The organism is Microbispora hainanensis (genome assembly GCF_036186745.1).
Lineage (GTDB): Bacteria > Actinomycetota > Actinomycetes > Streptosporangiales > Streptosporangiaceae > Microbispora.
Genome location: NZ_CP108086.1, coordinates 7345366 through 7460708, shown reverse-complemented (window position 1 = coordinate 7460708; position 115343 = coordinate 7345366). Strand labels below are relative to the sequence as shown.

At 71.6% G+C, this 115343-nt stretch carries 98 protein-coding genes and 1 pseudogene (2 of these 99 only partly in view); 68 read left to right on the top strand and 31 right to left on the bottom strand.

The features are described 5' to 3' along the window. Positions 1 to 241: the beginning of an aldo/keto reductase gene (locus OHB01_RS34065; protein WP_328854521.1), read on the bottom strand. Its footprint begins 698 nt before the window's first position; 241 of the gene's 939 nt are visible here — the first part of the coding sequence; it begins with the start codon at positions 239 to 241; its stop codon lies off the left edge, out of view. A gap of 35 nt (positions 242 to 276) precedes the next feature. Between OHB01_RS34065 and OHB01_RS34060 the strand changes: the two genes are divergently transcribed. The 6 genes from OHB01_RS34060 (at position 277) to mshC (ending at position 5273) form a co-directional block, all read left to right on the top strand. Then, positions 277 to 1095 carry an undecaprenyl-diphosphate phosphatase gene (locus tag OHB01_RS34060; RefSeq protein WP_147942494.1) on the top strand — a complete coding sequence of 273 codons (819 nt, stop codon included), beginning with the start codon at positions 277 to 279 and terminating at the stop codon, positions 1093 to 1095. Beyond that, entirely contained in the window at positions 1092 to 1793 is a 702-nt protein-coding gene (locus OHB01_RS34055) for a histidine phosphatase family protein (protein ID WP_142647408.1), read from the top strand. The genes OHB01_RS34060 and OHB01_RS34055 overlap by 4 nt, the downstream gene beginning before the upstream one ends. Positions 1794 to 1802: 9 nt before the next feature. Beyond that, a complete protein-coding gene (locus tag OHB01_RS34050; RefSeq protein ID WP_142647407.1) occupies positions 1803 to 2372 on the top strand; it encodes a DUF3090 family protein in 570 nt (189 codons plus the stop codon). 58 nt (positions 2373 to 2430) lie between these two features. Beyond that, complete coding sequence (locus OHB01_RS34045) at positions 2431 to 3192, top strand: SCO1664 family protein (protein WP_142647406.1); 762 nt, start codon at positions 2431 to 2433, stop codon at positions 3190 to 3192. A 94-nt stretch (positions 3193 to 3286) separates the two neighbouring features. Continuing rightward, entirely contained in the window at positions 3287 to 4051 is a 765-nt protein-coding gene (locus OHB01_RS34040; RefSeq protein WP_260617229.1) for an NRDE family protein, read from the top strand. A 10-nt stretch (positions 4052 to 4061) separates the two neighbouring features. Further along, positions 4062 to 5273 carry a cysteine--1-D-myo-inosityl 2-amino-2-deoxy-alpha-D-glucopyranoside ligase gene (mshC, locus tag OHB01_RS34035; protein ID WP_328710333.1) on the top strand — a complete coding sequence of 404 codons (1212 nt, stop codon included), beginning with the start codon at positions 4062 to 4064 and terminating at the stop codon, positions 5271 to 5273. Between the two features lie 32 nt (positions 5274 to 5305). Here the strand turns inward: mshC and OHB01_RS34030 are convergent. From OHB01_RS34030 to OHB01_RS34020, 3 genes and pseudogenes are all read right to left on the bottom strand, one after another. Beyond that, positions 5306 to 5815 (bottom strand): annotated as a pseudogene (locus OHB01_RS34030) (snapalysin family zinc-dependent metalloprotease); the annotation flags it as partial. 22 nt (positions 5816 to 5837) lie between these two features. After that, positions 5838 to 5978: a hypothetical protein gene (locus OHB01_RS34025; RefSeq protein ID WP_168065884.1), complete on the bottom strand. Its 141-nt coding sequence runs from the start codon at positions 5976 to 5978 to the stop codon at positions 5838 to 5840. Between the two features lie 16 nt (positions 5979 to 5994). Further along, positions 5995 to 6627: a class E sortase gene (locus tag OHB01_RS34020; protein ID WP_260617228.1), complete on the bottom strand. Its 633-nt coding sequence runs from the start codon at positions 6625 to 6627 to the stop codon at positions 5995 to 5997. 393 nt (positions 6628 to 7020) lie between these two features. Between OHB01_RS34020 and OHB01_RS34015 the strand changes: the two genes are divergently transcribed. The 3 genes from OHB01_RS34015 to OHB01_RS34005 all read left to right on the top strand — a co-directional run bounded on the left by OHB01_RS34015 (position 7021) and on the right by OHB01_RS34005 (position 10579). Beyond that, on the top strand, positions 7021 to 7899 hold the full coding sequence (locus OHB01_RS34015; protein WP_328854520.1) for a hypothetical protein: 879 nt from the start codon (positions 7021 to 7023) through the stop codon (positions 7897 to 7899). 31 nt (positions 7900 to 7930) lie between these two features. Next, the gene (locus OHB01_RS34010) at positions 7931 to 9691 is read left to right on the top strand and encodes a DUF4012 domain-containing protein (RefSeq protein ID WP_142647401.1); all 1761 of its coding nucleotides are present in this window, start codon (positions 7931 to 7933) and stop codon (positions 9689 to 9691) included. 342 nt (positions 9692 to 10033) lie between these two features. After that, on the top strand, positions 10034 to 10579 hold the full coding sequence (locus OHB01_RS34005; RefSeq protein WP_168065882.1) for a low molecular weight phosphatase family protein: 546 nt from the start codon (positions 10034 to 10036) through the stop codon (positions 10577 to 10579). Here OHB01_RS34005 and OHB01_RS34000 read toward each other — a convergent pair. The 5 genes from OHB01_RS34000 to OHB01_RS33980 all read right to left on the bottom strand — a co-directional run bounded on the left by OHB01_RS34000 (position 10557) and on the right by OHB01_RS33980 (position 16164). Beyond that, complete coding sequence (locus tag OHB01_RS34000) at positions 10557 to 11939, bottom strand: tyrosine-protein kinase family protein (protein WP_142647399.1); 1383 nt, start codon at positions 11937 to 11939, stop codon at positions 10557 to 10559. The genes OHB01_RS34005 and OHB01_RS34000 overlap by 23 nt on opposite strands. A 4-nt stretch (positions 11940 to 11943) precedes the next feature. Beyond that, positions 11944 to 12981, bottom strand: a complete 1038-nt coding sequence (locus tag OHB01_RS33995; protein WP_142647398.1) for an MraY family glycosyltransferase — start codon at positions 12979 to 12981, stop codon at positions 11944 to 11946. Continuing rightward, on the bottom strand, positions 12978 to 13976 hold the full coding sequence (locus tag OHB01_RS33990) for an NAD-dependent epimerase/dehydratase family protein (protein ID WP_142647397.1): 999 nt from the start codon (positions 13974 to 13976) through the stop codon (positions 12978 to 12980). Before OHB01_RS33990 ends, OHB01_RS33995 begins: the two co-directional genes overlap by 4 nt. An 89-nt stretch (positions 13977 to 14065) precedes the next feature. Then, positions 14066 to 15022 carry an NAD-dependent epimerase/dehydratase family protein gene (locus OHB01_RS33985; protein ID WP_142647396.1) on the bottom strand — a complete coding sequence of 319 codons (957 nt, stop codon included), beginning with the start codon at positions 15020 to 15022 and terminating at the stop codon, positions 14066 to 14068. Beyond that, positions 15019 to 16164 (bottom strand): glycosyltransferase, encoded by a 1146-nt coding sequence (locus tag OHB01_RS33980; RefSeq protein ID WP_142647395.1) that lies wholly within the window; start codon positions 16162 to 16164, stop codon positions 15019 to 15021. Before OHB01_RS33980 ends, OHB01_RS33985 begins: the two co-directional genes overlap by 4 nt. Before the next feature lie 774 nt (positions 16165 to 16938). On the opposite strand from OHB01_RS33980, the gene OHB01_RS33975 reads away from it, so the two are divergent. From OHB01_RS33975 to OHB01_RS33940, 8 genes are all read left to right on the top strand, one after another. Then, complete coding sequence (locus tag OHB01_RS33975; RefSeq protein ID WP_168065880.1) at positions 16939 to 17676, top strand: class I SAM-dependent methyltransferase; 738 nt, start codon at positions 16939 to 16941, stop codon at positions 17674 to 17676. Between the two features lie 37 nt (positions 17677 to 17713). Beyond that, positions 17714 to 18829: a glycosyltransferase gene (locus tag OHB01_RS33970; RefSeq protein ID WP_328854519.1), complete on the top strand. Its 1116-nt coding sequence runs from the start codon at positions 17714 to 17716 to the stop codon at positions 18827 to 18829. Then, a complete protein-coding gene (locus OHB01_RS33965; protein WP_142647392.1) occupies positions 18826 to 20094 on the top strand; it encodes a hypothetical protein in 1269 nt (422 codons plus the stop codon). The genes OHB01_RS33970 and OHB01_RS33965 overlap by 4 nt, the downstream gene beginning before the upstream one ends. An 8-nt stretch (positions 20095 to 20102) precedes the next feature. Then, entirely contained in the window at positions 20103 to 21242 is a 1140-nt protein-coding gene (locus OHB01_RS33960) for a glycosyltransferase (RefSeq protein ID WP_147942499.1), read from the top strand. Further along, a complete protein-coding gene (locus tag OHB01_RS33955; protein ID WP_328854518.1) occupies positions 21239 to 22591 on the top strand; it encodes a lipopolysaccharide biosynthesis protein in 1353 nt (450 codons plus the stop codon). The genes OHB01_RS33960 and OHB01_RS33955 overlap by 4 nt, the downstream gene beginning before the upstream one ends. A gap of 48 nt (positions 22592 to 22639) precedes the next feature. Continuing rightward, positions 22640 to 23815 carry a glycosyltransferase family 4 protein gene (locus OHB01_RS33950; protein ID WP_142647389.1) on the top strand — a complete coding sequence of 392 codons (1176 nt, stop codon included), beginning with the start codon at positions 22640 to 22642 and terminating at the stop codon, positions 23813 to 23815. A gap of 302 nt (positions 23816 to 24117) precedes the next feature. Beyond that, positions 24118 to 24912 (top strand): class I SAM-dependent methyltransferase, encoded by a 795-nt coding sequence (locus OHB01_RS33945; protein ID WP_142647388.1) that lies wholly within the window; start codon positions 24118 to 24120, stop codon positions 24910 to 24912. Between the two features lie 188 nt (positions 24913 to 25100). Continuing rightward, positions 25101 to 26357: a nucleotide sugar dehydrogenase gene (locus OHB01_RS33940; protein ID WP_328854517.1), complete on the top strand. Its 1257-nt coding sequence runs from the start codon at positions 25101 to 25103 to the stop codon at positions 26355 to 26357. An 87-nt stretch (positions 26358 to 26444) separates the two neighbouring features. Here the strand turns inward: OHB01_RS33940 and OHB01_RS33935 are convergent, their stop codons facing one another. After that, the gene (locus tag OHB01_RS33935; RefSeq protein ID WP_328854516.1) at positions 26445 to 27257 is read right to left on the bottom strand and encodes a peptidoglycan recognition family protein; all 813 of its coding nucleotides are present in this window, start codon (positions 27255 to 27257) and stop codon (positions 26445 to 26447) included. A 458-nt stretch (positions 27258 to 27715) separates the two neighbouring features. Between OHB01_RS33935 and OHB01_RS33930 the strand changes: the two genes are divergently transcribed. The 12 genes from OHB01_RS33930 (at position 27716) to OHB01_RS33875 (ending at position 44343) form a co-directional block, all read left to right on the top strand. After that, complete coding sequence (locus OHB01_RS33930; protein WP_142647386.1) at positions 27716 to 29086, top strand: MFS transporter; 1371 nt, start codon at positions 27716 to 27718, stop codon at positions 29084 to 29086. A gap of 246 nt (positions 29087 to 29332) precedes the next feature. After that, a complete protein-coding gene (locus OHB01_RS33925; RefSeq protein WP_328855878.1) occupies positions 29333 to 31429 on the top strand; it encodes a molybdopterin oxidoreductase family protein in 2097 nt (698 codons plus the stop codon). Beyond that, on the top strand, positions 31426 to 32835 hold the full coding sequence (locus OHB01_RS33920) for an FAD-dependent oxidoreductase (protein ID WP_142647384.1): 1410 nt from the start codon (positions 31426 to 31428) through the stop codon (positions 32833 to 32835). The genes OHB01_RS33925 and OHB01_RS33920 overlap by 4 nt, the downstream gene beginning before the upstream one ends. Positions 32836 to 32849: 14 nt before the next feature. Next, positions 32850 to 35303 carry a nitrite reductase large subunit NirB gene (gene nirB / locus OHB01_RS33915; RefSeq protein ID WP_142647383.1) on the top strand — a complete coding sequence of 818 codons (2454 nt, stop codon included), beginning with the start codon at positions 32850 to 32852 and terminating at the stop codon, positions 35301 to 35303. Continuing rightward, a complete protein-coding gene (nirD, locus tag OHB01_RS33910) occupies positions 35300 to 35656 on the top strand; it encodes a nitrite reductase small subunit NirD (RefSeq protein ID WP_142647382.1) in 357 nt (118 codons plus the stop codon). The genes nirB and nirD overlap by 4 nt, the downstream gene beginning before the upstream one ends. Further along, entirely contained in the window at positions 35653 to 36816 is a 1164-nt protein-coding gene (locus OHB01_RS33905) for a uroporphyrinogen-III synthase (RefSeq protein WP_142647381.1), read from the top strand. The genes nirD and OHB01_RS33905 overlap by 4 nt, the downstream gene beginning before the upstream one ends. Continuing rightward, on the top strand, positions 36813 to 37544 hold the full coding sequence (locus OHB01_RS33900; protein ID WP_142647380.1) for a sirohydrochlorin chelatase: 732 nt from the start codon (positions 36813 to 36815) through the stop codon (positions 37542 to 37544). The genes OHB01_RS33905 and OHB01_RS33900 overlap by 4 nt, the downstream gene beginning before the upstream one ends. Before the next feature lie 599 nt (positions 37545 to 38143). Then, the gene (epsC, locus tag OHB01_RS33895) at positions 38144 to 40060 is read left to right on the top strand and encodes a serine O-acetyltransferase EpsC (protein ID WP_205830160.1); all 1917 of its coding nucleotides are present in this window, start codon (positions 38144 to 38146) and stop codon (positions 40058 to 40060) included. A 44-nt stretch (positions 40061 to 40104) separates the two neighbouring features. Continuing rightward, complete coding sequence (locus tag OHB01_RS33890; protein ID WP_328854515.1) at positions 40105 to 41379, top strand: hypothetical protein; 1275 nt, start codon at positions 40105 to 40107, stop codon at positions 41377 to 41379. Beyond that, on the top strand, positions 41376 to 42734 hold the full coding sequence (locus OHB01_RS33885; RefSeq protein WP_328854514.1) for an MFS transporter: 1359 nt from the start codon (positions 41376 to 41378) through the stop codon (positions 42732 to 42734). The genes OHB01_RS33890 and OHB01_RS33885 overlap by 4 nt, the downstream gene beginning before the upstream one ends. Beyond that, positions 42734 to 43411 carry a TRM11 family SAM-dependent methyltransferase gene (locus tag OHB01_RS33880; RefSeq protein ID WP_142647378.1) on the top strand — a complete coding sequence of 226 codons (678 nt, stop codon included), beginning with the start codon at positions 42734 to 42736 and terminating at the stop codon, positions 43409 to 43411. Before OHB01_RS33885 ends, OHB01_RS33880 begins: the two co-directional genes overlap by 1 nt. Beyond that, positions 43408 to 44343 (top strand): PLP-dependent cysteine synthase family protein, encoded by a 936-nt coding sequence (locus OHB01_RS33875; protein WP_147942508.1) that lies wholly within the window; start codon positions 43408 to 43410, stop codon positions 44341 to 44343. The genes OHB01_RS33880 and OHB01_RS33875 overlap by 4 nt, the downstream gene beginning before the upstream one ends. A gap of 150 nt (positions 44344 to 44493) precedes the next feature. Here the strand turns inward: OHB01_RS33875 and OHB01_RS33870 are convergent, their stop codons facing one another. Next, a complete protein-coding gene (locus OHB01_RS33870) occupies positions 44494 to 45348 on the bottom strand; it encodes a PAC2 family protein (RefSeq protein WP_079315266.1) in 855 nt (284 codons plus the stop codon). Positions 45349 to 45568: 220 nt separating this feature from the next. Here OHB01_RS33870 and metH point away from each other — a divergent pair, with 220 nt between their 5' ends. From metH to OHB01_RS33830, 8 genes are all read left to right on the top strand, one after another. After that, positions 45569 to 49033 carry a methionine synthase gene (gene metH / locus OHB01_RS33865; protein ID WP_328710327.1) on the top strand — a complete coding sequence of 1155 codons (3465 nt, stop codon included), beginning with the start codon at positions 45569 to 45571 and terminating at the stop codon, positions 49031 to 49033. Between the two features lie 95 nt (positions 49034 to 49128). After that, a complete protein-coding gene (locus tag OHB01_RS33860) occupies positions 49129 to 49770 on the top strand; it encodes an HAD family hydrolase (RefSeq protein WP_142647375.1) in 642 nt (213 codons plus the stop codon). 68 nt (positions 49771 to 49838) lie between these two features. Beyond that, complete coding sequence (locus OHB01_RS33855) at positions 49839 to 50342, top strand: cellulose synthase (RefSeq protein ID WP_142647374.1); 504 nt, start codon at positions 49839 to 49841, stop codon at positions 50340 to 50342. A gap of 367 nt (positions 50343 to 50709) precedes the next feature. After that, positions 50710 to 51702, top strand: a complete 993-nt coding sequence (locus tag OHB01_RS33850; RefSeq protein ID WP_142647373.1) for an ABC transporter permease — start codon at positions 50710 to 50712, stop codon at positions 51700 to 51702. Positions 51703 to 51773: 71 nt separating this feature from the next. Beyond that, positions 51774 to 53534, top strand: coding sequence for an ABC transporter substrate-binding protein (locus OHB01_RS33845; RefSeq protein ID WP_260617227.1), 1761 nt, complete (start codon positions 51774 to 51776; stop codon positions 53532 to 53534). A gap of 90 nt (positions 53535 to 53624) precedes the next feature. Further along, entirely contained in the window at positions 53625 to 54644 is a 1020-nt protein-coding gene (locus tag OHB01_RS33840) for an ABC transporter permease (RefSeq protein WP_142647371.1), read from the top strand. After that, on the top strand, positions 54641 to 55666 hold the full coding sequence (locus OHB01_RS33835; RefSeq protein ID WP_142647370.1) for an ABC transporter ATP-binding protein: 1026 nt from the start codon (positions 54641 to 54643) through the stop codon (positions 55664 to 55666). Before OHB01_RS33840 ends, OHB01_RS33835 begins: the two co-directional genes overlap by 4 nt. After that, entirely contained in the window at positions 55663 to 56700 is a 1038-nt protein-coding gene (locus tag OHB01_RS33830; RefSeq protein ID WP_142647369.1) for an ABC transporter ATP-binding protein, read from the top strand. Before OHB01_RS33835 ends, OHB01_RS33830 begins: the two co-directional genes overlap by 4 nt. 327 nt (positions 56701 to 57027) lie before the next feature. On the opposite strand, the gene OHB01_RS33825 is transcribed toward OHB01_RS33830, so the two are convergent. The 3 genes from OHB01_RS33825 to OHB01_RS33815 form a co-directional block, all read right to left on the bottom strand. Then, complete coding sequence (locus OHB01_RS33825; protein WP_142647368.1) at positions 57028 to 57711, bottom strand: response regulator; 684 nt, start codon at positions 57709 to 57711, stop codon at positions 57028 to 57030. A 97-nt stretch (positions 57712 to 57808) separates the two neighbouring features. Then, positions 57809 to 59008: a sensor histidine kinase gene (locus tag OHB01_RS33820; protein ID WP_260617226.1), complete on the bottom strand. Its 1200-nt coding sequence runs from the start codon at positions 59006 to 59008 to the stop codon at positions 57809 to 57811. A 377-nt stretch (positions 59009 to 59385) separates the two neighbouring features. After that, positions 59386 to 60246 (bottom strand): RecB family exonuclease, encoded by an 861-nt coding sequence (locus OHB01_RS33815; RefSeq protein ID WP_142647367.1) that lies wholly within the window; start codon positions 60244 to 60246, stop codon positions 59386 to 59388. A 160-nt stretch (positions 60247 to 60406) separates the two neighbouring features. Between OHB01_RS33815 and OHB01_RS33810 the strand changes: the two genes are divergently transcribed. Continuing rightward, complete coding sequence (locus tag OHB01_RS33810; protein ID WP_142647366.1) at positions 60407 to 61576, top strand: site-2 protease family protein; 1170 nt, start codon at positions 60407 to 60409, stop codon at positions 61574 to 61576. A gap of 447 nt (positions 61577 to 62023) precedes the next feature. Next, positions 62024 to 63499, top strand: a complete 1476-nt coding sequence (locus OHB01_RS33805; protein ID WP_328854513.1) for an FHA domain-containing protein — start codon at positions 62024 to 62026, stop codon at positions 63497 to 63499. 302 nt (positions 63500 to 63801) lie between these two features. Here OHB01_RS33805 and OHB01_RS33800 read toward each other — a convergent pair whose 3' ends face one another. After that, positions 63802 to 64392: a TetR/AcrR family transcriptional regulator gene (locus OHB01_RS33800; protein ID WP_328854512.1), complete on the bottom strand. Its 591-nt coding sequence runs from the start codon at positions 64390 to 64392 to the stop codon at positions 63802 to 63804. A gap of 52 nt (positions 64393 to 64444) precedes the next feature. On the opposite strand from OHB01_RS33800, the gene OHB01_RS33795 reads away from it, so the two are divergent. After that, complete coding sequence (locus OHB01_RS33795) at positions 64445 to 65365, top strand: sugar kinase (RefSeq protein WP_328854511.1); 921 nt, start codon at positions 64445 to 64447, stop codon at positions 65363 to 65365. A gap of 57 nt (positions 65366 to 65422) precedes the next feature. Continuing rightward, positions 65423 to 66646 carry an aminotransferase class III-fold pyridoxal phosphate-dependent enzyme gene (locus tag OHB01_RS33790; protein ID WP_142647362.1) on the top strand — a complete coding sequence of 408 codons (1224 nt, stop codon included), beginning with the start codon at positions 65423 to 65425 and terminating at the stop codon, positions 66644 to 66646. Between the two features lie 115 nt (positions 66647 to 66761). Here the strand turns inward: OHB01_RS33790 and OHB01_RS33785 are convergent, their stop codons facing one another. After that, positions 66762 to 67874: a GNAT family N-acetyltransferase gene (locus OHB01_RS33785; RefSeq protein ID WP_142647361.1), complete on the bottom strand. Its 1113-nt coding sequence runs from the start codon at positions 67872 to 67874 to the stop codon at positions 66762 to 66764. Positions 67875 to 68280: 406 nt separating this feature from the next. Here OHB01_RS33785 and OHB01_RS33780 point away from each other — a divergent pair, with 406 nt between their 5' ends. The 4 genes from OHB01_RS33780 to dop all read left to right on the top strand — a co-directional run bounded on the left by OHB01_RS33780 (position 68281) and on the right by dop (position 74259). After that, complete coding sequence (locus tag OHB01_RS33780; protein ID WP_142647360.1) at positions 68281 to 69144, top strand: tRNA (adenine-N1)-methyltransferase; 864 nt, start codon at positions 68281 to 68283, stop codon at positions 69142 to 69144. Between the two features lie 205 nt (positions 69145 to 69349). Continuing rightward, positions 69350 to 71113, top strand: coding sequence for a proteasome ATPase (arc, locus tag OHB01_RS33775; protein ID WP_142618767.1), 1764 nt, complete (start codon positions 69350 to 69352; stop codon positions 71111 to 71113). Positions 71114 to 71433: 320 nt separating this feature from the next. Then, complete coding sequence (locus OHB01_RS33770) at positions 71434 to 72666, top strand: acyltransferase family protein (RefSeq protein WP_142647359.1); 1233 nt, start codon at positions 71434 to 71436, stop codon at positions 72664 to 72666. A gap of 75 nt (positions 72667 to 72741) precedes the next feature. Beyond that, on the top strand, positions 72742 to 74259 hold the full coding sequence (gene dop, locus OHB01_RS33765; protein ID WP_142647358.1) for a depupylase/deamidase Dop: 1518 nt from the start codon (positions 72742 to 72744) through the stop codon (positions 74257 to 74259). Between the two features lie 79 nt (positions 74260 to 74338). On the opposite strand, the gene OHB01_RS33760 is transcribed toward dop, so the two are convergent. Continuing rightward, positions 74339 to 74965 (bottom strand): hypothetical protein, encoded by a 627-nt coding sequence (locus OHB01_RS33760; RefSeq protein ID WP_328854510.1) that lies wholly within the window; start codon positions 74963 to 74965, stop codon positions 74339 to 74341. Positions 74966 to 75058: 93 nt separating this feature from the next. On the opposite strand from OHB01_RS33760, the gene OHB01_RS33755 reads away from it, so the two are divergent. The 3 genes from OHB01_RS33755 to OHB01_RS33745 all read left to right on the top strand — a co-directional run bounded on the left by OHB01_RS33755 (position 75059) and on the right by OHB01_RS33745 (position 77510). Continuing rightward, positions 75059 to 75751 (top strand): response regulator transcription factor, encoded by a 693-nt coding sequence (locus OHB01_RS33755; protein ID WP_328854509.1) that lies wholly within the window; start codon positions 75059 to 75061, stop codon positions 75749 to 75751. 4 nt (positions 75752 to 75755) lie between these two features. Continuing rightward, on the top strand, positions 75756 to 77045 hold the full coding sequence (locus OHB01_RS33750; protein ID WP_328854508.1) for a HAMP domain-containing sensor histidine kinase: 1290 nt from the start codon (positions 75756 to 75758) through the stop codon (positions 77043 to 77045). Between the two features lie 90 nt (positions 77046 to 77135). Continuing rightward, the gene (locus tag OHB01_RS33745; RefSeq protein ID WP_142647354.1) at positions 77136 to 77510 is read left to right on the top strand and encodes a PepSY domain-containing protein; all 375 of its coding nucleotides are present in this window, start codon (positions 77136 to 77138) and stop codon (positions 77508 to 77510) included. A 287-nt stretch (positions 77511 to 77797) separates the two neighbouring features. Here OHB01_RS33745 and OHB01_RS33740 read toward each other — a convergent pair whose 3' ends face one another. Further along, positions 77798 to 79057 carry a serine/threonine-protein kinase gene (locus OHB01_RS33740; protein ID WP_328854507.1) on the bottom strand — a complete coding sequence of 420 codons (1260 nt, stop codon included), beginning with the start codon at positions 79055 to 79057 and terminating at the stop codon, positions 77798 to 77800. A gap of 305 nt (positions 79058 to 79362) precedes the next feature. On the opposite strand from OHB01_RS33740, the gene OHB01_RS33735 reads away from it, so the two are divergent. Continuing rightward, positions 79363 to 79572, top strand: a complete 210-nt coding sequence (locus OHB01_RS33735) for a ubiquitin-like protein Pup (protein WP_142647352.1) — start codon at positions 79363 to 79365, stop codon at positions 79570 to 79572. 379 nt (positions 79573 to 79951) lie between these two features. Here OHB01_RS33735 and OHB01_RS33730 read toward each other — a convergent pair whose 3' ends face one another. From OHB01_RS33730 to OHB01_RS33700, 7 genes are all read right to left on the bottom strand, one after another. Next, a complete protein-coding gene (locus OHB01_RS33730; protein WP_328854506.1) occupies positions 79952 to 83194 on the bottom strand; it encodes an alpha-mannosidase in 3243 nt (1080 codons plus the stop codon). Positions 83195 to 83204: 10 nt separating this feature from the next. Next, positions 83205 to 84416, bottom strand: a complete 1212-nt coding sequence (locus OHB01_RS33725; RefSeq protein ID WP_260617224.1) for a Gfo/Idh/MocA family protein — start codon at positions 84414 to 84416, stop codon at positions 83205 to 83207. A 67-nt stretch (positions 84417 to 84483) separates the two neighbouring features. Beyond that, positions 84484 to 85755, bottom strand: a complete 1272-nt coding sequence (locus OHB01_RS33720; protein WP_142647351.1) for a CehA/McbA family metallohydrolase — start codon at positions 85753 to 85755, stop codon at positions 84484 to 84486. Continuing rightward, complete coding sequence (locus OHB01_RS33715; RefSeq protein WP_142647350.1) at positions 85752 to 86810, bottom strand: ABC transporter ATP-binding protein; 1059 nt, start codon at positions 86808 to 86810, stop codon at positions 85752 to 85754. Before OHB01_RS33715 ends, OHB01_RS33720 begins: the two co-directional genes overlap by 4 nt. Next, on the bottom strand, positions 86807 to 87631 hold the full coding sequence (locus OHB01_RS33710; protein ID WP_142647349.1) for a carbohydrate ABC transporter permease: 825 nt from the start codon (positions 87629 to 87631) through the stop codon (positions 86807 to 86809). The genes OHB01_RS33715 and OHB01_RS33710 overlap by 4 nt, the downstream gene beginning before the upstream one ends. Then, positions 87628 to 88539 carry a carbohydrate ABC transporter permease gene (locus OHB01_RS33705; RefSeq protein WP_142647348.1) on the bottom strand — a complete coding sequence of 304 codons (912 nt, stop codon included), beginning with the start codon at positions 88537 to 88539 and terminating at the stop codon, positions 87628 to 87630. Before OHB01_RS33705 ends, OHB01_RS33710 begins: the two co-directional genes overlap by 4 nt. A 78-nt stretch (positions 88540 to 88617) precedes the next feature. Continuing rightward, complete coding sequence (locus OHB01_RS33700) at positions 88618 to 89997, bottom strand: extracellular solute-binding protein (protein WP_328854505.1); 1380 nt, start codon at positions 89995 to 89997, stop codon at positions 88618 to 88620. Between the two features lie 233 nt (positions 89998 to 90230). Here OHB01_RS33700 and prcB point away from each other — a divergent pair, with 233 nt between their 5' ends. The 5 genes from prcB (at position 90231) to OHB01_RS33675 (ending at position 95387) form a co-directional block, all read left to right on the top strand. Next, positions 90231 to 91046 (top strand): proteasome subunit beta, encoded by an 816-nt coding sequence (prcB, locus tag OHB01_RS33695; RefSeq protein ID WP_142647491.1) that lies wholly within the window; start codon positions 90231 to 90233, stop codon positions 91044 to 91046. Positions 91047 to 91067: 21 nt separating this feature from the next. Then, a complete protein-coding gene (prcA, locus tag OHB01_RS33690; protein WP_185948964.1) occupies positions 91068 to 91901 on the top strand; it encodes a proteasome subunit alpha in 834 nt (277 codons plus the stop codon). A gap of 337 nt (positions 91902 to 92238) precedes the next feature. Then, on the top strand, positions 92239 to 92925 hold the full coding sequence (locus tag OHB01_RS33685) for a hypothetical protein (RefSeq protein WP_147942523.1): 687 nt from the start codon (positions 92239 to 92241) through the stop codon (positions 92923 to 92925). A gap of 69 nt (positions 92926 to 92994) precedes the next feature. Next, positions 92995 to 94353, top strand: a complete 1359-nt coding sequence (pafA, locus tag OHB01_RS33680; protein WP_030507137.1) for a Pup--protein ligase — start codon at positions 92995 to 92997, stop codon at positions 94351 to 94353. A gap of 71 nt (positions 94354 to 94424) precedes the next feature. Beyond that, the gene (locus OHB01_RS33675) at positions 94425 to 95387 is read left to right on the top strand and encodes an FKBP-type peptidyl-prolyl cis-trans isomerase (protein ID WP_142647346.1); all 963 of its coding nucleotides are present in this window, start codon (positions 94425 to 94427) and stop codon (positions 95385 to 95387) included. 65 nt (positions 95388 to 95452) lie between these two features. On the opposite strand, the gene OHB01_RS33670 is transcribed toward OHB01_RS33675, so the two are convergent. After that, positions 95453 to 96331 carry a chitosanase gene (locus tag OHB01_RS33670; protein WP_312845734.1) on the bottom strand — a complete coding sequence of 293 codons (879 nt, stop codon included), beginning with the start codon at positions 96329 to 96331 and terminating at the stop codon, positions 95453 to 95455. Between the two features lie 153 nt (positions 96332 to 96484). Here OHB01_RS33670 and OHB01_RS33665 point away from each other — a divergent pair, with 153 nt between their 5' ends. Both OHB01_RS33665 and OHB01_RS33660 read left to right on the top strand, forming a co-directional pair. Then, the gene (locus tag OHB01_RS33665) at positions 96485 to 97138 is read left to right on the top strand and encodes a helix-turn-helix transcriptional regulator (protein WP_260617223.1); all 654 of its coding nucleotides are present in this window, start codon (positions 96485 to 96487) and stop codon (positions 97136 to 97138) included. A gap of 14 nt (positions 97139 to 97152) precedes the next feature. Then, complete coding sequence (locus OHB01_RS33660; protein WP_142618730.1) at positions 97153 to 97629, top strand: DUF3291 domain-containing protein; 477 nt, start codon at positions 97153 to 97155, stop codon at positions 97627 to 97629. Here OHB01_RS33660 and OHB01_RS33655 read toward each other — a convergent pair. Beyond that, positions 97575 to 98642 carry a DUF3866 family protein gene (locus OHB01_RS33655; RefSeq protein WP_142647344.1) on the bottom strand — a complete coding sequence of 356 codons (1068 nt, stop codon included), beginning with the start codon at positions 98640 to 98642 and terminating at the stop codon, positions 97575 to 97577. The genes OHB01_RS33660 and OHB01_RS33655 overlap by 55 nt on opposite strands. A gap of 39 nt (positions 98643 to 98681) precedes the next feature. On the opposite strand from OHB01_RS33655, the gene OHB01_RS33650 reads away from it, so the two are divergent. From OHB01_RS33650 to OHB01_RS33620, 7 genes are all read left to right on the top strand, one after another. Further along, on the top strand, positions 98682 to 99623 hold the full coding sequence (locus tag OHB01_RS33650; protein ID WP_142647343.1) for a helix-turn-helix transcriptional regulator: 942 nt from the start codon (positions 98682 to 98684) through the stop codon (positions 99621 to 99623). Beyond that, complete coding sequence (locus OHB01_RS33645) at positions 99620 to 100570, top strand: helix-turn-helix transcriptional regulator (protein WP_260617222.1); 951 nt, start codon at positions 99620 to 99622, stop codon at positions 100568 to 100570. Before OHB01_RS33650 ends, OHB01_RS33645 begins: the two co-directional genes overlap by 4 nt. Then, positions 100567 to 100728 (top strand): hypothetical protein, encoded by a 162-nt coding sequence (locus tag OHB01_RS33640; RefSeq protein ID WP_168065872.1) that lies wholly within the window; start codon positions 100567 to 100569, stop codon positions 100726 to 100728. The genes OHB01_RS33645 and OHB01_RS33640 overlap by 4 nt, the downstream gene beginning before the upstream one ends. Positions 100729 to 100840: 112 nt before the next feature. Then, entirely contained in the window at positions 100841 to 101164 is a 324-nt protein-coding gene (gene tatA / locus OHB01_RS33635) for a Sec-independent protein translocase subunit TatA (protein ID WP_328854503.1), read from the top strand. A 34-nt stretch (positions 101165 to 101198) separates the two neighbouring features. Continuing rightward, the gene (tatC, locus tag OHB01_RS33630; RefSeq protein ID WP_142647341.1) at positions 101199 to 102065 is read left to right on the top strand and encodes a twin-arginine translocase subunit TatC; all 867 of its coding nucleotides are present in this window, start codon (positions 101199 to 101201) and stop codon (positions 102063 to 102065) included. 48 nt (positions 102066 to 102113) lie between these two features. Next, on the top strand, positions 102114 to 102998 hold the full coding sequence (locus OHB01_RS33625; protein ID WP_142647340.1) for a diacylglycerol/lipid kinase family protein: 885 nt from the start codon (positions 102114 to 102116) through the stop codon (positions 102996 to 102998). A gap of 79 nt (positions 102999 to 103077) precedes the next feature. Further along, positions 103078 to 105795 carry a DEAD/DEAH box helicase gene (locus OHB01_RS33620; protein WP_147942526.1) on the top strand — a complete coding sequence of 906 codons (2718 nt, stop codon included), beginning with the start codon at positions 103078 to 103080 and terminating at the stop codon, positions 105793 to 105795. Positions 105796 to 105818: 23 nt separating this feature from the next. Here OHB01_RS33620 and OHB01_RS33615 read toward each other — a convergent pair whose 3' ends face one another. Further along, entirely contained in the window at positions 105819 to 107258 is a 1440-nt protein-coding gene (locus tag OHB01_RS33615) for an RNB domain-containing ribonuclease (protein ID WP_328854502.1), read from the bottom strand. Positions 107259 to 107457: 199 nt separating this feature from the next. Continuing rightward, on the bottom strand, positions 107458 to 107985 hold the full coding sequence (locus tag OHB01_RS33610) for a CGNR zinc finger domain-containing protein (RefSeq protein ID WP_142647337.1): 528 nt from the start codon (positions 107983 to 107985) through the stop codon (positions 107458 to 107460). Between the two features lie 698 nt (positions 107986 to 108683). Between OHB01_RS33610 and OHB01_RS33605 the strand changes: the two genes are divergently transcribed. Genes OHB01_RS33605 through OHB01_RS33590 form a run of 4 tightly spaced genes read left to right on the top strand, consistent with a single transcriptional unit; the run spans position 108684 to position 112151 of the window. Then, on the top strand, positions 108684 to 109301 hold the full coding sequence (locus OHB01_RS33605) for a hypothetical protein (protein ID WP_185948963.1): 618 nt from the start codon (positions 108684 to 108686) through the stop codon (positions 109299 to 109301). Further along, positions 109298 to 110530 (top strand): MFS transporter, encoded by a 1233-nt coding sequence (locus OHB01_RS33600; RefSeq protein WP_142647336.1) that lies wholly within the window; start codon positions 109298 to 109300, stop codon positions 110528 to 110530. Before OHB01_RS33605 ends, OHB01_RS33600 begins: the two co-directional genes overlap by 4 nt. 38 nt (positions 110531 to 110568) lie before the next feature. Further along, positions 110569 to 110907: a ferredoxin gene (gene fdxA, locus OHB01_RS33595; RefSeq protein WP_142647335.1), complete on the top strand. Its 339-nt coding sequence runs from the start codon at positions 110569 to 110571 to the stop codon at positions 110905 to 110907. Next, on the top strand, positions 110904 to 112151 hold the full coding sequence (locus tag OHB01_RS33590; RefSeq protein WP_328854501.1) for an Nramp family divalent metal transporter: 1248 nt from the start codon (positions 110904 to 110906) through the stop codon (positions 112149 to 112151). The genes fdxA and OHB01_RS33590 overlap by 4 nt, the downstream gene beginning before the upstream one ends. Positions 112152 to 112394: 243 nt before the next feature. Here OHB01_RS33590 and OHB01_RS33585 read toward each other — a convergent pair whose 3' ends face one another. Then, on the bottom strand, positions 112395 to 113285 hold the full coding sequence (locus OHB01_RS33585) for a 5'-3' exonuclease (RefSeq protein ID WP_142647486.1): 891 nt from the start codon (positions 113283 to 113285) through the stop codon (positions 112395 to 112397). A 25-nt stretch (positions 113286 to 113310) separates the two neighbouring features. Beyond that, positions 113311 to 114222, bottom strand: coding sequence for a PP2C family protein-serine/threonine phosphatase (locus OHB01_RS33580; protein ID WP_142647333.1), 912 nt, complete (start codon positions 114220 to 114222; stop codon positions 113311 to 113313). A gap of 210 nt (positions 114223 to 114432) precedes the next feature. On the opposite strand from OHB01_RS33580, the gene OHB01_RS33575 reads away from it, so the two are divergent. Then, a protein-coding gene (locus OHB01_RS33575; protein ID WP_260617221.1) for a M24 family metallopeptidase crosses the window boundary here: on the top strand, positions 114433 to 115343 show its 5' portion. Its footprint extends 217 nt past the window's final position; only the first 911 of its 1128 coding nucleotides appear in the window; its start codon is at positions 114433 to 114435; its stop codon lies off the right edge, out of view.

Below are 115343 nucleotides of genomic sequence, written 5' to 3'. Positions count from 1 at the left end.
CCTTGGTGGCGATGACCAGCTCGGAGCGCGGCACCACGTCGCGGATGAGCCGCCCGATCAGACGCTCGGCGTCGCCGCCCCCGTAGACGTCGGCGGTGTCGATCAGCGTGCCGCCGGCCTCGGCGAAGGCGGTGAGCTGGGCCGTCGCCTCCTCGGCGGAGGTGTCGCGGGCCCAGGTCATCGTGCCGAGCCCGATCCTGGACACCGACAGACCGCTGCGCCCGACTAGTCGCTGGTCCATGGTGCGGACAGACTAGCCGATAGGCTGTCCGCACCATGGACGTACTACAGGCGATCGTGCTCGGGCTCGTGCAGGGTCTCACCGAGTTCCTGCCCATCTCCAGCTCGGCCCACCTGCTGATCGTGCCCAAGCTGGCCGGATGGGGCGACCCCGGCGCGGCGTTCACCGCGGTGATCCAGCTCGGCACCATGCTCGCGGTGCTCATCTACTTCTGGCGCGACATCGTCCGTATCACGTGGACCTGGCTGCGCAGCCTCTGGACGCCGGAGCTGCGCGGCGACCTCGACGCGCGCATGGGGTGGTACATCGGCCTGGGCACGATCCCGATCGGCGTCGCCGGCCTGCTGTTCAAGGACGCGATCGAGGGCCCGGCCCGCAACCTGTGGCTGAACGCGGTCATGCTCATCGTCTTCGGCCTGCTGCTGCTCGTGGCCGACCAGATGGGCCGCAAGAAGAAAGAGGTCGCCGACCTCAACATGCGCGACGGCCTGATCGTCGGCGCCTGGCAGATGCTGCCGCTGATCCCCGGCGCCTCCCGCTCGGGCTCCACGATGACCGGCGCGATGTTCCTCGGATACACGCGCGAGGCGGCCGCCCGCTACTCCTTCCTGCTGTCGATCCCGGCGGTGATCCTCTCGGGGCTGTTCGAGCTGCGCCACGTCGGCGACGGCGGCGGCCCCCCGGTCGCGCCCACCCTGATCGCGACGGTCGTGTCGTTCGTCGTCGGGTACGCCTCGATCGCCTGGCTGCTGCGCTACGTGGCGCGCCACTCGACCATCATCTTCGTCGTCTATCGCGTCTTCGCCGGGACGTTCCTCCTCACGCTGCTGGCCCTGGGAGTGGTGCAGTCATGACGACCGTCCTGCTCGTACGGCACGGCCTCACCGCGATGACCGGCCCCGTGCTGGCCGGCTGGACCCCGGGCGTCCATCTCGACGAACGCGGCCGGGAGCAGGCGCGCGCCGTCGCGGAACGGCTCGCGCCCCTGGAGCTGGACGCCATCGTGTCCAGCCCGCTGGAGCGGTGCCAGGAGACCGCCGCCGCCATCGCGGCGGGCCGCCCCGTGTCGGTGCAGACCGATGAAAGGTTCGGCGAGTGCGGCTACGGCGACTGGACCGGCAGGCCGCTGAAGGAGCTCGCCGAGGAGCCGCTGTGGCGGGTGGTGCAGGCCCATCCCAGCGCGGCCGTCTTCCCCGGCGGCGAGGCCCTGGCGGACGTGCAGAGCCGGGCCGTGCGGGCCGTACGCGACTGGAACGAGCGGCTCGGCGAGAAGGCCACCTATCTCATCTGCAGCCACGGTGACGTGATCAAGGCGATCGTGGCCGACGCCCTGGGCATGCATCTGGACCAGTTCCAGCGGATCACGGCCGACCCCGCGTCCGTCACGGTGATCCGCTACACCCCCTTGCGTCCCTTCCTGCTCAGGGCCAACGACGTGGGCGGGGGAGTGGCCAACCTGGTGCCCCCGCCGGAGGTGTCGGAGGACGAAGACGGGGGAGAAACCATCACCGGAAGCGATGCCGCCGTCGGCGGCGGACCCGGGACCACATAAGGTCGGGCTATGCCGGTCTTCGACTACGATCCGCCTGACAGGTTCGTGGCCGGTGCCGTGGGGCAACCGGGCGCGCGAGCCTTCTTCCTGCAAGCCAGAGGCCAGGGCAGGATCACCACGGTTGCGCTGGAGAAGTTCCAGGTCGCCGTGCTGGCCGATCGCCTCGACGAGCTGCTCGACGAGGTGCTGCGGCGCAGTGGCGGGCGCGCGCCGGTCCCGGCCATGGCCCCCGCGGAGCTGGCCGACGAGGGCCCTCTCGACCTGCCGATCGACGAGGACTTCCGGGTGGGCACGATGGCGCTCGCCTGGGATCCCGAGACCGCCCAGGTGATCATCGAGGCGCAGGAGGCCACCGAGGGCGACGAGGAGGACGAGGAGCCCCCGCTGGACGACCGGCCCGAGCCCGCCGTCCTCCGGGTGCGGATCAGCGCCGCCGCCGCCCGCGCGTTCAGCCGCAGGGCGCTCGAGGTGGTCGCCGCGGGCCGCCCGCCGTGCCCGCTGTGCGGCAGGCCGCTCGACCCCGAGGGCCACATCTGTGTCCGCCTCAACGGCCACCACCCCGGAGGACTGTCGGCATGAGAGGCGCGGCGGTGAACGGGTGGAAGGGCGGCCTCGCGCCGCGCGGGCGAGGAACCGGATGACGGCCGAGGGCGAGGCGAGCATCAGCGACGTGGACGGGCCGGGGCTGGACGACGCGGCGGCGCTGAGCCTGCTGCGGGAGGGCACCTTAGAAGTGGCAGGACGACTCGTCGAGGCCACGAACATGACGCTCTACTGCTCCATCAGGAACGGCGAGCACACGGCGGCGTGCGTGTACAAGCCGGTGCGCGGGGAGCGCCCCCTGTGGGACTTTCCCGACGGCACGCTCGCGGCCCGGGAGGTGGCCGCCTACGAGGTGGCCGCCGCCACCGGATGGCGCATCGTGCCGCCGACCGTCTATCGGGACGGCCCCTTCGGCCCGGGGATGGTGCAGCTGTGGATCGACGCCGATCCCGAGACCGATCTGATGGCTTTGATGCGCAGCCGCAACCCCGCCCTGCGCCGCATGGCCGTGTTCGATGCCGTGGTGAACAACGCCGACCGCAAGGGCGGCCACCTGCTGCCGCTGCCCGACGGGCACGTGTACGGGGTCGATCACGGGGTGTGCTTCGCGGTGGAGGACAAGCTGCGCACCGTGCTGTGGCAGTGGCGCGGCAAGGCGCTCCCGCGCGAGGCGGTCAACGTGCTGGTGCGGCTGGAACACGAGATCGAGCGGGGGCGTCTCGGCCGGCGCCTGCGCGAGCTGCTGACCCAGGCCGAGGTGGAGGCCACGTGGGAGCGGGTCAAGAGGCTGCTCGCCACGGGGGTCCACCCCCACCCGTCCGAAGACTGGCCGGCGATACCGTGGCCCCCGATTTGATCGACTCGGTCAGGCTTGCGCAAAACGTGCGAATTGTGCACTCTGCAGGGGTCTCTACCGATATTGGAGGGAACACGCATTGTGTACGGTCATCGTGAGCGTCGAGCCGGAGGCGGACGCGCCGGTGCTCCTGGCGGGAGTGCGTGACGAGTTCGTCACGCGGCCGTGGATGTCACCGGACCGGCACTGGCCCGCGTACCCCGGCCTGGTCGGGGGCCGCGACCTGCAGGCGGGCGGCACCTGGCTGGCCGCCGACCCCGAAAACCGGCGCGTGGCCGCGCTGCTCAACGGCGACGGCGTCGCGGCCTCGGAGGGCAGGCGTCACTCGCGCGGCGAGCTGCCGCTGCTCGCCGCGGCGGCGGGAGAGTTCCCGCCGCTCAATTTATCGTGGTACGACCCATTTCATCTGCTTCTCGGCGGGCTCGACGGTGTACGGCTGTGGAGCTGGGACGGCAGGTCCCTTGCCGAGGAGAAGCTGCCCGCGGGCGTGCACATGATCGTGAACGCCGGCTGGGATCGCGAGGAGAGCGAGCCGCGCACCGCTTGGTTCCGGCCCCGCTTCGCCAGGGCCGCCCGGCCCGGGTGGACCACGGGAGGCTCGACCGAGCGGTTCTGGGGGGAGTGGCTCGACCCCGCCTCGGGCGCGGGGATGCCCTGGGACGATCCCCGCGCGCTGGTCATGCGCCGGCGGCTGCCGGACGGGCGGGTCTTCGCCAGCCTCTCGATCACGCTGGTCGCCGTGGCGGAGGAGGGGCTTCGCTACGACTTCTGCCCCCAGCCGGACGACCCCGCCACCTGGCACGAAGTGGACACCTCGTGGGGCGCACCGGCTGACCGGGTCCGCCGGCGGCGCGGATAGGCTTCACACCATGCGATCGTGGTCTGCTCCGAATGTCCCAAGGCTGCCCGGTTCGGGCCTCATGCTCCGTCTGTACGACACGGCCGCCCGGGAGGTGCGGGAGACTACCCCCTCCGGCGAGGCCAGGCTCTACGTCTGCGGCATCACGCCGTACGACGCCACCCACCTGGGCCACGCCAACACCTACCTCGCCTTCGACCTGGTCAACCGGGTGTGGCGGGACGCCGGCCACGACGTGCACTACACCCAGAACGCCACCGACGTGGACGACCCCCTGCTGGAGCGGGCCGAGGCGACCGGCACCGACTGGCGCTCCCTCGGCGAGCGTGAGATCGAGCTGTTCCGCTCCGACATGGAGGCGCTGCGCATCCTGCCGCCCCGCGAGTACGTCGGGGTGACCGAGACCGTGGGGGAGATCGCCGAACTGGTCACCCGGCTGGCCGAGCGGGGCGCCACGTACGAGATCGACGGGGACGTCTACTTCTCGGTCGCGTCCGCGCCCAAGTTCGGCGCGGTCTCGGGCTACTCCGAGGAGACCATGTTCGAGCTGTTCGGCGAGCGCGGGGGCGACCCCGGCAGGGAGGGCAAGCGCCACCCGCTCGACTGGCTGCTGTGGCGGGCGGAACGGCCCGGAGAGCCGTCCTGGGATTCGCCGCTCGGCCGCGGCAGGCCCGGCTGGCACATCGAGTGCACCGCCATCGCCCTGCGCAACCTGGGCAGCGGCTTCGACGTCGCCGGCGGCGGCTCGGACCTGATCTTCCCCCACCACGAGATGGGCGCCTGTGAGGGCCACGTGGCCACCGGCGAGTGGCCGTTCGCCCGGGCGTACGTCCACGCGGGCATGGTCGGCCTGGACGGCGAGAAGATGTCGAAGTCCAGGGGCAACCTCGTGTTCGTCTCCAGGCTGCGGCAGGCCGCCGACCCCATGGCCATCCGGCTGGCCCTGCTGGCGCACCACTACCGTTCGGACTGGGAGTGGACGCCGGACCAGCTCACCGCGGCCGAGGAGAGGCTGGCGCGGTGGCGGGCGGCGGTGGCGCGCCCGGCGGGCCCCGAGGGCGGCCCTGTGCTGGCGGCGGTGCGCGAGCGCCTCGCCGACGATCTCGACGCCCCCGGTGCGCTCGCGGTGATCGACGCCTGGGCGGCGCAGGAGGGCGACGACGCCTCGTCTCCGGCGCTGGTGCGCGACGTCGCCGACGCGCTCCTCGGCGTCGCCCTCTGAGCGGAGCCGGCGAAGTTCGCGTCGGCGGTGTGGCGCTCCGCGGCGCTCGGGGCGGCGTTGGCACAGCTCACCGGGGCGCTGTGACCGGACATCAGGTCGGCGCACAGGCCGGTGCGCCGGTCGGGCAGGCCGAGGATGTGGCCGATCTCATGGGTGGCGATGCGCAGGGGAGAGTAGCCCCCGGCGGTCGCCTCCCTGCCCAGCCAGATCGTGCCCCGGCCCAGCCCGGTGGCGCTCGTACGCGGCCAGCCGTCGTCCGCGCGCACCACGAAGTCGGCGGGCGTGCCCGCGACCAGCCGGACGTTGGCGACGCTCGCGTTCCACACCCGCGCGGCCTGGTCCATCACCGTGCGGAACTCGGCGGCGCGGCTCGCGTCGTACCGCAGCACGCGTACGGCGTTCGCCGCCGGGTCACCCGCGGGCAAGGCTGCCCGGGCCGGTGACGCGGTGACCGGTGACGCGGTGACCGGTGACACGGTGACCAGCACGGCCGGTCCCAGGAGCAGGGCCGAGACGGCCCGGAGGAACCGCGAGGCGGGCATCGGGGACATGAGGGCGGCCTCGCTAGCCGAGCGGCACCCGCGGCGCCAGCCAGGGGAACACGACGTACCACAGCGCGGCCACGGCCGCGCAGGTCAGCAGCAGCACGACGGCCAGCCGGAGCGCGGTGCCGCCGGGCAGCCGCCGCCAGAGGAACCTGTACACGCCGGATCTCCCTCGGTCAGTCGCGGCGTTCCTCGCGGCGGACGAGCACGCCCTGGACGATCAGGCGCTGCGCCGCGGAGAACTTGGGGTGGCAGGTGGTCATGGTCATGACCGCGGTGGTGGGCCGCTTCCCGGGATGGCCGGGGACGGGATCGACGACGTCGACCTCGCCGGGGTCCACGATCTCCTTACGCGTCACCTCGTAGGTGTAGCGGGCGTCCCGCGCGTCCACCACGATGTCGTCGCCGCGCCGCAACTGGTCGATCCGGTTGAACGGCGCGGCGTAGGTGGTGCGGTGGCCGGAGAGCACGAAGTTGCCCACCTGGCCGGGCATCGCCGAGCCGGGGTAGTGACCGGGGCCCTTGCGCAGCTCCGCCGGGCCGACGCCCTCGACGACGGCGAACCGGTAGTCGGCGCCCAGACGTGGGATGCGCAGCAGCGCCAGCGCGTCGCCGAGCCGCACCGGACCCTCGCCCGGACGCGCCTGCCCGTCGTGCCTGGCGAAGACCTCGCCGAGCTGTCGCTGCAGCACGCTCTGCTCCCGCTCGGTCTCCGCTCCGGTGCCCCACAGCAGATATGCGTAGAACAGCAGCAGGACCAGCCCTACCGGCAGGCACAGCTCGCCGATGACCCGCGTGACCGTTTTCACGGCTCCGTCGTCTGCTCCGCGCACGGACCGAGTATCGCCTCCGGACATCTCCCGCCGGAGACCGCGCGAGGGGCGTTGGCGAATTCTTTGGCTCGCCGGACACCGGGGCATGAGCGCGGCGCGTGTCCCGCCCCGAAATCGCGGGACCGGGCCCGTACGGTTGACTCATATGCCCGATCACCTGCGGCGACACGGGCGGGGTCAACGAAGCGAAAACCTGGACGATCCTTCGGTAAGCACCGTGTGCCGCTATGGGGCGGACCTTGGCCAGGCGCATATAACAGTCGAGCAGCGAAATATCGCTGGCAATCCGGGCAAATGCTCAAAGAATTGAGCGGCCGTTATCGGGAGTCCAAAGTGGCGCGAAAAACTACAGTACCTATTCTTCTGGCGGTGACGGTCGCGGGCGGCCTGACGCTCGGCGGTGCCGGCGTGGCCGCCGCACAGACCTACGCGGCGGCGCCGAAGGTCGCCATGCAGCCGTACCCGCCCGCCCCCTTCGAACCGTTCGCCCTGGTGTTCCTGGGCGATTTCTCGGATGACCCCTTCGATGCCCTGGCCGGTCTCTCACGGGAAGGCCGGCTGCTCGGTCCCGTGGGCGGCGGTGGCGGTGCCGGCGGCGGGGACCGCGACGACGGCAGGGGCGGTCGCGGTGGCGACGGTTGGGGCGACCCCGGCGCGGACGGCGTCAACAAGGCCGACAAGGCCGACAAGGTCGTCGAACCGGCCACGACCACCGTCGTCCCGGCCGCGGACGTGCAGGGCGTGGAGCCGGAGACTGTGAACACCACCAACTGCCCCAACGGCAACTGCGGGCCGACGTGGTGGGGCACCGGACCGCAGTGGAACAACACCGGACCCGGCGCCTGGACCAGCAACGACACGCAGAACAACGACGGTGCCCAGCCCATCATCGGGCCGGGCGGCCCGGGTAGCGACAGTGGGGCACTCCCGGTCCAGAACGCCGTCCAGACCAGCGAGAGGTCGCCGGAGGACGTCGCCGAGCTCCCCGACGAGGACTTCTCCGAGGAGGAGTCGGAGGAGGAGCCCGAGGAGAGCGCGGACGAGGAGTCCTACGACGAGGACATGCCCATGGGCATGGACTCCGAGCAGATGGGCGGCGGCGGCCCCGCACCGGCTGCGGCCGGCCCGCAGCTGCCGTTCACGGGCGCGCCGATGGGGATCGCCGCGGCTGGCGCGGGCCTGCTGGCCGTCGCGCTCGGCTGCACCATGCTCTCCGCACGGCGCCGCCGGTCCACCGACGCCAAGTAGACAGGTGTCGAGCAGACCGGTGCCTAAGAGGATGAGGCGCAGGCTGGTCGTCGTCGGCCTGCCGTCGCTGGCCCTCGGCCTCGTGCTGGCCGGGGGCTGGTCCGCGCATCTCGGGCTGAGCGTGCGCGACCACCTTGAGGCGGCGCGGGACGCTCTGCTCCGGCTGCGCACCGCCCGCCTCGGGTCGCCGGGCGATTCGCTGAGCAGGACGCTCGCGGACGCCCGGCGGCACGCGGCGGAGGCGCGACGGCTGACAGGCGGCCCCGGCTGGGCCCTGCTCACGCATCTGCCTCTGGTGGGGGACGCGGCGACGACGGTCCGCGGACTGGCGGGGGCGGCCGACGAGTTCACCGACGTGCTGGCCGAGGTCCAGCGGGTGGCCGCCCCGCTCATGACGGGGGGCGGCGCTCTCGCCGGGAACGACCAGAGCCGGATGCTCGCGACTCTCGACGCGCTGGCGCCGGTCCTCGACCGCGCCGCCGTACGCATCGCGGCGGCGCGGTCGGAGCTGGCGCGCACCCCGGCCGAAACCGGCCTGGAGGCCGTGGACCGGGCGCGCGACACGATGGTGCGGGAGACCGCAAGGATCCAGGGCTTTGCGGGCGCGGCGGCGAACGTCGCGGCGCTCGCACCGCCCATGCTCGGCCGCGACGGCCCGAGGCGCTACTTCCTGGCGTTCCAGACCAACGCCGAGGCACGCGGGACGGGCGGCCTGGTCGGCGCGTACGGCATCCTCCGCGCCGACCGGGGCAGGATCGCGATCGAGCGGCTGTCGGCCAACAACGGCCTCGCGAACAGTAGTAAGCCCGTGGTCGACCACGGGGTGCGCTTCCGTGCGCGCTACGGGCCCGGTGCGGCCAAGATGCTGTCGGTGTCCAACCTGTCGCCGCACTTCCCGTACGCCGCGACCACCTGGGCCGGGCTGTGGCAGCGGCAGACGGGCAAGCCGGTGGACGGCGCCATCGCCACCGATCCGGTCGGCCTGGCCCGGATGCTGGAGATCACCGGGCCGGTGCGGCTGCCGGGAGGCGAGACCGTCACCGCCGCCAACGTCGTCGACCTCACCGAGCGGGTGGCGTACGAGCGCTATTCCGACCCGGTCGAACGCAAGAAATACCTGATCAGGCTCGCGGGCGCCGTGAGTGAGGCGCTGATCAGGGCGAATCCCGAGCCCACCCGGCTGGTGCCGGTCCTGGCCGGCCTCGCGACCGACCGCAGGGTCCAGATCTGGACCAGCAGGAAGGACGAGGAGGCGCGGCTCGAGGCGACCCCCCTCGGCGGTGTGCTGCCCGAGCGGCCGGGGCCGTACGCGGCGCTCGTCGTCAACAACTCGGCCGGGACCAAGCTCGACTACTACCTGCGCCGGTCGATCACCTACGAGCTGGGGCCCTGCCGCCCCGACGGGATGCGCCAGGCGAAGGTGCACATCAGCCTCGCCAACGACGTGCCGCACGGGCACCTGCCCAGCTATGTCACCGACCGGCTCGACTCCCCGCGCCGGTCCCACGTCCCCGGATCGAACCGGCTGTGGGTGTCGCTGTACGGCGCCATCGGCGCGCAGGCCACCGAGATGCGGGTGGACGGCCGGCCTTCCGGGTTCTACACGGAGTATGAGCGGTCGCACCCGATCTTCTCGACGGTGCTGGAGTTCGCCCCCCGGCAGACGAGGACGATGGACCTCGACCTGCTCGAACCCTACTCCGCCGCCCCGCCGATGGTCCCGGCGCAGCCGCTCGTCCGGCCGCAGGAGGCCGTGATCCGGCGCAACGACCAGGGTTGCCCAGTGCACTGACGAGGCGCGGGCCGCACGCCGCGGCCCGCGCCTTGCGCCGCGGTGACCGGCGACGCGGGCGGAGACCGGTGACAGAGCCGGACACCGGCGACGCGGGCCGGAGATCCGGGACGAGGCCGGAGATCGTAAAAAGCGGCGTGCCGTCCACGGCCGCCCGCCCGCCGCGTCCTAGCGTCCCGCTCCATGGAGCGTACGCGTGACTGTGACTCTGCCCGCGACCATTTCCGGGGCGGTGCGGGGGACCGTGCTGCCGCTCACAACCCTGCGCGGGAGCCCGATCGCGACCTTGTCCACGGCTCTCATGACCCTGCCGGTCCCGGGGCCGGCTTCCGCATCCTGTTCGTGTGCACGGGGAACATCTGCCGGTCCCCGCTGGCCGAGCGGCTGACGCGGGCGGCTCTCGGACCGGGCTCGCCGATCACCGTGTCCAGCGCGGGCACCCATGCCTTGCCGGGGCGCTCGATGGACGAGGGCGCTCGTAGGGAGCTGATCCGGCTCGGTGGCGATTCGGAGGGCTTCGCCTCGCGCCCTCTCACCTCGGAGACGGTGGTCGCCGCCGACCTCGTGCTGACGGCCTCGTCCGAGCACCGTTCCCACGCTGTGGCGCTGCATCCTCGGGCGGCGGCGCGCACGTTCACCATCGCGGAGTTCGGCGCGCTGGCCCGGGCGGTTCCCGCTGACGAGGTTCTCCGCCACGCCGACCCTGTGCGGCGGGCGCACGCGCTGGTCGCTGAGGCGAGGGCGCTGCGCGGGCTGGTCCGGGTGGAGCAGCCCGACATCGCCGATCCCTACCGGGGCTCCCGCAGAGCCTACCGGGCGGCGGCCCGACGCATCGTCGAGTCACTCGCCGCCCCGGTGGCGCTGTTCACACGGGCAGCGGCGACCTGACGTCCGCTTCCGGCTGCTCCGCCGGCTGGTAGCCGTACCCGTAGCCGTAATGATCGCCCTGCTTGGCCGGTGCGAAGTTGAGCACGGCGCCGACGAGGCGGGCGTTGACCGACGACAGCAGCTCCTCGGCGCGCGTCACCTGTTCGCGCCGGGTCTTGCCGTGGCGCACGACGAGCAGCGTGCCGTCGCAGATCGCGGCGAGCGCCGCGGCGTCGGTGACGGGGAGTAGCGGCGGCGCGTCGATTATCACCATGTCGTACTCCTGCGTGAGCTGGGTCAGCACCGCGCGCATGCCCTGCGAGCCGAGCAGCTCGCTGGGGTTCGGCGGGACGCGTCCGCTCGGCAGCACCGACAGGCTGGGCCGGCCCCAGGTCTGGATGACGTCGGGCAGGCGGGCCTTGTCGATGAGGACGTCCGTGAGACCGGTGCCGCCCTCGATGCCGAGATAGCCGGGGACACTGGGGCGGCGCAGGTCGCCGTCGACCAGGATCACCCGCCAGCCCGCCTGCGCCATCGCGATCGCCAGGTTGGCCGACGTTGACGACTTGCCCTCGTTGGGCAGGCAACTGGTGACGACGAGTGACTTCGGCTTCCGGTCCACACCGATGAACTGCAGGTTGGTTCGCAGCGAACGGAACGACTCCGACCGTGAGGAGCGACCGGCTCCGCCGATGATCAGGGGGTGCCTGCGGGCATCGCGCTCGTATCCGACCACCGCGAGGAGCGAGGTCCCGGCGACCCTCTGCAGCACCTCGGCCGTCTTGATGGTCGTGTCCAGGCGGTCGCGCATGACGAGCCCGCCGACGGCCGCGAACAGCGAGATGAGCACGCCGAGCGCCAGGTTGACCGCCGGCCGGGGAGCGATGGGCTCCTCGGGGACATCAGCCTTGTCCACGACGGTGACCCGGACGGTAGGCGGGCTCTTGGGCGTGGGCCGCTCGATCTGGTCGATCATCGAGGTGAACACGGCGCCCAGTGAGTCGGCCCGTGCAGCGGCGCGACGGGGGTCGGAGTCGGCGACGGTAGCCCGCAGCAGAGACGTGCTGGGGATGGCCTCGGCGGTGACGTTCTCCTGGAGGTCCGCGACCTCCGCGGCACCGACGACCCTCCCGATCACCCGTCGGCTGGTCAGCAGGGCGGCGTAGGACTGGACCCGTTGCTGCGACAGTTCCCCCGCCTGCAGGGCGGTGGACAGGTTCTCTTCCCGGTAGTTCGCCGAGACCAGCATGGATATCGACGCGAGGTACCTCGGCGGCGTCTTCGCGGTCACGACGAGGGCGGCGCTCACTCCGACGATCAGCGAGACCAGCAGAAGCGGCCAGTATCTGCGCACCAGACGCGCGTAGTAGAGAAGTTCCATTCCTTCATCGCCTAACAGGAAGAGAGGGCTGCGGGCGGGCGGCCGGGTAGACCGGAATCCGTTGCGGCAGGAGGACGGCGAGGCAGGCGACGGCCGCTGCCCCGATCGCTGCGCCGAGCGGCGGGATCCAGCCCAGGACCAGAGCCAGGTAGGCCGTGCCGGCTGCGGCGGCGCCCGCGGCGAGCGTGACCGCCGTGAGTCTGGTCCCAAGGCCGAGCCTGCGCAGCCGGTGAGAAAGATGGTCGGTGCCCCCGCACAGCAGTGGGCGTCCTGCGCGCCATCGCGACAGCAGCACGACTCCCGTGTCGACGGTCGAGACGAAGGTCGGCAGGAGCAGGCTCGCTATCGCGGCGCCGGGGCCGCCGGCGGGGGCGGCGGTGCCGGCGAGCAGTGCCGCGCTGCAGGCGAGGACGAATCCGATGAACAGCGAACCGGCGTCCCCCATGAAGATCCGCGCCGGCGCCCAGTTGTACAGCAGGAACCCGAGGGCGGCGGGTGACAGAGTGACCAGGACCAGCCCGATCAGTGGCTGTCCCGACACGAAGGCGGCCGCCGCCAGGCATGTCGCGCTGACCGCGGTCACGCCGCCGAGAACGCCGTCCATGTTGTCGAGCAGGTTGAAGGAGTTGGTGACGACGACGATCCACAGCAGCGTGATCAGGACGTCCAGCGGCCCGCCGGTGACTGGCGCGACGATGCCGCACAGCACCGCCACGCCGGCCGCCAGGGCTTCGACGGCCAGCCGGGTGAGTTGAGGGAGCGGGATCAGATCGTCGATGAGCCCCAGCAGGGTCATCGCCACGGCACCCACAAGGATGCCGGCCGCTGGTCCCTCGAAAGCGCCGAGCGCGATCGCAGGGACGACCGTGCCCAGAGTGATCGCGACCCCGCCCAGGTACGGGGTGGGGTGCAGATGGGACTTGTGGCCGCTGGGCCGGTCGGTGATCCCCCACCTCAGGGCGAGGCGGCGCAGCAGGAAGGTCGCTGCGGCGCTGAGCACGATGCCGGCGCAGCCGGCAGCAAGGATGGCCGAGGCGTTCACCGATGCGGGCTCGCCAGTTCGGCGCGGGCTTCCGCGATGGTGTCCAGCAGGATGTCGTCGAGCGACCGGCGCGGTGTCCAGCCGGTGAGCTCCCGCAGCCTCGTCGTGTCCGGCACCCGGCGGGCCATGTCCTCGAACCCCGGCCCGTACGCGTCGGCGTACGGCACGAGGTCGACGCCGGACGTGCTCCCGGCCAGCTCGGTGATGAGCTTGGCGAGCTCCAGGATGCTCACCTCCTCGCTGGAGCCGATGTTGAAGGTCTGGCCGACCGCGGCGTCGCAGTCCAGGAGCAGCACCAGGGCGCGCACGACGTCCTCGACATGCGCGAAGCAGCGCGTCTGGGTGCCGTCGCCGTGCACGGTGAGCGGCAGACCGTTGATCGCCTGCCTGACCAGTTGCGGGATGACCATCCCGTACGCCGGGCTCTGCCGGGGACCCACCGTGTTGAACAACCGGACCACGATCGTCTGCAGCCCGCGCTCGCGGTGGTAGGCGTTGGCCAGGATCTCGTCGACGGCCTTCGCCGTGCTGTAGGCCCAGCGGACGACGTCGGGGCTGCCCAGGATGCGGTCGGCCGTCTCGGCGAGCGGCCCGGCGGAGTTCTTGCCGTAGATCTCGCTCGTGCTGGCCACCAGGACCTTGCGCCGGTATCGGTGTGCCGCCTCGATGACGATCTCCGAACCGCGGATGTTGGTCGTCAGCGACCTCAGGGGGTGTTCGACGATCAGCTTCACCCCGACGGCGGCGGCGAGGTGGACCACGACGTCACATTCGTGCACAAGCTCGTCCACCACGAGTTCGTCCAGGACCGAGCCCTGGACCACCCGCAACCGCGGCTCGGCGGCATGGCGTGCGAGGTTGGCCGGACGCCCTGTCGACATGTTGTCCAAAATGATCACGGAGTCGCCGCGGGCGAGCAACGCGTCGGTCAGGTGAGACCCGACGAAGCCGCTTCCGCCCGTTATCAGATACGTGTTCCCGCTTGACTTGGTCACGACTTCTCCCAGCAGGTGGCGATTGGCAGGATCGTTAGTTAGGTGCGTGCGTGCGGAAGGGCCCGGGCACAGGTCGCCCGGACCCCTGTTCAGCGGGGGTCGATGTCCAGGTTCTTTTCGAACCAGGTCATCGTCAGGCGGAGACCCTCGTCCAGCGGGACGGGCCGCACCCCCGGGAAGCGTTCGAGCAGCAGGCGGGACGACGCCTGCGACTCCCGGATGTCACCGGCGCGGGCGGGCAGGAACTCCGTCTCGACCGGCCGTCCGAGGACGGTCTCCAGAGTGTGTTTGAGGCTTATCAGGGACACGCGGGTGCCGAAGGCGAGGTTCACCGGCGTCGAGCTCGTCACCCGGCGCACGGCGGCGTCGGCGAGGACGCTCGCCACCGAGCCCACGTAGGTGAAGTCGCGCGCCTGCTGCCCGTCGCCGTAAATGGGCAGCGGCCGGCCGCGCAGGGCGGCGTCCATGAACGCCGGGATCACCGCGGCGTACGCGTGCCCGGCGGGCTGCAGGGGCCCGTACACGTTGAAGAAGCGGAACGGCAGCACAGGCAGCCCGTAGCTGCCGGCGTACGCCAGGGCGTAGGCCTCGGTGGCGAGTTTGCTGGCGCCGTACGGGCTCAGCGGGCGCGTCGGCAGGTCCTCGTGCTTGTACGGCTCAGGGCAGTCCCCGTACACCGAGGACGAGGAGGCGAGGATGACGTGTGGCATCGCACCGGGTCCGGCGGCGCGGCAGGCCTCCAGCACCTGCAGGGTCCCCGTGGCGTTCACCATGTGCGAGGCGACGGGGTCCTTCACCGACCGGGGCACCGAGGGCCGGGCGGCGAGGTGGACGACGTGCGTGGCCTCGCGGGTGAGGCCGGCCACCAGCTCCTTGTCGAGGATGCTGCCGATCACCAGGTCGACTCCGAGCCCGGCGACGTTCGCGCGGTCCCCGCTGCTCAGGTCGTCCAGGACGGTGACGCTCTCGACCTCCGGCCGGGTGATCAGCGTACGGCAGAGGTTGGCGCCGATGAACCCGGCGCCTCCAGTGACGAGGACTCTCATATACGGCTCCCTTCGGTCTTCAGCGGAACGGGGCACAGCGACCGGTAGAGCCGCTCCGTGTCGGCCACCAGACGTTCGACCGCGAAGGAGTCCGTCGTCCAGCGGCGGGCGGCCTCGCCCATGCGGTGGGCGAGACCCGGGTCCGACAGCAGCCGCAAGGTGTGCGCGGCGAGTTCGCCGGCATCCGGGGCGGCGAGCAGGCCGGTGACGCCGTGCCGGACGACCTCGTGGACGCTGCCCACCCGGGTCGACACGACAGGGACGCCTGCCATGCCGGCCTCGATGAGACTCAGCGGGGTCCCCTCGTTGTCGGAGGTCAGAACGACGACGTCGGCCGCGGCATAGACGGTCTCGACGTCCGGCCGCCACCCCAGCAGGTGGAAGGAGCCCGGCATTCGGGCAGCGCCCCGCTCTACCTCCTCTGTCAGTTCGCCGCCGCCGCAGACGACGAAGCGGCAGGCGGGCAGCCGTCCGAGCAGCGATTCCGCCACGGCGAGGAAGCGGTCGGGACGCTTCACGCGGGTGAGCCTGCCGACGAAGGCGACGACGGGCGCGTCCCCGGGCAGGCCGAGGGCGGCGCGGGCGGCCTCCCGGTCCGGGACCGAGCCCAGCCGCACTCCCGGAGGGATCACGATGTACTGCTCCGGCCTGCCGATCCCGGCGGCGAGCAGGTCGTCGCGGACCTTCTCTCCCACTGTCACCAGACGGTCGGAGACGGAGGCCAGACGCCGTTCCGCCCACACGTAGAGCCGGCGCTTGGCGGGCGAGAAGTAGCCGCTCAGCAGGTGACCGTGGAACACGTGCACCCGGGCGGCGCCGACGCGGGCAAGGCGGACGGCCGTGCGGCCGAGCGCGCCCGCCTTGGCCGTCCGCGTGTGCACGATGTGCGGCCGGAACTCGCGCATCTCGGCGGCCAGGCGCAGCAGGGCGCGGTAGTCGTCGGCCGGTCGGACGGAGCGGCCGAGTCCGGGGATCCGGCGTACCCGCAGCTCGGCGTCCCGGAGCAGAAGGTGGTCGCCTTCGGCGCCGTCGACGTGTCCGGTGTAGAGACGGTGGTCGAACTCGTCGGCGTTCAGCCGTTCGTGCAGTCCGAGAATCTGGGTCGCCGGCCCGCCGATATTCATGCGCGCGATGATTTCCATTACGCGGATCCGGCCGTCCGGTCTCGGCGTCGGTCTCACCAGGGGCTCCTCGTGATGGGCCTGTTCACGTCGCAGAAGCTAACCCGCCAATCGGGCTTCTCCGCGGCACCGTCACGGTCCCGGCGAAGCCTTTTCGCATTCCCTACCGGCACATGGTCCGGATGGTGTCCCGGGTCGTCGGGCGCGATTCAGTGAAATGTAAAAAGCCGACTTCGATTCGGCCTTCCGCCGCACCACCGTGAAATCGCTCGACAGGGACGCGCTTTCCGGCCGCACGCCGGGGTGGTCGGCCCGCCCCCGCCGGGGCGACCGCCCGACCGTACAAAAGAGTGGCAAGATCTTGGCCGCGCCCCGGAGTCGGAATCGCCAGCGGGCGGGGATGGTTGTGAGGCTTGGACCAGGCCCGAGACGACGCCTTCGCGGCACGCCGGAACGGCCACCGTCGAAGCGCCGCGACGACCGGGCCCGGCGGCTGTGCGCCCGCTCGGACCCCGATGACGTGCTCGGGGCCGGCGCGCCCTGCCGCTGGGGCCACGAGAGCCTCTGCGATCCCCGGCGCTTCCGGACGGCCGCGCCGGTCGAGCGGTGGGTGCCGGCCGAGGGTCCCGATCTCGGCGCTGCGCCGGCCGTAATTCCGCCGGCGCGCCTGCCGTTTCCTTTTACGAAATATTCCCGTGGCGCTCCCGAGGCGCGTATGAAACGACGCCATATCCTTCGGGCATGAATATTCGCGTCGTCGCCAGGAATGCCGTCCGCCCTTCTTATCTACCGGTGATGACGCAGAAAATATGGGTGCGCCTGAGCCACGGGCACAACCGTGAGAGGAAAGCCGCCCGAGCGTGGGCGGCGCGGCACGCGGAGGACATGAACGCCTGGGGGAGCGCCGTCGATCCCGTCCTGTGGCGAGAGGGCCTGGATTGGGCTGCCGCTTTCGCCGACTTCGCACGGCCGCGTCTCGACAGGCTCGCCGCCGCGGGCGTGAACCTGGGCGGGGGCGGCGGGGTCGAACTTCTGTACCTGCTGACCAGGCTCATCCGCCCCGCCCTGGCCCTGGAGACCGGAGTGGCGGCCGGTTGGTCCACCAGCGCGATCCTCGCGGCGATGCGCGCCAACGAGAGCGGCCTCCTGCTGTCGAGCGACTTCCCCTTCTTCCGCCTCGCCGATCCCGAGCGGTACATCGGATACGTCGTCCCCGACGACCTGAAGCGCAGATGGACGCTGCGCACCAAGGGCGACCGGCGCAATCTTGAGGAGTTCCTGCTCCCGGACACCCGGGTCGACCTCGTGCACTACGACTCCGACAAGACGAGGAACGGACGAGAGTTCTTCCTGCGGCGCGTGCGTCCGCACCTGACCAACAGGCATGTCATCGTCATGGACGACATCCAGGACAACCTGGTCTTCCGGGAGTACGCGGAGAGGCAGCGGGCCTTCCGAGTCTTCGAGTACGAGGGCAAGTACATCGGCGTGGCGGGGGCCGGGCTGCCGGCCTTGGAGCGCAGGCGCCCCTAGCAGTCCGATGGAACGCCTTCCCAGGGAGCCAAGCGCGATGCGCGGTGTCAATGTCTGTGAAGTAATAAAAACGCTCGATGTCGGGGGAGCCGAGGTGCTCCTCGTCGAGCGCCTGCTGGCCGCCTCGCGCCGGCAGGCGGGCCGTCCGGCCAATCGGTACACCGTGGTGTGCCTGAGCGCTTCCACCGAGGAACTGACCGGTAGGCTCCGCGCGGCGGGGATCGATGTCGTCGACCTGTCGTCCTGCCTTCGGCTGCTGCGTCCGGCGCGCCTCGTGCGGGAAGTCAGGCGCCTGCGTCCGGATGTGGTCAACCTGCACTCCCCACTGCCCGCGGCGCTGCTGCGCCCGGCGTCCCGGCTGTGGCACCCGCGGCCGATCCTGGTCTCGACCGTCCACAACGTGCGATACCGAACGGTGACGATGGCGCTGGACCGGGCGACCGCCTGGCTGGACAGCCGTACGGTGGCGGTCTCGCCCCAGGTGGCGCGTGCGCGGACCGGCAGGCGCGGGCGCGGTCTGTCCACCTGCGTCCACGGTGTCCGGGTGGCGGGGCAGCGCCAGTGGGCCGAGCGGGCCGCGGCCACGAGGCGCGAGTGGTCGGTTCCGGACGATGCCCTTCTCATAGTGAACGTCGCCAACTTCCACCCGCAGAAGAACCACCGGCTGCTCGTCGAGGCCGCTGCCAAGGTCGTCGCGGCCGAGCCGCGGGCGCTGTTCCTCCTCGCCGGGTCCGGGCCGCTGCGCGACGCGACGGCCGAGCATGTGTCCCGTCTCGGGCTGGACCGGGTGCGCGTCGTCGGGCACGTGCCGGAGGCGGGCAGGCTGATCGCCGCTGCCGACCTCCTGGTGCTCAGTTCCTCTTACGAGGGCCTGCCGGTCGTCGTCATGGAGGCGCTGGCGGCGGGGGTGCCGGTGGTGTCGACCGCCGTCGGCGGCGTGTCCGACCTGATCGAGACCGGAAAGAACGGCGTGCTCACCGTGCCCGGCAGCGCGGACGCTCTGGCCGGGGGCATCCTTCAGGCGTTGCGGCCGGACATGCGGGCCCGGCTGCGGGCGGGCGCCAGGGAGAGCGCGGGGCAGGTGGACATCGCCCGCGCGGCCGAGTGGTTCGACAAGCTCTACGGTGAGGTCTGCACGGGGACCAACGGGTGACCGCGGTGGAGTACATCATCGTCATCGCCGCCGCGGTGCTGCTCGTCGTGATGGTGCATACCGGTCTGGCGGCGCCGGTGGCGCGGCGTGCGCTGCCCGTGCTGCTCGCGGCCTTCGCCGTCCGGCTGGTCGTGCACGTCCTGGTCATCCGGTCCGACGGCCTTGATTACGGCGGCGACAACCTCGGCTACGAGCTGCGCGCCCTCGAGATCGTCGAGCTGTGGAGACGCGAGGGCCTCCATTTCGTCGGCCCCGGCGAGCTCGGCTCGGTCCAGTCCGTGGCCGTGCCGTGCAACATCTTCGCGTTCGTGATGTACCTGTGCGGCGGACGGGCACCGCTCGCCTGCACCGCCGTCGTGGCGCTGCTCGCCTGCCTGCTGTGCGTCGTCGTCTACCGGTTCGCGCGCCTCGTGGGCGCCGACGAGCGGGCGGCGTTCCGGCTGCTCGTCATCACGGCGTTCCTGCCGGGGTTCCTGCTGCACACCTCCGACATGTTCAAGGACGGCTTCAACGCATTCCTCGTGGTGGCCTGCCTCGGGATCGCCGCCTCGAACCTGCAGCGTTTCGCGGTGCGCAAGGTGCTGACCCTCGGGCCGCTGCTGTGGGCCCTGTGGAATGTGCGCCCCTACATGGTGTTCATGTGCATGCTGCCGCTGCTGGTCGGCGTCTCCCGGATCAGGCGGGCGCTGTCCCCCCGGAGCCTGGTCGTCGTCGCCGTTCTGATGCTGCCGCTCCTCGTCGTGCTTCAGGGCGTCGACCAGGGGGGACCGTTCGCCGTCGTGCAGGACCAGCTCGACCGCGGGCAGTCGGAGCACGTACGGCTGGCGAACGCGGAGGGCGGGTCCGGCGTCGTCTTCGACGACGGTGGGAACGCCTGGAATGCCCTGGGGCCGAAGCTCCTCTACACGCTGTTGTCCCCGTTCCCGTGGATGGGCGGAAGCGTGGCCCTGCAACTCGGAAAGGTGGACACACTCCTGTGGTACTGGCTGCTCTACCATGCCTTCCTGGGCGCGCGCAGGCTGTGGCGGTACGACCGGAGATTGCTGCTGATCCTCCTGCTTTTCGTCGTCCCCGGCTCCATCGCGTACGCCACGACCATGGCCAACGTCGGCCTCATCTTCCGGCAGCGCATACCGATCGTCATGGTCACGAGCCTGCTCTCGGCCATCTCCTGGTCCAGGACCGGGCCGTACGGCCGCTCCGCCGCGGACCCGCCCGCGCCACGCGCCGCGGGCCCCGCTGACCCACTCGTACGCCGAAGCTGAGGTCGTCGATGGCATCTAGAGATGAAGGCAAGATCCGCCGGGTCGCGCTCCTCATCGGGCATCTGGGTCTCGGCGGCGCGCAACGGCAGTTGTGCCTCCTGGCCGAACGGCTGCGGGACAGAGGCATCGAGGTGCACGTCCTCGTCCTCTCCCGGGGCGGCCCGCACGAGGAGGACCTGCGCGCCACCGGCATCGACGTCCACCACCTCGGCTTCTCCCGCGGCTCCCGCGGTCCGGCGCTGCTGGTCAGGAACCTCGTGGCGTTCGCACGGATGGTCGCGCTGCTGAAAGAGCTGCGGCCGCAGGTGCTGCACGGCTTCCTGTGGGAGTGCTACCTCCTGGGGACCCCCGCCGCCCGGCTGGCACAGGTCCCGGTGATCGTCACCGCCCGGCGCACGCAGGGCTACCTGCGACCGAAGAAACCGTGGACCTCCGCCGCCGAGCGCATGGTGAACGCGATGAGCGACCACGTCGTCGCCAACTCGGCGGCCATCGCCGACGGCACCCGTGCCGTCGAGGGCGTGCCGGCTCACAAGGTGAGCGTGATATACAACGGGCTGCCGCCCTCGGCGTTCCACCTGGCCGAGCCCGAGCCCGTCGACACAGCGCTGCCCGTGGTGGTGTGCGTGGCTCGTCTCAGCGAGAACAAGGGGCAGCGGTTCCTCATCGAGGCGGCCGCCCTGCTCGCCCGGCGCAACCGGCCCTGCACCTTCCTGCTCGTCGGCGACGGCCCCGAGCGCGAACGACTGCGGGCGCAGGCGGACGCCGCGGGTGTGGACGTGCGCTTCCTCGGCTTCCGTCAGGACACCGACGGCTTGCTGGCCCGCGCCGACGTGGTGGTGCTCCCGTCGACGGCGGAGGGCCTGAGCAACGCCGTCATGGAGGCCATGGCGGCGGGCCGGCCGGTCGTCGCCACCGCCGTGGGGGGCACGCCGGAGCTGCTCGAGGACCGTGGCGTCCTCGTGGCCCCCTCGTCGCCGCAGGCTCTGGCCGACGCGATCGGCCGCCTTCTCGATGATCCCGTGCTCGCCGCCTCGGTCGGTGCGGCGGCCCGGGCCTGGGCATGGCAGAACCTCGACGTGGAGACCGTCACGGACGCGCACCTCGACCTGTACCAACGGCTGCTGGCGGCACGATGCGCGAGGTGACGCGGGCCGCGGACGTGGGCAGGCCGCCTCCCACGGCCGGTGGGGCGGACGTGAACGCGGATGTGAAGAACCTCCTGCGGACGATGGCGAGCCAGGCGGTCCCGCTGGCCTTGGCCGCGGTGGCGGGCGTGTTCCTCGCCCGCTGCCTGCAGCCCGAGGGGCGGGGCGTCTACGCGACCGTCACCACGACCGCGGGGATCGCGACCGTGCTGGGCCACCTGTCGGTCGGGAGGTCGCAGATAGCGCTGTGGCCACTCCTGGAGCGTCGCCGGCCCCTGGCGGGCAACGCCGCGATCCTCGGCCTGGCGCTGGGCCTGACGTCCGCAGCGGCCACGCTCGGCGTGGTCACCGTGCTGTCCCTGGCTCCCAGTCCGGCCCTCATGGTCATGGCGCTGCTCGCTGTGCCGTTCGCGGTCGCCGTGGTCAACCTCAAGGGGATCGCGCTCCTGGAGGGCCGCGTCGGCCTCGCCAACAGGTCCGTCGTGACTGCCGCCGTGGTGCAGTACGTCCCGATACTGGTCATGGCCGTGACCGGGACCGTCACCCTGACCGCCGTGGTCGTGTGCTGGACCGTCTCCACCATCCTGCCCTTCGCGTTGTTCGTACGGCCACTCGGCCTCCCCACACCCGGCGATGCGGCGCTCGCCCGCAGGCAACTCGCGCTGTCCGGCCGCTATCACCTCGGGACGATGGCGCTTCACCTGCTGCTGACCGTCGACGTGCTGCTCCTGGGCGCTCTCGTGACTCCGGCGGAGGTCGGCCTGTACACGGTCGCCACCTCGTTGCTGTCGCTGTCCCGGGTGCCCACCGACGCGCTGGCCCAGATCACGCTGTCGCGCCAGGCGGTCAGGGACGAGGCGGACGCGCGGCACGTGACGGCACGGACGATCCGCCTCACCCTGCTGCTCTCCTGCGCCGCGGTCGGCGCGCTGGCGTGCGCCTCGCCACTGCTGGTCCCGCTCGTGTACGGCCCGGCCTTCGCGGCGAGCGTCACACCGCTGCTCGCCCTCGCGCCCGGCGCTGTCGCCTGGTCGCTGCTGCGGCCCCTGGAGCAGTACCTGGTGCGGCTGGGGCGTCCGATGAGGATGACCGCCATCGCCGCTGGCGCCCTCGCGTCGAACCTCGCCCTGAACGCCGTGCTGATCCCGCTGTGGGGGGCTCGCGGGGCCGCGTTCGCCTCCACCCTGAGCTACGGCGCGATGGTGGCGGTCGAGGTCGGCTGGTTCGCCCGGGCGGCCGGCCTCGGCGCCGCGGACCTGCTACCCCGGTTCGGGGACGCGCGCCGGGTGGTCTCGGCCCTGCGTGGCAGGCGGTGTGGGAACGCGTCGGCGGCCACCTCCCGCTCCTGAACGGCGGGGCGGAGGCACTTCGCATGAACCGATCGAGAAGAGGTCCACGTGCGTATTCTGCACATCGGATATCGGCTGCCTCCCGAGCCGGGAGGCAAGGAACGCCACATCGAGTGCCTCGTCAGGGAGGAGCTCGCCCTCGGACACGAGGTGCTGGTCGCCAGGCGGCTTGGCGACGTCCCCGCGGGCGCGCTGGAGGTGCCCCTGCCGCGGACCCTGACGGCTCGCGTGGTCGCGCGCAGGTCCGACCCCCTTGCCTTCGCCCTGGAGTGCGCCCGCGCGCTGCCGCGTCTCGGCCGGGTCGACGTCGTCAACCTGCACGGCGACCATCGGGAGGCGCTCGCGGTCGGCCCGGCCGCCGCACGGCTGGGCATCCCCCTGGTGCTCACCGCGCACGGTGCTCTGACGACGCGCCACAGGATGGTCATGCGATGGGCCTTCCGCCGCGTCGGCGGGTTCGTCGCCCTGGGCACGCGCCCGGCCGCCGACCTGCGTCGGGCCGGAGTCCCGGCGCGGGCGATCCGTACGCTGTCGAGCGGCCTGGACCTTCCGCTGCTGGACGCGATTCGCTCCCGGACCGCGGTGGAACCCGGCCTGATAGTCAGCGTGGGCTCTCTCCTGCCCGTGAAGAACCACGCCCTGACGATCGCGGCGTTCCGGCGGCTCAGCGCCATCCGGCCGGGGCTGCGCCTGGTCATCGCCGGCGAAGGGCCGGAACGGGACCGGCTCGAAAGGCTCGCCCAGGCCGGGCCGGGAGTGGAGCTCGCGGGCCACCTGCCCCGTGACGAGGTCGCCTCGCTGGTGAGCAGGGCACAGGTCTTCGTTCTGGCCTCGCGCAGGCTGCCCGCCATCGGAGAGGGTGTGCCCACGGCCGCTCTCGAGGCCCTCGCGCTCGGCACTCCCGCGCTCCTGTCTTCCGAGGCCACACTCGACCCGGTGGTCACGGACCATGGCGCCTATCGTGTCTTCCGCAGCGGTTCGGTGGACGACCTGACCGCCCACCTGCGGGTGATCCTGGACGATGACGCCGTACGGGCCGGGATGGCCGAGCGCGGGCGGCGGGCGACCGCGCACCTCGGTTGGCCGGACGTGGCCGCCCGAATCGTCGGCTGGTACGAGGAGGTCGGCCGCCGGGCCGGCCTGCCGTCCGGGCGCCGGAGTGTCGCACGTGCCGACGGGGACGGCGGCGGCGTACGCGCGGTGGAAGCCGGTGCACGCCGGTGAGGCCGCCGGGCCGGTGGGTCGCGCGGTGGGTCGCGCGGTGAGACGGGCGGTGAGACGGGTGCTGAGACGGGCGGGCAGTCGTTCGATGCGCCCCGGGATCGACGTGGTGGTACACGAAGCAGCCTGAACGGAGCGCCCGCGGGCTGCCGCTCTCATTCCGGCACCCGCCTTGATCGCGTGAACTGCGCGCCTGCGTGCAATTCACGGGACGCCGCACTAGGTTCGTGTGCCATCAAGTCCGTCGCGGGGAGACGGGGAAAGACTCCGACCGGAGCACTTGGTGAAGAAATTGGGGGGCCTGAATGCCGGTAAGAATCACCTCCGACGACTGGACATCCGAGCGGGTAAAAGCATTCTGGGATCACTGTTATCGGCAGAACAATCGGGCGCTGACCTTCTCTGAACGAGTGGGCAGGGGAGTCGCGCGTTACCTCCGGGTCAACGGCCTGCTGCAGGGAGAGGTGCTCGACTACGGATGCGGGCCCGGTGCGCTCGCCGCGCAGCTGATCCGAGCGGGCTGCCAGTGCTGGGGATGTGACTGGTCCGAGGCCTCGGTCGAGGCGGCGAACAGGCTGCTCTCGGGCAGGAGAGGCTGGCATGGGGCGAGCCTCGCCGGAGACTCCCGCTCTGCTTACTTCAATCGCAAATTCGACCTCGTCACCTGCCTGGAGACGGTCGAGCATATTCCCGAGCACGAGGAAGAAGATTTCTTCGCCAATCTGCGGGACGCCGTGAAAGTAGGTGGGTCAATATTCTTGACCACCCCCAACGAGGAAGACCTGACTCTCGATCACAAGAACGTCTACTGCCCGTTCTGTGATTCTGTCTACCACCAGCGGCAGCACGTCCGATCGTTCGACAAGAACACTCTCGCGACGACGATCGAACGTCATGGATTTGTCGTCCGCTGGGTGACCGCACTGGATTTCAACTCGTATCAGGTGCCGGCCTGGCCGGGCATAGGAGACGTGAACCTGCGCTATCTCGCACGAGTCGCGGCTCGCATGCCCTTCAGCCCGATCACCGCTGTCCACCGCCGGTCACGCGGTAAGTTGCCGCACCTGTGCGCGGTCGCGACCAGGGTGCCGGCACTCTGACGACCGTGCAGTCGCCGGTACGCGGCGCGGGCGAGTCCGCGACGACCAATGTGGTGTGCCGGGCGAGGTCGATGACATTCGCGGTGGGGCCGAGCGGAGCAACCTCGACCTCACCGCCGCATCCAGGTGCTCGTGGACGTCACGGCTGAGGACGGCACATCGTGAAAGACAAGGGACGGGGGTCCTTGATGGAGAAACTGGTTGTGGTCGGGCAGGGTTACGTGGGCCTGCCACTGGCCATGCGGGCGGTACACGCCGGATTCGACGTGGTGGGCGTCGAGGTGGACGAGTGGCGGGTCAAGCGTCTCAACGCCGCCCAGTCGTACGTCGAGGACATCGGCGACGACGCGCTCGCGGCGGCGCATGCGACGGGTCGTTACCGGGCCAGCGCGGACTACGCGGATGCCGAGGGCTTCGACATGTGCGTGATCACTGTGCCGACGCCGTTGACCGACGGCGTGCCCGATTTGAGCCACATCGCGGCGGCCGGCCGGTCGCTCGCCCCTTATCTGCGGCCGGGCGCGACCGTGGTGCTGGAGTCGACCACCTATCCGGGGACGACGGAGGAGTACCTGCGCCCGATTCTGGAGGAGGGATCGGGCCTGCGCGCCCCCGGCGACTTCCACCTCGGCTACAGCCCCGAGCGGATCGATCCCGGCAACACGCAGTGGCGGCTGGAGAACACGCCGAAGGTCGTCTCCGGTCTCGACGCCGCCGCCCTCGCAAGGGTCCGCGCCTTCTACGAGGCCGTCGTCGAGCGGGTCGTCCCCGTGTCCTCGCCACAGGTGGCCGAGCTGTGCAAGCTTCTGGAGAACACCTTCAGGCACGTGAACATCGCCCTGGTCAACGAGCTTTCCATCTTCGCCAGGCAGCTCGGGATCGACGTATGGGAGGCCATCGACGCCGCCTCGACCAAGCCGTTCGGCTACATGAGCTTCACCCCCGGGCCGGGCGTGGGCGGGCACTGCCTGCCGATCGACCCGTCATACCTGTCCTGGAAGGTCAAGCGCAGCCTGGGGCACAACTTCCGGTTCGTGGAGTTGGCCAACGACGTCAACGACCACATGCCCGCGCACGTCGCCGACCGGCTGGTGCTGGCGCTGAACGACCGGCGTAAGGCCCTGAACGGCAGCCGGGTGCTCCTGCTCGGCCTGTCGTACAAGAAGAACACGGGCGACTGCCGGGAGTCCCCGGCGATCGAGGTGGCCAGGCACCTGCGCAAGCTGGGCGCGGACGTGCGCGCGGCCGATCCGCACGTCGACCTCGCCCTCGTGCCCGAGGGGGTGGCGATCGCCGAGGCGTCGCCGCGGGAGATCGCGGCGGCGGACGCGGTCGTGGTCCTCACCGACCACGACTGTTTCGACTACGAACTCGTCCAGCGCGAGAGCGCCTTCGTGTTCGACACGCGCAACCGCTGCCGGGGGCCGAACGTCGAGCGCCTCTGACCCGGCCGTACGGCACGGGCGGCTCCCCTCCGAAGGGGAGCCGCCCGTGCCGTTTCCGTGGGGCCTTGTCAGTAGGCCAGGTCGTGGTCAGTAGGCCAGGTCGTGCGGGCCCAGGGCGGGACCGTGCTCCAGCGGCAGGTCGCCGACGAGCACGGCGTCCAGCGCCTGATCGCCGGGCAGCGCGAGCCGCGGAGGCGGGGGCCCGTCCCGCCCCCCGCGCTCGCCCAGGCGGCGCGCGACGTCGTCCCGCAGCCGGGGCAGGTACGCGTAGAGGCGGTCGCCCGGGCAGGCGGTCCGGTTGAGGTCGCGGTGGCCGATGATGGCCTCGTGCGGGTCGAGCTCGTAGACGTCGCACAGCCAGGCCAGCAGCGCGGTGAGCGCGGACAGCTGGCGGGCCGGGGGCAGGGTGGAGGTGTAGGTTCCCTCGGTCTCGATGCCCAGCGTGTGGTCGTTGTGGTCGGCCGCCTGCGCGCCCATCACGTGCTTGCCGGCCTCGACGGCAGGCAGCGAGCGGTTGCGGCCCTCCATGATGTATCCGCCCCGGCTGACGGTGAACTGCTCGCCGATGTCCTCCCAGCCGTTGTGCTTCATGTGGTAGCGCTGGATGGTCCGGGACAGCCGGAAGGCCGCGTCGAGGTCGGTCGCGTCCGTGTTCGCCGTCGCCGTGTGGTGGACGACGAGACGGTCGGGCGCGCGGTCGAGCACCTCGGCCTTGCTCCTGGGCGGATCGGCCTTCCAGTCCGACCGGGTGTAGACGCGCGGCGGACGCGGGCCGCCCCCGGCCCAGACCGGCTTCGCCGCCGCGACGAGCCCGCTCTGCGCGGTCAGCATCGCCGCCGGCAGGCACGCCGACCAAAGGAGCCCCGTCGAAAGAAACGCGCGGCGCGAGACCGCAGACATCCGTCCTCCCCGAGTGCGCGGGGCCCTCGGGGGGCCCTCGTACGGCGGGAGGCGGCATCGATATCCCCTTTCCCCGCCGCGGATATTCCTGCGAGCGAAAACCGGTCACATGTCAACCGAAATGTCCGTGCCATGCCGCGGCGGAAAACGCCGCAGTCCGGTCACGGAATGGCACGACCGCGATCGCGGAAATATCCCGAAATGCCCTGCGCGCGGGTCGCGGGCGTGCTGACCATGCGTGATGGCGGCGAGTGGGACGGAGGTCACATGGACGTAACGCGGTCCTATCGGGAGAGGAGTCCGTGTTAACCGGATGTTGCGTCCGTTATGCGTGTGGATTGCATGTTTCGCGGGTGCGACACATGTAACGGCCGCACGGTCACCCATGGTCAAAGTGCGTAACGCGCTCTTCCTAGTTTCGGTTACCGGCCCCAGGCGACAAGGACGCAGGAGGAGCGATGACGGCGACGCAGGCGGCGCGCACGGCCCCGGAGGAAAATCGGAAGGGCCGCTGGATCGGTGACTGGCGACCGGACGATCCGGTGTTCTGGGAGAGCACCGGCAAGAAGGTGGCCCGGCGGAACCTGGTGTTCTCGATCCTGGCCGAGCACCTGGGCTTCACACTGTGGACCGTCTGGAGCATCGTCGCGGTCAAGCTCGGCGCCTACAAGTTCTCCACCGACCAGCTCTTCTGGATCGTCTCGCTGCCCAACCTGGTCGGCTCCACGCTGCGCATCCCCTACACCTTCGCGCCCGCGCGGTTCGGCGGCCGCAACTGGACGGTGGTCAGCGCGCTGCTGCTGCTGGTGCCCGCCGTCCTGCTCGCGGTGGCGGTGAACGACCCGGGCACGCCCTACTGGGCCTTCCTGGTGATCGCGGCGACGGCCGGGCTCGGCGGCGGCAACTTCGCCTCCAGCATGGCCAACATCACCTACTTCTACCCGCAGAGCCGGCAGGGCGCCGCACTCGGCCTGAACGCCGCCGGCGGCAACGTCGGCGTCAGCTCCGTGCAGCTGCTGATGCCGCTGGTCATCGCCGGGTTCGGGCTGGCCGCGGCCGGGTTGTTCTGGGTGCCGTTCATCCTCGCCGCGGCCGTCGGCGCGTACTTCTGCATGGACAACCTCACCTCGGCCAAGGCCGAGCCGAGGGAGATGGTCAAGGCGGCCGGCCGGGCGCAGACCTGGATCATGTCGGTCCTCTACATCGGTACGTTCGGCTCGTTCATCGGCTACTCGACCGCGTTCCCGCTGCTCATCAAGTCGCAGTTCCCCGAGCACACCGCGCTCACCTCGCTGGCGTTCCTCGGCCCGCTGGTCGGGTCGCTCATCCGGCCGGTCGGCGGCTGGCTGTCGGACCGCCTCGGCGGCGCCGCGGTGACGTTCTGGAACTTCGCCGCGATGGCCGTCTCGGTCCTGCTCGTCTGGCAGGCCATGTCCGTGCACAGCTTCCCGCTGTTCTTCGCGGCCTTCATGCTGCTGATCGGCACGGCCGGGGTCGGCAACGGCTCCACCTACCGGATGATCCCGGCGATCTTCCGGGCGAAGGCGGTGGCAGGCGTCGAGCCCGGCACCCCCGCGTACGAGGAGGCGCTGGCGACCGGCAAGCGCGACGCCTCGGCGGCCATCGGGTTCATCTCCGCGATCGGCGCGTACGGCGGGTTCTTCATCAACCGCGGGTTCGGCAGCTCCATCTCCGCGACCGGCGGTGCGGGGGCCGCGCTCGCGGCCTTCGCCGCCTTCTACATCCTCTGCTTCGGGCTGACCTGGTTCTGCTACATGCGCACTCTCGGCGCGAAGACGGCGCCGAGCCTCGCGGCGGCCCGGGTCTGAGCCCGGCCACACGCACCCACTCGCGGGCGCCGGTCACGGCGCCCGCCTTTTCCGGACCGACGCCTCACAAGCGGCGACAGCACAAGTGAGCTTTCGAGACGACGGGGTCTCTCACACGCCGCGCTCGCCGGAGTTAGCGCGGTTGGCGCCTTGTAGCACAGCGGTAACAGAAGGGACCCAGCGGTGAAACCGCCTGTCAGCACCATCGGATCCATGCCGATCTCACTGCACGCTCCCGGACCTGTGATGTCACAGGCCACCGCGGGCACGACCGTGGGCTCGGCCACCCACTGCCCCTACTGCGCCCTCCAGTGCGGCATGTACGTCGCGAAAGGAGAGATCACCCCGCGAGAGGACATCCCGGCCAACGCCGGCGGCCTGTGCCAGAAGGGCTGGACGGCGGCCGAACTGCTGACCTCGCCCGAACGGCTCACCACCCCGCTGATGCACGGCAGCCCGGTGAGCTGGGACGAGGCGCTCGACTACGTCGCCGAGCGGATCGAGGCCATCAGGGCCGCGCACGGGCCGGACGCCGTGGCGGTGTTCGGCGGCGGCGGGCTGACCAACGAGAAGGCCTACCAGCTCGGCAAGTTCGCCAGGGTCGCGCTGCGGACCAGCCAGATCGACTACAACGGCAGGTTCTGCATGTCGTCGGCGGCCAGCGCGGTCAACCGGGCCTTCGGCATGGACCGGGGACTGCCGTTCCCGATCACCGACATCGCCCGCGCCGGCGCCGTGCTGTTCGCCGGGGGCAACGTCGCCGAGACCATGCCTCCCTTCGTACGCCACCTGAGCGCCATGCGGTCCGGCGGCGGCAGGCTCGTCGTCGTCGACCCGCGCGTCACCCAGACCGCCAAGATGGCCGACCTGCACCTGCAGGTCACCCCCGGCACCGACCTCGCGCTCGCGCTCGGCCTGCTGCACATCGCGATCGCCGACGGGTACGCCGACCTGGACTACCTGGCCGCCCGCACGACCGGCTTCGAGGAGGTGCGCACCTCCGTGTCGGCCTGGTGGCCCGAGCGGGTGGAGCGCGTCACCGGCGTCCCGGTCGCGCGGATGCGCGAGGCCGTACGGATCCTCGGCGAGGCCGAGCGCGCGATGGTGCTGACCGGCCGGGGCGCCGAGCAGCACGCCAAGGGCACCGACACCGTCACCGCGTTCGTCAACCTGGCGCTCACACTCGGGCTGCCCGGCCGTGAGGGCTCCGGCTACGGCTGCGTGACCGGCCAGGGCAACGGCCAGGGCGGCAGGGAGCACGGCCAGAAGGCCGACCAGCTCCCCGGCTACCGCAAGATCGACGACCCGGCGGCGCGGGCGCACGTCGCCGCCGTGTGGGGGATCGACCCCGACGACCTGCCCGGTCCCGGCCGGTCGGCGTACGAGCTGTTCGACGCGCTCGGCACACCGGAGGGCCCGAAGGCGCTGCTGCTGTTCGGCTCCAACCCCGTCGTCTCCGCGCCGCGCGCCGGGCACGTCGCCGGGCGGCTGGGCGCGCTCGACCTGCTCGTGGTCTCCGACTTCGTGCTGTCGGAGACGGCGGCCATGGCCCACGTCGTGCTGCCCACGACCCAGTGGGCCGAGGAGGCGGGCACGATGACCAACCTGGAGGGCCGGGTGCTGCTGCGCCGCCAGGCCGCCGCGCCCCCTCCGGGCGCCCGCAGCGACCTGGAGATCCTGCGGGGCCTCGCCGAGCGGCTCGGCTGCGGCGAGAAGTTCCCCGCCGACCCGCGCACGGTCTTCGACGAGCTGCGCCGGGCCTCCGCCGGAGGCGTCGCCGACTACTCCGGCATCACCTACGAGCGCATCGCGGCCGAGACCGGCGTGTTCTGGCCCTGCCCCGGCACGGGGGACGACAGCGCCGGCCCGCACCCCGGAACCCCGCGGCCCTTCCTCGACCGCTTCGCGACCCCCGACGGCCGGGCCCGCCTGGTGCCGGTGGAGCACCGCCCGCCCGCCGAGGACGTGGACGAGGAGTTCCCGCTCTACCTCACGTCGGGCCGGGTGCTCGCCCACTATCAGTCGGGGGCGCAGACACGCCGCATCCGCCCGCTGACGCAGGCGTCGCCCGAGGTGTTCGTGGAGCTGCACCCGGACCTCGCCGAGCGGCTGGGAGTCGCCCCCGGCGACCGCGTCCGGGTGCGCAGCCGCCGAGGCGCCGCCGAGGGCGTGGCCCGGGTGAACACCTCGATCCGGCCGGACACGTTGTTCATGCCGTTCCACTGGGAGGGCGTCAACCTGCTCACCAACCCGGCGCTCGACCCGATGTCGCGCATGCCGGAGTTCAAGGTCTGCGCCGCCGCCATCGAGCGGTGCGCCGAAGACGGGGAGCGTGTCGCGTGAGGCTCGTCGTGGTGGGGAACGGGATGGCGGGCTCGCGCCTGGTGAGCGAGGTCCGCGCCCGGGACAAGAACGTGAAGATCACGGTGTTCGGCGCCGAGGCGTGGCAGCCGTACAACCGGGTGCTGCTGTCGAACGTGGTGGCCGGCACGTCGAGCCCGGACCAGGTCCGGCTGCTCGACTCCCGCTGGTACGCCGACCACGGCGTGACCGCCCGCCTCGGCGTCCCGGTCACCGCCATCGACCGGGACTGTCAGACGGTGATCGCCGCCGACGGGACGCGCGAGCCGTACGACGTGCTCGTGCTCGCCACCGGCAGCGAGCCGATCGTGCCGCCGATCCCCGGCGTGGAGCGGGCGACGGCATTCCGCACGCTGGACGACTGCGAGCGGATCAGGGAGGCCGCCGAGAGCGCCCGCAGCGCGGTCGTGGTCGGCGGCGGGCTGCTCGGCATCGAGGCCGCGCGGGGCCTGGCGGGGCGGGGCGTCCCGGTGACGCTGCTGCACCTCGCCGGTCACCTGATGGAGCGCCAGCTCGACGAGGAGGCCGGGCTGATCCTGCGCGAGACGCTCGGCGCGCTCGGCGTCGCCATCCGCACGGGCGTCACCGTGAGCGCGATCCGCGAGCGGCACGTCGGACTGGCCGGCGGCGAGCTGATCGACGCCGACCTGGTCGTGCTGGCCTGCGGGGTGCGCCCGGTCGTCGGGCTCGCCCGCGACGCGGGGCTTGAGGTCGAGCGCGGCGTCGTCGTGGACGACGAGCTGCGCACCGACGACCCGTCGATCTTCGCGATCGGGGAGTGCGCCCAGCACGCGGGCCTCGTCTACGGGCTGGTCGCCCCCGGGTGGGAGCAGGCGTCGGTCGTGGCCGACCTCGTGACCGGCGCCGACAAGGGCGCACGCTACCGGGGCTCGCGGCTGGTCACCCGGCTCAAGGCCAGGAGCGTGGAGCTCGCGGCGATGGGGGAGACCCAGCTGACGGAGGACGAGGCGGAGATCGTCCGCTTCTCCCACCGGCACAAGGGCACCTACCGCAAGCTCGTCATCCGCGACGGCCGGCTGGTCGGCGCGATCCTGCTGGGCGAGACCTCCGCGGTGGGCACCCTGACCCAGCTCTTCGACCGGGGAGGCCCCCTGCCCGGCGACCGCACCGGGCTGCTGTTCCCCGACCTCGCGGGCATGGGCGGCGCGGCGGTGGCCGACAGCCCCACCCGGATGCCCGACTCCGCGCGGGTCTGCCAGTGCAACAACGTGACGAAGGGCCAGATCAGAGCGTGCTGGGAGTCCGGCGCGCGGAACGTGGAGGCCGTGGCCGCCGCGACGAGGGCCACCACCGGCTGCGGCAGTTGCCGCGACGCGGTCGAGGGCATCGTCGGCTGGCTGTGTGAGCAGGAAGGTGTGAGCGCATGAAGGACCGTAAGGGCATGAGACTCGTCGTTGTCGGTCACGGCCCGACGGCACACCGCCTGATCGAGACGCTCGCCGGCCGGGGCTTCGACGGCACGGTGACCGTTTTCGGGGAGGAGCCCCGCCCGGCCTACGACAGGGTGGCGCTCACCTCCTACCTCAGCGGCAAGAGCGTCGAAGACCTCACCTATCCGGTGCCGGACGGCGTCACGGTCAGGACCGGCGTCCGCGTCACCGCGATCGACCGTGCGAACCGCACCGTCACCACCGACGCCGGCGACAGCGAGCCGTACGACGTGCTGGTGCTGGCCACCGGGTCGGCGCCGTTCGTGCCGCCGGTGCCGGGCCGGGACCTGCCGGGCTGCTTCGTCTACCGGACGATCGACGACCTGGACGCCATCAGGGACGCGTCGCGCGACGCCCGCGCGGGCGTCGTCATCGGCGGCGGCCTGCTCGGCCTGGAGGCGGCCGACGCCCTGCGCGGGCTCGGCCTCGACACCCACGTCATCGAGATGAGCGGCTGGCTCATGCCCCGCCAGGTGGACGAGGGCGGCGGCTCGGTGCTGCGCGGGCACATCGAGGGGCTCGGGCTGACCATCCACACGGGCGCGGGCGTGAGGTCGATCGAGGCGGGCCCGGACGGCCGGGTCGCGTCGCTCGTGAAGCCCGACGGCGAGGCGATCGAGGCGCAGGTCGTGGTCTTCTCGGCCGGCATCCGGCCGCGCGACGAGCTCGCCCGCGCCTGCGGCCTGGAGGTCGGCGAGCGCGGCGGCATCGTGGTCGACGAGGGCATGCGCACCTCCGACGAGCACATCTACGCGATCGGCGAGTGCGCCCTGGCCGGAGGCATGATCTACGGCCTCGTCGGGCCCTGCAACACCCAGGCGGAGGTGGCCGCCGAACGGATCCTCGACGGGCAGGCCGCCTTCACCGGCGCCGACATGTCCACCAAGCTCAAGCTGCTCGGCGTGGAGGTGGCCCAGTTCGGCGCCATGTCGGGCGCGCTCGACGTCACCTACATGGACCCCGTCGGGGGCGTCTACAAGCGGCTGTTCATCAGCGACGACGCCAAGACCCTGCTCGGCGGCATCTGCGTCGGCGACGCCGCCCCCTACAACGCGCTGCGGCCGTTCGTCGGCAAGCCGCTGCCCGGCGCGCCGAGCGACCTGCTGTTCGCCGGCGCGGGCAAGGCGTCGGTCGACCTGCCCGACGACGCGCAGGTCTGCTCCTGCAACAACGTCACCAAGGGGAGGATCTGCGAGGCCATCGCCGACAAGGGCCTCACCGACGTCCAGGGCATCAAGGACTGCACCCGCGCCGGCACCACCTGCGGAAGCTGCGTGCCGATGCTCAAGCAGATCCTGGTGAAGTCGGGCGTCGACGTCGGCAAGGCGCTGTGCGAGCACTTCCCGCACAGCAGGGCCGAGCTGTTCGATATCGTCAACGTCCGGGGGATCACGACGTTCTCCCAGCTCATCGCCGAGCACGGCACCGGCCGCGGCTGCGACATCTGCAAGCCCGCGGTCGCCTCGATCCTCGCCTCCCTCGGCCGCGGCCACATCCTCGACGGCGAGCAGGCCGCGCTGCAGGACACCAACGACCAGTTCCTGGCCAACATCCAGAAGAACGGCACCTACTCGGTCGTCCCCCGCATCCCGGGCGGCGAGATCACCCCGGACAAGCTCATCGTCATCGGCGAGGTGGCCCGAGAGTTCGGGCTCTACACGAAGATCACCGGAGCGCAGCGCATCGACCTGCTCGGGGCCCGGGTCGAGCAGCTTCCGGCCATCTGGCGCCGCCTCGTCGACGCCGGCTTCGAGTCCGGTCACGCGTACGGCAAGGCGCTGCGGACGGTGAAGTCCTGCGTCGGGTCCACCTGGTGCCGCTACGGCGTGCAGGACTCGGTGGGCCTGGCCATCGCCCTGGAGCTGCGCTACCGGGGGCTGCGCTCGCCGCACAAGCTGAAGTCGGCCGTCTCCGGCTGCGCCCGGGAGTGCGCGGAGGCCAGGTCGAAGGACTTCGGCATCATCGCGACCGAGCAGGGCTGGAACCTCTACGTGGGTGGCAACGGCGGCTTCAAGCCCCGCCACGCCGACCTGCTCGCGTCCGACCTGTCCACCGACGACCTGGTCAGGACGATCGACCGGTTCCTGATGTTCTACATCCGCACCGCCGACCGGCTCCAGCGCACCGCCGCCTGGCTGGAGAACCTCGACGGCGGGCTCGACTACCTCCGTGAGGTGATCATGGAGGACTCGCTCGGCATCTGCGCCGAACTCGACGCGCAGATGGAACGGCACGTGTCCACGTACGTCGACGAGTGGCGCGCCACCATCGAGGACCCCGACAAACTGCGCCGCTTCGTGAGCTTCGTCAACGCCCCCGGCGTTCCCGACCCCTCGATCTCCTTCGAGACCGAGCGCGACCAGATCAAGCCGGTGCTGATTCCACTGGAGGTGACCCGCAGATGACCATCCTCGACGAGATGCCGGCCCTTGCCGGCCACTGGACCCCGGTCTGCTCCTACACCGACCTGCTGCCCGAGCGGGGTGCGGCGGTGCTCGTCGGCGACCGGCAGGTGGCGGTCTTCCGCACCTTCGACGGCGCCCTGTACGCCCTGGGCAACCTCGACCCGTTCAGCGGGGCGTACGTCATGTCCCGGGGCATCGTCGGCACCAGGAACGGTGAGCCGACCGTGGCGTCGCCCATGCACAAGCAGGTGTTCTCCCTGGTCACCGGCGTCTGCGTCGACGACCCGGGCGTAGCCGTGCCGACCTATCCCATTCGGGTCACACATGGAACCGTGGAGGTGAGCGTGGTATGACCGCGCTGCTGGACGAGACCCCGATGAGCCTGGAGACCGCGCCGGACGCGCTGGCAGGGTTCACGATCGGGGTGACGGCGACCCGCCGCAGCGAGGAGCTGGCCGCGCTCCTCGAACGGCGTGGCGCCCGGGTCGTGCGGGCGCCCGCGATCCGCATCGTGCCGCTCGCGGAGGACGCCGGGCTGCTCGCCGCGACCCGGGCCTGTCTGGAGGCGCCCGTCGACGACGTGGTCATCACCACCGGGGTGGGGTTCCGCGGGTGGATGGCGGCGGCGGAGGGCTGGGGCCTGTCCGCCGACCTGAACGCGCACCTCGCCAACGCGCGGCTGCTCGCCCGCGGCCCCAAGGCGCGCGGAGCCGTCCGCGCGGCCGGCCTGGTGGACTTCTGGACGCCGGCCACGGAGTCGTGCGAGGAGGTCAAGGAGTATCTGCTCGCGCAGGACCTGCACGGCCGCCGCATCGCCGTACAGCTCCACGGCGAACCGCTGGACAGCTTCGTCGCGGCGCTGCGGAAGGCGGGCGCGGAGGTGATCGAGGTGCCGGTCTACCGGTGGCTGCCCTACCGCGACACCTCGCCGCTGCGCCGCCTGATCAGCCAGGCGATCACCGGGTCGGTGGACGCGGTGGCCTTCACCAGCGCGCCCGCCGTGCTGGCCATGCTGGGCGCGGCCCGCGCCGACGGGCTGGAGGACGCGCTGCTCGCGGCGTTCGGCAGCCGTGTGGTGGCGGCCTGCGTCGGCCCGGTCACGGCCGGGCCGCTCACCCAGCGCGGCGTGCGGGCCGTCCAGCCCGAGCGTGCCCGTCTCGGCGCGCTCGCCCGGATCCTCGCCCGCCACCTGCCGGAAAGCGGCGTCACGCGGCTCGTCGCGGGCGGGCACGAGCTGGAGATCCGCGGTCACGCCGTGGTGGTCGACGGCGAGCTCAAGCCGCTGCCGCCCGCTCCGATGGCCGTGCTGAAGCGGCTCGCCGAGCGCCCCGGGCACGTCGTCAACCGGGCCGACCTGCGGGTCGTGCTGCCCGGCGGCCCCTCGCGCGACTCGGCCGAGCACGCGGTGGAGATGGCCATCACCCGCCTGCGCCGGGCGCTCGGTCCCTCGGGCATCGTCGAGACCGTCGTCAAGCGCGGCTACCGCCTCGCCTGCGGCCGGGACGAACGATGACCCCGACCCTGGTGATGGCCGCGCACGGGGCACGCAGCGGCCACTGGGAGTCGGTCATGGACTCCCTGGCGGCCCGCGTGCGCCGCGCCAGGCCGGGCTCGGCGGTCGAGCTGGGCTTCCTGGAGATCAGCTCGCCGCTGCTGTCCGACGTGCTGTCGGGGGTGGCCGGGCCCGTCGTGGTGGTCCCCATGCTGCTCGCCGGGGGATACCACGCGCACATCGACCTGCCCGCCGTCGTCGCCCGCACCCGGCCCGACGCGGTCGTCGCCGGGCAGCTCGGGCCGCACCGGCTGCTGACCTCGGTGCTGGCACGCCGCCTGGCCGTGGCCGGCCTGCGGCCCTGCGACGCCGTCATCCTGGGCGCGGCCGGCTCGTCCGACCCCGCCGCTCTGGACGACGTCCGCGCCGCGGCCCGGCTCCTTTCCGTACGGCTCTCGCGTCCCGTCACGGCCGCGTTCGCCTCGGCCGGGACGCCCACGCTCGCCGAGGCGCTGGAACGCACCAGGGCGGGCCTCGCCCCGCGCGTCGCCGTCGCCTCCTACCTGCTCGCGCCCGGGTTCTTCCACGACCGGCTGCTGAACAGCGGCGCTGACCTGGTCAGCCCGCCCCTCGGCGTGGACGACGACCTGGCCGCCCTCGTCTGGACCCGCTTCGACGAGGCCCTCGCCGGACACCGCGCCACCATCACGCCCGCTCGCACCCCGTTCGCCACCCACACCCGCGCCTGACCGCGTCAGCCGCCTCCACCCCGGCCAGAGCCCTCAGTCACCCCCCAACCCCGGGCCCCGGCCCGTCTCCGCGTCCTCAGCCGTCAGCCGCCCGCGTCCGCTGAGCTGTCGGCCACTCGTGCCCGGGCCGTGCCGTCAGGCACCGGCTGTATCCGCGGCTGAGCCGTTCGCCGCGCCCGCCCTGTGCCGTGTGGGGGGGGCGGGCTTTTCTTTTTGCCGCGCCGGTCTGTTCCGGGCCGGCGCGTACATGTTTTCGGACCCCCTCGACTCCGGGGAAATGCCGCCGTGGGCTCGGAGAATTCGGTACGGCGTCTGTCCGCCGGGGGTCGCCGGCCCGCCGGATACCGGTCGACGGCCGGCCGGGTAGGGGTTGACCTGGTGGTTCCAGGGCAAGCACGCTTACCCAATAACCGAGGAAAAAGGGTCCGTAATTCACTCTCCCGGAAATGGCCGTGGAGGATCTCCAGGCCAGTGGCGGGCTGCCATCCCATGAATCCGGGCTCCATTCATGGTTCATTCGCCGAGGTGAATGTGAGGAGGCGAAGATGCCGCGTGCCGATTTCAGGTCTTCTCCGCCGCCCCCGGGAAGCGAACGGCCGGTGAGACTGCCGCGTCTCCTGGCCGAGGACCTGCGGACGATCGTCGAACGGGACCCGTCCGTACGCGACCGGAAGGAGGCGTTGCTGCACCCGGTGCTGCCTGCACTGTGGCTGCACCGGATCGCCCACCGGCTGCACCGGCGTGGCAGGCGGCTGCCGGCCCGGCTGCTGATGCTCCTCGCACGCCACGTCACCGGAGTGGAGATCCATCCGGGCGCGGAGCTGGGACGCAGGGTCTTCGTCGACCACGGCGCGGCCGTGGTGATCGGGGAGACCGCGGTCGTGGGCGACGACGTGACCATCTACCACCAGGTGACCCTCGGGGCGGTCGGCTGGTGGCGCGACAACCTCCGCGCGGACGGGGAACGGCGGCACCCGGTGATCGGAGCCCGTGTGGTGCTGGGCGCCGGGGCGACCGTTCTCGGCCCGGTGCGCGTGGGGGACGACGCCGTCATCGGGGCGCGGGCGCTCGTCCTCGACGACGTGCCCGCCGGCGCGCGCGTCCTCGCCCCAGCCGGCACCGTGTCCGCGCCACGCGGCGGCGTCCCGGCCCGTACGGCCGGAGCCGACCTGCCCCGACCCCCCGACGAAAGGAGTGGATCGATGAATCCGGACAGCACGGTCCTGATAGTCGGCGCCACCGACGAGACCGTGCGCAAGGCCAAGGAGCTCGGGCTGACCGTCCTGCTGCTCCAGCACCCCACCAAGGTCAGCGCCGAGCAGGAGGAGCTCGCCGACGTCCTGCGCGTGCTCGACTACACCGACTGGGCGGCGGTCGAGCCCGTCGCCAGGCGGCTGTGGCGGGAGCCTGGGTTCCGCGTCGCGCTGTCGATCACCGAGCCCGGGCTGGAGAACGCGGGACGGGTCAACGACCTGTTCGGCCTGGGCGGCACCGGTTATGAGGTCACCCGGAGGTTCCGCGACAAACTGGCCATGCGCCGTCACCTCGCGTCGGTTCCGGGCGCGGAGCTCGACCCCTCCGCGGTGGCCGCCGCGCCGCTCCTGCGCCGCGAGGACCTGGACGCCTTCGGCGCCGCCCACGGCTATCCGTTCATCGTCAAGCCGGCCGACGCGACCGCGAGCATCGGCGTCCACCGCGTCGCAGGACCGGAGGACGCCGAGCGGGTCTGGGCCGCGGTGGAAGGGCTGCGCGGCACCCGCACCGACCGGGTCTCCACCATGTTCCTCCTGCAGGACTTCCTCATGGAGCAGTACGTCGAGGGGCCGGAGTTCAGCGTCGAGGCGTTCAGCTTCGCGGGCCGCCACGTCGTGGTGGCGATCACCGAGAAGTTCGTGCACCCCGACCGGTTCGCCGAGCTCGGCCACGCCGTGCCCGCCCGGCTGGACGAGCCGGTGCGGGAGCGGATCCGCGCGAGCGTGTGCCGCTTCCTCGACCTGATCGGTCTCAGGGACGGCGTGACGCACACAGAGCTGCGGCTCGGCCCGCACGGCCCGGTGGTCATCGAGAGCCACAACCGCGTCGCCGGCGACATGATCCCGGAGCTCGTGCGCGGGGCGTACGGCATCGACCTGATCGAGTATGCCCTTGGCTGGCCGTTCCGGCTGGTCCCCGAGCTGCCGGACCGGCCGGAGGCGCACGCGGGGGCCAGCGTGCGCTCCCTGGTGAGCGAGCCGGGGCGGGTCGAGTCGGTGGAGGGCGTCGCCGACGCCGCGGCGCGGGAGGGCGTGCTCGACGTGCGCGTCACGGCCAAGCCCGGCGACACCGTGCACGCGCTGCGCGACAACTGGGACCGGCTCGGCCTGGTGGCGGTGACCGGCCCGGACACGGAGGCGGCGATCCGCCGCGGCGCGGAGGTCATCGACGAGGCGATCCGGATCCGGGTCGCCGGCGAGGACGGGCGCACCTGGCTCGCGCAGGTGGCCGAGGCGCGGTCCCTCGCGGAGGTGCCGGCATGAAGGGGCGAGGCAACGAACCCCGAGCCGCCGGGCGAGGGAGTGACATGAGCGTCGTCATCGTGCACCGCAACCCGCTGGAGCCGTTCCCGTACGACCGCTGGCTGCGCGACCACGAGGGCCCGGTGGTCATCCTCGCCGCCCGCGACAGGTTCGAGCCGTTCGGCGAGCGGATCCCCGAGGGGAACCTCGGCTACACCCACCTGGAGCTCTTCGACCACGACGACGAGGTGGCCGGGCGGGTCGCGCGGCTCGTCGCCAAATATGGCGCCACCCACCTGATCGGGGAGCACGAGGCCGACGTGCTGCGCGTGGCCGCCCTGCGCGAGGAGCTCGGGCTGCCCGGCGCGCGGGCCGCCGACGTGCTGCCGTTCCGCGACAAGGCCCTGATGAAGGAGCACGCGGCGCGGGCGGGCGTGGAGGTCGCGCCCCACACGGTGCCGCGGACCACCGCCGACGTGCTGGACTTCGCGGGCGTCCACGGGTTCCCCCTGGTGGTCAAGAACAGGGCCGGTTTCAACTCCATCGGCCTGCGCATCCTGCGCGACGGCGACGCGCTGACGGCCTTCCTCGCCGAGGCGTACGGCCCGGGGCACGACGGGCAGCGCGACGACCTGCTGCTGGAGGCGTACGTGCCCGGCCGCATGTGCCACGTCGACGGGCTGGTGGTGGACGGCGAGGTCGTGCTCGCCTGGCCTTCGCAGTACCAGTACGAGCTGGCGTCGTTCGGCAGCGACCCGGGCTCCCGGGTCGACCTGGCGCTCGATCCCGGCGACCCGCTCACCGGCCGCCTGCTGGAGCTGACCGGGCGGACGCTGGCGGCGCTGCGGCGGCCCGGCGGGCGGCTGCGCGACCACGCGTTCCACGCGGAGATCTTCCACACGCCCGACGACCGGCTGGTGCTGTGCGAGATCGCCTGCCGGTCCGGCGGCGGGAAGATCCGCGAGGTCTTCCACACTCTGTTCGGGGTCAACCTCGCCGAGTGCTCCATCCGGGCCCAGCTCGGCCTTCCGCTGCCCGACGTGGAGCGGGCCGTACGGCCGGGGCGGCGGCCGGAGCCGGCCCGGATGGCCGGTCAGGTGCTGATGATGAAGCGGCCCGGCCTCATCCACGCGCTGCCCGACGTCCCGCAGGAGCCCTGGGTGGAGCACTTCTGGCTCTACGCGCGGCCGGGCCAGGTGGTCCCGCCCGCCGCGGGCTCGGCCGACTTCCTCACCGTGGCCATCGCCTCTGCCCCCACCCGCGCGGAGTGCGAGCGCAGGCTGCGCTCGCTCGGGGCGCGGCTGGAGGAGCAGGTGCGGATCGGGGCGGTGCCGTCGTGATCCGCCCGTCGACGCAGGCGCGCTACATGGCCGGCATGGTGGTCGACTCCACCGGCAGCGGCATGTACCTGCCCCTGTCGCTGCTGTTCTTCCACCACGTCACCGGGCTGCCGATCGAGCGGGTCGGCGTCATCATGACCGCGGCGGCGCTGTTCAGCCTGGTCGCCAACCCGATCGCGGGCGTGCTCGTCGACCGCTTCGGCGCGCGGGCCGTCGTCGTGGGCGGTTATCTGGTGCGTGCCGTGGGGTTCGCCGCCTACCCGCTGGTGGACTCGCCGCTGACGATGTTCCTCGCGGTGGCGCTGGTGGCGCTCGGCGACGGCTCCTACCCGCCGTCGATCCAGTCGTTCGTCGCCGCCATCGCGCGGGGCGCGGACCGCGACAGGCTCCTCGCCGCGCAGCGCAGCCTGCGCAACGCCGGCCTCGGCGCGGGCGGCCTCATCGCGGGCGCCGCGCTCGGCCTGGGCAGCGACGCCGCCTACCGGGTGATCGTGCTCGTCAGCGCCGCCGCGTTCGCGGGCGCCGCGCTGATCCTCCGTACGATCCCCGTTCCCGGCGGGCGGGATCGTACGGCCACGCGGGCAGGTGCGGCCGCACCGGCTCCGGCGGCGGCCCGGGGGAGCGGGGGATACCGGCTCGTCCTGCGCGACCGGACGTTCCTCGCCCTGACCCTGCAGAACGTGCCGACCGCCTTCGGCTACATGGTGCTGTCGGTGGCGCTGCCCGTCTACGTCACCCAGGAGCTGGGCGTCCCGGCCTCGCTGGTCGGCGTGCTGTACGCGGTCAACACCGTCGGCATCGCGCTGCTGCAGATCCCGGTGACGCGGCGGCTGATCCGCTATCGGCGCACCCGTACGGTCGCGGCGGGCGCCGCCACGTTCGGGGCGTCGTTCGCGGCGTTCGCCCTGCTGGCCGGGGTACCCGTCCGGCCGGTCGCGCTGGCCGGGGTGTTCGCCGCGACGGCGCTGTTCACGCTGGGGGAGATGCTGCACGGCGCGCCGCTGTCGGCGCTCGTGTCGAGCGCGGCCCCCGAGGAGACCCGGGGCAGATACATGGCGGTCTACCAGTTCTCCTGGGCGATCCCGATCACGCTGGCCCCGGCCGTGCTGACCGCGCTGCTGAGCCTGTCGCCGATCTCCATGTGGCTGCTGCTCGCGGCGGGCGTCTCCGGCTCGGCCCTCACCATGCTCCGCCTGGAGCCCCGGCTGCCCGCCCGGGCCGTCCACGCGCGGGTCCCCGACGACCCCGAAGTCCCCGAGGACTCCGAAGACCCCGAGAACCCCGAAGACCCCGGAAAGACGGACACGGACGACCGTCGCGCCGCGACGGCGACACAGAAGGCTGGTGTTGAGTGATGGGCAGATCGAGTTGGCACGTGCTGCAGGGAGAGGACCCCGCGTTCGCGCTGCCGGAGGCGGCGGGCCAGTGCGGCTGGGTCAGCCAGCTGAGGCCGCTGATCGTGGAGATGACCGAGCCGGGCGACGTCGTGCTCGACCCGTTCGCCGGCTGGGGCACCACGCTGGTGGCGTGCGCGGTCGAGGGCCGGAAGGGGATCGGCCTTGAGGTCTCGCCGGAGCGCGCGGAGCAGGCGCGCAGGCGCCTGGAGGCGTATCCCGGCCAGACCATGCTGTGCGGCGACGCCCGCACGCCGCCGCTGCCGCCGGAGTCGGTGGACTTCGTCCTGGCCGACCTGCCCTACTTCGGCACCAACCTCGACACCGACTCCACCGTGGAGGGCCAGTTCTACGCGCTGCGCGACTACGACGAGTATCTGAGCGCGATCGACGAGGCGTTGGCCGCGGTGGCGAAGGTCATGCGGCCCGGCGCGCGGGCGGTGTTCGCCGTGCAGAACCGCCGCCTGGCCGGCAGGTTCGTGCCGCTGGCCTGGGACGTCGCCCGGGTCCTCGGCCGCCATCTGATCCTCGGCGACGAGCGGATCCACTGCTACAACTGGCCGGTGAGCGACGACGGCCCGATGGTGACCAACCGCTCGCACGAATACCTGCTCGTGGCCGAGAAGGAGCAGGCATGATCCCGCTGATCGGCGGCGACATCGCGGCCAGGATCGACGACCTCATCGGCGACACGCCCCTGCTCCGGCTCTCCCTCGACGGCCTGCCCCCGGACGTCACCGTGCTCGCCAAGCTGGAGGCGGCCAACCCGCTGTCGAGCATCAAGGACCGGGTGGCGCTGCGCATGATCGAGGAGGCCGAGGCGTCCGGGGCGCTGACCCCCGGCGCCACCGTGATCGAGTCGACCTCCGGCAACACCGGCATCGCCCTGGCGGCGCTCGCGGTCAGCCGGGGATACCCGTGCGTGGTCGTGATGCCGGACAACGCCTCCCGGGAGCGCACGCTGACCCTGCGCATGCTGGGCGCGCGGGTCGAGTTCACCGACCACACCCTCGGCTTCCAGGGCTGCGTGGACCGGGCGACGGAGCTGCACGCCGCCCTCCCCGGGTCCTGGTACGCCCGCCAGCACGAGAACCCCGCCAACGTCATGGCCCACTACACGACCACCGGACCGGAGATCTGGGCCGCCACCGGCGGTCAGGTCGACGTGCTGGTGTGCGGGGTCGGGACCGGCGGCACGCTCACCGGAACCGCCCGCTACCTGCGCGAGCGCAACCCCGGGCTGCGCGTCGTCGCGGTGGAGCCGGAGGGCTCGCCCCTGCTGTCGGGAGGCGCCCCGGGGCCGCACCGGATCCCCGGCCTCAACGGCGGCTTCATCAGCCCCGTCACCGACGTCACGCTGATCGACGAGGTGATCACCGTGCCGGACGGCGAGGCGGCCGCCATGACCCGGCGCATCGCGGCCACCACCGGGCTGCTGGTCGGGGTCTCGTCCGGCGCGGCGGCGTACGGCTGCGCCGCGCTCGCCCGCCGGCGGGACCTGTCGGGGCGGACGGTCGTGACGATCTTCCCGGACACCGGCGAGCGCTACCTGAGCTGGTGGCCGGCCTGACCGATCCCGCCGCCAGGGCCGCCCTGATCACGCCGAACCGGCCGGTCGGCCGTCCCCCGAACGGAGGGACCGGCCGGCCACATCGGCTGACGCGGGGCCCGGAGCCAGGGCTCAGGCGTAGGAGTCCGACACAGGGAGCGGACGCAGGGGTCAGCGGTCGGTGCCGCGGTCGCGGCGGCGCAGGTAGCGCTCGAACTCCGCCGCGATGGCGTCGCCGCTGGCCTCGGGCAGCTCGGCCGCGTCCTTGCGCTCTTCAAGCTCACGCACGTATTCGGCCACCTCGCTGTCCTGGGCCGCCAGCTCGTCCACGCCGTGCTCCCAGGCCCGCGCCTCCTCGGCGAGGTCGCCGTACGGCATCGGGATGTCGAGCATGTCCTCGATGCGGCGCAGCAGCGCCAGCGTGGCCTTGGGGTTGGGCGGCTGGGCGACGTAGTGCGGGACCGACGCCCACAGGGACACCGTCCGCAGCCCGGCGGTGCCGAGGGTGTGCTGCAGCACGCCCACGATGCCCGTCGGGCCCTCGTATTTGGTCAGCTCCAGGTTGAGCGCGCGGGCCATGCCGGGGTCGCTGACCGAGCCGGTGATCGGCACCGGCCGGGTGTGCGGCGAGTCGTTGAGCAGCGCGCCGAGCAGGATGGCCAGCTCGATGCCGAGGTCGTGGCAGAGCCCGACGATCTCGGCGCAGAACGACCGCCACCGCATGTTGGGCTCGATGCCGCGCAGCAGCACCACGTCGCGCTTGGCGCCCGGCGGGCGCGCCAGCAGCAGCCGGGTCGTCGGCCAGACGATGGAGCGGGTCACGCCGTCGCCGAGCTCGACCACCGGCCGGGTCACCTGGAAGTCGTAGTAGTCCTCGGGGTCCAGCTCGACGAGTGGGGTGGCCTTCCACTCGGATTCGAGGTGCGCGAGCACACCACTGGACGCCTCGCCGGCGTCGTTCCACCCCTCGAACGCGGCGATCAGCACCGGGTCGACGAGCTCGGGGAGCCCTTCGAACTCGATCACGCGCCGCCTCCTCACTGGCCTTGTGCAGTATGGCTCAGTCCAAGACTATTCGGTGAGGGCCCCCATACGTCACCTCCGCCGGGCACCGGTCCGTCGTAGTGGCGCTGACCTGCGGCGGATCGCCGGGCGGACACGGGCCCGCCGTCGCCCGCGCGACCGCTATTCCCGTTTCACGCGCGCTGACGATGTTCCGTCCGTCGGGGCCGATAGGCTTGCCTCCATGACCAGCAGACCGTCGTTCCGAGAAGTGCTGTCCGAGCGAATCCTGATCGCCGACGGAGCCATGGGGACGATGCTGCAGTCCTACGACCCCACCCTTGACGACTTCCAGGGCCACGAGGGCTGCAACGACGTGCTCAACGTGAGCCGTCCGGACATCGTACGGGCCGTGCACGACGCATACCTGGAGGTGGGCGTCGACTGCGTCGAGACCAACACCTTCAACGCCAACCGGGCGGCCCTGGGCGAGTACGGCATCGAGGACCGCATCTTCGAGCTCTCCGAGGCGGGCGCGCGGCTGGCCAGGGAGCGTGCCGACCACTGGTCGACGCCGGACAAGCCCCGGTTCGTCCTCGGCTCGATGGGTCCCGGCACGAAGCTGCCCACGCTCGGCCACCTGCCGTACGAGACGCTGCGCGACGCCTACCGCGACAACGCGGCCGGCCTGATCGCGGGCGGGGCGGACGCCCTGATCATCGAGACCTGCCAGGACCTGCTGCAGGTGCGGGCGGCGGTCGTCGGCGCCAAGCGGGCGGTCGAGGCCGCCGGGCGCGACGTGCCGATCATCACGCAGGTCACCATCGAGACCAACGGCGCGATGCTGCTCGGCTCCGAGATCGGCGCCGCGCTGACCGCGATCGAGCCGCTCGGCGTCGACCTGATCGGCCTCAACTGCGCGACCGGCCCGACCGAGATGAGCGAGCACCTGCGCTACCTCGCCAGGCACTCGCGGATCCCGATCTCCTGCATGCCGAACGCCGGTCTGCCGCAGCTCACGGCCGACGGCGCGTACTATCCGCTGAGCCCGGGTGAGCTGGCGGACGCGCACGAGGCGTTCACCCGCGACTACGGCCTCGCACTGGTCGGCGGCTGCTGCGGCACCACTCCCGAGCACCTGCGCCAGGTGGTCGAGCGGGTGGGCGGCCGCGCCCGCGGCGAGCGGCGGCCCCGTCCCGAGGCGGGGGCGGCGTCGCTCTACCAGCACGTGCCGTTCCGGCAGGACACCTCCTACCTCGCCATCGGCGAGCGGACCAACGCCAACGGCTCCAAGGCGTTCCGCGAGGCGATGCTGGCCGGCGACTACGAGGAGTGCGTGGAGATCGCCCGGGCCCAGGCCCGCGACGGCGCGCACATGCTCGACCTGTGCGTCGACTACGTCGGCCGCGACGGGGTCGCCGACATGAAGGAGCTGGCGTTCCGGTTCGCCACCGCCTCCACGCTGCCGATCGTGATCGACTCCACCGAGCCCGCCGTGCTGGAGGCGGGGCTGGAGATGCTCGGCGGCCGGGCCGTGGTCAACTCGGTGAACTTCGAGGACGGCGACGGCCCCGACTCGCGCTACCAGAAGATCATGCGCCTGGTGAAGGAGCACGGCGCGGCCGTGGTCGCGCTGACCATCGACGAGGAGGGCCAGGCCCGCACCACCGAGGGCAAGGTGCGCATCGCCACCCGGCTCATCGAGGACCTGGTGAACACCTGGGGCATGCGGGTCGAGGACATCATCGTCGACTGCCTGACGTTCCCCATCGCCACCGGCCAGGAGGAGACGCGGCGCGACGGCATCGAGACGATCGAGGCGATCCGCGAGCTCAAGCGCCGCTATCCCGGCGTGCAGACCACGCTCGGCGTCTCCAACGTGTCGTTCGGCCTCAACCCGGCGGCCCGCATGGTGCTGAACAGCGTCTTCCTCAACGAGTGCGTCAACGCGGGGCTCGACTCGGCGATCGTGCACGCGTCCAAGATCCTGCCGATGAACCGGATCCCGGACGAGCAGCGGCAGGTCGCGCTCGATCTCGTGTACGACCGCAGGCGCGAGGGCTACGACCCGCTGCAGCGGTTCATGGAGCTGTTCGAGGGCGTCGACGCGGCGTCCATGAAGGCCGGCAAGGCGGCCGAGCTGGCCGGGCTGCCGCTGTGGGAGCGGCTCAAGCGGCGCATCATCGACGGCGAGCGCAAGGGCCTGGAGGCCGACCTCGACGAGGCCCTCGCCCAGCGGCCCGCCCTGGAGATCATCAACGACGTGCTGCTCGACGGCATGAAGGTCGTCGGCGACCTGTTCGGCTCCGGCGAGATGCAGCTGCCCTTCGTGCTGCAGTCGGCCGAGGTGATGAAGACGGCCGTGGCCTACCTCGAACCGCACATGGAGAAGGTCGAGGGCAGCAGCAAGGGCCGCATCGTGCTGGCCACGGTCAAGGGCGACGTCCACGACATCGGCAAGAACCTGGTGGACATCATCCTGTCCAACAACGGCTACGACGTCGTGAACCTCGGCATCAAGCAGCCGGTCTCGGCGATCCTGGAGGCCGCCGAGGAGCACCACGCCGACGTGATCGGCATGTCCGGGCTCCTGGTCAAGTCCACCGTGGTCATGAAGGAGAACCTCGAGGAGATGAACTCCCGGGGGATCGCCGACAAGTTCCCGGTGCTGCTCGGCGGCGCCGCCCTGACCAGGGCGTACGTCGAGCAGGACCTGGCCGATCTCTATCGGGGCGAGGTCCGCTACGCGCGCGACGCGTTCGAGGGCCTGCGCCTCATGGACGCCTTCATGGCGGTCAAGCGCGGCGAGGACGGCGCGGCGCTGCCGCCGCTGCGCGCGCGGCGGGTGAAGACCGGCGCGACGCTCACGCGGACCGCCGAGGAGGACCTGCCGGCCCGCTCCGACGTCGCCGCCGACAACCCGGTGCCCGCCGCGCCGTTCTTCGGCGACCGGATCGTGAAGGGCATCCCGCTGGCCGACTACGCCGCCTTCCTCGACGAGCGGGCGACGTTCATGGGCCAGTGGGGCCTCAAGGCAGCCCGGGGCGGCGACGGCCCGTCGTACGAGGAGCTGGTCGAGACCGAGGGCAGGCCGCGGCTGCGGATGTGGCTGGAGCGGCTGCAGACGGAGAACCTGCTGGAGGCGGCGGTCGCCTACGGCTACTTCCGCTGCGTCAGCGAGGGCGACAACCTGATCATCCTGGACGACGACGGCAAGGAGCGCACCCGCTTCACCTTCCCGAGGCAGCGGCGCGACCGGCACCTGTGCCTGGCCGACTTCTTCCGCTCCCGCGAGTCCGGGGAGACCGACGTCGTCGCCTTCCAGGTCGTCACGATGGGCAACCGGATCAGCGAGGCCACGGCCGAGCTGTTCGCCAAGGACGCCTACCGCGAATATTTGGAGCTCCATGGTCTGTCGGTGCAGCTCACCGAGGCGCTGGCCGAATACTGGCACGCCCGGGTGCGGTCGGAGCTGGGCATCGGCGGCGACGAGTCGCTGGCCGACATGCTCAAGGTGAACATCACCGGCTGCCGCTACTCCTTCGGCTACCCGGCCTGCCCCAACCTGGAAGACCAGGTGCAGGTCATGGAGCTGCTCGACCCCGCGCGCATCGGCGTGACGCTGTCGGAGGAGTTCCAGCTTCACCCCGAGCAGGCCACCTCCGCACTGGTCGTCCACCACCCCGAGGCGAAGTACTTCAACGTCTGACACTTCAACGTCCGACCGGCCGCACGGGCGTCCACGGGCACCCCTTACCATGTTGGTCCCCCCTCTTCGGGGGTCTCGCCGGGGGAAGGGGCCACGTGGACGCCGTGCTGTTCGACATGGACGGATTGCTCGTCGACACCGAAGGGGTGTGGTTCGAGGTCGAGACCGAGGTGGTCACCCGCCTCGGCGGTGACTGGGGCCCGGAGCACCAGGAACAGCTCGTGGGCGGCTCCTGGGACCGCACCGTCGCGTACATGCTGGAGCTGACGCAGGCCGATGTCGATCCCGCGATCGTGGGGGACTGGCTGATCGACGGGATGGAGAGCCGCCTGTCGAGGGGCGTCGAGCCCATGCCGGGAGCCCTCGAACTGCTGCGGGGGCTCGGCGACCAGGGGGTGCGCACCGCGCTTGTCACCTCGTCGCTGCGGATCATCGCCGACGCCGTGCTCAAGGCCGTCGGCCGGGAGCACTTCGAGGTCGTCGTGACGGCCGACGACGTCACCTGCACCAAGCCGCACCCGGAGCCCTACCTGACCGCGGCCGGCCTGCTGTCGGTGGACCCGGAGCGGTGCGTCGCGCTGGAGGACTCGCCGAACGGCGTCGCCTCCGCCACCGCCGCGGGGTGCAGGGTCGTCGCCGTGCCGGGCGTCCTGCCGATCGCCCAGGCGCCGGGCCGGGTCGTGATGCCCTCTTTGCTCGACGTGGACGTCGATTTCCTGCGGGGGCTCATCCGGTAACGCGGACCCCCGCATGATCGTCGCGCGGGTGCCAGGATGGGGGTACGCCGTGGATCGAGGGGGCCCTCATGAATTTCACCGACATCGCCTGGCTGCCGCTGTGCGCCGGCCTCACCGCGGTGGGCGTCGGGCTCAGCTACCTGGCCTTCCGGCGGCGGGGGGTGACCGCCGGCCTGCGCGCCACCGCCTGGTCACTGCTGCCGCTGGCCGCCTATCTCACCGGCGCGCTGCGGACGATCTGGAACATCGGCGCGGCGGCGGTGGGTTTCGTGACCGGCCTGGTCCTGTCGCCCGCGGTCTGGGCCGGGGTGGTCCTGGCCGGTCTGTCGGCGCTGCTTTTCGTCGTCTCCGGCACGCTGCGCGGCCGCGCCCTGTCCCGGGCCCGTACGGCACGGCCGGAGCAGGGTGGCGGCGCCGCGGCGTCCGAACGCTCCGCCGAGCCCGGAACGTCCAAGACGGCCACGTCTAAAACGGCACAGACCGGAAAGACGGCACCACGACAGGTGGAACAGTCCGCAGCAGATGATTTCTCGGACATCGAGGACATTCTCAAGCGCCGGGGGATCAGCTGATCGATCTCACATCGTGAGACGAAGTTACCGGCCAGTGCAATGTTACAGTTCCACGACATAATCGAAACGGGACGCGGACATTCCCTTCAAGATCAACACGAATGAGTTTCGCGTGAATCACAGTTGAGCCACAGCGGCCCCCTGGGGACTGGTCAGCCCAGCTCAGACCATAGATTCTGCCTCCGGGGGTCGCACACCACGCGACCCCTTCGGACAATGTCGTCTGGGATCCAGGGGGCCTGCACCACATGGCCGTGCGAGGCAAGGTCGTAAGCGGCCGCAGCTACTTCGTCGCCGGATCGATCCCGGGCTATCCCGAGCCCGTCACCGCTGTTGCGGTGCGCTCGGGCAGGGCGAAGGAGGATCGATGACCGCGCCGATGGACGTCACCGGTGGGGACACAGAGGCCGCGCCGGAGGCCGTCGTCGACGCCTCGGGCGGCAAGGCGATCCAGGGCAGGTCTCTCGGTCAGATCGCCTGGATGCGGCTCAAGCGCGACAAGGTCGCCCTCGCCGGTGGTCTGATCGTCATCTTCCTGATCCTGGTCGCGGTCTTCGCGCCGGTGATCGTCGGGGTGTTCGGGCAGGACCCGACGCAGTTCAACTCCAACCTCATCGACTCCTCCACGATGGCGCCCAAGACGGGCACCGGCATCAGCCTCGACCACCTGTTCGGCATCGAGCCGGTGAACGGCCGCGACATCTTCAGCCGCGTCGTGTACGGCGCGCGGATCTCGCTGCTCATCGCCTTCCTGGCCACGCTGCTCTCGGTGGTCATCGGCACCCTGCTCGGGGTCACCGCCGGTTACTTCGGCGGCCTGGTCGACTCGATCATCAGCAAGACCATGGACGTCTTCCTGGCCTTCCCGCTGCTGGTCTTCGCGATCGCGCTGGCCGGCATCGTGCCCGACACGGCGTTCGGCCTGACCGGCGACACGCTGCGCGTCTCGCTGCTGGTGTTCATCATCGGCTTCTTCAACTGGCCGTACATCGGGCGCATCATCCGGGGGCAGACGCTGTCGCTGCGCGAGCGGGAGTTCGTGGACGCGGCGCGCAGCCTCGGGGCGCGCGGGCCGTACATCATCTTCCGCGAGCTGCTGCCGAACCTGGTCGCGCCGATCCTCGTCTACGCGACTCTGCTGATCCCCACGAACGTGTTGTTCGAGGCGGCGCTGTCGTTCCTCGGCGTCGGCGTGCGCCCGCCCACCCCCACCTGGGGCGGCATGCTGTCGGACGCGGTGCGGTTCTACACGATCCCGCACTTCATGTTCTTCCCCGGCATGGCGATCTTCATCACGGTCCTGGCGTTCAACCTGTTCGGCGACGGCCTGCGGGACGCTCTCGACCCGAAGGCCCGCTGAGCCCTTCCCTTCTCGTAAAGTCCCCGGCTCCTATCACCAAGGGGTTTGCAATGCTAAGAAGAAGACTGGGTGTGGCTGCCATCGGCGCCGTGCTCGCCCTTGCCGTGGCCGCCTGTGGCGGCGGTTCGGGCAGCGGCACGTCGTCGTCGTCCTCCGGTGGCGACGCCGCGGGCGGCGCCACCGCGACCGGCGAGTTCAACGCGGCCCTCACGGGCATCGTGAACCCGTCGGACAAGAAGGGCGGCATCCTCAAGTTCGCCAACGGCGGTGACTGGGACTCCCTCGACCCGGGCGACACCTACTACGGCTACTCCTGGAACTTCATCCGCCTGTACGGCCGCTCGCTGCTGATGTTCAAGTCCGCCGTGGGCAAGGAGGGCAACGAGCTCGTCCCCGACCTCGCCGAGAGCCTGGGCACGCCGAGTGACGACGCCAAGACCTGGACGTACAAGCTCAAGAAGGGCATCAAGTTCGAGGACGGCACCCCGGTGACGTCCAAGGACGTGAAGTACGCCGTGGAGCGGTCGTTCGACAAGGAGGTGTTCCCCGACGGGTACACCTACTTCAACGACTTCCTCAACTGGCCCAAGGACTACAAGGGCGCGTACAAGTCGAAGGACGTCAACACCGACAGCGCGATCGAGACGCCCGACGACTACACGATCGTCTTCCACCTGAAGCAGCCGCTGAGCAACTTCGACTACTTCGCCCAGCTTCCGGCCACGATCCCGGTCCCCAAGGACAAGGACACCGGTGCGAAGTACAAGGAGCACGTGATCGCCACCGGGCCGTACAAGTTCGAGAAGAACGAGATCGGCAAGGGCTTCACGCTCGTCCGCAACGACCAGTGGGACCCGGCGACCGACCCGAACCGCAAGGCTCTGCCTGACGGCTACGAGGTCTCCACCAACGTCAACGCCGACGACATCGACAACCGGATCCTCGCCGGCGACCTCGACGTCGACGTCGCGGGCATCGGCATCCAGTCGGCGGCCCTCGGCCGGGTCCTGTCCGACCCCGCCCTGAAGGCGAACTCGGACAACCCGACGAGCACCCGCCTCTGGTACACCTCGATCAACGGCAACGTCCCGCCGCTGGACAACATCGACTGCCGCAAGGCCGTCGAGTACGCCACCGACAAGGTGTCCCTGCAGACCGCGTGGGGCGGCGAGTTCTCCGGTGGTCAGATCGCGACCAGCCTGCTGCCGCCGGCCATCCCCGGCCACGAGGACTTCAACCTCTACCCGCCGGGCGCCGACAACACGGGCGACCTGACCAAGGCCAAGGAGGCGCTGACCGCCTGCGGCCAGCCTGACGGCTTCGAGACCAACATCGCCTACCGCGCCGAGCGGCCCAAGGAGAAGGCGGCCGCCGAGGCGCTGCAGCAGTCCCTCGGCCGAGTCGGCATCAAGCTCACGCTCAAGCCGTTCCCGCAGGCCGACTACTTCGCCCTGTACGCCGGCAAGCCGGGCTACGCCAAGGACAACAAGATCGGCCTGGCCATGAACGGCTGGCAGTCCGACTGGCCCGACGGCTTCGGCTTCCTGCAGCAGATCGTCGACAGCCGCGTCATCCGTGACACCGGCGGCTCCTCCAACATCAGCGTCCGCGACCCCGAGGTCGACAAGCTGATCGACAAGGCGATGCTGGAGACCGACACCAACGCCCGCAACGCGATCTGGACCCAGATCGACAAGAAGGTCATGGAAGACGCCTTCATCCTGCCGAACGTGTGGACGAAGACCCTGCTCGTGCGCAGCAAGAACGCCACGAACGTCTTCGTCAACGACGCGTACGGCATGTACGACTACCTCGGCATGGGCGTCAAGTAAGCGTCCGCCGAGACCAGACAGATCCGATAGACGCGTGAACGCGGCAAGGGGGCCGGTCCGGCAGGGCCGGCCCCCGGAGCCGGGGGGACTGTGGTCACATACATCATCCGGCGGCTGATCTGGGCGGTGGTGATGCTCACCATCGTGAGCATCATCACGTTCGCCATCTTCTTCCTGGTGCCCCGCCTGGCGGGCGCCACCTCGGAGAGCCTGGCCGCGCGCTACGTGGGGCGCACCGCCTCGGCGCAGGAGGTCAAGCTCGCGGCCGACAAGCTCGGCTTCAACGATCCGCTGATCGTGCAGTACGGGCGGTTCGCCAAGGGCATCGTCGCCGGCGCCGACTACGACTACGGCCCCGGTGTGGAGCACTGCCCGGCGCCCTGCTTCGGCTACTCCTTCCTCACCCGGCTCCCTGTCTGGCCCGACCTGCTCGACCGGCTGCCCGTGACGATCTCGCTGGCCATCGGGGCCGCCGTCATCTGGGTGTTAGCCGGTGTGGCGACCGGCGTGCTGTCCGCGCTGAGACGCGGCAGCTTCTTCGACCGCGCCGCGATGGGCGTCGCCCTGGCCGGCGTGTCACTGCCGATCTTCTTCACCGGCATCGTCTCGCTGGTCATCTTCAGCTACGGTCATCCGTTCCGCATCACCGCCCCGGGCGGCAGCTTCACGCCGTTCGACGAGAACCCGGCGATGTGGGCCTACAACCTGATCCTGCCGTGGATCACGCTGGCCTTCCTGTACGCCGCCGGATACGCGCGGCTCACCCGGGCGGGCATGCTCGAGACGATGAACGAGGACTACATCCGCACCGCACGGGCCAAGGGCCTGAACGAGCGGAGGGTCGTGATCAAACACGGCCTGCGCGGAGCGCTCACCCCGATCCTCACGATCTTCGGCCTCGACCTCGGCCTGCTGCTCGGCGGCGCCGTGCTCACCGAGAGCACCTACTCGCTGCCCGGCATGGGCAAGTACGCGATCGACGCGATCACCAACCAGGACCTGCCCAAGGTCATGGGCGTGACGCTGGTCGCCGCGTTCTTCGTGGTCTGTGCGAACCTGATCGTCGACCTCCTGTACGCCGTCGTGGATCCGAGGGTGAGGCTGGGATGAGCTTCCTGGAACTGAAGGACCTGCGGATCCACTTCCCGACCGACGACGGTCTGGTCAAGTCGGTCGACGGGCTGTCGTTCAGCCTGGAGCGGGGCAAGACGCTCGGCATCGTCGGCGAGTCCGGCTCCGGCAAGAGCGTGACCAGCCTCGGCATCCTCGGCCTGCACAAGGGCGGGCGCGCCCGCATCTCCGGTGAGATCTGGCTGGACGGCGAGGAGCTCGTCGGCGCCAGCCAGGAGCACGTGCGGGCGCTGCGCGGCAAGAAGATGGCGATGATCTTCCAGGATCCGCTGTCGGCGATGCACCCGTTCTACACGGTCGGCGACCAGATCATCGAGGCCTACCGCATCCACAACGACGTCAGCAAGAAGGTCGCGCGCAAGCACGCGATCGACATGCTCGGCCGGGTGGGCATCCCGCAGCCGGAGCGCCGCGTGGACAGCTATCCCCACGAGTTCTCCGGCGGCATGCGGCAGCGCGCCATGATCGCGATGGCGCTGAGCTGCGACCCCGAGCTGCTGATCGCCGACGAGCCGACGACCGCGCTCGACGTGACCGTGCAGGCGCAGATCCTCGACCTGATGCGCGACCTGCAGCGCGACTTCAACGCCGCGCTGATCATCATCACGCACGACCTCGGCGTCGTCGCCGAGCTGTCCGACGACATCCTCGTGATGTACGGCGGCAAGTGCGTCGAATACGGCACCTCCGACGACATCTTCGAACGGCCCGAGCACCCCTACACGTGGGGCCTGCTCGGCTCTATGCCGCGCCTGGACCGCGAGCCGACCGAGCGGCTGATGCCGATCAAGGGCTCGCCGCCCTCGCTGATCAACGTGCCGTCCGGCTGCGCCTTCCACCCGCGCTGCGTGTTCGAGGAGCGTACGGGCGGAAGGGCCAAGGCGGAGGTCCCCGAGTTGCTGGAGACCGAGGGCGGCCACCTCGTGCGCTGCCACCTGCCGCGCGAGCGGCGGCGCGCCATCTGGGAGAACGAGATCAAGCCGAACCTGGAGGCTTCGTGAACGAGGAGCCCTTGCTGTCCGTACAGGGGCTGGAGAAGCACTTCCCGGTCACGAAGGGCCTGCTCAAGCGGCAGGTCGGCGCGGTCAGGGCGGTCGACGGCATCAGCTTCGACGTGAAGAAGGGCGAGACCCTCGGCCTGGTCGGCGAGTCGGGATGCGGCAAGAGCACCAGCGGACGCCTCATCACGCGTCTGATCGAGCCGACCGCCGGAAAGATCGTCTTCGAGGGCGCCGACATCACCCACATGTCCCAGGGGCGGCTGCGGCCGCTGCGCCGGGACGTGCAGATGATCTTCCAGGACCCCTACAGCTCGCTCAACCCCCGGCACACGGTCGGCGCCATCGTCGGCGCGCCGTTCCGGATCCAGGGCATCAAGACCGAGCAGGGCACCAAGAAGGCGGTCCAGGAGATCCTCGAACTGGTCGGCCTCAACCCCGAGCACTACAACCGCTACCCGCACGAGTTCTCCGGCGGTCAGCGGCAGCGCATCGGCATCGCCAGGACGCTCGCGCTCAAGCCCAAACTGATCATCGCGGACGAGCCGGTCTCCGCGCTCGACGTGTCGATCCAGGCCCAGGTCGTCAACCTGCTTGAGGACCTGCAGAAGGAGCTCGACCTCACCTACGTGGTGATCGCGCACGACCTGTCGGTGGTGCGGCACATCAGCGACCGCGTCGCGGTGATGTATCTCGGCAAGATCGTCGAGATCGCCGACCGCAAGGGCCTCTACGAGTCGCCGATGCACCCGTACACCAACGCGCTGCTGTCGGCGGTCCCGATCCCGGACCCGAAGCGGCGCACGGAGCGGGAGCGCATCCGGCTGCAGGGCGACGTTCCGTCCCCGCTCAACCCGCCGCCCGCCTGCCGGTTCCACACCCGCTGCTGGAAGGCGCAGGAGATCTGCAAGCAGGTCGAGCCGCCGCTGGTGGCGCTCGCTCCCGGGCACGAGGTGGCCTGCCACTTCCCCGAGAACGCCCCCTCCGGCGACGCGGCCGCGGCACCCGCGCAGCCGGCCGCCGCGCCCGCCGACTGAGCCGCCCACCGGGTTGTTCAGCAGGGTCATTCGGCAGGATTGTTCGGCCGGTTGTTCGGCACGGTTCTTCAGCAGGGTTCTTTAGCACGGTTCCTTGGCACCGCGCCTGTTCGCCCGGTCTTTCCGCCGGTACGGCCCCCGCCGTCTTCCCCCAGACGGTCCGCGGGAGCCGTACCGGCGGGGCGTGTTTCCGCCACCTCGGCCACGCCCCTGTCATGACGCTATCGGCGCGCGCCCCCGCCCGGCATCGGCCCTCCGTACTGATCTCGCCCGCTACCAGGGGATGACCCGGCCCGCCGCACTCCTCCCGTGGTCGTAGGGCGGTGGTCAGGAGAAGGCGCCGGGGACGATCAGCCCGGTCTCGTACGCGAGCACGACCGCCTGCACCCGGTCGCGCAGCCCCAGCTTGGTCAGCACGTTGCCCACATGGGTCTTCACCGTCGTCTCGCTGACCACGAGCTCGGCGGCGATCTCGGCGTTCGACATGCCCTTCGCGATCAGGCGCAGCACCTCCAGCTCGCGCTCGGTCAGCCGGTCGACCCGCGCGGGGGTGGCCTGCGGGTGGGCGGAGGGCAGCCGGGTGGCGAACTTGTCCAGCAGCCGCCGGGTGACGCTCGGCGCCACGATCGCGTCGCCGGCCGCCACCACGCGGATCGCCTGGACCAGCTCGTCGGGCGGCACGTCCTTGAGGAGGAACCCGCTCGCGCCCGCGCGCAGCGCCTCAACGATGTACTCGTCCAGGTCGAACGTCGTCAGCACGAGCACCTTCGGCACGTGGGCGCTCGGCGCGGCCTCCCGCACGATGCGGCGGGTCGCCTCGATGCCGTCGGTGCCGGGCATGCGGATGTCCATGAGCACCACGTCGGGCAGCAGGGCCCGCGACTGCTCCATGGCCACCGCGCCGTCGCCGGCCTCGCCCACGACGGTGACGTCAGGCTCGGCCTCCAGGATGAACCGGAACCCGGTGCGCAGCAGCGGCTGGTCGTCGACCAGCAACACCCTGATCGTCATGATGCGTCTGTCTGGGAATGGGCGGCGGGCCGCCGGGTGGAGGGGGACACCCTGATCGTCATGGTCTGTCCTCGGAGGGGCTCTACGTGTGGGGGCTTCACTTCAACGGGAACCGGGCGCGGACCTCGAACCCGCCCCCGGTGCGGGGACCGATCCGCAGAACTCCACCATAAAGCGCCACGCGCTCGCGGATGCCGACGAGACCGTGGCCCCTGCCTCCGATCCGCACCGACTCGTCCGCCGCGCCGCGCCCGTCGTCCTCCACGTGGATGCTCAGCTCGTTCGGCTCGTGCCGTACGGTCACCCAGGCGCGGGCGGCGGGCCCCGCGTGCCGCAGGCTGTTGGTCAGCGCCTCCTGCACGAGCCGGTAGGCGGCCAGGTCCACCCCGGGCGGCAGGCCGCGCCGCTCGCCCTCGATCGAGAGCTGGGTCCGCAGCCCCGCCTCGCGCATCTGCTCCACCAGCGCGGGCAGGTCGTGCATGCCCGGCTGTGGCCCGCGCTCTGCCGGGCCGTCGGTGCGCAGCACGCCGACGATGCTGCGCATCTCCGCCATCGCCGTACGGCCCATCTCCTCGATCGCGGACAGGGCGTCCCGGGCCACGTCGGGCTTGGTGTCGAGCATCTTGCGGGCGGCGGCGGCCTGGACCGTCATCACGCTGACGTGGTGGGCCACGACGTCGTGCAGCTCCCGGGCGATGCGGGAGCGCTCCTCGGCCCTGGCGGCCCTGGTGTCGGCCTCGCGCGCCCGCTCCAGCCGGTCGGCCCGCTGCACCAGCTCGGCGAGGTATGCGCGGCGCAGCCGCAGCGCCCGGCCGCACACCCAGCACAGCAGCAGGACGGCGGTGACGACGACATGGTCGGTCCACGACGGGGTGATGACCCCGGCGACCGTGCCGGCCAGGTAGGAGGCGAAGGAGACGACGAGGGCGACCAGGCTCAGCGCCAGCCCCCGGTAGGCGGCCACCGAATAGAGCAGGACGAGCGCGCCGAACCCGCTCAGACCGGGGTCGTAGTCGAGCGTGTCGAGCATCGCCTGGGGGACGCAGGTGGCCACCAGCAGCACGAAGGGACGGCTGCGCCGCAGGGCCACGGGCAGCGTGCAGGCCGCCGCCAGGACCAGGTTGAGCACGTCAGCCGGGCGCGGCGTCCCCGGCCGCAGCCAGCCGGCCCCCTCCCCGCGGCCCGCCGAGGCGATCCACACCAGGGACGCGGTCGTCAGCACCACCGCGAGGATCGAGTCGTAGACCAGGGGACGAGCCCTGAGCCAGGACCGCATATTGCCGGGGGTGGTGCGCACGTACCAAATCTAGGCGTTCGCCGCCCGAGGCCACCCTGCCCCGGAGGGATATCCCCCTCCTCCTCGCGGAGGAGCGGCGGAGGCCAACTGGCCGGGCACGACGAGGGACGTGACGTGCGCGTGCCTCCGGCTCGGCCGGGCGGACGTGATCGCGTCGGGCAGCGAGGCGGCAGCCCCGGACGCGCCCGGGGCGCGGGAGACGCGGCCCCGCGAGCGCCGGGGGACCCGGAGGTCTGGGAGATCCGGGAGGCGTGGGGAGATCTGGGGCAAGGGGAGATCCGGGAGACGCGGACACGGGAGCGCCGGGGGACCCGGAGGTCTGGGAGATCCGGGAGGCGTGGGGAGATCTGGGGCAAGGGGAGATCCGGGAGACGCGGTCACAGCTCGTCGCTGGCCGACCTCCTGCTCACGCGGGCCGACAGCCCGGGCTCGCGGTCGGGCACGGGCGGCGGGGTGCCGCCGAACTCCGGGCACAGCGCCTGGTGGTCGCACCAGTCGCACAGCCGGGAGCGGCGGGCGCGCCACTCACGGGTGCGTACGGCACGCTCGATGGCCGCCCACAGCGCCTCGACCTTGCGCTCGGTCGCCCGCAGGTCGGCCTCGTCGGGGACGTAGCGGATGATCTCACCGTTGCCCAGGTACATCAGCTGGAGCATCCGGGGGACCTGGCCGCTGCGCCGCCACAGCGCCAGCGCGTAGAACTTCATCTGGAACAGCGCCTTGGCCTCCCACTCGCGCCCCGGCGCCGTGCCCGTCTTGTAGTCCACGACCCGCACCTCGCCGGTCGGGGCCACGTCGAGCCTGTCGATGTAGCCGCGCAGCAGCAGCCCGCTTTCGAGCACGACCTCGACGTACATCTCCCGCTCGGCGGGCTCCAGCCGCTGGGGGTCCTCCAGCGTGAAGTAACGCTCGACCATGCCGCGGGCCTGGGTCAGCCAGGCGTCCCGCTCCGCGTCGTTCTCGAACAACCCCGCGTAGTCGGGCTCCTCGGCGAGTAGCCGCTGCCACTGGGGCTCCAGCAGGTCCTGGGCGGCGGCGACCGTCCGCGCCTCCGCGGGCAGGTCGTAGAGCCGCTCCAGCACGGCGTGAACGAGCGTGCCCCGGACCGCGGCGGCCGAGGGCCGCTCGGGGAGCTGGTCGATCACCCTGAACCGGTAGAGCAGGGGGCAGGTCATGAAGTCACCGGCCCGGGAGGGGGATAGCGCCCCGATCACGGCGCGCTCTTCGGCGAGGGTCATGCCGGAACTGTAGGACACCGGGCCGACAGAACGCTTCCGCCCCGCCCTTCCCGGGACGTCGCGGCGACGATCACACGGTGCGCAACGGGCGGGCGAGCTCTTAGGCTGATCTCACGCTCCGGCACGTAGCATCGAGGAGCGCGGGAGGGGAAGGCGGCACATGAGCACACCTGTCAAGGAGTCCACCGGACTGCGGATGGGGCGGCCCTTCGGCATCCCCGTTTACGTCTCGCCCACCTGGCTCATCGTGGCGGCGTTCATCACGTACAGCTTCCAGCCGGTCTTCGCCGCCAGTCTCCCCGGATACGGGCTCCTCGGCAGTTCCGTGGTGGCGCTGGTCTTCGCCGTCCTGCTCTACGGCTCGGTCCTGCTCCACGAGCTGGCGCACTGCGTGGTCGCCAAGCACTACGGCCTTCCGGTGCGCAGGATCACCCTCTACATGCTGGGCGGCGTCTCGGAGATCGAACGCGAACCCGAGACGGCGGGCCGGGAGTTCAACGTCGCGCTCGCGGGGCCCCTGCTTTCGCTCGGCCTCGCGGCGATCGGTTACCTGGTGTCCGCGGTCGCGTTCGTGACCGGTCCCGTCGACCCGCTGTCCATGTTCCTCCGCCCGCCCGACGGTCTCGTGCCGGTGCTGATCTGGCAGCTCTGGTCGTCCAACCTGATCGTGGGGATCTTCAATCTCCTCCCCGGCCTGCCGCTCGACGGCGGCCGGATGCTGCGGGCCGCCGTGTGGAAGGCCAAGCGCGACGCCGGCATCGGCACGCTGGCCGCCGCGTGGGTCGGCCGCGGCGTCGCGGTCGCGATAGTCGTCGTGCCCCTCCTGATGAACCTGATGTCCGGCCAGGAGCCGGGGATCGGGAGCATGCTCTGGACGGTGGTGCTGGCGTCGTTCATCTGGCTCGGGGCCTCCCAGGCGCTGCGGGTGGCCCGCGTGCGGGCCCGGCTGCCGCAGTTGCGGGCCCGGGTGCTGGCCCGCAGGGCGATCCCGGTCACTCCCGAGGTGCCGCTCTCCGAGGGCCTGCGCCGGGCGCGGGAGGCCGGGGCGGGGGCCATGGTGGTGGTCGACCACGACGGGCGGCCGGTCGGCATCGTCAACGAGGCGGCGGTCAACGCCACTCCCGAGCAGCGCAGGCCGTGGGTGAACGTCGGCGCGCTGTCCCGCTCCCTGGAGCCCTCGCTCGTGCTCGGCGCCGACCTGGAGGGGGAGTCCCTGCTCGACGCCATGCGGGAGGCCCCCGCGCCCGAATACCTGCTCGTCGAGCGGGGCGGTGAGATCTACGGCGTGCTCGCCACGGCCGACGTCAACCGCATGTTCAGCGGTGTGTGAGCGGCCCGTGAAACGGCCCGTGAAACGGCCCGGGGAACGGCGCGGGGAGCGGTCCGTGAAACGGCGCGGGCAGCGGCCCGGCCCGCCGGGGCGGCCAGCGCGTCTGTACGGTGGGTCCCCGGAGACCGGGCTGCCGATCGCAAACTCGGCCGGTCGTCGCCTGGGTGCCCGTCGCGCGCTCAGACAGTTCGAGACCGGGGCCGGCCGCTGTCCGGGCACCCGTCGCGTGCTCCCGCAGACCGAAACCTGGGCCGGTCGTCGCCCGGGCATCCCTCACGTGCTCCCGCAGATCAGAACGGGGGCCGGCCGCCGTCCGGGCACCCGTGGCGCACTCCCGCAGGCCGCTTCATCATTCTTTTTTGCTACTTTCTGGGGTGATCGATCCGGCACACGGCGTGCCGGCGATGGTGCCGGTCATCCGGTGGCGTTTCCGGAGGGAGAACTTCTGTGACGGAACAGGGCGTGGGGGTGGTCCGCCCGCTGCCGGGGGAGGGCGTGGTCGCCCATCTGAACGGGTTGCTGCTCGTGTGCGCCACCGGTGGCGACCACCCGGTCGAGGACCTGCTGGCGGCGCTGCACGAGACCGCCACGACGGGCGGGGACGGCCGGGCGCTGGCCCGGCGGGTGGCCCAGGTCCTCGCGCGCGCCATGGACAGGTCGATCGGCGGCGAGCCGACGGCCTGCGCGGTCGCCGGGCCCGCCGGGGGCGGCGTGGCCGTGCTGGTCAGCGGCGCCGCGTACGCGACCGTGTCGGGCGGTCCCGACGGCGAGGTCCGTCTCGCCGGGCACGACGCGCTGACCTGGACCGATCGCCTCGTCAACGGCCCGGTGTCCCGGGTCGAGCTGCGCCTGCCGGGAGCGGGCCCGTCGAGCCCGTACGCCCGCCTGGACGGCGGTGTGGTCACCGGGGCCGGGGTGGAGTGCGACTTCACGCGGCACGGCGACCTCGCCTTCCCGCCGCTGCCCCCGCGCCCGCCCCAGCCGCAGCAGCAGGGCGTGCAGCCCCCGCCTATCGGCGCTCCGGAGCCGATCGCCCCGCGTGGGCCCGTGGTGCCGTCGACCGTGCCTCCGCCGCCCGTGTCGCCGTACTCGGGTCCGCTGTCCGGCGGGCCGTCGGGGGAGCAGGGAGCGCCGTCTCCGGGACCGTCCCAGCCCCTGTCGCCGCCGCCCGTCCAGCCGCTGCCTCCGCTCCCCGATCCGGGTCCGGCACACCATTCGGGACCGCAGCCGCTGCCCCCGCTGCCCGAGCCCGCCGAGGATCGGGGCGCCCCGCACGACCCCAACCCGCCGCACGACCTGAACCCGCCGCTTGATCTGAACTCGCCGCTTGACCCGGGCGGTCCTGACGGCCCGCCGAGCGGGCCGTTCGAGCCGGTGCCGCACGCGCTCGCGGACGAGGATCCGGGCGAGGCGACCCAGCTGGACGCGACGCCCGAGCCGGAGCAGCGGCCGATGGTCTACGGCGTCGACTGCAAGAACGACCACTTCAACGACCCGCGCGCGCCCTACTGCGCGGTCTGCGGCATTCCGATCGACCAGCGGGCCGTGGTGCCCTACAAGGGTCCTCGGCCGCTGCTCGGCGTGCTGCTGCTCGACGACGGCATGGCGCTGCCGCTGGAGGCCGACTACCTGCTGGGCCGCGACCCCGAGCGCGCGCCCGAGGTGCAGTCGGGCGAGGCCAGGCCGGCCAGGGTGACCAGCCCGGACGGTTCGGTGTCGCGCCGCCACCTGCGGGTCTTCCTGGACAACTGGGACGTCAACCTGCTCGATCTGGGCTCGGTGAACGGCACCCAGATCCAGCCGCCCGGCGACCCCAACTTCTACGACATCCCGCCGAACGAGCCGGTGCCGATCCTGCCCGGCACGACCGTGCGTGTCGGCGTCTCGCGCACGATGCGGTACGAGCCCCATCGCACCGCCTGACGATCCGAGGCCGCCGGGACCACCGGCTCCCGGCGGCCGGATCAGCGGCCCAGATCGAGGGGCGCAGATCGAGGGGCCCAGACTTCCGGGGGGCCCAGAGCCGGAGGCGCAGCTCAGCGGCCCGGGCGCGGGAAGTGCTCACGCACGGGCGGCCACCGGGCACGGCGTTCGCCCAATAAGCACCGGGCACGGCGTCCGCCTAACGAGATCGGGCACAGCAAGACCGGCCCGGTGAGCTCCGGGGCCGTCGCGCAGGTGGCGCAGGGCTTCCAACCGGGAGGTGACGATCCCGTGCGCTCCGGTCAGGCGCGCAGCCGGTTGATCTCGCCGAGGATCAGCCGTTCCAGCCGCTCGGCGGTGACGTGCGCGGGATACAGCAGCCGGTGCACGCTCAGCCCGTCCACGAGCGCCAGCAGCCGCTCCGCCACGTCCTCCAGGTCGTCGTCCGTACGGATCTCACCGGCCTCGGCGGCGCACCTGAGCAGGCTCGTCACCAGATAGCGGAGCTCGGCGGCCTCCCGCCGCTGGACCTCCAGCAGCGCGGGGCTGGTCAGGCTGCGCCCCCAGAAGCCCACCTCCAGCCCGGTCTCCCCGGCCCGCTCGTCGTCGAGCGGCACGTTGTCGAGCAGCAGTTCGCGCAGCGCCTCAAGGCCGGTGCGGCCCGACAGCTTCTCCCGCAGCCGGTCGGTGATCCGGCGATGGGAAGCCTCCAGGGCCGACAGCAGGATCTCGTCCTTGTCGGCGAAGTAGTGCGTGAGCACCCCGTTGGAGTAGCCGGCCTCCTTGGCGATGGCCCGCGTCGTCGCGGCCTCGATGCCCTCGCGCAGGATGATCCGGCGCGCCGCCGCAACGACCTCGCCCCGGCGCTCCTCATGATTGACGATCTTCGGCATGGTGCACCACCTCGGTTGACATTTTAGTCGGGCGCCCGTCTATTATCCGCTCATGACGGTAGTGACGGTCGGCGTGCATATCGTCGACGTCCTGGCCCGCCCGGTCGAGTCGATCCCGGCCGGTCAGGACACCCACCTGCTGGAGCAGATCCGCATCAGCGCGGCCGGCGCCGCCGCGGGCACGGCCGTGACCCTGGCGAAGATCGGCGTACCGGTCGCCTCGATGGGCGCCGTCGGCGACGACGAGCTCGGCGACTTCCTCCTGATGATCATGGCGAGGCACGGCGTCGACGTGAGCGGCGTGGTGCGCAGGCAGGGGGAGCAGACCGCCGCCTCCATCCTGCCCATCCGCCCCGACGGCGGACGGCCGTCGTTCCACGTGCCGGGGGCCAACCTCGGCCTGGCGACCGCCGACCTCGACGCGGATCGTCTCACCGGCGCGAAGGTGGTGCACCTCGGCGGCATGGACGTCACCTGGGGCCTGCACGACCCCGCCTTCTTCGCGCTGCTCGACAAGGCCCGCGAGGGCGGCACGACCGTCACGCTCGACCTGCTGTCGAACATGCCCGACCTCATGCCCGGCGTCCGGGCGTTCCTGCCCCACGTCGACTACCTCCTGCCGAACGAGGAGCAGGCGCTCATGCTCAGCGGGGCGGCGACCCCCGAGGAGGCCGCGGCGGCGCTGCTCGCCGAGGGGCCGAAGGGCGTGATCGTCACCCTGGGGGCGGCCGGCAGCCTCGTGGCCACCGCCGACGGAGTCACCCGGGTGCCCGCCCTCGACGTGCCGGTGGTCGACACCACCGGCTGCGGCGACGCGTACTGCGCCGGATTCGCGGCGGGACTGCTGCACGGCCGCGACGTCCTCGGCGCCGCGCGCCTCGGCACCGCCGTCGCCGCACGGGTCGCGGGCGGGCTCGGCTCCGACGCCGGGCTGGACGGCTTCTCCGCCGCCGACCCCGGCCCGGACGCCTGACCCGGCTCCCCGCCCGGCCCCCACATCTCCGATATTCCGATCCCAGGAGTGCCGCCCATGTCCCTCGACGCCTCCCTGCGGGCCCGTGCCGCGAAGGTCATCCCCGGTGGCATGTACGGCCACCTCAACGCGGCCCTGCACGGCGACCGCTACCCCCAGTTCTTCGTACGCGCCGAGGGCGCCCGGCAGTGGGACGCCGACGGCCGTGCGTACGTCGACCTGATGTGCAGCTGGGGGCCGATGATCGTCGGCCATCGCAACCCGCGCGTGGAGGCAGCCGCCGCCGCGCAGCAGGCGGAGGGCGACTGCCTGAACGGCCCCGGCCCGGTCATGGTGGAGCTCGCCGAGCTGCTGGTGGACCTCATCCCCTCCGCCGACTGGGCGATGTTCTCCAAGAACGGCACCGACGCCACGACCCAGGCCCTGATGGTGGCCAGGGCGGCGACGGGCAGGACCAAGGTGCTGGTCGCCCACGGGGCCTACCATGGCGCCGACCCCTGGTGCACGCCCGGCCTTTCGGGCGTCACCCCCAACCAGCGGGCGGACACGATCGAGTTCACCTACAACGACCTCGCGAGCGCCGAGGCCGCCGCCGCACAGGCGGACGGCGACGTCGCCGCCATCCTCGTCACCCCGTTCAAGCACGACTCGTTCGAGGACCAGGAGGACGCCGACGCGGAGTTCGCCCGGGGCCTGCGGGCGCTGGCCGACCGGATCGGGGCGGCGCTGGTCATCGACGACGTACGCGCCGGGTGGCGGCTCGACCTGCGCGGCTCGTGGGAGCCGCTCGGAGTGCGCCCCGACCTGGCGGCCTGGAGCAAGGCGATGGCCAACGGCTTCCCCATCGCGGCGGTCACCGGGACCGACGCGCTGCGCGGGGCGGCCCAGACGCTGTATTCGACCGGCTCCTTCTGGTTCTCCGCCACGGCCATGGCCGCCGCCAAGGCGACGATCGAGATCCTGCGCGAGACCGACGGCCCCGCGCTCATGCACCGCGCCGGGACCCGGCTGCGCGAGGGCCTCGCCGCTCAGGCGGCGGCGCACGGCTTCGTGGTCCGTCAGACCGGCCCGGTGCAGGTGCCGTGGCTGTCCTTCGAAGGCGACGAGACCCTGGAGAAGGGCATCGCCTGGGCCGGGCACTGCCTGGAGGAGGGCGTCTATCTCCACCCCTGGCACAACTGGTTCCTGTCGGCCGCGCACACCGACGAGGAGATCGACCGGGCCCTCCAGGGCACCGACGCCGCCTTCGCCAAGCTGCGGGCCGCGTACGGAGCCGACTGAGCCACCGGTCTCCGAAGGCGTGGGCGGGGCGTCCGGAGGGCGTTCCGCGCCGCGGACGGCCCGCGCTCGGGTGCCGGGTTCCGGGCGGCATCCGGGCGCGGGAGGTCCGTTGCGCTCAGGGGCGTGTCCGCGCCCACTGGATGTCGTCGAGCCGGGTGCCGTCCGGGCCGGGCAGCAGTCCCTTCACCAGGTGCTCCCGGGTGAAGCCCGCCCGTTCCAGCACGCGGTGGGACGCGGCGTTGCCCGGCGCGGTCCCGGCGATGATCCGGCGCAGCGGCGTGTGCGTGAAGGCCCACTCCACCAGCAGGTTCGCCGCACGCGTCACCAGGCCCCTGCCGCGGAAGTCCGGGTGGAGGCTGTAACCGAGCATCGCCTGGCCCAGCGGCGGGACGACGCCGGTGAGCTGGATCTCCCCGGCGAACTGGCCGGTGGTTGCGTCCCTGATGGCGATGTCCGCGCGCTGGCCGGTCAGCCACCGGTGCCCGGCGTACCGGCAGAGCACCTCGCAGTCCGCGTACTCCGGCTGCCCGGGCGGCACGTGCGAGTCCATCACGTCGGGCACGGACGCCAGCGCGAAATAGTCGGCGGCGTCGGCCGTGGTCAGCGGCGTGAGCCGGACGACGCCGTCGGTGAGCGAGCCACCGGGGAACCCTCCGGGGAAGAACGGCAGGAAGGGCGCGATCGGGTCGCCGGGGTCGGTGCTCAGCCGCCCGAACACCGCGAGGTCGGCGAGGGTGCCGCCCCGGGGACCGCCGGCCCCGCGCAGCACCCCCTCATGGGCGAAGCCGCACCGCAGGGCGACCCGCTGGCTCGCGACGTTCTCCACGTCGGCGTACAACTCGATCCGCGGGACGCCCCGGGCGAAGGCATGCTCGGCGAGCGCCCGCACGGCGGCCGTGACGACGCCGCGCCCGCGTGCCCACGGCGCGAGCCAGTAGCCCACCTCCGTCCCGCCGAACCGGTCCTGCGGCTTGAGCCCGGCGGCGCCGAGCACCTCGTCCGTGGCGGCGTCGGCGACGACGAAGTCGGCTCCGCCGTTCTCCCAGGTGGCGGGCACGGTCTTGGTGATCCACGTCAGCGCGTCGTCCCGCGTGTACGGGGAAGGGACAAAGGGGATGAACCTCGCGATCTCGGGGTCGGCGCAGGCTCGGGCGATCTGGTCGGCATCCCCCTCGACGGGCAGGCGCAGCACGGCCGGTCCGGCGGGGATCGCCTCTTGGGGCAACATGTCCCATTGTTACCAGCAGCGACTCCGCACCGGCCAGGCGTTTTCCCGGCCACCGCCGCGCCCCGCCGGGTTGCCGTGCGCCCTGCCGGGTTGTCACGCGCCCCGCTGGGTTGCTGTAAGCCCCGTTGGGTTGTCACGCGCTCTGCCGGGTTGTCACGCGCCCCGCTGGGTTGCTGCACGCCACGTAGCACCCCCGCTCCGCGCGGGCGAATCTCGTCGGTCGCGGGCACCCCGTGCCCCTTCCTCCGATCTTCGCCCCATCGTGTCGCCCGGAGCGGCGCCTCGCCGCGTTGTCGTCGTCGCCCACAGCCCGGCTATGGTCTCCTCCTCCGCCTTGCGATGCACGACTCCGGCCACCGCTCCGTCCCGGCGAATCTCGTCGGTCGCGGGCACTAGCCTTTTCCGCATGGGTTTTCGCAGGCACGGCCCGTTCCAGGCCGGAGATCAGGTCCAGCTCACCGACCCCAAGAACAAGCGGCACACGGTGACGCTGAAAGAGGGCGGCGTCTTCCACACGCACAAGGGGTCGATCCCGCATGACGACCTGATCGGACAGCCCGAGGGGTCCGTGGTGCGGTCCTCCGGAGGCACGGCCTACCTGGCGTTCCGGCACCTGCTGGCCGACTACGCGGTCTCGATGCCGCGCGGCGCCGCGGTGGTCTACCCGAAGGACGCGGCCCAGATCGTCGCCATGGCCGACATCTTCCCGGGCGCCCGGGTGGTCGAGGCCGGCGTGGGCTCCGGCGCGCTCACCTGCTTCCTGCTGCGCGCCGTCGGCTCGGAGGGGAAGGTCACCTCGTACGAGCGGCGCGCCGACTTCGCCGAGGTGGCCACCAAGAACGTGGAGAAGTTCTTCGGCGGCCCGATGGGGCAGTGGCGTCTTGTGGTCGGTGACTTCGTCGACGCTCTGGACGAGACGGACGTGGATCGCGTCATCCTCGACATGCTCGCCCCTTGGGAGTGCGTTGACGCGGCGGCGAAGTCCCTTACTCCTGGGGGAGTTATCTGCTGCTATGTAGCAACGACGACCCAGATGTCCAGAACGGTGGAAACCCTGCGGGAGCACGGGAGTTTCACCGAGCCTCACGCGTGGGAGACCCTGGTTCGCGACTGGCATGTCGAAGGTCTCGCCGTACGGCCCGACCACCGGATGGTCGGCCACACGGGGTTTCTCGTGACGGCCCGTCGCATGGCGGACGGCGTCACGCCCCCGCCGCGGCGCAGGCGTCCCGCCAAGGGGGCGTACGGAGAGGGGATCGAACAAGTGTGACGATTCAGCCACAACCCGGCAAAGCCGCGTGACACGGGAACATATGGGTGTGTTCCTAATGGTGAACCGAACAATCGGTCCATAAGGTATCAAACGCCGAACACCCAACGTAACTACACGAACACTGCCCGGCCAGGTTACGTACAGCGCCAAGATAGGTAGGGTCTTGAGTAGTCGTTCTCGACGGGGAAGGAGGTGACGGGGCGTGGCAGCTCGCGACGACGCTGAGGCTCGAGCCGCGCAGCGCGAACGGGAGGTCGCGGATCTCACAACACAGGTCTCCTTCCTGCAAGAGGAGATCACCGCGTTGCGCCGGAAGCTGGCCGAGTCTCCCCGGCAGGCCAGGGTCATCGAGGAGCGCCTCCACGAGGCGCAGGCTCAGGTGGCCGCCCTTACTAGCCAGAACGAGCGTTTGGTCTCCACCCTCAAGGAGGCCAGGGACCAGATCGTCGCCCTCAAGGAGGAGGTCGACCGGCTGGCACAGCCGCCGTCCGGATTCGGCGTCTTCCTCGAAGCCAGGGATGACGGCACGATCGAGGTGTTCACGGGCGGGCGCAAGCTCCGCGTGAACGTCAGTCCGGCGGTCGACGTCGACTCGCTCAAGCGTGGCCAGGAGGTCATGCTGAACGAGGCGCTCAACGTCGTCGAGGCCCTCGGCTACGAGGACGTCGGCGAGATCGTGATGCTCAAGGAGTTGCTGGAGAGCGGCGACCGCGCGCTCGTCATCTCGCACGCCGACGAGGAGCGGGTCGTCAAGCTCGCCCACTCGCTGCTCGACCAGCCGCTGCGGGCCGGTGACTCCCTTCTGCTCGAACCCCGTTCCAACTACGTCTACGAGCGCATCCCCAAGTCGGAGGTGGAGGAGCTCGTCCTCGAAGAGGTCCCCGACATCTCCTACGAGGAGATCGGCGGCCTCGGCCGGCAGATCGAGCAGATCAGGGACGCCATCGAGCTGCCCTACCTGCACGCCGATCTGTTCCGCGAGCACAAGCTCCGCCCGCCGAAGGGTGTGCTGCTGTACGGCCCGCCCGGCTGCGGCAAGACGCTCATCGCCAAGGCGGTGGCCAACTCCCTGGCCAAGCAGGTCGCGGAGAAGACGGGCCAGTCCGGCAAGAGCTTCTTCCTCAACATCAAGGGCCCCGAGCTTCTCAACAAGTACGTCGGCGAGACCGAGCGGCACATCCGCCTGGTCTTCCAGCGGGCGCGTGAGAAGGCCTCCGAGGGCACCCCGGTGATCGTGTTCTTCGACGAGATGGACTCGATCTTCCGCACCCGCGGCTCCGGTGTGTCCTCCGACGTCGAGAACACCATCGTTCCCCAGCTCCTTTCGGAGATCGACGGTGTCGAGGGCCTGGAGAACGTCATCGTCATCGGCGCCTCCAACCGCGAGGACATGATCGACCCGGCGATCCTGCGGCCCGGCCGCCTGGACGTCAAGATCAAGATCGAGCGGCCCGATGCCGAGGCGGCGAAGGACATCTTCTCGAAGTACCTCGTCAGCGACCTGCCGCTGCACCCGGACGATCTGGCCGAGCACGGCAGCAGCCGCGAGGGCACGATCGCCGCGATGATCCAGCGGGTCGTCGAGCGGATGTACGCCGAGAGCGAGGAGAACCGCTTCCTCGAGGTGACATACGCCAACGGTGACAAGGAAGTCCTCTACTTCAAGGACTTCAACTCCGGCGCCATGATCCAGAACATCGTGGACCGGGGCAAGAAGATGGCCATCAAGGAGTTCCTGGAGACCGGGCAGAAGGGTCTGCGGATCTCGCACCTGCTGGCCGCCTGCGTGGACGAGTTCTCCGAGAACGAGGACCTGCCCAACACCACCAACCCCGACGACTGGGCCCGCATCTCCGGCAAGAAGGGCGAGCGGATCGTCTACATCCGCACCCTCGTGCAGGGCAAGCAGGGCACCGAGGCCGGGCGGTCGATCGACACGGTCGCCAACACCGGTCAGTACCTGTAACACCCCGGCTCCGGCCGGACCGTCGCCATCGAGGAGCGGCGCGACCTGCGGGTCGCGCCGCTCCTCCGGCATTTCAGGCCCTTCCCGGCGCGGGAACGCGGGCAGGGCGGCGGCGGGCGGGGCAGAAGTGACCCTTGATAACGATCGTGATCAGAGGGAACCGAAACCCGGGCTGATCACGTCAAAGAAGGCATGATCTTTCTTGGCTCGCGCGGATGTCCGCTGTGGGGCAGCCTGTGAGACAGCCGGTAAGACGGCCCGTGCGACAGTCCGATCCGGTCTCGGCCGCGCCGGACAGGGGGCCGGAAATGGGGCCGGAAATGGGGCCGGACAGAGCCCTGGGCAGTGCCTCGGGCAGTGCCTTGGATAGGGCCCGGCCGCGGGGCGCCGCCGCGGCCGCCAAGGGCCGCCGCCTGGTCGAGCTCGACGTCCTGCGGTTCGTGGCCGCGTTCGCCGTCATGTCCTTCCATTTCATGGCGGCCAGCAAGTCGCTGTGGGACGAATACCCCACCAAGCTGTTCGAGCCGGTCGCCCGCCTGACCACGCTGGGCATCCTCGGGGTGGAGCTGTTCTTCCTCATCAGCGGGTTCGTCATCCTGATGAGCGTCTGGGGGCACACGGTCGGTGAGTTCGCCGTCTCCCGGGTGTCGCGGCTGTATCCGGCGTACTGGTTCGCCGTACTGATGATCTTCATCATGTACCGCTTCAGCGGGGTCGCGGGGTTCGACCCCAAGCTCAGCGACGGCGAGTATCTGCTCAACCTGACCATGTTCCAGGGGGCGTTCGGCGTGGGCCACGCCGGCGGCGTCTTCTGGTCCCTCTGGGTGGAGCTGCGGTTCTACGTGCTCATGGCGCTGTTCTCCCTCGTGGGGATCACGATGCGGCGCTGCCTGGTGTTCCTGGTGGCCTGGTGCGGCCTGGCGCTGCTGGCCGAGCTCACTCAGAACGAGACGCTCGTCTTCGTCTTCATGCCGCGGCAGGCGCCGTACTTCATCGCGGGCATGGCCTTCTTCCTGATCCACCGCTTCGGCGCGCGTTCCGGCGCGTTCGTCCCGTGGCTGCTGGTCGCCGCCGGCTACGGGATGTCCCTGTACGCCGCCATGGAGCGCGTGGGGGAGCGGGTGCGCCTGGTCGGCATCAAGCACTACCCGGCGCCGCCGGAGGCCGTCGTCGTCGCGATCACGGTCGTCTACCTCCTGATGGCCGCGGTCGCCCTCGGCTGGCTGCGGTGGGTGCGCTGGCGACGCCTCGTGACCCTGGGGGCCCTCACGTATCCCCTCTATCTCGTGCACCAGACGATCTCGGCCGTCGTGATCCCCGCATATCGAGATGTGGTGGACCCGTGGCCGCTGGCCGCGATCACGATGGCGGTCTCGATCGGGATCGCCTATCTGATCTACCGTTTGGTCGACAAACCCGGTCAGCGCTGGCTTCGTGCCAGGCTGGGGGCACTGCTCGACCGCTCGCGGCGGTCCCGTCCCCGGGGCGGCGGGGGTATCTCCCGGACTACGACGGCCATTCCGGCGCAAAGTCCCGAGGCATCTGTGCCGTAACTGTTCGGTAGCAGGGCATAGAGAAAGGGCTAGGCTCGGATATGACTACGACGGCCTGATACAGGCGGGGTGCGAATGACGGTTCGGCGGGTGATGGGCATCGAGACCGAGTACGGCATCGCCGTGCCTGGTCAACCGGGAGCGAACGCGATGGTGACCTCCTCACAGGTCGTCAACGCGTACCTGGCGGCGTCGGCCGCCCGGGCTCGCCGGGCCCGGTGGGACTTCGAGGAGGAGAACCCGCTCCGCGATGCCCGAGGGTTCGACCTGGCCCGTGAGGTGGCCGATCAGAGTCAGCTCACCGACGAGGACCTCGGGCTCGCCAACGTGATCCTGACCAACGGCGCGCGCCTCTATGTCGACCACGCGCACCCGGAATACTCCACGCCCGAGTGCACCAACCCCCGGGCCGCGGTGATCTGGGACAAGGCGGGCGAGCGGGTCATGTACGACGCCGCCGTGCGGGCGTCCTCCATGCCCGGCAACTCCCCCATCCAGCTCTACAAGAACAACACCGACGCCAAGGGCGCGTCGTACGGCTGCCACGAGAACTACCTCATGCGCCGCGCGACGCCGTTCGCCGACATCGTCAGGCACCTCACGCCGTTCTTCGTGTCGCGGCAGGTCGTCTGCGGCGCGGGCAAGGTCGGCATCGGCCAGGACTCGCGCGGCGAGGGCTTCCAGATCAGCCAGCGGGCCGACTTCTTCGAGGTCGAGGTCGGGCTGGAGACCACGCTCAAGCGGCCGATCATCAACACCCGGGACGAGCCGCACGCCGACCCGGAGAAGTACCGCCGCCTGCACGTGATCATCGGCGACGCCAACATGTCGGAAATTTCGACTTATTTGAAGCTGGGCACGACGGCGCTGGTCCTGGCGATGATCGAGGAGGGGTTCCTCACCATCGACCTGACCCCCGAGTCGCCGGTCGCGGCGCTGCGCGCGGTCTCCCACGACCCCACCTGCAAGTACGAGATCGCGCTGCGCAACGGGCGGAAGATGACCGCCGTGCAGCTGCAGATGGAATACCTGGAGCAGGCCCGCAAGTACGTCGAGGACCGCTTCGGCTCGGGAGTAGACGACCTCACCAAGGACGTGCTCAACCGCTGGGAGTCGGTGCTCACCCGGCTCGCGGAGGACCCGATGCAGTTGTCCCGGGAGCTCGACTGGGTCGCCAAGCTGGAGATCCTGGAGGGCTACCGCACCCGCGACAACCTGCCGTGGTCGCATCCGCGGCTGCAGCTGGTCGACCTGCAGTATTCCGACATCCGCCCCGACCGCGGCCTGTACAACCGGCTGGTCGCCAGGGGCCGCATGCAGCGCCTGGTGACCGACGAGGACATCGAGCGGGCGGTCGAGCTGCCGCCCACCGACACCCGGGCCTACTTCCGCGGCCGGTGCCTGCGGCAGTACAGCGAGTCGGTCGCCGCCGCGTCCTGGGACTCGGTCATCTTCGACATCCCGGGCCGCGAGTCGCTCCAGCGCGTGCCGACCCTGGAGCCGCTGCGCGGCACCAAGGCGCACGTGGGCGACCTGCTCGACCGGTGCCGTACGGCCGCCGACCTCGTCGCCGCCCTCACCGGCGAGAGCTGACCGGGGCGCCGGGGCCCGGCGGCGGCCGGTGCGGGCCGTACGGCAGGGCGCCGCGATCGGCGGCGGCCGGTGTCTCCCGTCAGTCGTCGTGCCGGGTGATCCGGGGGACCGGGACACCGCCGGAGCAGCGCACCTCCACCTCAAGCCGGGCCTCGTCCGACTCGAACCTCACCCGCGCGCGGTCGTCCGGCCCCGGGTCGACGTCGTCCACCTCGAAGCCCTGGGCCGGCGTCCACGACTGGAGCCGGACCAGCTCGCCGTCGCATCGGGCGATCACGCTGCCCGCGTCCGTGGAGACGAGCCTGCGCCCGGGCGCGACGCCCGGCGTCCGTGCGCCCGAAGGGCCCGCCGAGGCTTCATCGGAGGGGACGGCGGGGGAGAGCGCGCCCGGGGTGCCGCTCGGTGTATCGCCCGGGGCGTCCTCGGCGAGCGGCGTCTCCAGGGCGAGCGGCGTCTCCAGGGCAGGCCGGGCGTCCTGGGTGAGCGGGGTGTCCTGGGCAGGCCGGGCGTCCTGGGTGAGCGGGGTGTCCTGGGCGAGCGGCGTCTCCCGGGCGAGCGCGAGGCTGATGTCCTCGTCCGTCATCAGCCGCTCCGCCGGGCCGGTGAGCGGCCGGCCGAGCAGGCCGAGCACGGCGACGCCCGTACCGGTGGCGAGGGCCGCGGCCAGCAGCCACCCGGCGACGGCGAGTGCGAGACGGCTGTTCACGCCGTCACTCTCCCACTCCGAACGCTAAGGGAATGCTAAGGCCCGGATAACGGACTTATGCCGCTTCCATCGGGCGGCTACCGTAACGGTCAAATGCCAAGCGTGCTGCTCATCGAAGACGACGCCCCCATCCGCACCTCCCTCACCCGGAGCCTGCGCGACCGCGGGTACGCCGTCTCCTCCGCCTCCACCGCCCTCGACGGCCTGCGCTCGGCCGTCGAGGACCGTCCCGACCTCATCGTGCTCGACCTCGGCCTGCCCGACATGGACGGCGCCGACCTGCTGCGCATGCTCCGCGCGGTGAGCCGCGTGCCGGTCATCGTCGCCACCGCCAGGGACGGGGAGGCCGACATGGTCCGTCTGCTCGACGCCGGCGCCGACGATTACGTGATCAAGCCCTACAGCGCCGCGCAGCTCGACGCGCGCATCCGCGCCGTGCTGCGCCGGATCGACACCGGGCGTACGGACACCTCCCTGACGGTGGGGACGCTGCGGGTCGACCCGGGCGCCAGGGAGGCGACGCTCGACGGGGCGGTGCTGGACCTGACGCCGCGGGAGTTCGACCTGCTGCACTATCTGGCGGCACGGGCCGGGCAGGTCGTCACCAAGCGCGAGCTGCTCACCGAGGTCTGGCGCATCCCCTATGGGGGCACCGACAAGACGGTCGACGTCCACCTGTCGTGGCTGCGCCGCAAGCTCGGCGAGACCGCGCAGCAGCCGCGTTATCTCCAGACCGTCCGCGGGGTGGGCGTGCGCCTGACCGCGCCGCCCTCGCCCGCGGAATGAGCCGATGAGGCGCTGGCTCGCGGCCCTCGTCGCGGCGACCACGTCGCTGGTCCTGGTGTCGCTGTTGGTGCCGCTGGCGTTGCTCGTGCGGTCGGTGGCGCACAGCGAGGCCGTCGACTCCGCCACGCGGGCCGCCGAGTCCGTCGCCGTGGCCGTGGGCGCGGTGGACGAGGAGACGCTGCGGCTGACCGCCGAGCAGGCGGGCGCGTCGAGCGGACACCCCGTCACGGTCTTCCTCGCGGACGGCCGCGTGCTCGGGGCACAGGCGGCCCGCACCCGCGCCGTCGACCTCGCCGCACGCGGCCGGAGCCTGACCGCGGCCGTGCCGGGCGGCAGGGAGATCCTCATGGCGGTGCAGGGGGCGCCGGGCGGCACCGCCGTCGTCCGCGCGTTCCTCTCCGACGACGACCTCGACCGAGGCGTCCACCGGACCTGGCTCGCTCTGCTGGTCCTCGGGGTCGCCCTGGTCGGGCTCGGCATCGTGGTCGCCGACCGGCTCGCACGCGCGGTCGTCCGGCCCACCACGGCTCTCGCCCAGGTCTCCCACCGCCTCGCGAAGGGCGACCTGACCGCCAGGGCGACCCCGCAGGGCCCACCCGAGGTCCGTACGGCGGGGCTGGCACTCAACCACCTCGCGGGACGCATCTCCGACCTGCTCGCCGAGGAGCGCGAGATGGTGGCGGACCTCTCCCACCGGCTGCGCACCCCGCTGACCGGCCTGCGGCTCGAAGCGGAGTCGCTGGCCGATCCCGGCGAGGCGGCCAGGATGGAGGCCCGCGTGGACGCGCTGGAGCGCGCGGTCACCGCCGTCATCAACGACGTGCGGCGGCGGTCGCGGGAACGGGCCTCCTGCGACGCCGTCGCCGTGGTGCGCGACCGGGTGGAGTTCTGGTCGGTGCTGGCGGAGGACCAGTCGAGAACCGTCACGCTCGACCTCGCGCCCGGCCCGCTGCCGGTGGCGGTCGCGGCCGAGGACCTGGCCGACTGCGTCGACGCCCTCCTCGGCAACGTCTTCGCGCACACCCCCGACGGGACGTCCTTCCGCGTGCTCCTGGCCCCCGGGCCGGACGACGCCGCGGCCCTGACGGTCTCGGACGCCGGCCCCGGCTTCGGCCCCGGCGGGCCGCCGCGACGCGGGGAGAGCGGCGCGGGCTCGACCGGGCTCGGGCTCGACATCGCCCGCCGCGCGGCCGAGGAGTCGGGCGGCTCCCTGACCGTCGGCCGGTCGGACCTCGACGGCGCCGAGGTGCGCCTGCTCCTGGGCTCGGCGCGTGGCGACTCGGATCGGCGCTGACACAGGGATTCCGGCGGTGCGAGGATGAGGCAGCGATGCTTTAGGGATCGCTTAGCGCGGCCCTAACATGATCGCTGCGAGCCTCGACGCATGAGACACACAACGAAGATCGCTCTCGCCGCCGCCGTCACCGTCACCGCCCTGGCCGCCGGGGGCACCGCCGTCGCCGTCGCCGCGCCCGCACCGCTCTCCTCGGCCGCCTCGGCCTCCCTCTCCTCCGCGGCCCTCTCCCGGGCCTCCGTCGCCAAGGCTTCCGCCTCCACGGCCGCGATCACCTGGCGCCAGGCGGTCGCGATCGCGAAGAAGCGGGTGCCCGGCGCGCGGGTCACCGAGGTCGAACGCGAGTGGGAGCACGGCTACCGCACCTGGAAGGTCGAGCTGCGCAAGGGCCACACGGAGTATGACGTCTACGTCGCGATCGCGACCGGACGGATCATCAAGTTCCGCGTCGACCACGACGACTGATCTCGGGCCGGGAACACGCGGCTCCCCTGGCCACCCACACGGGGAGCCGCCCGGCCTCGTCGGGCCTTGCGGCCGGGGGCCTTCCGGGGGCCACGAGTGGCTCCGGGAGCTATGGGCCAGGGGCTACCGGGGGCTTCTGAGGCTGTGATGCGGGGGCGGCCGGGGCTATGGGGCCAGTAGCTACCACGGGTTATTCGGGGCTACCGGAGCTACGGAGGCCAGCCGGGACTACCGGAGCCCGCGAGGGCTACCGGGAGCTACGGAGGCTGGCCAGAGGCCTTCGGTGGCTACGGGAGACGCGGAGGCCAGGGCAGGCTGGGCCCGGTCGTGGGAAGGGGCCAGTGGGAATGGTCCCGGCGACGCGCCTCCACGTCGTAGAAGCGCCCGGTCGTGAGCTCTCCCGGCACCATCCGCTCCCGTGGCGTCGGGACTTCCCGGGGCGTCGGGACTTCCCGGGGCGTCGGGACTTCCCGGGGCATTGGGAACTCCCGAGGCACGGGGAGTTCCCGGGACACGGCGAACTCTCGGGGCACCGCGAGTTCGCGGGGCGCTGTCAGTTCACGGGGTGCCGGCGGCCGCGCGTGGCCGGAGGAACGGCCGTGCTGGTGCGCCCCGCCCGGTCTGGGCGCCGTGCCGGACGCCGCGTACGGGGCCGCGTAAGGCACGGCGCCGGCCGCGCCGAGGCTCGGCAGCTCTCCGGCCGTCCGGCCGGGCGCCGCCGCCGGGATGCCCTGCCGCCGCAACACGTCCACCAGCACGCGCATCGCCTCGTCGATGGTGAGCCGTTCTTCCGGGTCGTGCCGCAGCAACCCCTCGATCAGCGGTCGCAGCGGGCCCGCCCGGTGCGGCGGCTCCGGCTGGCGGCCCAGCAGCGCCGCGGCCGGCAACGGCTGCGCGGCCGGATACGGCGGCCGCCCCTCCACTCCGCAGTACAACGTGGCGCCGAACGACCACAGGTCGGCGGCGGGGGCCAGGCCCTTCCCGCGCAGCCGCTCGGGGGCCAGATAGGCGCCGGACCGCCCCACGGGCACGGTCGTCGACCCGCCCGCGTCCCGGTCGAACGCGGCGATGCCGAAGTCGGTCAGCACCACCCGGTCCTCGGTCAGCACGACGTTGGCGGGCCGGATGTCCCCGTGGACGACGCCCATCGAATGCGCGTGCCGTACGCCCGACAGGAGCTGGAAGCCCACCCAGGCGGCCCAGTGGACCGGCAGCCGGCCGAGGTGGCGGACGGTGTCGCTCAGGGTGACGCCCTGCAGGAGCTCCGTCACGATCCAGAGCCGGCCCTTGTCTTCGAGCAGGTCGTGCACGGTGATGACGGCCGGATGGCTGAGCCGGGCCGCCGAGCGGGCCTCCCGCAGCGCCTGCCGGCGGGCGGCCTGCAGATCGGCCACGTCCACCCGGTAAGGCGGCTGCACTTCCTTGATCGCGACATCACGCTTAAGACGGAGATCGTGCGCTTGCCACATGATCCCGCCGCCGTCGCGCCGGAAGGGCGTCAGCAGCTTGTACCGATCCGCCAGCAGTTGCCGTGCGTGCGATGCCATCGACCACCCGTACGCTAGGTCGTGCCGTGATCCATCAATTGTCGTCCCGCACACGGTAGCGCTGCGCCGAAAGGCGGCCACGAAGAGTGTGAGGTCGATAACGATCCGGTCTAACGAAGGCGCTGTCCGATGCCCTGTGCGTCCGCGGCGGGGCCGGATCCCCGGGCGTTTGCCTTCCCGGCGCTCAGCGGGTTGTCTGGCCAGAGCGGCCGGGCCGAAGATCGCACGCTCTTTCGCGCGCATTGTCGGTCGGTTCGGGGAAGATATGGGGAGAGGCGTCCCCCCGAGCAGCGGAGGTGTCAGGGATGGCGACCAAGGAGACCGGCGGCCAGAAGCAGACCGGACGGCAGGAGAACGAAGTCGAAGAAGTCGAGGCGCAGGCGTCCCCGGACGTCCAGGAGCGCCACGAGAAGCTCACCGACGACGTCGACGCGATCCTGGACGAGATCGACGAGGTGCTCGAGGAGAACGCGGAGGAGTTCGTCCGTTCCTACGTGCAGAAGGGCGGGCAGTAACCCGTCGGGCAGCGTCCGGGCCGGTGGCGGCCACGCCGGGAGACCGTCTCCCGGCAGGGCCGCCGTCGGACCCGGAGACTCCCGCCGGACGCGCCCTCGGCGACCAGACGGCAGCCGATCAGGCACGGGCGAGCGCACGCAAGACGCGCGGACGACGACGCGCGGGCCGCGGGCTCTGTGCGGGGCCTGTACGGCGGCTCTGCGCGGCGGCCTTGTCCGGGTGCCCTGTCCGGGTGCCTTGTCCGGGTGCCCTGTCTGGCTCCTCTGCCGGGTTGCTCCGTGTGGAGGCCGTGCGAGTGGGCCCTGCGCGATGGGCCTGTGCGAGTTCTCTGTCCAGGTCTCAGTACAGGTCTCGTGCGGGAACCCGGGCGGCCGGGCGTCAGGCTCCGTCGAGATGACCGAAATGATCGAGATGACCAAGATGAACGGTCGCGATCTCGAAGGGCCTCAGCGGGACGCGCACCGTCCGCCAGGACCCCGAGGAGTCCGGGGACCCCGACGAACCCAGAGATCCCGCCCGTCCCGAGAGTCCCGGTGCGTCCGCCCCACCGTCGTCTGACAGCTCACCGGGTAGCACCCCGCGCGGAACCACCCCGTCCGCAACCACTCCATCCAGAATCACGTCGCCGGAAACCACCCCGTCCCTGACCACTCCATCCAGACCTACGCCGCCGGAGACCAGCCATTCCGGCACCGCTCCGTTCGGAACCACCTCGTCGCGAGACACCTCCAGAGGGCTCAGGGGAGAGCCCAGCACGTCGGCCGTCCAGGCCGCGGTGAAATCTCCCCGGACGACCGCCTCGGTGGCCGTGGGATGCTCGGCCACCAGGCGGACCTCCAGACGTCCGCCCCGCTCGCGCAGAGCGGCCATCACGACACCGTCCCCGCTGATCGCGACGCGGCCACCTCCTCGCCGGCCCTCCACGCTGATGGCGGCATGACCGCCTTGGTCCAGGCCGTCGCCGCTGATCGCGGCATGACCGCCTCGGTCCAGGCCGTCGCCGCTGATCGCGACGCGTCCGCCTTCGGGCGGGCCGTCCTCATCCGCGTCCCACGCCGTGCCGCTGCCCGCCGCCTCGGCTGCGTCTGCCGCCCCGCTCGCGTCCGCGGCCTCGGCGGCGCTCTCCCTTCCGGCCGCGTCTGTCTGCTCGGCGGGGGCGGCGCCTGGTACGGCGAGCAGGTCGTGGCGGAACTCCTCGGCGAGCCTCGGCAGCCCGGCCTCGTGCCACTCTCCCGCGTACGGCAGGACGGCGAAGCGCACGGTCAGCGGCCCCTGGCACTGGGCGGCCGGGGTGGGCACCTCGGGCCCGGCGGGCTCGTCGCGGTAGGGGTTGCGGTTCCTGGAAAGGTAGCCGACAGACCGCACGAGCGTCAGCGCCAGCTCGGCCCCGTCCCCGCCGGCTTCATGCCTGCCGATCTCGCCCCCGCTTTTCTCGTCCGTGACGATCTCATACTCGGTGACGTGGTCGAGGAGCACGGCCAGGCCCCCGGCGGCGGCGAACGACTCGGCGGGGAAGGTCGGGATCGGCCGCTCGCCGCCCCCGCCTTCGGCCATCAGGCCGCGCCGCACCACGGCGAACTGTCCCTCGGCGTACGACCCGTCCGCCGCGCGGGGCAGCGGTGCGTGCCAGCGGACGCGGTGGTCGCGGCAGCGCACGTCCATGGTGATCTCGCACCGTGCGAACGGCTCGCCCGCCCTGAGCTCCACCCGGGTCGTGACGGCCGTGGGCACGGTCTCGGAGCCGTCGGTGTCGCCGCCGAGGCCGGTCGGCCAGTCGTACACCCGAGTGATCTCGTACGCGCCGGTCAGCGGGCCCGAGCAGATCTCCTCGACGTCGACGCGGGAGGGCCGGTCGGTGAGCCGGTCGTGCGGCGGGGGCGCGTGGTTGTAGGTGTCCCCGGCGTCCCCGCCGTGGACGATCCGCCCGACGCCGTGGACCTCGGTGCCGTCCGCGCCGCGCAGCGAGAGCGTCCCGTCGTCGGCCACGCGCACCCGCAGCAGCCCGTTGTCCAGCACCGGCTCGAACCCGTACGCGTCCGTACGCAGGGCGTACGGGACCGGGGCGGGCGGCCGGGGCTCGGGCGGACGGGCGGTGAGGACGGCACGGCCGAGCGGCGGCACGGTGACCAGCGCCGCCACGGTGACCACGGGCTCGGCCACCGTGCGGACGATCCACGGCCCCGGACCGGCCGACACGACGGCCCCGCGCAGGTCCTCGTAGGCGTACGCGCCGGAGGCGTGCCGGCTCACGGTGACGGTGAACACGCCGTCCCCGGCGTGCCAGGAGACGATCTCGTGGCCGTACAGCTCCCGCTCGTGGACGCGCCCGAGGAGCCGGGAGAGGTCGTCCATGACGGTCTCGTCGAGCAGCGTGGCGGCGTGTTCGAGCCGCTGCGCGGGGACGGGCAGGCCCGAGGCGTCCACCAGGGACGCGCGGTCCTCCGGCAGGTCGGCGAGCACCAGGCCGGTCCGTTCGAACGGGGACGGGTTGACGACCACGAGCGCGCCCTTGGGCGCGGCCTCGGCGAGGGACGCCGCGACCAAATCCACGACCGCCTGGGCGGTCTGCCCGGCCTCGGCGATCCGCGCGGCGACCTGCTGGGCGGTCTCGTCCGAGCCGCACCCCGTGACGGAGTCGTGCCCGCTGCAGGCGATCACCGACCGCCAGGCCATGTCGATGAGGCGTCCGCAGGCGGAGTCGCCGGGGAGCCACAGCGCCGACAGCGGTTCCGCGTAGCGGGTGAGCACCCGCTCGGCCCGCGCCATGGCCTGCTTGATCGGCACCCGGGCCGAGATCACGCCGGGCAGGATGTTGGCCCGCGCGTGCGAGCGCAACTCGCCCACGACCCGCGGCACCTCCCCACCTGCTGGAACGCCGTCAGGAACGCCGTCAGGAACGCCGGCCGAATCTCCGGCCAGGGCCTCGGCGAGGGTGGCGACGCGGAGCCCGGACGCGGTGACCTCGCGGGCCGGGGCCGAGTGGTCCGCGCCGTACATCGCGAGCAGGGTGCGGCCGGACGACCAGCCCTCCGCCGTCGAGACGAAGGCCGCCACGCGGTCGGGCATCTCCTCGGCCGGGCCGGTGAACAGGCCGAAGGCGTTGCCATAGCCGCCGGGCAGATACGTGGTCCTCACCGTGGTGCCGTCCGCGCCGGTCCAGTCGAACACGTCGCGGTCCACGTGCGCGGGCACGCCGCGCCACAGGCACGCCCGGCGCAGCCCCGCCAGCGCCAGCATCTGCGGCATCTGGGCGCAGTGGCCGAACTGGTCGGGCAGATAACCCACGGGCATGGCGCCGCCGAGCGCGGCGGCGCCCCGCATGCCGTACTCCAGGTTGCGCAGCAGCGTCTCGCCGGAGCACAGGAACTCGTCGGCGAGGATCAGCCAGGGCCCCACGGCCAGCCGTCCCTCGGCGACGAAGCGGGCGACGTCGCCGCGCCGGGCGGGCCGGATCTCCAGGTAGTCCTCGATCGCCGCGAGCTGGCCGTCCATCGTGAACCGGTAGGCGGGGTCGGCGGCCATGGCGTCGAGGACCTCGTCGAGCACCCGCACCAGCCCGACCCGGAACCGCTGGAAGGGCAGATACCACTCCCGGTCCCAGTGGGTGTGCGGGACCACCACGATCCTGTCGCTATCTGCTGAGGCTCGCCTTGGCGTGACCGCTGGCTCCACTCCCGCCCTCCTCGGCGTCGCTGCTGACGGCCCCGGCGGTCGCCTCCCGCGGGGCGCCGGTGACCTCCTGGGCGCACTCCCCGCCGATGGGGATGCCCGCCCACCGCGCGTACCGGTGCACGATCCGCTGCGCCGTGACGATATCTTCCAAAGCGCCGTCGAGTCCGGTGAGCGGCGGTTCCTCCAGGGTGACGAAGCGGTAGAAGGCGCGCAGCTGGCGTTCGAAGGCCTCGGCGACGTCCTCGTTGACGACCGTCCGCTCGGTGGTGCCGACCCGGCAGGTGATGGTCAGCCGGGTGGGCGTGTTCAGCAGGTACGGAGAAGGGAAGCGCAGCTCCATCGACCCGTGCTCGTGGTGCAGCGCCATGGTCTCGTGGTAGGCGGGGTAGCTCGGCAGGTAGTGCCACCGGATGCCGTACCTGCCGGAGCATTCGCCGCCGAGCGTGCCGCTCACCTCCAGGGACGGCGGGAACGCCTCCACCGGCCACACGGCCACGTGGTCCACCGTGTCGGGTGAGCCGGTGAACAGCCGCATGAGCGACAGTTCATGGCACACGCTGCTGAGCAGCACCTCGGCGTACAGCCGCCGCAGCCGCTCCGACGAGGTGCCGAGCGCGGCGGTCAGCGCCCGCTCGTCGGCCTCCGCGTAGGGGGCCAGCCGTTCGGGCGCGGGATGGCCGGGCCGCACCCGGGCGAACAGCAGCTGCGACTCCTCCGACGGGTGCAGCACGGTGGCGTCCAGGTGGCGGACGACCTGCGGCCCGCCGGCCTCGTGCAGCGCTTCGAGCAGCCGCTGGGAGGCGGGGTCGTACTGCTTCATGTAACCGGCCATCAGCCGTTCGCCGGAAAAGCCGCTCAGCTCGGCCCGGCTGTAGGCGAGGGGCTTCTCGCACAGCACCCACAGGCCGCGTTCGAGGGCGGCCCGCACCAGCAGCCCGTGGGAGCCGGGGGTGAGCACGATCAGCGCGTCGAACCCGCCCCTGTCGAGCATCGCCAGCGGGTCGTCGTACGCCGGGACGCCCGCCTCCCTGCCGATCGTCTCCGCGTGCCCGCGGTCGAGGTCGCACACGGCCGCGACCCGGAACAGGTCGCGCCGCCGTGCCAGCAGGGGCAGGTAGACGACCTGCGCGGCGACGCCCAGACCGGCGATTCCCACCTTCACCGTCTCCACGTCCTCACCCTCCTCCGCTCGGCGACCTGACCTGCACCTCCCCATCGGCGGCGGGGCGCAACCCCCGTCATGTGCAGACGGCGACCACCTCGTTGGCGGGCGTCTCCAGCCGGTGCACCCCGGGGCCGGCGGGCAGGAGGACGAGGTCCCCCCGCACCATCCGCCGGGTCCGCGGCCCCCACAGCACCAGGCCGTCGGCGTCCACGGCGAGGAACTCGTCCTCCAGCCGCAGCAGCAGCGGCGCGCCGGGGGAGACCGACACCGCCGTCCGGCCCTCCGCCACGGCCCGCACGATCGCTCCGGCCGCCTCCGGGCCGCGCCCGTCGCCCTCGGCGAGCACCCAGGTGGTCGGCGCGCCGGGAGGGTGACCCTCCTCGGGCCGGTGGTAGTCGCCGCCGCCGACCACCACGAGGTCGCCGGCCGGGTCTCCGCCCGGATCGCCCGCCCACGCCTGCGCCCAGGCCAGCGGCGCGCCCCAGGTGCGGTCCCACCAGCTCCAGTGCCACAGCTCGACGACCCGTGGCCGGTCGGTCATCGGGTGCCGCCAGGCGCAGTCGGCCGCCACCGGGTGGTTGACCGACAGCACCCCGCCCCGGTCGCGCACGGCCTTCGCCCACTCGTCAGGTGGCTGCCGGAAGTCGATCCAGCCGACGTCCCCGAGCGCGTTCGCGTGCCCGAGATCGGTGGTCACCTCCTGCCCCGGCACGAGCACGACACCGGCCGGCGCCGCGGCCGCGGCCAGCTCCATGTGGTGACTGACGGTGTTGTGGTCGGTCACCGCGAGGAAGTCCAGCCCGGCCGCGGACGCCACGCAGGCCAGCTCGAAGACGCTCAGCGCGCCGTCCGAGTGGTCTGTGTGCGCGTGCAGGTCCCCGGCGAGCCAGCGGTATCCGGGCGGCGACGGCAGGCGGCGCCGTACGGCGGCGGGCTCGGGCGGGACGGGCCCCGGCACGCGGGAGAAGCGGGCGCGGCGCCGGCGCGGCCGCGCGGGTGGCCGCACGTGCCTGATCACCCGGATCTCGTACGGCAGGCCGCCGAGGGGCACCCGGTGCAGCCCGACGAGCACCCGCCACACCCCCGGCTCGATCTCGCCGGGCAGATAGCCGGGGGTGGCCCAGGAGGGGGTGATGGTGTATTCGGAACGCGCGCCGCCCGACCAGCCGCGAAACCCGGCGGGCCCGGCGCAGCCGAGGTCGAGCACGCCGGCCGACCGGTCGTAGGACAGGCGCACCGTGAGGGCGGCCGTGCCGGGCCGCACCTCGACCGGCACCTCCGCCACCGGCCCGGCCAGCCGGTCGTCCAGCGTCCACGTCCCGTTGATCGCGGCCCTGGTCGTCACGCGTCACCCACCAGGGCGTCGTCGCGGTAGAGCAGCGCCCGGCCGGGGCGGGGCACCGCCCAGGCGGCCGCCCCCGGCGGGGGTTCGGCGCCCTCGGGGACCACCACCTGCAGCAGATGGCCGGTGCACTCCAGCGTGACGAGATGGGCCGTGCCGAGGTTCTCCACCACCGCCACCTTCCCCCGGAACGCCCCCTTCTCCCCGGGCTCCCGGGTGGTCAGTTCGGCGTATTCGGGCCGCAGGCCGTACAGGATCTCGCCGTCGGGGACACCGTCCGGCAGGGGGAGCTCGGCCTCGCCCACCCGCAGCACGCCGTCCTCCGCGACGCCGGGCAGCAGGTTCATCGGCGTGGACCCGATGAAGGAGGCCACGAACGTGGTGGCCGGCCGCCGGAACACCTCGGACGGCGTGCCGAGCTGGCTGATCCGCCCGGCCGACATGACGGCGATGCGGTCGGCCAGCGCGAGCGCCTCGCTCTGGTCGTGCGTGACAAAGACCGTGGTCACCCCCAGCTCGCGTTGCAGGCGCTTGAGGAACGTGCGGGCCTCCAGGCGCAGCCGCGCGTCCAGGTTCGACAGCGGCTCGTCGAACAGGAACGCCTTCGGACGGCAGGCGACCGCGCGGGCGAGCGCCACCCGCTGCTGCTGGCCGCCGGACAACTGGGCGGGCCTGCGGTCCAGCAGTTCCGACAGGCTGAGCCGGGACGCCGTCTCGGCGGCCTTCGCCACGCGCTCGGCCCGCGGGACCTTCTTGATCCGCAGCGGATAGGCGATGTTGGCGGTCACGTCCATGTGCGGGAACAGCGCGTAGTCCTGGAAGACCATCGCGACGTCCCGCCGTCCGGGCGGCGACCCCGTCACGTCGACGCCGCCGATCTCGATCCGCCCCGAGGTGGGGGTCTCGAGGCCGGCGATCGTCCGCAGCAGCGTCGTCTTGCCGCAGCCCGACGGGCCGAGCAGCGCGAAGAACTCGCCGTCGCCGATCTCCAGGTCGAGCGCGTCGATCGCCCGCACCCCGCCGGGAAACTCCTTGGTCAGGCCGCGCAACGCGATCAACGCTTGATCCCTCCGTGGAAGCGGAAGCCGTACCTCCGGCTGACGAACACGTACATCACCACCACCGGCAGCGAGTAGAGCAGCGAGAACGCCGAGATCACGTCGAGGCGCGGCGCTCCGCCCTCGGTGTAGAGCGTGTAGAGGATGACCGCGCCGGGGGCCTTGTCCGGGTCGCGCAGCAGGATGAACGGCTGCAGGAAGCTGCCCCAGACGTTGGCGACCGTCCAGACCGCGATCGTCGCGAGGCCGGGCCGCACCAGCGGGATCACGACGTGCCGCAGCACCTGCCCCGCCGACGCGCCGAACACCCGCGCCGACTCCTCGTACGACGTGGGCGTGGCGTCCATGAAGTCCTTCAGGATGAAGATCGCGGCGGGCAGCAGGCCGCCCGACAGCGTGAGCACGACGCCGAGGTGGGTGTCGATCAGGTTCAGCCGGGTCGCCAGCTCGAACAGCGGCACCATCGCCGCCGTCCCGGTCACCACCGACGACAGGAGCAGCAGCACGTAGAGCAGCGCGTCGCGGCCGGGCACCCGCGCCCGCGACAGCGCGTACGCCGCCAGCGCGGCCAGCGTCACGACCAGGGCCGCGCTGCCGCACGCCTGGATCAGCGAGTTGCGCAGCGAGCCCAGCGCGTACGGGTTGTCCAGCAGTGCCCGGAAGTTCGCCAGCGTGAACTCCGGCACCGATGTCGTGATCGTCGGGTGTGCGTCGAACGGCGCCGATGCGAGCCACAGCAGCGGCAGCGCGAAGAAGCCCAGCACCAGGGCGAGGAACACGGCCCGCCCGATGGTCCCCAGCGCGTGGCGCACCGGCGTCACGACGGCCGCACCTCCCCCCGGGACCGCAGCAGGCGCAGGTAGGCGAACGCCAGCACCAGGTTGACCACGAGGACCAGGAAGGACACCGCCGCGCCGAAGCCGAGCCTGCCGCCGCTCATCGCGACGTTGTAGATGTAGACGGGCAGGATCTCCGACCGCCCCTCGGGGCCTCCGGCGGTGAGCTGGAAGGCCGTGAAGTCGTTGAACGTCCACAGTGTGATCAGCAGCAGGTTCGTCAGCACATGGCCCTTGATGTGCGGGAAGACCACGTCCCTGAGCTGCTGGAGCGTCGAGGCCCCCGCGAGCCTGGCGGTCTCCAGGTGCGACGGCGGCACGTTCTCCAGGGCGGCGCCGTACAGCATCATCGAGAACGCCGTGCCGCGCCAGACGTTGAACACGATGATCGACATCATGGGGTGGTCGAGCAGCCAGGCGAAGCCGGGCGTGCGCAGGATCGCGTTCAGCGTGCCGCCGTCGCGGTCGAGCAGCGCGATCCACAGGAACGCGACGACCGACGACGGCAGGATCCACGCCAGCAGCACCAGCCCCTCGGTGACGCTCTTCAGCGGCCCGCGCCGGTCGCGCAGCACCCACGCGATCGCGAACCCGAGCACCGCCTGCCCGAGCACGGCCGAGCCGAGCACGAACTGCACGGTGAGCCACAGCGACGTGCGGAACCGCTCGTCGCCCAGCGCCTCGGCGTAGTTGGCCGCCCCCACCACCTGCGGATCGGCCGCCGCCAGGCCCGTGAGCCGATAGTCGGTGAGGCCCAGATAGACGGTCCACAGCGCGGGGAAGACCAGGAACACCCCGATCAGCACCAGCGCCGGCACCACGAACCCCAGGCTGTGCTTCCCGCTCACCATCGGGGCGCTCACTTCCGCCCGGTCGTGCCGGAGGCGCGCCATGTCACCCCCTCGCCGCCGCTTGGCCGCCTCGTTCCCGCGCGTCTCCCCGGTCCGGGCCGGCGGCCCGGCGTGCCGGGCTCAGCTCGCGACATCGGCGGGGCCGCCGACGAGGGACTCGACCTTGCGTTGGTAGGCGGCGGCCGCCTCGTCCACGCTCGTGCCCGACACGACCGCGGCCGTGGCCTCCTGCAGGGCGACCGACACCTGCGGGTAGACGGCCAGCGGCGGCCGGTACGCCGTGAGGGGCAGCACCTCGTCGGAGACGAACTTCAGCATCGGGTCGGCCCCCAGCACCGCGTCGTTCACGTCCGTGCGCGACGTGATCCGGGCGGCCCCGGCGAGCTGCGACGTGGTGGCCTCGGCCGAGTGCATGAACGACAGCAGTTCCCAGGCCAGCTTCGGGTTCTTCGCGTTGGGGTTGAGCACCCGTACGGCGCCGCCCGACATGCTGACGAAGTCCTGGCCCCGGATGCCGGCGCCGGGACGCTGGGCGGGGATCAGGGCGTAGCCGACGACCGAGTCGCGGTCCTTCATCGGGGCGACCCCGGCCTTGGGCTCGATGACCGACCGCCAGAAGTAGTCGCCCTCCGCCAGGATCGCGATCCTGCCCTCGGCGAACTGGGCGAACGACTTGTCCCGCCCGCGCGCCTCCTGCTGCAGCCTGGGGTCGCCGAGGCCGCCGGAGTAGACCCGCCGGTAGAAGCCGAGCACGTCCTTGAGCGCCCGGGAGGCGCCGGTCCACTTGCCGTCGGCGTAGATCTCCGCCCCCGCGCCCGCCAGCAGCGGCAGCGCGCCCTGCATGGTCGTCGCCTCGCCCATGGCGGTGCCCGCGTTGATCTGGATCGGGACGGGGACGCCTGCCTTCTTGAGCGCCGCGCCGGCGTCGAGGATCTCCTGCCAGCTCCGCGGCCGCCAGGGGTCGGGCAGGCCGGCCTTCCGGAACAGGGCCTTGTTGTAGAACAGCACCCGCCCGTCGGTGCCCTGCGGCAGGCCGTACCTCTTGCCCTCGAACGTGCCGAGGCCCTGCACGGCCTGCGGGATGCGGCTCCAGCCCTCCCAGGAGTCCGCCTCGGGACCGGCGACCTCGGCGAGCGGCTTGATGTACCCGGCCTGGGCGAACTCGCCCACCCAGATGCCGTCGAGGTCGATGACGTCGGCGCCCGCCCGCGACTTGAGGTCGAGGGCGATCTTGGTCTTGTACTGCTCGTCGTCCACGCCGCTCGGCTGGAACACCACACGGACGTCGCGGCCCTTGGCCTTCTGCGCGGCCTCGAACCGGGGGATGACCCACTCGGCCGTCCAGTCGGCGGTCTCGGCGTTCTTGCCGCCGGAGATCGAGTTGGAGGTGATGGTCAGGGTGACGCCCTCGCCCGCGGAGCCGCCGTCATCGCCGGAGCCGGTGCCGCAGGCGCCCAGGGTCAGCAGGGCCACCGCCGCCACCGCGAGTGCAGGTCTCATGATCGACCTCCCCGTAAGTCCTGATGTACGGACAAATCGACCCTCGCACGCGATTACCAACACGTAAAGAAACGGTTTGGTGAACGAGTAAGGGACGCGCGCCCGGCCTCTTGTGGGATGTCTGGTTCGCGCTGAGCTGATCGGGAAGAGTGCAACCAATGCTGAGACCTGAGTATGGTCGGGCGTAACAACGCACGCTTGGAGGGAGTCGCGTGGCATCTCAGCCAGCCTGGATGAACAGCCTCTTCACATATACGGGATCGTCGTCGTTCTCGGAGTTCCTAGGCGTGCACGCGCCGAACCTGCTGCCCGCCCGCAACGAGTCGCTGGCGGCGCCGGTGGGCGACGAGATCCCGCACGCGACCACCATCGTCGCGGCGACCTGCGCCGGCGGCGTGGTGATGGCGGGCGACAGGCGTGCGACCTCCGGGAACATCATCTCGCAGCGGGACATCGAGAAGGTGTTCCGCACAGACGACTACTCCTGCATGGGCATCGCGGGCACCGCCAGCACCGGCCTGGAGCTGGCCAGGCTCTACCGCGTCGAGCTGGAGCACTACGAGAAGACCGAAGGCCGCTCGTTGTCGACCGAGGGCAAGGCGCACCGCCTGGCCACCATGATCCGCGGGAACCTGCCCATGGCCATGCAGGGCCTCGTGGTCGTGCCGCTCTTCGCGGCGTACGACCCCGCCCGCGACGCCGGGCGGATCTTCAGCTACGACGTGGGCGGCGGGCCGTACGAGCAGAAGGAGTTCCACTCGATCGGCTCGGGTTCGATCTTCGCCCGGGGGTCGCTCAAGAAGCTCTACCGGGAGAACGCCAGCCCGCAGGACACGGTGCTGGCCTGCCTGCACGCCCTGTATGACGCCGCCGACGACGACTCGGCGACCGGCGGCCCCGACGTGATGCGGAAGATCTGGCCGGTCGTGGCCGTCATCACCGCGGACGGCTTCCGCCGTCTCCCGGACGACGAGGTCGCCGAGTTCGTGGAGTCCATGCTGGAGAGGCGGATGACCGCCCCCGAAGGCCCGATCGCGCCGCTGCGCTAACCCAAGAGAGGATCACCCCCGGTGTCCATCCCCTTCGGAGGATATGCCTCGCCCGAGCAGATCATGCGGGACAGGGCGGAGTATGCCCGCAAGGGCATCGCTCGCGGTCGCAGCGTGGTCGTGATGCAGTACGCCGACGGCATCCTGTTCGTGGCGCCCAACCCGTCCAAGGCCCTGCACAAGATCAGTGAGATCTACGACCGCATCGGCTTCGCCGCGGTGGGGCGCTACAACGAGTTCGAGTCGCTCCGCCTGGCGGGCATCCGCTACGCGGACATCAACGGCTACACGTTCAACCGCACCGACGTCACCGGCCGCGGCCTCGCGAACCTGTACGCCCAGCAGCTCGGCATGATCTTCACCGAGTCGATCAAGTCGTTCGAGGTGGAGATCGTCGTCGCGGAGGTCGGCGAGGCGCCCGAAGACGACCAGATCTACCGGATCACCTTCGACGGCTCCGTCTTCGACGAGCAGGGCATGGCCGTGATCGGCGGCCAGGCCGACTCCGTCGGAGGCCGCCTGAAGGAGCGCTACAGCGAGGGGCTGCCGCTGCCGCAGGCCCTCGACGCCGCGCTGGCCGCCCTGACCGAGCCGGGCGGCGAACGTCCCCCTGCGACCCAGATCGAGGTCGCCGTCCTCGACCGGAGCAGGGAGCACCGCAAGTTCCTGCGCCTGACCGGGCCCCGCCTGGAGAAGCTCCTGGAGGCCGCCAAGGAGAGCCAGGAGAGCGCGCAGCCCGCCGCCGAGGACCAGGCGGAGCAGGGCGGCGGCGAGCAGGCACAGGGCGAGCAGGCTCCCGACACCGCCCCGCCGATCGCCCCCGAGGGCGACATCGACACGGGCTCCGGCGAGTAGTCCCCACCTTCCGTCCGTACGGCCGCGGCGCCGCGCCCTGGGGGCGCGGCGCCGCCGTGTCATGGGATCACTCGGGCACTCCAGTTCGGGCACTCCAGTTCGGGCACCCCGGTTCAGCCACTTCGGGTCGGGCGGTGGGGGCCGGGCACTTCAGCTCAGGCGTGCCGGTTCGGGTGCTCGGGCCGGACAGTTCGGCCTGGGCACGCCGGTCCCGGCCTCCGGCTCGCCGAGGAGGCTCGGTCGCTCTGGGCCGGGCACCCGAGGGCGGGTGTCCCGGGTGCGCCGGGTCGGGCGTTTCGGCTCGGCCGAACCTTGACTTCGCTAGTCTCGTGCCGTTATGACGACTTTTGATCTCTTTCGGCGAGGAGCCGTTCCGGCCGTCGCCGTCACCCTCCTGTCGCTGACCGCGTGCTCCTCGGCCTCCGGCACCTCGGCCTCGCCCACCGTGACCGCCACCGTGACGGTGACGGCCCCGGCGTCGCCCGCGGAACCGTCCGCCGACCCGGCCGCCTCCGAGGCCCCGGCGGACGACACGCCCACCGACCCGGCGACGACCGCGCCGACGCGCAAGCCGGTCAAGGCCGGGCCGCCGATCACGGACAAGACGCCGGCCCCCTTCGGCGGGACCATCCAGTCGGATCCCGATCACGACTTCACCAAGGGGCTCAGCCCCAGCAGCGACGGTGTCGTACGCGGTCAGCTCGTGGCCATGCACGACGAGAACGTGGCGGAGTATCGCCCCATCAAGTTCGTGAAGGAGTACGGCGGCAGCACGACCGGCCACTTCGAGGGACCGCCGGAGGGCGACGTGACGGCCTTCGCCGCGCCGATCGCCGCCGGCGTCGTCTTCCTCAGCGCTGTCGGCTGCGACGGCAAGGACCAGACCATCGACGGCGACTACCTGGGCACCGAGCGCTGCTCCCGGGACAAGCTGGTGCTGCGGGCCGACAAGGGCGACCTGCGGGCGCTCATCACCGTCAAGGGCGGGCAGATCGTCAAGGTGACGGAGATCTACGCCGCCTGAGTCCTTCTTCTCGGCATTCCCCCGCCTGATCACTGTTCGGCCGCCGGTTTATGGGAATAGTGTGAGGTGATGGATCGACGCATATTCGGGCTGGAGAACGAGTACGGCGTCACCTGCACGTTCCGCGGGCAGCGGAGGCTGTCGCCGGACGAGGTGGCGCGGTACCTGTTCCGGCGAGTGGTGTCCTGGGGCCGATCGAGCAACGTATTCCTGCGCAACGGCGCACGTCTCTACCTGGACGTGGGCAGCCATCCCGAGTACGCCACCCCTGAATGCGACAACGTCGTGGAGCTGGTCACGCACGACAAGGCGGGGGAGCGGATCCTGGAGGGCCTCCTCGTGGACGCCGAGAAGCGGCTCCGCGAGGAAGGCATCGCGGGCGACATCTACCTGTTCAAGAACAACACCGACTCGGCCGGCAACTCATACGGCTGCCACGAGAACTACCTCGTGGGCCGGCACGGGGAGTTCGGGCGGCTGGCCGACGTCCTGATCCCTTATCTGGTGACGCGGCAGATCATCTGCGGTGCGGGCAAGGTGCTGCAGACGCCGCGCGGAGCCGTCTACTGCGTGTCCCAGCGGGCCGAGCACATCTGGGAGGGCGTCTCCTCGGCGACCACCCGGTCCCGGCCGATCATCAACACCCGTGACGAGCCGCACGCGGACGCCGAGCGGTTCCGCCGGCTGCACGTCATCGTGGGCGACTCGAACATGAGCGAGACCACGATGCTGCTCAAGGTCGGCGCCACCGACCTGGTGCTGCGCATGATCGAGGCCGGTGTGGTGATGCGCGACCTGTCCCTGGAGAACCCGATCAGGGCGATCCGGGAGGTGTCCCACGACATGACGGGCAGGCGCAGGGTGCGCCTGGCCAACGGCCGTGAGGCGTCGTCGCTGGAGATCCAGCAGGAATACCTGACCAAGGCGCAGGACTTCGTCGACAGGCGTGGTGGGGACGCCATCGCCAAGCGGGTGCTGGAGCTGTGGGAGCGCACGCTCCGGGCGGTCGACACGGGCGACCTCGACCTCGTCTCGCGCGAGATCGACTGGGTCACCAAATATCAGATGATTGAACGTTACAGACAGAAGTACGACCTTCCGCTGTCGTCGCCGCGTGTCGCGCAACTGGATCTCGCCTATCACGACGTCCACCGCAAGCGCGGGCTGTTCTATCTCCTGCAGAAGCGCGGGGCGGTCGAGAGGGTGGCCGACGACGTCCGCATCTTCGAGGCCAAGTCGGTTCCGCCGCAGACCACACGGGCCAAGCTGCGCGGAGAGTTCATCCGCAAGGCCCAGGAGAAGCGGCGCGACTTCACCGTCGACTGGGTCCACCTGAAGCTCAACGACCAGGCCCAGCGGACGGTGCTGTGCAAGGATCCGTTCCGCAGCGTGGACGAGCGAGTCGAGAAGCTCATCGCCGGCATGTGATCTCTTACACCGCTCTGACGGCGGGTTCGGGTAGCCTGGCCCGGACCCGCTGTCTGTTTGAGGAATCCCATATGCGCCGTCGTACGGCACTCGTCGCCGCCCTGCCCCTTTTGCTCGCCGCCGCCTGCGGCACCGCGCAGAAGAGCGCGTCCAGTGCGAGCCCCACCTCCAGTGGCCAGGCCGCCGCCTCGGCCATCAAGGTGACGGGAGAGGCCGGCAAGAAGCCCACCCTGACCTTCCCGGCGGGCAAGCCCTCGCTCACCTCCGCCTCCGTCAAGGTCATCGAGGGCCAGGGCACCCCGGCCAAGGACGGCGACGTCCTCACCGCCAACGTCACCGTCTACAACTGGGACGGCAAGGAGAACAAGGCGGCCGGGTCCGACTACGACCAGGGCAGGGCGGAGTTCGTGTCGGTCAGCCCGCAGCTGCCCAAGGCGCTGCACGAGGCGCTGGTCGGCGCCAAGCCGGGCGGCCGGGTCATGGCCGTCGTCGCCAAGGACAACCTGAGCCCGGAGCAGGTCGAGCAGGCCAAGCAGCAGGGCCAGGACTTCGACACGACGTCGCAGGTGCTCGTCATCGACGTGGTGTCGGCCGCGCTGAAGTCGGTCCAGGGCGCCGCCGTCGACCCCGGCGTCGACGGGGTGAAGCTGGAGAACCCCGGTGGCGACAAGGCGCCGACGCTGACCACCAAGACCACCGAGAAGGCGCCCAAGAAGCTGGTCGTCAAGACCGTCATCAAGGGCGGCGGCCCGGAGGTGAAGGCCGATCAGACGGTCCTCGCCCACTACGTCGGCAAGATCTGGGGCACCGACAAGCAGTTCGACTCCAGCTGGGAGCGGGGCCAGCCCGCGACGTTCGCCCTCAACCAGGTCGTCAAGGGCTGGGCGCAGGGCCTGACCGGCGTCCCGGTCGGCAGCCGCGTCCTGCTGACGATCCCGCCGGACCTCGGCTACGGCAAGGAGGGCAACGCGCAGGGCGGCATCAAGGGCACCGACACGCTCGTCTTCGTCGTGGACGTTCTCGGCGCGGCCTGACGGTCACCCGTACGGCAGGGGCCCCTTCCACCCGGGCGGTGGGAGGGGCCCTCGGCGTACGGGGGTCAGCTCAGGATCTGGTAGCCGTCGCCGTAGACCTTCCAGCGCAGCGGCGGGTCGAGGTCGAGGTTGCCGTTCTTGAGGAACACCCGCTGGGCGGTGTCGACCCGGCTGGTGTCGCTGTGCGCCTCCTCGGTCTTCATCGCGGCCTTGCGGGCGTCGAGGAACGCGTTGAGGTAGGCGACCTCGTCGCCGCCCTGCGCCGGGGTCCTGGCCTTCTTCATGGCCGTCTTGCGGATGCCGCCGAAGCTGACCGGATCGGAGCCGGGGCCGTGCATCACCATGGCGTCGTAGTAGGCGAACTGCCCGAGCGCGCGCAGGCCGTCGGCCTTGGCCTGGGTTACGGCGGGGTTGAAGTAGACCCGGTCGCGCTCGTCGTTCTGCGCCTGCTGGAACGCGGGGTCGGCGGCGGCGGCGCGCCAGTCCCTGGGGAAGTCCGGGTCCAGCCCCCGGTGCGAGTCGGTGCCGTTCACCTTCCGCAGTGCGGGCAGATACTTCGCCAGCACGTTGCCGGGCTTGCGCGCGGTGTAGAGCTCGACCAGGTCGAGCATGTCGCCGGTGCCCGAGCAGAAGCCGATGATGCCGGCGGTGTAGCCACGCCCGTCGTCGATGTCCTCGATGTACTTGTACTGGGCCTTCCAGTCGAGGGTGGAGTTCTCCGCGCTGGAGACGAGCTCCATCGCGATCTCCTTCTTCTTCGGGTCGGTGAGGTCGACCGGCGCCGCCTTGACCGCCACCTTCACGTTCTCCCGGGCGGCGGCCGGACCGCCGCCGGTCGCGGCCGCCGCCGCGTTCGCGGGGAGCACGGCCGCTGCGGCCGCGAGCAGCACAGCCGCGCGCCGGGGAGTGAGCCGGGGAGTGCGCCTGATCAGCGGGTCTTTCACGTGCGTCGCTCCGTTCTCCGCCCGCGGCCGTGCGACGTGGCGGGAAGGGGCGCGGGCGGGGGTGAGCCCTCCGTGAGGGGGTCTAGTTAGGAAGGTTTCCTAATGAAAGCAGCGCCGTACGGCCGCGTCAACGGCTCGCCGTAGACTCCGCCTGTGACGAGCGACGACCTGGAGTCGATGAGCGTGCTCGGCGATCCCGTACGGCGGGCGCTGTATCGGTTCGTGGCCGAGCAGGGGCGTGACGTGGGCCGAAACGAGGCGGCCGAGGCGACCGGAGTCCAGCGCACGCTGGCGGCCCACCATCTGGACAAACTGGTCGACGCGGGGTTGCTCGAGGCGGGCTTCCGGCGGCTCAGCGGCAAGGCCGGCCCCGGCGGCGGACGCCCCGCGAAGGTCTACCGGCGGGTGCGCGAGGAGCGGACCGTGAGCCTGCCGCCCCGCGACTATCGCACGCTCGCGCTCGTGCTGGCGGAGACCGTCGACCTGCTGGGCGGCGAGGAGAAGGCCGAGGAGGCCGCCCGCCGGACCGGGGAGCGGCTGGCCGCCGGTGAGGCGGGCGGCGACCTCGTCGAGATGCTGCGTGCGCGCGGCTACGAGCCGTACGAGGAGGACGGGCGGGTGCGGCTGCGCAACTGCCCCTTCCATGTGCTGGCCGACACTCATCCGCTGCTCGTGTGCTCGATGAACCTCGCGCTCTGCGAGGGGATGCTGGCCGGTCTGGGCGAGACCGGGGTCGTCGCGGCGCTCGACCCGAGACCGGAGGAGTGCTGCGTGGTCTTCGGGCCTTCTAAAAACAACGTAGATTGACATAGAATCGCGGCATGCATCTCGCCCAGCTCAACGTCGCCCATCTCAGGGAACCCCTCGACTCACCCGCACTGGCGAGCTTCCTCGCCGCCCTGGCGCCGATCTACGAGGTGTCGGACGACGCGCCCGGCTTCGTCTGGCGCATGAAGGAGGGCGACGAGCCCACCGACCTGATCCAGCACGACTACGGGCCGATGCTGGTCGTGAACGTCTCGGTCTGGGAGTCCCGCGAGACGTTGTGGAACTTCGTCTATCGCAGTGCCCACCTGGAGGTGATGCGGCGCCGCCGGCAGTGGTTCCTCCGGATGGCCGAGCCATACACGGTGATGTGGTGGGTGCCCGAGGGCCACCGGCCGCCGCTCGACGAGGCCATCGCGCGCCTGGAGCTGCTCCGGGCTCAGGGGCCGGGCCCGGAGGCGTTCACGTTCAAGGACTTCTACGACAGCAGCGACGCCGCGTGCCTCCCGGCGGCGGCGGAGGTCACGAAGTAGGCCAGGTCCTCCTCCAGGCCGCGGCCCATGGTGGACAGCCGCACCGGGGACGCCTTGAGCGCCTCGCGCAGGCCGTCCACCGGCACGGTCACGATCTCGTGGCGGGTGGCCAGGGCCGCGGCCTGCTCGCGCACCGCCGCCCCGAACTCGCCGGGCAGATCCGGCACGACCACCTGGGCCGGGGCCAGCGCGACCCGGCCGTACGCCGTGAGGGAGTGGTGCGACACCCCGACGTGCCGCTCGCGGCGGTCTCCCTCGCTGACCCGCAGCGCGGCCACGGGCCGCCCGGCCAGCACGGCGGCGGCGTTGACCGCCTCGCCCGCGGCGACGCCGGAAAATCCCCAGCGGGTGCCGGTGCCGAGGTTGCCCGGCCCCTGGGCGACTACGGCGACGTCGGCCCCGAGCACGTGGCGGGCGGCCAGCAGGCCGGTGTGCAGGGTGACCGCCTCCACGTCGCCGCCGAAGGACTGGCCGGTCGTCACCACCCCGCACAGCCAGTCACGCTCGCGCAGCGTCGCGCACGACATCGAGAACCAGGCAGGCAGCGCCCCGCCGTCCTGCATCACGTACGCCACCCTGATCCCGGGGGCGTCCGCGTAGAGGCCGCACAGGATCGCGGGCAGGGCGGAGTGCAGGTCGGCGACGACCACGGGCATGCCGTCGACCGAGTCGGCCTCCCGCAGCGCCTCGTGGTGCGGGGACCCCTGCTCGTCCGCGCCGAGCACCGTGGCCTGCAACGGCGTGTAGCGTGCCTTCACCAGGTGGCCCGGGCCCGAAGGATCTTGCGGCAAACGGTCCGGGACGGCCACCACCATGGCGTACCCTCCCGTACCGAGACCCATGGCGAGGGCGGTCGTGTTGAGCAGCACGGTGTCGCCCACCTCAGGGCGTCCCACCAGCGGGGGATAGGCGAGCGCCCGGCACTCGCCCTCGGCGACGGCGACGTCGAGCTCCACCGCCCCCGGCCACTCGCGCCGGACCCGCACCACTTCGCCCTTGCGCCATCTGATCACGCCGAAAAGGGTAGCGTTCTCCATCGGAAGGGAGGCCCGATGTCGCGGCGGAAGACCGAGCGGCTGCTCAATCTGGTTATCTGCCTGCTCGCGACGCGGCGGCCGCTGAGCGCGGAGCAGATCCGGCAGGCCGTCCCCGGTTACGACCCGGACAACGACGAGGCCTTCCAGCGCATGTTCGAGCGCGACAAGAACGAGCTGCGCGAGATCGGCATCCCCATCGAGGTCCACAAGGACCCCTGGGAGGACGACCCCGGCTACCGGATCGTGCGCGAGGCGTACGAGCTGCCCGAGATCACGCTGGAGCCCGACGAGGCCGCCGTCATCGGCCTGGCCGCGCAGGTGTGGCAGCGGGCCAGCCTCGCCGAGGCGGCCAGCGGGGCGCTGCTGAAGCTGACCGCGGGCGGCGTGCACGCCGACCTCGCGGAGAGCCCGCTGGAGCTGCGGGTGGACACCCGCGACCCCGCGTTCCCCGCGCTGTGGGAGGCCGTACGCGACCGGCGCGCGGTCGCCTTCGACTACCGGTCGGCCGGCAGCGAGTCGGTGCTGCGGCGCACGGTCGAGCCGTGGGGGGTCGTCAGCAGGCGCGGCCGGTGGTATCTGGTCGGGCACGACCGCGACCGCGGCGCCGCCCGGGTCTTCCGGCTCAGCCGGATCGCCGGGGCCGTGTCCACGCTCGGGCGGCCGGGGGCGTTCACCGTGCCCGAGGGGCTGGACCTGCGGGCCATGGTGGGCTTCCAGGAGCTGCCGAACGAGCGGGTCGCCCTGGTGCGCGTGCGCAAGGGCACCTGCCTCGGCCTGCGGCACGCCGCCCAGGCGGTGCGTCCCGGGCCGGACGAGTGGGACGAGGCCGAGGTGACCTTCGCCGACGCGGAACGGCTCGCCGGGTGGCTGGCCAGCCTCGGCCCGGACGCCGTCGTGCTCGACCCGCCGGACGCGCGCGACGCCGTGATCCGCCGTCTGAAGGGGGCGTTGCAGTGAGCTCTGACCGGCTGCCGCGGCTGCTCGCGCTCGTGCCGTACCTCATGTCGCACCCGGGCGCGCAGGTGCCCGAGGTGGCGCGGCTGTTCGGCCTGTCGGAAAAGCAGCTCATCGACGACCTCCAGCTCGTCTGGATGTGCGGCCTGCCCGGCCACACGCCCGGCGACCTGATCGACGTCTCCTGGGACGGCGGCGAGATCCTCATCGACAACGCCGAGGCGATCGCCCGGCCGCTCAAGCTCGGCCTCGACGAGGCGAGCGCGCTGCTCGTCGCGCTGCGCATGCTCGACGAGCTGCCCGAGTTCCAGGGTCGCGACGTGCTCGGCCGGGTCATCGCCAAGCTGGAGCAGGCGGCGGGCGAGGGCGCGGCCACGGTGAGCAGCCAGGTCCAGGTGGAGATCGGCGCGGCGCCGGACGCCCACGCCGTCATCACCGACGCCGCGCGCCGGGGCCGCAGGCTGTCGCTGCGCTACTACGTGCCGGGGCGCGACGAGATCACCCCCAGGGAGGTCGACCCGCTGCGGGTCGTGCTCGTGGACGGGCGGCACTACCTGGAGGGCTGGTGCTACCGCGCCGAGGCGATGCGCATGTTCCGCCTCGACCGGATCGTCGAGGTCGAGGTCCTCGACGTGCCGGCCGATCCGCCGGCCGAGGCCGAGCCGATGGACGTCACCCAGGGCGTGTTCCGGCCGTCGGACGGCGACGAGCTGGTGGAGCTGGAGCTGACCCCGGCGGGCCGCTGGGTGGCGGAGTACTACCCCTGCGAGGAGGTCGCCGAGCTCGGGGAGGGCCGCCTGCGCGTCTCCCTGCGGGCCCGCGACCAGTCCTGGCTCGTACGGCTCGCGCTCCGGCTGGGCGACAGCGGCCGGGTGCTGTCGCCGGCGTCCCTCGCCGAGCGGGTCACGGCCACCGCCAAGCAGGCGCTGGCCAACTACGAGACCGTGTGACCGGGGCGGGTGACATGGCCGTGCTCTTCGCCCTGGCGGCGGTGACCGTGGCGGGGCTCGCCGTCCTCGCGTGGCCGGCCGTCCGGGTGCTCGCCGCGGCGCGGGACCTGCAGACCGAGGTCCGCCGGGCAAGGGGCCGACTTGGAATGCCCGAATAGTGGGCTTTGCCCGCGATTGATGTGATTTTGAGGCTCGTGGACAGGTGAACTTTGGCGTGCGGGGCGCGTACGATCGGGAGGTAGTACACGGCCCTCGCGGTAAGGACACGACATGCCCAACCTCGGACCCATGGAATGGATCCTGATCCTCCTGGTTCTGATCCTTCTCTTCGGCGCCAAGAAGCTCCCGGACACCGCGAAGGCCCTGGGGCAGTCGCTGCGCATGTTCAAGAAGGAAACCAGCAAGATGAGCGACGAGGACGAGGCGCGGCAGACGGTGCAGGCGCAGGCCGAGCCGGTCGCTCCGCAGGCGGCGCAGATCCCGCCCGGCACCCCGTCCATCGAGGAGCGGCTGCGCCTCCTGGAGGAGGAGAACCGGAAGCTGCGTGAGAGTCAGCAGCCCGTGAGCTCGCAGAACGAGCAGCGCTCCAACTAGGCGCCGCATCCCCACCGATCTCAGGACGAGCTAGATGGCCCTGTTGAAACGCTCGACTCCCGCCACGGCGGACGACGGGCGGATGACGCTCATGGAGCACATCCGCGAGCTGCGCAACCGGCTGATCAAGGCCATTCTGGCGGTGGCCGTCGGGACCGCCGTCGGGTTCATCTACTTCGAGCCCATCTGGAACTTCCTCAAGCAGCCCTACTGCCGGCTGCCGCAGGCCCACCAGCTCAACGGCGACAAGTGCACGCTGGTGGTCAACGGGGTCTTCGACTCGTTCTTCGTCAACCTCAAGGTCGCCATCATCTTCGGTGTGGTGGTCTCGGCGGTGTTCTGGATCTACCAGATCTGGGCGTTCGTGACCCCCGGCCTCTACCAGAACGAGCGCCGCTACACCATGGCGTTCCTCGGGCTGTCCGTCCCGCTGTTCACCGCCGGCTCGGCCCTGGCCTACGTCACGATGGACAAGGGCCTGTCGCTGCTGCTGAGCTTCGCCCCCGAGGGCACGCTGACGCTGGTGAGCATCAACGAGTACCTCAGCTTCGCGCTCGCGATGCTGATCATCTTCGGCGCCTCCTTCCTGTTGCCGTTGCTGCTCGTGTTCCTCAACGTCATCGGGGTGCTCCGGTTCAAGACGGTGTCCAAGCACACCCGCATGGTCGTCTTCCTGATGTTCGTCTTCGCGGCCGTCGCGACGCCGAGCCAGGATCCCGTCACCATGCTGGCCCTGGCGCTCCCCATGGTCGCGCTGTTCTTCATCGCGGAGGCGTTCATGTACTTCCACGACAAGAAGCGCGACGCCGCCGACGCGGCGCACGCACGGGCCATCGAGGAGGAGCTCGACGGGCCGTCCGCCTCCGAGGGCACGGCGGACTCGGTCGATCTGAGGGACTGACCGAATATCCCTCTGGTGCCGTCCGGTGGGCGGCGGTAGGTTCCCCATGTGGCCGATGAGATCACCGTCCTGGTGAACCCCGCCGCCCGCGGCGGCCGTACCCTGCGCCTGCTCGACCCCGTTTTACAGCGGTTGCGGGCGGGTGGCCGCCCGGTCTCGGTTATCGTCGGGACCTCGGCGGCGGATGCCCTGGAGCGGGCCCGCGAGGCCGTCGCCGCCGCACCGGCCGCGCTCGTCGCCTTCGGCGGCGACGGACTGGTCCACCTCGCCGTGCAGGCCGTCGCCGGGACGGCAGTGCCGCTCGGAATCGTGCCCGCCGGGACCGGCAACGACATCGCCGGCGCCCTCGGCATCCCGCGCAAGGACCCGCTCGCCGCCGCCGACGTCGTGACCGCGGGCGGCCTCCGGACGATCGACGCGGCCAGGCTGGGCACCGGCGAGTGGTTCGCGGGGGTCCTCGCCTGCGGGTTCGACTCCCGTGTCAACGAGCGGGCCAACGCCATGACGTGGCCGCCCGGCATGGCGAAATATCTGGTCGCGCTCGCGCGCGAGCTGCGCTCGTTCACCCCGATCCCGTTCCGGATCACCCTCGACGGGCAGGTCGTCGAGCGCGAGGCGATGCTCGTGGCGGTGGCCAACACCCGGTCGTACGGCGCCGGGATGCGGGTGTGCCCGGACGCCCGGCCCGACGACGGCCTGCTCGACGTGCTCGTGCTCGGGGCGATGCCGAAGGGCGAGTTCCTGCGCACCTTTCCCCGCGTCTATCGGGGCGGCCATACGGCCCACCCCGCCGTGACCCTGCGACGCGCCCGGCGGGTCGAGATCGAGGCCCCGCACGGGGACGTCGTGGCGTACGCCGACGGCGAGCGGGCCGGGCCGGTCCCGCTGACCTGCACGATCGAGCCGGGAGCGCTGCGCGTGCTCGTTCCGTGAGCTTCGGCGTGAACGCGTTCGCTGAGAAGGAACACTGATCACGGACGCCCGGAATCCCGTTATCGGTAGGGTTGACGGTATGAGTACGCCAGCGGAACGCTATGCCGCCTTCCGTGAGAGGCAGTCCGGATCCGGACCCGCTCTCGCCTCGTTCCGCGCACTTTACGACTTCGAGCTCGACGAGTTCCAGATCGACGCCTGCCAGGCGCTGGAGGCGGGGGACGGCGTGCTGGTGGCGGCGCCGACCGGGTCGGGCAAGACGGTGGTGGGGGAGTTCGCCGTCCACCTGGCGCTGGAGCAGGGCCGCAAGTGCTTCTACACGACGCCGATCAAGGCGTTGTCCAACCAGAAGTACAACGACCTGGTCAGGCGGTACGGCCCGGGCAAGGTCGGCCTGCTGACCGGCGACAACAGCGTCAACGGCGAGGCCCCGATCGTGGTCATGACCACCGAGGTCCTGCGCAACATGCTGTACGCGGGGTCGAACACCCTCACCGGCCTCGGCTATGTGGTCATGGACGAGGTCCACTACCTGGCCGACCGGTTCCGCGGGGCGGTCTGGGAAGAGGTCATCATCCACCTGCCGGAGTCGGTGCGGGTGGTGGCCCTGTCGGCCACGGTGAGCAACGCCGAGGAGTTCGGCGAGTGGCTGGGCGAGGTGCGGGGCGACACCACGGTCATCGTGGACGAGCACCGGCCCGTCCCGCTGTGGCAGCACATGCTCGTCGGCAACAAGATGTTCGACCTGTTCGTCGACGAAGGCGACGGCACGCTGCGGGTCAACCCGTCGCTCATGCGGATCTCCCGCGACGAGATGCGGCTGGCCCAGGCCAGGGGCAGGCGGGGCTACTCGCGGCCCGGCCGGGGCACGACCCCGAGCCGGTCGGACGTGATCGAGAAGCTCGACGCCGAGGGCCTGCTGCCGGCGATCACCTTCATCTTCTCCAGGAACGGCTGCGACGCCGCCGTCATGCAGTGCCTCTACTCGGGGCTGCGCCTCACCACGGAGGCCGAGAGCCACGAGATCCGCCAGATCGTGGACGACCGCACCGCGCACCTGCCGGACGAGGACCTCGCGGTGCTCGGCTACCTGGAGTGGCGCGACTGCCTGGAGCGCGGGCTGGCCGCCCACCACGCGGGCATGCTCCCGGCGTTCAAGGAGGTCGTGGAGGAGCTGTTCACCAAGGGACTGGTGAAGGCGGTCTTCGCGACCGAGACGCTGGCGCTCGGCATCAACATGCCGGCCAGGTCCGTGGTGATCGAGAAGCTCGACAAGTGGAACGGTGAGACCCACGCCGACCTGACCCCGGGGGAGTACACCCAGCTCACCGGCCGGGCCGGGCGGCGCGGCATCGACATCGAGGGCCACGCGGTCGTGGTCTGGCAGCCGGGGATGGACCCGCTCGCGGTCGCCGGTCTCGCCGGCACCCGCACCTATCCGCTGCGCTCCAGCTTCAAGCCGTCGTACAACATGGCGGTCAACCTCGTCGGGCAGGTCGGCCGGGAGCGGGCGCGGACCCTGCTGGAGGACTCCTTCGCCCAGTTCCAGGCCGACCGGGCCGTGGTCGGGCTGGCCCGCCAGCTCCGCAAGGCGGAGCAGGCCCTCGAGGGCTACGCCGAGGCCATGACGTGTCATCTGGGCGACTTCGAGGAGTACGCCGCGATGCGCAGGCGGCTGTCGGACCGCGAGGCCGAGCTGTCGCGCCAGCGGGGCGCGGCCCGCCGGGCCCAGGCCGTGCAGTCCCTGGAGGTGCTCAGGCCCGGCGACGTCATCCGGGTGCCGGGCGGGCGCCGCGCCGGCATCGCGGTCGTGCTCGACCCCGGCGTCAACGGCCGGGGACACGACGGCCCCTCGCCGCTCGTGCTGACGATCGGCAAGCAGGTCAAGCGCCTGTCGGCGGCGGACTTCCCGGTGCCGGTCGAGCCGGTCGACAAGATCAGGATCCCGAAGGGCTTCAATCCCCGCTCGCCGAAGGAGCGGGCCAACCTCGTCTCGACCGTGCACGCGAAGCTGGGCGACCGCGACCTCGGCAAGCCGCCGCGGGCGCGCGACCACGCCCAGGAGGACGAGGAGGTCACGCGCCTGCGGCGGGAGCTGCGCCAGCACCCCTGCCACGGCTGCGACGAGCGTGAGGACCACGCCCGCTGGGCCGAGCGCTACTACAAGCTGCTCAGGGAGACCGAGGGGCTGCGCCGCCGGGTCGAGGGGCGTTCGCACGTCATCGCCCGCACCTTCGACCGGGTGTGCGGCGTGCTCGACCAGCTCGGCTACCTGGAGGGCGAGACCGTCACCGAGCAGGGCCGCAGGCTCGCCTCGCTCTACACCGAGCTCGACCTGCTCACGGCCGAGTGCCTGCGGGCGGGCGTGTGGAACCGCCTCGACCCCGCCGAGCTGGCCGCGTGCGTGTCGTCGCTGGTGTACGAGTCGCGGCAGGCCGACGACGTCCGCAGCCCCAAGATCCCGGCCGGGGCCGCGCGCGACGCGCTCACCGAGATGGTGCGGCTGTGGGGCGAGCTGGAGGGCATCGAGGAGGACCACGGCCTGTCGTTCGTCCGCGAGCCCGACGTGGGCTTCGCCTGGGCGGCCTTCCGCTGGGCCAAGGGCCACAGCCTCGACGCCGTGCTGACCGACTGCGAGCTCGCGGCGGGCGACTTCGTCCGCTGGATCAAGCAGTTGCTCGACCTGCTCGGCCAGCTCAGGGACGCCGCGCCGAAGGGGAGCAAGGTCGCCGAGAACGCCGTCAAGGCCATCGACGCCATGCGCCGGGGTGTCGTCGCCTACTCGTCGGTGAGCTGACGCGGTTCGAAAACGGGCCCGGTTCACACCGCTGTGAAGCGGACCTCGCGGGTGGCGGGGTCCGCGCGCGTGAGCCGTACGGGGACGCGCTCGCCGAGCGGCAGGTGGTCGCCGTCGCAGCGGGCGATGACGGCGGGCTCGGTGACCTGCACCTGCCCGCCCGGCTTCCCGTCGGTGACGTCGACGACGACCGCCTCGAAGACCTCGCCGATCCTGGGGCGCAGCACGGCCGCCTCGACCAGGTCCACGCAGGCCCGCTCCACCGCGCCGGCCCGCCTGCCGCCCATCGCCATCTGCTCCGGCAGCTCGGGCAGCGCTGCCGCGACCTGCTCGGGAACCGGGCGGCCCGCGGCCACGGCCAGGCAGACCTCGGTGGCGAACCGGTCGACGAGCCGCCGCAGCGGCGCGGTGACGTGCGCGTACGGCGCGCCCATGGCGGCGTGCAGCGCGTGACCGGGCGGCGTGCCGTCGAACGCGACGTAGGCCGCGCCGCGCAGCAGCACCGTCGACTCGTGCAGGAAGGCGGCATGGCCGGGGATCTTCGGGTCGAGCCCGTGCACGACCTCGGCGTACGACGTGCCGTCGGGCCAGGGCACGCCGAGCGCGGCGGCGACCCTGCGGACCTTGCCGACGTCCTGCGGGCCCGCCTCGGGGAGCACCCGCAGCACGCCGACGCCCGCGTCCAGCATCATCCGGGCCGCCGCCATGCCGGTGAGCAGCGAGATCTGGGCGTTCCACGCCTCGCAGGGGAGGTTGGTGCGGAACTCCACCCGATAGCCGCCGTCGCCGTCGGGGATCACCTGTTGCTCGGGGGTCGGCAGGGACAGCCCGCCCCTGGCCCGCTCCCGTTCCAGCCGCAGCGGCCCCACCTCGGCCAGCAGCGCGAGCGTCCCCTCCGCCCGGCCGGTGTCCACGGCGGCCTGGACCGTCTCGTAGTCGAGCCGTTCCCGGCTGCGCACCAGCGCGCGGCGCAGGTCCACCGCCTCGATCTCCCCGTCGGGCCCGAGGTCGAGCCGCCACAGGGCCGCGGGGCGGGTCTGTCCGGGCAGCAGGCTGGCCGCGCCCTCCGACAGGACCGGCGGGTGCAGCGGCACGCGTCCGTCGGCCATGTAGACGGTCTCGGCGCGGACCCGCGCCTCGGCGTCGATCGCCCCGCCGGGCCGGACGAACGCCGCGACGTCGGCGATCGCGTACCACACGCGGTAGCCCGTCCCGCGCCGCTCGATGCACAGCGCCTGGTCGAGGTCCATCGAGCCGGGCGGGTCGATGGTGATCAGCGGCAGGCCGGTGTGGTCCTCCCGCGGTGCGGCGGCGGCCGCCGCGGCCCGCTCGGCCTCCTCCTGTACGGAGGCGGGGAAGCCGTCCGGCAGGTGGAACTCGCCGCGGATGCGGGTGAACCCTGCTTCCACTGCGCGGCGGAGCCCGTCCGCGGTGTCCGGGAGGCGGATCGTCGTGTACGGCACGCGATCAACCTACCCGAGTGCGGACATACCAGGATGTAAACGACCTGCGGAGGTCGCGCCGCAGATACCGGCGGGCCGGGCTGTACAGGAGCTGGTCCTGCCCTGCCGCAGGCGGGCACCAGGCCGCGTGGACCGTCCTGGGCTGGTCGGCATCCGGCAGGGGTTCCGGCTGAACGGCGCGGGACAGCGGAGGAGCAGGTCACGCGCCGGACCGAAGCATGGTGCGGTGTCTGCGGACCGCGTCACGGTTCGCGCAGCGTGGTGAACAGTAACGCTGCCTTCCGCTACGGGAGGTATCGGCGTAGATGAGGTTACACTCGGCCAGCCTGCACCTGCCCAGCCGGTGCATTCCGCGGCCGACCAGATGCAGCGCCGTTCCGACGAAGATGAGTGAGTCGAGCATCTCGATGAAGGACGTCTCGTCGGCGCGGTAGTGCAGGTGCCACCCGTCGCCCGCGTGATCGGTGAGCCGGGGGTAGGCGGCCGCCGCAGCCAGCCGGCGATTGACCAGATCGGCGCGTGCCCACTCGTCGGCGGCGTCCACGATCCGCTCCCAGTCGCGCAGCAGCGCGATCACCCGGCCGAGATCCTCCACTTCGACCGCCTGGTCGATGATCAGTCCGGCCTCGGTGCACCTGCGTACCAGTTCCCCGACGGTGACGGGCTTCCTGTTGGCCAGGTCCACGGCGAGGGCGACCGCCTGGCTGCCGTAAGGGTTCAAATGCACAATGGCATTACAACATACTTGTCCCATGGTCGGACAGCAGGCGCATGACTGGACCGAGGCATCCCGCCATCGCACGTCCCAGGGATGGGTCGTCTACAGACGCTGCGTCTGCAGTCTGTGGCAGGTCGTCGTCGAACCCGGTTCCGGGCAGCCGGTATGGCTGGGCGGCCGGCAACGCGGCGGCCCTGGTGAACACGGGCACAGCGAACGCGCAAAAGGGTTCCCCGCCAGGGTGAAACGCCCTTAAAGGTCCTTCCCGGCCTGCGCTCGCTGCGGGAAGGCAGTGGCCTCCGTTATTCGCAGGAATTATGGATTGTCAAATTGTCCCTTATTTCACACGCATTGACAATGCATCCTGACTTTTGCATCATTCTTCTGTTCGTTGCGACGAATGGGGGTCGCCGGGTCCCTCCGTGACCGGGCCGGGCCGATATGGAGATCCCCGATCCGCCGCCAGAATGGTCAGGTGGACGACATACCAAGGGTGGTCATGCCGAATCTGCGAGCAAGCAACAGGACCCTGATACTCGGTTGTGCCTCGACCGGGGAGAAATTCACGCCGGACAATCACCGGCACCCCATCCCATAGAGCGCCTTCCCCTCGGCGACGGTGGCGAGCGGTGACGTTTTGATGGTGGCACCCGAGCAGATTTCGTCCAGAATTGGATCGCCGGTGGGGCGATGATGAGGTGGAGTGGGTGCAGCTGGTGCGCAGCCATGCGATGACGCGATACGCGATCGAGCATCCGGAGTTGCGCCTGGGCGCTTCCGGGCAACTGAACGTCATATTGCTCTTCGGGTTTTCGCCACGGTTGCCCTTTCCGCAGGACTACGCGGGATTCCGGCGGGTCGTCACCGCCGCGAAGAGCCTCGAGTACGACCTCGCCGAGCCCGGTGTGAAGAAGCGGCACGTCACCGTCACCGTCGGGGCGGCGGTCATGCCCCAGCATGCCCTCCAGCACGTCAAGGAACTGGACGTCGGCCCGCGGCGCGGCACCCGCATGTGCGCGCTGCGCCGTCTTGCCGCCTACGCCTCGCAGCCGGACAGCCAGGTCGACGTGCTCCGCGTCGGCATGGAGGACACGCCATACGCCGTGGACGGCCGCGGGCAAGTGCGCTTGTCGGACAACATCGAACTGCTCGGTATGGCCATCGAAGAACTGCGGGCCAACGGGGCCACGCCGGAGCTCGACCATGAACTGATCTTCGAACGGATGGGCCTCAACGCGGTCAGGGACAACCTCCTCTCCCTTCAGCGGCAGCGTCCGCTGGGTGAGCCCACGGTCGAGGCGCCGGCGCTGGCGATCCGGGGATGAGCGTCGACACACTCAGTGGCCCGACCGGGGGCTACCGCTGGATGATCTTGCTCGTCGCGACCGTCGCCCAGACCTCCGCCTGTTTCCTCGTCCAGGGGATCGGCGTGATCGGCGCCTTCGTCCAGCGTGACCTGCACCTCACCACCGCCCAGGTGGGCCTGCTCATCTCCGCGGCCCAACTGGTCCCGGTCGTCGGACTCCTCGTGGCCGGTGAACTGCTGGACCGCCACAGCGAACGCCTGGTCGTCGGAGGCGGCACCCTGATCGTGGCCCTGGCTCTTCTGGGCGCGAGTCTCGCACCCGGATACCTGGCGCTGCTGCTGTTCCTCATCGTCGTCGGAGCCGGGTACAGCACGGCCCAGCCGGGCGGGAGCAAGTCGATCGCCCGCTGGTTCGCCACGTCACAGCGGGGTTTCGCGATGGGCATCCGGCAGGCCGGGCTCCCACTGGGAGGGGCGCTGTCGGCGGCGATCCTGCCTTCCTTTGCGAACGGCCTGGGCTGGCGCTCGTCGTTGGCGGCCGGCGGGCTCGTCGCCCTGCTCGGTGCCGCGGTGTTCCTCGTCTTCTACCGGACTCCACCGGGGTCGGCACACGACAACCGCTCCTCGGCGCGCTCACCGCGGGCCGGGACGGCGGCACGCCTTTCCGTCCTACGCGACAGGTCGATGACGAACATCATGGTCTCCGGACTCAGCCTGATCTCGGTTCAGTACGGAATCCTGATCTTCACCGTGCTCTACCTGCACGAAGCGGGTGGAATGACGATCGAGCGGGCGGCGCTGCTCCTGTTCGCCGCGCTGGCCGCCGGCGTGGCGGGACGCGTCGTGCTCGCGCTCTGGAGCGATCGCGCCCGGTCCGGGCGGTACTTCCCGGTCCTGATCTGCATGGGCGCGGTGGTCGTCGGGCTTGTGCTGCTGATGATCGTTCCTCTGGACTCGACTCCTGTCGTCGCGTCGCTCGTCGCCTGGCTCGGGTTCTTCGGATTCGGCTGGTATGGCCCCTGGGTGGCCTACACCGCCGAGATCGCGCCGCCGTGCAAGACGGGCTTCGCCCTCGGCCTGGCGATGGCGGTGAACCAGGTCGCGGTGATCGTGGCGCCTCCCGCCCTGGGTCTGCTCAAGGACACCACCGGCAGTTATCTGCCGGGTTGGGGCACCCTGGCGGCGATCGCGCTGCTCGCGCTGATCGCCACGGCGCGGCGGGCGCGCACGGGCCACCGGCCGGCCTGAACGACACACGCAGATCCCCCATTCGAATGGGAGTCTCAATGGCTTACGTGATCGCTGAACCGTGCGTCGACGTCCTCGACCGGGCGTGCGTCGACGAATGCCCCGCCGACTGCATCTACGAGGGGCGGCGCATGATGTACATCCATCCGCTGGAGTGTGTCGACTGCGCCGCCTGCGAGGCGGTCTGCCCGGTCGACGCGGTCTTCTACGAGAACGACGTCCCCGATGAGTGGTCGGTCTACACGCGGGCCAACGCGGAGTTCTTCGCCCAGCTCGGCACGCCCGGTGGGGCGAGCACGGTCGGCAGTCTCGGCAGAGACGTCGAGCCGGTCATCGGGCTTCCCCCGAACCCGGCGCGGCTCCCCGAAGCGCCATGACGATCACGCATCCGCGGGAGGCGCGGACGGCCACCACCGCGGTTTTCCGGACCCCGGCCCTGCTCCGGATGACGGGCCCCGCCTTCGTGGCGGCCGTCGCCTACGTCGACCCGGGAAACGTGGCCACGAACATCACGGCGGGGGCACGTCACGGCTACCTGCTCCTATGGGTGCTGGCAGGCGCGAACATCATGGCGATGCTCGTGCAGTACCTGTCCGCCAAACTCACCATCGCCACCGGGGCCACCCTGCCCGAGATCTGCGCACGGCGCCTGCGCCGTCCGGCCCGCCTTGCGATGTGGGCTCAGGCGGAGACCGTGGCCATCGCCACCGACCTCGCTGAGGTCGTGGGGGGCGCCGTCGCGCTGCACCTGCTCTTCGGGACCCCTCTCGTCGCCGGCGGCCTCATCACCGGAGCGGTGTCCTGGGTGATGCTCGTGGTGCAGTCACGGCGGGGACAGCGGCGATTCGAAGCCGTCGTCATCGCCCTGCTCGCAGTGATACTCGTCGGGTTCGTCTTCACCGCCTTCGACGGCGGTGTCTCTCTCGACGGCCTCGTCTCAGGGCTTGTCCCCGGACTCTCCGGCACCGACAGCCTGTTCCTTTCGTGTGGCATCCTTGGCGCGACGGTGATGCCGCACGCGATCTATCTGCACGGTGCGCTGCTGAGGGACCGGCACGGCGAGCCCCGCGGTCGCGGTCGCGAGCTGCTGCGGGCCACCCGGCTCGACGTACTGACCGCGATGGGCCTGGCCGGCATGGTGAACGCGGCCATACTGGCCATCGGCGCCGCCGCGCTCAGCCCCGCCGTCGGCGCCTCTCTGGAGGGGGCGTACAGAGGCCTCGCCGCCGGTCTGGGCCAGGTGCCGGCGGCATTCTTCGCCCTCGCCCTGCTGGCCTCGGGGTTGGCGGCGACCTCCGTCGGCACCTATGCCGGCACGGTGATCGCGGAGGGCTTCCTGGGCCGCTGGTCGTCCTTGTCCATGCGTCGTCTGGCCACCCTGGTTCCCGCGATGGCCGTACTCGCCGCCGGCGCCGAACCCGGACGTGTCCTGGTGATCTCGCAGGTCGTGCTGAGCTTCGGGATCCCGTTCGCGCTGTGGCCGCTGGTGATGTTCACACACCGGCGCGACCTGATGGGCCGCCTGGTCAACCGGCCCGTCACCACGGTGTGCGCGGCGGCCTGCGCCTCCGCCGTCACGGTGCTGAACTGCGCTCTCGTTTGGTACGAGACAGCCGGATGACGCAGCGGCCGATGGCCGCGCACCGCGCGGCCGGCTGTGCCGTCGAAGCCGCGGGGCCCGCGCGGGTCGGCGGCATCGAGGCGGCGGCCTGGGTAACCGACTGACCGGCTGACGAGGTAACACTCGGCGACGAGCTGCTTGCCTGTCACGAGGGTGCGGGTGGGTGGCAGCGACGCGCCCGCTCGCATCCGGCCGGCCCGGATGCGGGCGCGGATGGACGTCTCGATCTGCCGGTGCCCGCGTCTACCACAGGGCGGCGAGCAGGCGATTGAGCGGGCTGTCGAGGCCGTACTTCTCCGACAGCGCGACCAGCCGCTCGGGGTCGCGCGGCGCGGTGGGCAGCGTGATGTCGACGTCCGGGACGGGGGCGTCGTGGGCCACCCGGACCACGGCGGGGGCGACCTCCAGGTAGTCGCGGGCGGCGGCGAGCTTGTTGCGCGCGCCCGCGGGGAAGCCGTCGGTGCTCCCGTCGTCCAGCGCGGCGAGCAGCGCGGACAGCGACCCGAAGCGAGTGATGAGGGCCGCCGCAGTCTTCTCGCCGATGCCGGCGACACCGGGCAGGCCGTCGCTCGGGTCGCCGCGCAGCGTCGCGAAGTCGGCGTACGCCCGGCCCGGGATGCCGTACTTCTCCCGGACGAACGCCTCGTCGATGATCTGGAGGTTGCGGATTCCCCTTACTGTGTAAAGGGCGCGGCAGGGCTTCTCGTCGTCGACGAGCTGGAACAGGTCGCGGTCGCCGGTGACGATGTCCACGGCGCCGGTCGCGGCGGTCGCGTAGGTGCCGATCACGTCGTCGGCCTCGTATCCGGCGACGCCGACGCGGGCGATGCCGAGCGCGTCGAGCACCTCCTCGATGACCGGGACCTGCGGGGCCAGCGTGTCCGGCACCTCCTCCTCGTCGCCGCTCGCCACCCGGTGCGCCTTGTAGGACGGGATCGCGGCCACCCGGAACGCCGGCCGCCAGTCGGCGTCCATGCAGGCCACGATCTGGGCGGGAGAGTGCTGCCGGACCAGGGTGGCGATCATGTCGAGGAGCCCGCGCACCGCGTTGACCGGCATGCCGTCCGGCGAGGTCACCGACTCCGGGATCCCGTAGAAGGCGCGGAAGTACAGCGACGGGGTGTCGAGAAGCATCAGCACCCTGCCATTGTCACGCCTGTCAGGCGCGCTGCGGACCCTCTTCGGTCACCGCCACGGCCAGCAGGCAGGTGTCGTCCTCGGGGTTGGGGCCGCCGATGGCCTCAAGCAGGCGGTCGAGGCCCGCGTCGAGGTCCGCTCCGGCCGTGCCGAGCCCGGTCGTCACGGCCGCGTCCAGGATGAGGGACACCCCGGCGCCGATGTCGCGCGAGCGGCGCTCGACCAGGCCGTCGGTGAACATCAGCAGCAGGTCGCCGGGCTCGAGGCGGACGTCGGCCACCCCGTACGGCAGGCTCGACGTCGCCCCGAGCACGACCCCCCGGGGCGCCCCGAGCTGGCGCGCGCCCCCGCGACGCACCAGGATCGGGGCGGGGTGGCCCGCCTGTGCCCACGTGAAAAGGCGGGTCGCCGGATCGAAGTGGCCGCACACCGCCGTCGCGGTCGTGTCGTCCAGCCGGGTGAGGACGAGGGTGTTCAGCCACGTCAGCAGCCTGCCGGGGCAGGCGCCCGTCATGCTCAGGCCGAGCAGCGCGTGACGAAGCTGGGCCATCTCGGCGATCGCGGGCAGGCCGTGCCCCGACACGTCGCCCACCGCGAGGAACATGCGCCCGTCGGGCAACGGCGCGGCGTCGTACCAGTCCCCTCCGAGGCTCGACGCTCGGCCCGCCGGGACGTAGCGGACCGCGATCCGGGCGTAGGGCAGGTCGATCGACGCGCCGGGCTCGGGCAGGATCGCCTCCCGCAGTGCCAGGGTGACCCGGCGCTCCTCGGCCACGCGGTCCCGGCGCTCCGCCCACCGCCGTCCGGCCAGGTCCTGGATCATGCCGTTCTGGATCATGCGGGTGCCGGCGGGGACGGCGCCGGGCGTGGTGCCCGGATCGCGGTCGTCCGCGGGGGGAAGGGCGGGCCTCGTGCCGCCCACTACGCCGACCATTTGTCTCGCTCTCGATGTTGCTCTTGCACTTGCCGTACGGACGATCTGTGATCGTCCTGACGCGGAGCGTAGCAGTCTCGCATCCACCCAGGGGTTGCTTTTCTTCTATGGCGTGGAATAAGCCAGAGCCCAGCGGAGCTCGCCCGCGTGGCGGCTGTGGTACACGCACCTGCGTACGTCGTCTGATGCGGTGCTGGTTAGATTGGTCGCGTGACAACGACGTCCTTGGAGCCCTCCGACCTGTATCCCACGACCCGTCCCGCCGCGGTGAGCGAGGCCGTCGAACGCGCGGGCCTCGACGCGCTGCTGCTGACGCCGGGCCCCGACCTGCGCTACGTGACCGGCTATGACGCGCTGCCGCTGGAGCGGCTGACCTGCCTGGTCGTGCCGGCGTCCGGCGAGCCGTTCCTGATGGTGCCGCGCCTGGAGCTGCCGGCCGCCGAGCACTCGCCCGCCTCCCGGCTCGGCATCGAGTTCGTCGCGTGGGACGAGACCGAAGACCCGTACGCCGAGGTGGCCCGCCGCCTGGGCCCGGTGGCCAGGGTCGGGCTCGCCGACCGCATGTGGGCGATGCAGTCACTGCGGTTCCGCGCGGTCATGCCCGAGGCCGAGCAGGTGCTCGCCGGGAGCGTGCTGCGTGACCTGCGCATGCGCAAGTCGCCCGCGGAGAAGGCGGCGCTCGCGGAGGCGGGCGCGGCCATCGACGCCGTGCACAACCTGGTGCCCCAGTTTCTGAAGGCCGGGCGCACCGAGCGCGAGGTCGGCAAGGACATCGCGGAAGCGATCATCGACTCGGGACACGCCCGGGTCGACTTCGTGATCGTGGGCTCGGGCCCGAACGGCGCCAGCCCGCACGCCGAGCTGAGCGACCGCGTCATCCGGCCCGGTGAGCCCGTCGTGGTCGACATCGGCGGCGTCATGCCGAGCGGCTACTGCTCGGACTCCACGCGCAACTACTGCGTGGGCGAGCCCCCGGCCGACTATGTGGCCTACTACGAGGTGCTCAAGCGCGCCCAGGAGGCCGCCTGCGCCCACGTCAGGCCCGGCGTGACCTGTGAGTCGGTGGACGCCGCCGCCCGCGAGGTGATCACCGAGGCGGGGTACGGCGAATACTTCGTCCA

Coding starts and splice junctions, on each gene's coding strand:
- OHB01_RS34060 (WP_147942494.1), top strand. CDS start 277: ATGGACGTACTACAGGCGATCGTGCTCGGGCTCGTGCAGGGTCTCACC.
- OHB01_RS34055 (WP_142647408.1), top strand. CDS start 1,092: ATGACGACCGTCCTGCTCGTACGGCACGGCCTCACCGCGATGACCGGC.
- OHB01_RS34050 (WP_142647407.1), top strand. CDS start 1,803: ATGCCGGTCTTCGACTACGATCCGCCTGACAGGTTCGTGGCCGGTGCC.
- OHB01_RS34045 (WP_142647406.1), top strand. CDS start 2,431: ATGACGGCCGAGGGCGAGGCGAGCATCAGCGACGTGGACGGGCCGGGG.
- mshC (WP_328710333.1), top strand. CDS start 4,062: ATGCGATCGTGGTCTGCTCCGAATGTCCCAAGGCTGCCCGGTTCGGGC.
- OHB01_RS34010 (WP_142647401.1), top strand. CDS start 7,931: ATGAGGCGCAGGCTGGTCGTCGTCGGCCTGCCGTCGCTGGCCCTCGGC.
- OHB01_RS34000 (WP_142647399.1), bottom strand. CDS start 11,939: ATGGAACTTCTCTACTACGCGCGTCTGGTGCGCAGATACTGGCCGCTT.
- OHB01_RS33985 (WP_142647396.1), bottom strand. CDS start 15,022: ATGAGAGTCCTCGTCACTGGAGGCGCCGGGTTCATCGGCGCCAACCTC.
- OHB01_RS33980 (WP_142647395.1), bottom strand. CDS start 16,164: ATGGAAATCATCGCGCGCATGAATATCGGCGGGCCGGCGACCCAGATT.
- OHB01_RS33975 (WP_168065880.1), top strand. CDS start 16,939: ATGACGCAGAAAATATGGGTGCGCCTGAGCCACGGGCACAACCGTGAG.
- OHB01_RS33970 (WP_328854519.1), top strand. CDS start 17,714: ATGCGCGGTGTCAATGTCTGTGAAGTAATAAAAACGCTCGATGTCGGG.
- OHB01_RS33960 (WP_147942499.1), top strand. CDS start 20,103: ATGGCATCTAGAGATGAAGGCAAGATCCGCCGGGTCGCGCTCCTCATC.
- OHB01_RS33945 (WP_142647388.1), top strand. CDS start 24,118: ATGCCGGTAAGAATCACCTCCGACGACTGGACATCCGAGCGGGTAAAA.
- OHB01_RS33940 (WP_328854517.1), top strand. CDS start 25,101: ATGGAGAAACTGGTTGTGGTCGGGCAGGGTTACGTGGGCCTGCCACTG.
- OHB01_RS33935 (WP_328854516.1), bottom strand. CDS start 27,257: ATGTCTGCGGTCTCGCGCCGCGCGTTTCTTTCGACGGGGCTCCTTTGG.
- OHB01_RS33930 (WP_142647386.1), top strand. CDS start 27,716: ATGACGGCGACGCAGGCGGCGCGCACGGCCCCGGAGGAAAATCGGAAG.
- OHB01_RS33925 (WP_328855878.1), top strand. CDS start 29,333: ATGTCACAGGCCACCGCGGGCACGACCGTGGGCTCGGCCACCCACTGC.
- nirB (WP_142647383.1), top strand. CDS start 32,850: ATGAGACTCGTCGTTGTCGGTCACGGCCCGACGGCACACCGCCTGATC.
- nirD (WP_142647382.1), top strand. CDS start 35,300: ATGACCATCCTCGACGAGATGCCGGCCCTTGCCGGCCACTGGACCCCG.
- OHB01_RS33905 (WP_142647381.1), top strand. CDS start 35,653: ATGACCGCGCTGCTGGACGAGACCCCGATGAGCCTGGAGACCGCGCCG.
- OHB01_RS33900 (WP_142647380.1), top strand. CDS start 36,813: ATGACCCCGACCCTGGTGATGGCCGCGCACGGGGCACGCAGCGGCCAC.
- OHB01_RS33890 (WP_328854515.1), top strand. CDS start 40,105: ATGAGCGTCGTCATCGTGCACCGCAACCCGCTGGAGCCGTTCCCGTAC.
- OHB01_RS33880 (WP_142647378.1), top strand. CDS start 42,734: ATGGGCAGATCGAGTTGGCACGTGCTGCAGGGAGAGGACCCCGCGTTC.
- OHB01_RS33875 (WP_147942508.1), top strand. CDS start 43,408: ATGATCCCGCTGATCGGCGGCGACATCGCGGCCAGGATCGACGACCTC.
- metH (WP_328710327.1), top strand. CDS start 45,569: ATGACCAGCAGACCGTCGTTCCGAGAAGTGCTGTCCGAGCGAATCCTG.
- OHB01_RS33855 (WP_142647374.1), top strand. CDS start 49,839: ATGAATTTCACCGACATCGCCTGGCTGCCGCTGTGCGCCGGCCTCACC.
- OHB01_RS33850 (WP_142647373.1), top strand. CDS start 50,710: ATGACCGCGCCGATGGACGTCACCGGTGGGGACACAGAGGCCGCGCCG.
- OHB01_RS33835 (WP_142647370.1), top strand. CDS start 54,641: ATGAGCTTCCTGGAACTGAAGGACCTGCGGATCCACTTCCCGACCGAC.
- OHB01_RS33825 (WP_142647368.1), bottom strand. CDS start 57,711: ATGACGATCAGGGTGTTGCTGGTCGACGACCAGCCGCTGCTGCGCACC.
- OHB01_RS33815 (WP_142647367.1), bottom strand. CDS start 60,246: ATGACCCTCGCCGAAGAGCGCGCCGTGATCGGGGCGCTATCCCCCTCC.
- OHB01_RS33810 (WP_142647366.1), top strand. CDS start 60,407: ATGAGCACACCTGTCAAGGAGTCCACCGGACTGCGGATGGGGCGGCCC.
- OHB01_RS33800 (WP_328854512.1), bottom strand. CDS start 64,392: ATGCCGAAGATCGTCAATCATGAGGAGCGCCGGGGCGAGGTCGTTGCG.
- OHB01_RS33795 (WP_328854511.1), top strand. CDS start 64,445: ATGACGGTAGTGACGGTCGGCGTGCATATCGTCGACGTCCTGGCCCGC.
- OHB01_RS33790 (WP_142647362.1), top strand. CDS start 65,423: ATGTCCCTCGACGCCTCCCTGCGGGCCCGTGCCGCGAAGGTCATCCCC.
- OHB01_RS33785 (WP_142647361.1), bottom strand. CDS start 67,874: ATGTTGCCCCAAGAGGCGATCCCCGCCGGACCGGCCGTGCTGCGCCTG.
- OHB01_RS33780 (WP_142647360.1), top strand. CDS start 68,281: ATGGGTTTTCGCAGGCACGGCCCGTTCCAGGCCGGAGATCAGGTCCAG.
- OHB01_RS33770 (WP_142647359.1), top strand. CDS start 71,434: ATGGGGCCGGACAGAGCCCTGGGCAGTGCCTCGGGCAGTGCCTTGGAT.
- dop (WP_142647358.1), top strand. CDS start 72,742: ATGACGGTTCGGCGGGTGATGGGCATCGAGACCGAGTACGGCATCGCC.
- OHB01_RS33755 (WP_328854509.1), top strand. CDS start 75,059: ATGCCAAGCGTGCTGCTCATCGAAGACGACGCCCCCATCCGCACCTCC.
- OHB01_RS33750 (WP_328854508.1), top strand. CDS start 75,756: ATGAGGCGCTGGCTCGCGGCCCTCGTCGCGGCGACCACGTCGCTGGTC.
- OHB01_RS33745 (WP_142647354.1), top strand. CDS start 77,136: ATGAGACACACAACGAAGATCGCTCTCGCCGCCGCCGTCACCGTCACC.
- OHB01_RS33740 (WP_328854507.1), bottom strand. CDS start 79,057: ATGGCATCGCACGCACGGCAACTGCTGGCGGATCGGTACAAGCTGCTG.
- OHB01_RS33735 (WP_142647352.1), top strand. CDS start 79,363: ATGGCGACCAAGGAGACCGGCGGCCAGAAGCAGACCGGACGGCAGGAG.
- OHB01_RS33705 (WP_142647348.1), bottom strand. CDS start 88,539: ATGGCGCGCCTCCGGCACGACCGGGCGGAAGTGAGCGCCCCGATGGTG.
- OHB01_RS33700 (WP_328854505.1), bottom strand. CDS start 89,997: ATGAGACCTGCACTCGCGGTGGCGGCGGTGGCCCTGCTGACCCTGGGC.
- prcB (WP_142647491.1), top strand. CDS start 90,231: ATGAACAGCCTCTTCACATATACGGGATCGTCGTCGTTCTCGGAGTTC.
- OHB01_RS33685 (WP_147942523.1), top strand. CDS start 92,239: ATGACGACTTTTGATCTCTTTCGGCGAGGAGCCGTTCCGGCCGTCGCC.
- pafA (WP_030507137.1), top strand. CDS start 92,995: ATGGATCGACGCATATTCGGGCTGGAGAACGAGTACGGCGTCACCTGC.
- OHB01_RS33675 (WP_142647346.1), top strand. CDS start 94,425: ATGCGCCGTCGTACGGCACTCGTCGCCGCCCTGCCCCTTTTGCTCGCC.
- OHB01_RS33660 (WP_142618730.1), top strand. CDS start 97,153: ATGCATCTCGCCCAGCTCAACGTCGCCCATCTCAGGGAACCCCTCGAC.
- OHB01_RS33650 (WP_142647343.1), top strand. CDS start 98,682: ATGTCGCGGCGGAAGACCGAGCGGCTGCTCAATCTGGTTATCTGCCTG.
- tatA (WP_328854503.1), top strand. CDS start 100,841: ATGCCCAACCTCGGACCCATGGAATGGATCCTGATCCTCCTGGTTCTG.
- tatC (WP_142647341.1), top strand. CDS start 101,199: ATGGCCCTGTTGAAACGCTCGACTCCCGCCACGGCGGACGACGGGCGG.
- OHB01_RS33620 (WP_147942526.1), top strand. CDS start 103,078: ATGAGTACGCCAGCGGAACGCTATGCCGCCTTCCGTGAGAGGCAGTCC.
- OHB01_RS33600 (WP_142647336.1), top strand. CDS start 109,298: ATGAGCGTCGACACACTCAGTGGCCCGACCGGGGGCTACCGCTGGATG.
- fdxA (WP_142647335.1), top strand. CDS start 110,569: ATGGCTTACGTGATCGCTGAACCGTGCGTCGACGTCCTCGACCGGGCG.
- OHB01_RS33590 (WP_328854501.1), top strand. CDS start 110,904: ATGACGATCACGCATCCGCGGGAGGCGCGGACGGCCACCACCGCGGTT.
- OHB01_RS33585 (WP_142647486.1), bottom strand. CDS start 113,285: ATGCTTCTCGACACCCCGTCGCTGTACTTCCGCGCCTTCTACGGGATC.
- OHB01_RS33580 (WP_142647333.1), bottom strand. CDS start 114,222: ATGGTCGGCGTAGTGGGCGGCACGAGGCCCGCCCTTCCCCCCGCGGAC.